The sequence below is a fragment of the Escherichia sp. WS2035 genome (genome assembly GCF_046487065.1).
In the GTDB taxonomy this organism is placed as follows: domain Bacteria; phylum Pseudomonadota; class Gammaproteobacteria; order Enterobacterales; family Enterobacteriaceae; genus Escherichia; species Escherichia coli.
The window spans coordinates 115,343-230,685 of record NZ_JBJQKD010000006.1; the positions used below are offsets into that span (position 1 = coordinate 115,343).

At 48.5% G+C, this 115,343-nt stretch carries 104 protein-coding genes and 9 pseudogenes (2 of these 113 running past the window's edge); 41 read left to right on the forward strand and 72 right to left on the reverse strand.

What is annotated here, in order from left to right; translation table 11 throughout:
* From mdtO to alsR, 10 genes are all read right to left on the reverse strand, one after another.
* Positions 1–898: the 5' portion of a multidrug efflux transporter permease subunit MdtO gene (gene mdtO, locus ACJHX4_RS12175; protein ID WP_001275227.1), read on the reverse strand. Its footprint begins 1,154 nt before the window's first position; 898 of the gene's 2,052 nt are visible here — the first part of the coding sequence; its start codon is at positions 896–898; its stop codon lies off the left edge, out of view.
* Entirely contained in the window at positions 898–1,929 is a 1,032-nt protein-coding gene (gene mdtN / locus ACJHX4_RS12180; protein WP_000446347.1) for a multidrug efflux transporter periplasmic adaptor subunit MdtN, read from the reverse strand. Before mdtN ends, mdtO begins: the two co-directional genes overlap by 1 nt.
* A gap of 18 nt (positions 1,930–1,947) precedes the next feature.
* The gene (locus tag ACJHX4_RS12185) at positions 1,948–2,223 is read right to left on the reverse strand and encodes a YtcA family lipoprotein (RefSeq protein ID WP_001296652.1); all 276 of its coding nucleotides are present in this window, start codon (positions 2,221–2,223) and stop codon (positions 1,948–1,950) included.
* Positions 2,224–2,431: 208 nt separating this feature from the next.
* Positions 2,432–4,417: an alkyl sulfatase YjcS gene (gene yjcS / locus ACJHX4_RS12190; protein ID WP_001296653.1), complete on the reverse strand. Its 1,986-nt coding sequence runs from the start codon at positions 4,415–4,417 to the stop codon at positions 2,432–2,434.
* Between the two features lie 272 nt (positions 4,418–4,689).
* Complete coding sequence (gene alsK, locus ACJHX4_RS12195; RefSeq protein ID WP_001171678.1) at positions 4,690–5,619, reverse strand: allose kinase; 930 nt, start codon at positions 5,617–5,619, stop codon at positions 4,690–4,692.
* Positions 5,603–6,298 (reverse strand): D-allulose-6-phosphate 3-epimerase, encoded by a 696-nt coding sequence (alsE, locus tag ACJHX4_RS12200; protein WP_001296654.1) that lies wholly within the window; start codon positions 6,296–6,298, stop codon positions 5,603–5,605. The genes alsK and alsE overlap by 17 nt, the downstream gene beginning before the upstream one ends.
* 10 nt (positions 6,299–6,308) lie before the next feature.
* A complete protein-coding gene (gene alsC, locus ACJHX4_RS12205; RefSeq protein WP_000507111.1) occupies positions 6,309–7,289 on the reverse strand; it encodes a D-allose ABC transporter permease in 981 nt (326 codons plus the stop codon).
* Positions 7,268–8,800, reverse strand: coding sequence for a D-allose ABC transporter ATP-binding protein AlsA (alsA, locus tag ACJHX4_RS12210; protein WP_000235245.1), 1,533 nt, complete (start codon positions 8,798–8,800; stop codon positions 7,268–7,270). Before alsA ends, alsC begins: the two co-directional genes overlap by 22 nt.
* Positions 8,801–8,927: 127 nt before the next feature.
* Positions 8,928–9,863, reverse strand: coding sequence for a D-allose transporter substrate-binding protein (alsB, locus tag ACJHX4_RS12215; RefSeq protein ID WP_001523708.1), 936 nt, complete (start codon positions 9,861–9,863; stop codon positions 8,928–8,930).
* 58 nt (positions 9,864–9,921) lie between these two features.
* Positions 9,922–10,812 (reverse strand): D-allose utilization transcriptional regulator AlsR, encoded by an 891-nt coding sequence (gene alsR / locus ACJHX4_RS12220; RefSeq protein WP_000083216.1) that lies wholly within the window; start codon positions 10,810–10,812, stop codon positions 9,922–9,924.
* A 358-nt stretch (positions 10,813–11,170) separates the two neighbouring features.
* Between alsR and rpiB the strand changes: the two genes are divergently transcribed.
* Both rpiB and yjdP read left to right on the forward strand, forming a co-directional pair.
* On the forward strand, positions 11,171–11,620 hold the full coding sequence (rpiB, locus tag ACJHX4_RS12225) for a bifunctional allose-6-phosphate isomerase/ribose-5-phosphate isomerase RpiB (protein WP_000716792.1): 450 nt from the start codon (positions 11,171–11,173) through the stop codon (positions 11,618–11,620).
* 68 nt (positions 11,621–11,688) lie between these two features.
* Positions 11,689–12,036: a DDRRRQL repeat protein YjdP gene (yjdP, locus tag ACJHX4_RS12230; RefSeq protein ID WP_021538322.1), complete on the forward strand. Its 348-nt coding sequence runs from the start codon at positions 11,689–11,691 to the stop codon at positions 12,034–12,036.
* Between the two features lie 27 nt (positions 12,037–12,063).
* Here yjdP and phnP read toward each other — a convergent pair whose 3' ends face one another.
* The 16 genes from phnP to ACJHX4_RS12310 all read right to left on the reverse strand — a co-directional run bounded on the left by phnP (position 12,064) and on the right by ACJHX4_RS12310 (position 23,947).
* Positions 12,064–12,822, reverse strand: coding sequence for a phosphonate metabolism protein PhnP (gene phnP, locus ACJHX4_RS12235; protein WP_000052746.1), 759 nt, complete (start codon positions 12,820–12,822; stop codon positions 12,064–12,066).
* Between the two features lies 1 nt (position 12,823).
* Positions 12,824–13,258, reverse strand: coding sequence for an aminoalkylphosphonate N-acetyltransferase (gene phnO / locus ACJHX4_RS12240; protein WP_001110490.1), 435 nt, complete (start codon positions 13,256–13,258; stop codon positions 12,824–12,826).
* Positions 13,245–13,802 carry a ribose 1,5-bisphosphokinase gene (gene phnN, locus ACJHX4_RS12245; protein WP_000147011.1) on the reverse strand — a complete coding sequence of 186 codons (558 nt, stop codon included), beginning with the start codon at positions 13,800–13,802 and terminating at the stop codon, positions 13,245–13,247. Before phnN ends, phnO begins: the two co-directional genes overlap by 14 nt.
* Positions 13,802–14,938: an alpha-D-ribose 1-methylphosphonate 5-triphosphate diphosphatase gene (gene phnM, locus ACJHX4_RS12250; protein WP_000586269.1), complete on the reverse strand. Its 1,137-nt coding sequence runs from the start codon at positions 14,936–14,938 to the stop codon at positions 13,802–13,804. The genes phnN and phnM overlap by 1 nt, the downstream gene beginning before the upstream one ends.
* Complete coding sequence (gene phnL / locus ACJHX4_RS12255; protein WP_000611411.1) at positions 14,935–15,615, reverse strand: phosphonate C-P lyase system protein PhnL; 681 nt, start codon at positions 15,613–15,615, stop codon at positions 14,935–14,937. Before phnL ends, phnM begins: the two co-directional genes overlap by 4 nt.
* A 110-nt stretch (positions 15,616–15,725) precedes the next feature.
* A complete protein-coding gene (phnK, locus tag ACJHX4_RS12260) occupies positions 15,726–16,484 on the reverse strand; it encodes a phosphonate C-P lyase system protein PhnK (protein WP_001075531.1) in 759 nt (252 codons plus the stop codon).
* Positions 16,481–17,326: an alpha-D-ribose 1-methylphosphonate 5-phosphate C-P-lyase PhnJ gene (gene phnJ / locus ACJHX4_RS12265; RefSeq protein ID WP_000002299.1), complete on the reverse strand. Its 846-nt coding sequence runs from the start codon at positions 17,324–17,326 to the stop codon at positions 16,481–16,483. Before phnJ ends, phnK begins: the two co-directional genes overlap by 4 nt.
* Entirely contained in the window at positions 17,319–18,383 is a 1,065-nt protein-coding gene (gene phnI, locus ACJHX4_RS12270) for an alpha-D-ribose 1-methylphosphonate 5-triphosphate synthase subunit PhnI (protein ID WP_001296656.1), read from the reverse strand. Before phnI ends, phnJ begins: the two co-directional genes overlap by 8 nt.
* Positions 18,383–18,967: a phosphonate C-P lyase system protein PhnH gene (gene phnH / locus ACJHX4_RS12275; protein ID WP_000171599.1), complete on the reverse strand. Its 585-nt coding sequence runs from the start codon at positions 18,965–18,967 to the stop codon at positions 18,383–18,385. The genes phnI and phnH overlap by 1 nt, the downstream gene beginning before the upstream one ends.
* Complete coding sequence (phnG, locus tag ACJHX4_RS12280) at positions 18,964–19,416, reverse strand: phosphonate C-P lyase system protein PhnG (RefSeq protein ID WP_000542778.1); 453 nt, start codon at positions 19,414–19,416, stop codon at positions 18,964–18,966. Before phnG ends, phnH begins: the two co-directional genes overlap by 4 nt.
* Positions 19,417–20,142: a phosphonate metabolism transcriptional regulator PhnF gene (gene phnF / locus ACJHX4_RS12285; RefSeq protein ID WP_001296657.1), complete on the reverse strand. Its 726-nt coding sequence runs from the start codon at positions 20,140–20,142 to the stop codon at positions 19,417–19,419.
* Positions 20,143–20,162: 20 nt separating this feature from the next.
* Positions 20,163–20,942, reverse strand: coding sequence for a phosphonate ABC transporter, permease protein PhnE (phnE, locus tag ACJHX4_RS12290; RefSeq protein ID WP_001296658.1), 780 nt, complete (start codon positions 20,940–20,942; stop codon positions 20,163–20,165).
* Positions 20,943–21,046: 104 nt separating this feature from the next.
* Positions 21,047–22,063, reverse strand: coding sequence for a phosphonate ABC transporter substrate-binding protein (phnD, locus tag ACJHX4_RS12295; RefSeq protein ID WP_000991976.1), 1,017 nt, complete (start codon positions 22,061–22,063; stop codon positions 21,047–21,049).
* A 24-nt stretch (positions 22,064–22,087) separates the two neighbouring features.
* Positions 22,088–22,876, reverse strand: coding sequence for a phosphonate ABC transporter ATP-binding protein (gene phnC / locus ACJHX4_RS12300; protein ID WP_001193415.1), 789 nt, complete (start codon positions 22,874–22,876; stop codon positions 22,088–22,090).
* A 132-nt stretch (positions 22,877–23,008) separates the two neighbouring features.
* Positions 23,009–23,452 carry a VOC family metalloprotein YjdN gene (gene yjdN, locus ACJHX4_RS12305; protein WP_001131346.1) on the reverse strand — a complete coding sequence of 148 codons (444 nt, stop codon included), beginning with the start codon at positions 23,450–23,452 and terminating at the stop codon, positions 23,009–23,011.
* Between the two features lie 159 nt (positions 23,453–23,611).
* Complete coding sequence (locus ACJHX4_RS12310) at positions 23,612–23,947, reverse strand: zinc ribbon domain-containing protein YjdM (RefSeq protein ID WP_001300891.1); 336 nt, start codon at positions 23,945–23,947, stop codon at positions 23,612–23,614.
* Positions 23,948–24,349: 402 nt separating this feature from the next.
* Between ACJHX4_RS12310 and crfC the strand changes: the two genes are divergently transcribed.
* The 4 genes from crfC to pmrR all read left to right on the forward strand — a co-directional run bounded on the left by crfC (position 24,350) and on the right by pmrR (position 29,420).
* Positions 24,350–26,578 carry a clamp-binding protein CrfC gene (gene crfC, locus ACJHX4_RS12315; RefSeq protein ID WP_000288541.1) on the forward strand — a complete coding sequence of 743 codons (2,229 nt, stop codon included), beginning with the start codon at positions 24,350–24,352 and terminating at the stop codon, positions 26,576–26,578.
* On the forward strand, positions 26,575–27,453 hold the full coding sequence (locus tag ACJHX4_RS12320) for a YjcZ-like family protein (protein WP_000169155.1): 879 nt from the start codon (positions 26,575–26,577) through the stop codon (positions 27,451–27,453). The genes crfC and ACJHX4_RS12320 overlap by 4 nt, the downstream gene beginning before the upstream one ends.
* Positions 27,454–27,716: 263 nt before the next feature.
* Positions 27,717–29,219 carry a glycine betaine/L-proline transporter ProP gene (proP, locus tag ACJHX4_RS12325; RefSeq protein ID WP_001296659.1) on the forward strand — a complete coding sequence of 501 codons (1,503 nt, stop codon included), beginning with the start codon at positions 27,717–27,719 and terminating at the stop codon, positions 29,217–29,219.
* 111 nt (positions 29,220–29,330) lie between these two features.
* Positions 29,331–29,420: an LpxT activity modulator PmrR gene (gene pmrR / locus ACJHX4_RS12330; RefSeq protein ID WP_000797657.1), complete on the forward strand. Its 90-nt coding sequence runs from the start codon at positions 29,331–29,333 to the stop codon at positions 29,418–29,420.
* Here pmrR and pmrB read toward each other — a convergent pair.
* From pmrB to melR, 7 genes are all read right to left on the reverse strand, one after another.
* Positions 29,396–30,496, reverse strand: coding sequence for a two-component system sensor histidine kinase PmrB (gene pmrB / locus ACJHX4_RS12335; protein WP_001052123.1), 1,101 nt, complete (start codon positions 30,494–30,496; stop codon positions 29,396–29,398). The genes pmrR and pmrB overlap by 25 nt on opposite strands.
* Positions 30,497–31,165: a two-component system response regulator BasR gene (basR, locus tag ACJHX4_RS12340; RefSeq protein WP_000697905.1), complete on the reverse strand. Its 669-nt coding sequence runs from the start codon at positions 31,163–31,165 to the stop codon at positions 30,497–30,499.
* Positions 31,162–32,805: a phosphoethanolamine transferase EptA gene (eptA, locus tag ACJHX4_RS12345; RefSeq protein WP_001296660.1), complete on the reverse strand. Its 1,644-nt coding sequence runs from the start codon at positions 32,803–32,805 to the stop codon at positions 31,162–31,164. The genes basR and eptA overlap by 4 nt, the downstream gene beginning before the upstream one ends.
* Before the next feature lie 103 nt (positions 32,806–32,908).
* The gene (adiC, locus tag ACJHX4_RS12350) at positions 32,909–34,246 is read right to left on the reverse strand and encodes an arginine/agmatine antiporter (protein WP_000093154.1); all 1,338 of its coding nucleotides are present in this window, start codon (positions 34,244–34,246) and stop codon (positions 32,909–32,911) included.
* Between the two features lie 136 nt (positions 34,247–34,382).
* Positions 34,383–35,144 (reverse strand): DNA-binding transcriptional activator AdiY, encoded by a 762-nt coding sequence (gene adiY / locus ACJHX4_RS12355; protein WP_001217059.1) that lies wholly within the window; start codon positions 35,142–35,144, stop codon positions 34,383–34,385.
* Positions 35,145–35,479: 335 nt separating this feature from the next.
* The gene (gene adiA / locus ACJHX4_RS12360; RefSeq protein WP_247773296.1) at positions 35,480–37,747 is read right to left on the reverse strand and encodes an arginine decarboxylase; all 2,268 of its coding nucleotides are present in this window, start codon (positions 37,745–37,747) and stop codon (positions 35,480–35,482) included.
* A gap of 198 nt (positions 37,748–37,945) precedes the next feature.
* Entirely contained in the window at positions 37,946–38,878 is a 933-nt protein-coding gene (gene melR / locus ACJHX4_RS12365; protein WP_256286339.1) for a transcriptional regulator MelR, read from the reverse strand.
* Between the two features lie 258 nt (positions 38,879–39,136).
* On the opposite strand from melR, the gene melA reads away from it, so the two are divergent.
* On the forward strand, positions 39,137–40,492 hold the full coding sequence (gene melA, locus ACJHX4_RS12370; RefSeq protein WP_000986617.1) for an alpha-galactosidase: 1,356 nt from the start codon (positions 39,137–39,139) through the stop codon (positions 40,490–40,492).
* Here the strand turns inward: melA and ACJHX4_RS12375 are convergent.
* The 5 genes from ACJHX4_RS12375 to ACJHX4_RS12395 all read right to left on the reverse strand — a co-directional run bounded on the left by ACJHX4_RS12375 (position 40,489) and on the right by ACJHX4_RS12395 (position 47,244).
* Positions 40,489–41,139: a DUF2238 domain-containing protein gene (locus ACJHX4_RS12375; RefSeq protein WP_000198736.1), complete on the reverse strand. Its 651-nt coding sequence runs from the start codon at positions 41,137–41,139 to the stop codon at positions 40,489–40,491. The genes melA and ACJHX4_RS12375 overlap by 4 nt on opposite strands.
* Before the next feature lie 122 nt (positions 41,140–41,261).
* Positions 41,262–42,908, reverse strand: a complete 1,647-nt coding sequence (fumB, locus tag ACJHX4_RS12380; protein ID WP_000066701.1) for a class I fumarate hydratase — start codon at positions 42,906–42,908, stop codon at positions 41,262–41,264.
* Positions 42,909–42,985: 77 nt separating this feature from the next.
* Positions 42,986–44,326, reverse strand: coding sequence for an anaerobic C4-dicarboxylate transporter DcuB (gene dcuB / locus ACJHX4_RS12385; RefSeq protein WP_000899522.1), 1,341 nt, complete (start codon positions 44,324–44,326; stop codon positions 42,986–42,988).
* A gap of 570 nt (positions 44,327–44,896) precedes the next feature.
* The gene (gene dcuR, locus ACJHX4_RS12390) at positions 44,897–45,616 is read right to left on the reverse strand and encodes a two-component system response regulator DcuR (RefSeq protein ID WP_000611288.1); all 720 of its coding nucleotides are present in this window, start codon (positions 45,614–45,616) and stop codon (positions 44,897–44,899) included.
* Positions 45,613–47,244 (reverse strand): sensor histidine kinase, encoded by a 1,632-nt coding sequence (locus tag ACJHX4_RS12395; RefSeq protein WP_001216462.1) that lies wholly within the window; start codon positions 47,242–47,244, stop codon positions 45,613–45,615. Before ACJHX4_RS12395 ends, dcuR begins: the two co-directional genes overlap by 4 nt.
* A gap of 180 nt (positions 47,245–47,424) precedes the next feature.
* On the opposite strand from ACJHX4_RS12395, the gene yjdI reads away from it, so the two are divergent.
* On the forward strand, positions 47,425–47,655 hold the full coding sequence (yjdI, locus tag ACJHX4_RS12400; protein WP_000371715.1) for a 4Fe-4S mono-cluster protein YjdI: 231 nt from the start codon (positions 47,425–47,427) through the stop codon (positions 47,653–47,655).
* 11 nt (positions 47,656–47,666) lie between these two features.
* Entirely contained in the window at positions 47,667–47,939 is a 273-nt protein-coding gene (locus ACJHX4_RS12405) for a GNAT family N-acetyltransferase (protein ID WP_000405645.1), read from the forward strand.
* 109 nt (positions 47,940–48,048) lie between these two features.
* Here the strand turns inward: ACJHX4_RS12405 and ACJHX4_RS12410 are convergent, their stop codons facing one another.
* The 3 genes from ACJHX4_RS12410 to ACJHX4_RS12420 all read right to left on the reverse strand — a co-directional run bounded on the left by ACJHX4_RS12410 (position 48,049) and on the right by ACJHX4_RS12420 (position 51,900).
* Entirely contained in the window at positions 48,049–50,586 is a 2,538-nt protein-coding gene (locus tag ACJHX4_RS12410; protein WP_001296664.1) for a fimbria/pilus outer membrane usher protein, read from the reverse strand.
* Between the two features lie 32 nt (positions 50,587–50,618).
* Positions 50,619–51,311 (reverse strand): molecular chaperone, encoded by a 693-nt coding sequence (locus ACJHX4_RS12415; protein WP_000760483.1) that lies wholly within the window; start codon positions 51,309–51,311, stop codon positions 50,619–50,621.
* Between the two features lie 64 nt (positions 51,312–51,375).
* Positions 51,376–51,900, reverse strand: coding sequence for a hypothetical protein (locus ACJHX4_RS12420; protein ID WP_000491818.1), 525 nt, complete (start codon positions 51,898–51,900; stop codon positions 51,376–51,378).
* 400 nt (positions 51,901–52,300) lie between these two features.
* Between ACJHX4_RS12420 and ACJHX4_RS12425 the strand changes: the two genes are divergently transcribed.
* From ACJHX4_RS12425 to ghoT, 7 genes and pseudogenes are all read left to right on the forward strand, one after another.
* Positions 52,301–56,113 carry a S6 family peptidase gene (locus ACJHX4_RS12425; RefSeq protein WP_000705882.1) on the forward strand — a complete coding sequence of 1,271 codons (3,813 nt, stop codon included), beginning with the start codon at positions 52,301–52,303 and terminating at the stop codon, positions 56,111–56,113.
* Positions 56,114–57,010: 897 nt separating this feature from the next.
* Positions 57,011–57,841 carry an AraC family transcriptional regulator gene (locus tag ACJHX4_RS12430; RefSeq protein WP_001088099.1) on the forward strand — a complete coding sequence of 277 codons (831 nt, stop codon included), beginning with the start codon at positions 57,011–57,013 and terminating at the stop codon, positions 57,839–57,841.
* 1,154 nt (positions 57,842–58,995) lie between these two features.
* The gene (locus ACJHX4_RS12435) at positions 58,996–62,925 is read left to right on the forward strand and encodes an autotransporter outer membrane beta-barrel domain-containing protein (RefSeq protein ID WP_410239913.1); all 3,930 of its coding nucleotides are present in this window, start codon (positions 58,996–58,998) and stop codon (positions 62,923–62,925) included.
* Between the two features lie 103 nt (positions 62,926–63,028).
* Positions 63,029–63,127: pseudogene (locus ACJHX4_RS12440) on the forward strand (hypothetical protein); the annotation flags it as partial.
* An 11-nt stretch (positions 63,128–63,138) separates the two neighbouring features.
* Positions 63,139–63,411 carry a GNAT family N-acetyltransferase gene (locus ACJHX4_RS12445; RefSeq protein WP_000405647.1) on the forward strand — a complete coding sequence of 91 codons (273 nt, stop codon included), beginning with the start codon at positions 63,139–63,141 and terminating at the stop codon, positions 63,409–63,411.
* A gap of 227 nt (positions 63,412–63,638) precedes the next feature.
* The gene (ghoS, locus tag ACJHX4_RS12450) at positions 63,639–63,935 is read left to right on the forward strand and encodes a type V toxin-antitoxin system endoribonuclease antitoxin GhoS (RefSeq protein ID WP_001312331.1); all 297 of its coding nucleotides are present in this window, start codon (positions 63,639–63,641) and stop codon (positions 63,933–63,935) included.
* A gap of 27 nt (positions 63,936–63,962) precedes the next feature.
* A complete protein-coding gene (gene ghoT, locus ACJHX4_RS12455; protein WP_001173343.1) occupies positions 63,963–64,136 on the forward strand; it encodes a type V toxin-antitoxin system toxin GhoT in 174 nt (57 codons plus the stop codon).
* Positions 64,137–64,254: 118 nt separating this feature from the next.
* On the opposite strand, the gene lysS is transcribed toward ghoT, so the two are convergent.
* The 19 genes and pseudogenes from lysS to ACJHX4_RS12550 all read right to left on the reverse strand — a co-directional run bounded on the left by lysS (position 64,255) and on the right by ACJHX4_RS12550 (position 81,706).
* Positions 64,255–65,772, reverse strand: a complete 1,518-nt coding sequence (gene lysS / locus ACJHX4_RS12460; protein ID WP_000003806.1) for a lysine--tRNA ligase — start codon at positions 65,770–65,772, stop codon at positions 64,255–64,257.
* A 236-nt stretch (positions 65,773–66,008) separates the two neighbouring features.
* Positions 66,009–67,466, reverse strand: a complete 1,458-nt coding sequence (gene dtpC, locus ACJHX4_RS12465; RefSeq protein ID WP_000856826.1) for a dipeptide/tripeptide permease DtpC — start codon at positions 67,464–67,466, stop codon at positions 66,009–66,011.
* A gap of 58 nt (positions 67,467–67,524) precedes the next feature.
* Entirely contained in the window at positions 67,525–69,672 is a 2,148-nt protein-coding gene (cadA, locus tag ACJHX4_RS12470; RefSeq protein ID WP_001296667.1) for a lysine decarboxylase CadA, read from the reverse strand.
* A 79-nt stretch (positions 69,673–69,751) separates the two neighbouring features.
* Positions 69,752–71,086 (reverse strand): cadaverine/lysine antiporter, encoded by a 1,335-nt coding sequence (gene cadB / locus ACJHX4_RS12475; protein ID WP_000092909.1) that lies wholly within the window; start codon positions 71,084–71,086, stop codon positions 69,752–69,754.
* A gap of 365 nt (positions 71,087–71,451) precedes the next feature.
* Positions 71,452–72,990 (reverse strand): lysine decarboxylation/transport transcriptional activator CadC, encoded by a 1,539-nt coding sequence (gene cadC, locus ACJHX4_RS12480; protein ID WP_001187191.1) that lies wholly within the window; start codon positions 72,988–72,990, stop codon positions 71,452–71,454.
* Positions 72,991–73,249: 259 nt separating this feature from the next.
* A pseudogene (locus ACJHX4_RS12485) lies at positions 73,250–73,409 on the reverse strand (integrase); the annotation flags it as partial.
* Between the two features lie 330 nt (positions 73,410–73,739).
* On the reverse strand, positions 73,740–74,582 hold the full coding sequence (locus ACJHX4_RS12490) for a DUF4942 domain-containing protein (RefSeq protein WP_001519083.1): 843 nt from the start codon (positions 74,580–74,582) through the stop codon (positions 73,740–73,742).
* Positions 74,583–74,666: 84 nt separating this feature from the next.
* A complete protein-coding gene (locus ACJHX4_RS12495; protein WP_000445282.1) occupies positions 74,667–74,864 on the reverse strand; it encodes a DUF957 domain-containing protein in 198 nt (65 codons plus the stop codon).
* Positions 74,865–74,883: 19 nt separating this feature from the next.
* Entirely contained in the window at positions 74,884–75,375 is a 492-nt protein-coding gene (locus ACJHX4_RS12500; protein WP_001555675.1) for a DUF5983 family protein, read from the reverse strand.
* Positions 75,372–75,746: a TA system toxin CbtA family protein gene (locus tag ACJHX4_RS12505; protein WP_001555674.1), complete on the reverse strand. Its 375-nt coding sequence runs from the start codon at positions 75,744–75,746 to the stop codon at positions 75,372–75,374. Before ACJHX4_RS12505 ends, ACJHX4_RS12500 begins: the two co-directional genes overlap by 4 nt.
* An 89-nt stretch (positions 75,747–75,835) precedes the next feature.
* Positions 75,836–76,204 carry a type IV toxin-antitoxin system YeeU family antitoxin gene (locus ACJHX4_RS12510; RefSeq protein WP_001327592.1) on the reverse strand — a complete coding sequence of 123 codons (369 nt, stop codon included), beginning with the start codon at positions 76,202–76,204 and terminating at the stop codon, positions 75,836–75,838.
* 162 nt (positions 76,205–76,366) lie between these two features.
* Positions 76,367–76,588, reverse strand: coding sequence for a DUF987 domain-containing protein (locus ACJHX4_RS12515; protein WP_000692323.1), 222 nt, complete (start codon positions 76,586–76,588; stop codon positions 76,367–76,369).
* Positions 76,589–76,656: 68 nt separating this feature from the next.
* Complete coding sequence (locus ACJHX4_RS12520; RefSeq protein WP_001186727.1) at positions 76,657–77,133, reverse strand: RadC family protein; 477 nt, start codon at positions 77,131–77,133, stop codon at positions 76,657–76,659.
* 15 nt (positions 77,134–77,148) lie between these two features.
* On the reverse strand, positions 77,149–77,628 hold the full coding sequence (locus ACJHX4_RS12525) for an antirestriction protein (RefSeq protein ID WP_000706981.1): 480 nt from the start codon (positions 77,626–77,628) through the stop codon (positions 77,149–77,151).
* 338 nt (positions 77,629–77,966) lie between these two features.
* On the reverse strand, positions 77,967–78,785 hold the full coding sequence (locus ACJHX4_RS12530; protein WP_001555673.1) for a DUF932 domain-containing protein: 819 nt from the start codon (positions 78,783–78,785) through the stop codon (positions 77,967–77,969).
* Positions 78,786–78,874: 89 nt separating this feature from the next.
* Positions 78,875–79,108: a DUF905 family protein gene (locus ACJHX4_RS12535; protein WP_001278282.1), complete on the reverse strand. Its 234-nt coding sequence runs from the start codon at positions 79,106–79,108 to the stop codon at positions 78,875–78,877.
* A 5-nt stretch (positions 79,109–79,113) separates the two neighbouring features.
* Positions 79,114–79,791 carry a hypothetical protein gene (locus tag ACJHX4_RS12540; RefSeq protein ID WP_001519094.1) on the reverse strand — a complete coding sequence of 226 codons (678 nt, stop codon included), beginning with the start codon at positions 79,789–79,791 and terminating at the stop codon, positions 79,114–79,116.
* Between the two features lie 147 nt (positions 79,792–79,938).
* Complete coding sequence (locus ACJHX4_RS12545; protein ID WP_001555671.1) at positions 79,939–80,619, reverse strand: helix-turn-helix transcriptional regulator; 681 nt, start codon at positions 80,617–80,619, stop codon at positions 79,939–79,941.
* 202 nt (positions 80,620–80,821) lie between these two features.
* Positions 80,822–81,706, reverse strand: a complete 885-nt coding sequence (locus tag ACJHX4_RS12550; protein WP_000010377.1) for a GTPase family protein — start codon at positions 81,704–81,706, stop codon at positions 80,822–80,824.
* Positions 81,707–81,806: 100 nt separating this feature from the next.
* Between ACJHX4_RS12550 and ACJHX4_RS12555 the strand changes: the two genes are divergently transcribed.
* The 10 genes from ACJHX4_RS12555 to ACJHX4_RS12600 all read left to right on the forward strand — a co-directional run bounded on the left by ACJHX4_RS12555 (position 81,807) and on the right by ACJHX4_RS12600 (position 92,203).
* Positions 81,807–83,030, forward strand: a complete 1,224-nt coding sequence (locus ACJHX4_RS12555; RefSeq protein WP_001107221.1) for a hypothetical protein — start codon at positions 81,807–81,809, stop codon at positions 83,028–83,030.
* 1,493 nt (positions 83,031–84,523) lie between these two features.
* On the forward strand, positions 84,524–85,255 hold the full coding sequence (locus ACJHX4_RS12560) for an inovirus Gp2 family protein (protein ID WP_001075455.1): 732 nt from the start codon (positions 84,524–84,526) through the stop codon (positions 85,253–85,255).
* A 585-nt stretch (positions 85,256–85,840) separates the two neighbouring features.
* Positions 85,841–86,368: a hypothetical protein gene (locus tag ACJHX4_RS12565; RefSeq protein WP_000188768.1), complete on the forward strand. Its 528-nt coding sequence runs from the start codon at positions 85,841–85,843 to the stop codon at positions 86,366–86,368.
* Positions 86,362–87,357 carry a hypothetical protein gene (locus ACJHX4_RS12570; protein ID WP_224922733.1) on the forward strand — a complete coding sequence of 332 codons (996 nt, stop codon included), beginning with the start codon at positions 86,362–86,364 and terminating at the stop codon, positions 87,355–87,357. The genes ACJHX4_RS12565 and ACJHX4_RS12570 overlap by 7 nt, the downstream gene beginning before the upstream one ends.
* A 510-nt stretch (positions 87,358–87,867) precedes the next feature.
* Complete coding sequence (locus ACJHX4_RS12575) at positions 87,868–88,692, forward strand: hypothetical protein (RefSeq protein WP_001082111.1); 825 nt, start codon at positions 87,868–87,870, stop codon at positions 88,690–88,692.
* Positions 88,693–89,718: 1,026 nt separating this feature from the next.
* The gene (locus ACJHX4_RS12580; protein ID WP_001126815.1) at positions 89,719–90,285 is read left to right on the forward strand and encodes an inovirus-type Gp2 protein; all 567 of its coding nucleotides are present in this window, start codon (positions 89,719–89,721) and stop codon (positions 90,283–90,285) included.
* A gap of 246 nt (positions 90,286–90,531) precedes the next feature.
* Complete coding sequence (locus ACJHX4_RS12585) at positions 90,532–91,107, forward strand: hypothetical protein (RefSeq protein WP_001555669.1); 576 nt, start codon at positions 90,532–90,534, stop codon at positions 91,105–91,107.
* A gap of 68 nt (positions 91,108–91,175) precedes the next feature.
* Positions 91,176–91,412: a helix-turn-helix transcriptional regulator gene (locus tag ACJHX4_RS12590; protein ID WP_000958149.1), complete on the forward strand. Its 237-nt coding sequence runs from the start codon at positions 91,176–91,178 to the stop codon at positions 91,410–91,412.
* Positions 91,409–91,567, forward strand: coding sequence for a hypothetical protein (locus ACJHX4_RS12595; protein ID WP_000831910.1), 159 nt, complete (start codon positions 91,409–91,411; stop codon positions 91,565–91,567). The genes ACJHX4_RS12590 and ACJHX4_RS12595 overlap by 4 nt, the downstream gene beginning before the upstream one ends.
* Positions 91,568–91,654: 87 nt before the next feature.
* Positions 91,655–92,203, forward strand: coding sequence for a hypothetical protein (locus ACJHX4_RS12600; protein WP_001167422.1), 549 nt, complete (start codon positions 91,655–91,657; stop codon positions 92,201–92,203).
* A gap of 18 nt (positions 92,204–92,221) precedes the next feature.
* On the opposite strand, the pseudogene ACJHX4_RS12605 reads toward ACJHX4_RS12600, so the two are convergent.
* Positions 92,222–92,736, reverse strand: a pseudogene (locus ACJHX4_RS12605) (ProQ/FINO family protein).
* Positions 92,737–92,871: 135 nt separating this feature from the next.
* On the opposite strand from ACJHX4_RS12605, the gene ACJHX4_RS12610 reads away from it, so the two are divergent.
* Positions 92,872–93,045, forward strand: a complete 174-nt coding sequence (locus tag ACJHX4_RS12610; protein ID WP_153274857.1) for a hypothetical protein — start codon at positions 92,872–92,874, stop codon at positions 93,043–93,045.
* A 413-nt stretch (positions 93,046–93,458) separates the two neighbouring features.
* The gene (locus ACJHX4_RS12615) at positions 93,459–93,893 is read left to right on the forward strand and encodes an H-NS family nucleoid-associated regulatory protein (RefSeq protein WP_000038249.1); all 435 of its coding nucleotides are present in this window, start codon (positions 93,459–93,461) and stop codon (positions 93,891–93,893) included.
* 416 nt (positions 93,894–94,309) lie between these two features.
* On the opposite strand, the gene ACJHX4_RS12620 is transcribed toward ACJHX4_RS12615, so the two are convergent.
* The 3 genes and pseudogenes from ACJHX4_RS12620 to ACJHX4_RS12630 all read right to left on the reverse strand — a co-directional run bounded on the left by ACJHX4_RS12620 (position 94,310) and on the right by ACJHX4_RS12630 (position 97,553).
* The gene (locus ACJHX4_RS12620; RefSeq protein WP_000517641.1) at positions 94,310–94,879 is read right to left on the reverse strand and encodes a hypothetical protein; all 570 of its coding nucleotides are present in this window, start codon (positions 94,877–94,879) and stop codon (positions 94,310–94,312) included.
* A gap of 100 nt (positions 94,880–94,979) precedes the next feature.
* Entirely contained in the window at positions 94,980–96,212 is a 1,233-nt protein-coding gene (locus ACJHX4_RS12625; RefSeq protein ID WP_000271620.1) for a deoxyguanosinetriphosphate triphosphohydrolase family protein, read from the reverse strand.
* Between the two features lie 150 nt (positions 96,213–96,362).
* Positions 96,363–97,553 (reverse strand): annotated as a pseudogene (locus ACJHX4_RS12630) (IS3 family transposase).
* Positions 97,554–97,590: 37 nt separating this feature from the next.
* Here ACJHX4_RS12630 and ACJHX4_RS12635 point away from each other — a divergent pair.
* Positions 97,591–97,662: pseudogene (locus tag ACJHX4_RS12635) on the forward strand (hypothetical protein); the annotation flags it as partial.
* A 10-nt stretch (positions 97,663–97,672) separates the two neighbouring features.
* On the opposite strand, the pseudogene ACJHX4_RS12640 reads toward ACJHX4_RS12635, so the two are convergent.
* A pseudogene (locus ACJHX4_RS12640) lies at positions 97,673–98,388 on the reverse strand (IS1-like element IS1F family transposase).
* A gap of 86 nt (positions 98,389–98,474) precedes the next feature.
* Positions 98,475–98,543 (reverse strand): protein YkiE, encoded by a 69-nt coding sequence (gene ykiE, locus ACJHX4_RS12645; protein WP_211180522.1) that lies wholly within the window; start codon positions 98,541–98,543, stop codon positions 98,475–98,477.
* Between the two features lie 136 nt (positions 98,544–98,679).
* On the opposite strand from ykiE, the gene fecI reads away from it, so the two are divergent.
* The 7 genes from fecI (at position 98,680) to fecE (ending at position 106,225) form a co-directional block, all read left to right on the forward strand.
* Entirely contained in the window at positions 98,680–99,201 is a 522-nt protein-coding gene (gene fecI / locus ACJHX4_RS12650; RefSeq protein ID WP_001283626.1) for an RNA polymerase sigma factor FecI, read from the forward strand.
* Positions 99,198–100,151: a ferric citrate uptake sigma factor regulator FecR gene (gene fecR, locus ACJHX4_RS12655; RefSeq protein WP_001068910.1), complete on the forward strand. Its 954-nt coding sequence runs from the start codon at positions 99,198–99,200 to the stop codon at positions 100,149–100,151. Before fecI ends, fecR begins: the two co-directional genes overlap by 4 nt.
* 86 nt (positions 100,152–100,237) lie before the next feature.
* The gene (fecA, locus tag ACJHX4_RS12660; protein ID WP_000188255.1) at positions 100,238–102,562 is read left to right on the forward strand and encodes a TonB-dependent Fe(3+) dicitrate receptor FecA; all 2,325 of its coding nucleotides are present in this window, start codon (positions 100,238–100,240) and stop codon (positions 102,560–102,562) included.
* A 44-nt stretch (positions 102,563–102,606) separates the two neighbouring features.
* A complete protein-coding gene (gene fecB, locus ACJHX4_RS12665; protein ID WP_000879160.1) occupies positions 102,607–103,509 on the forward strand; it encodes a Fe(3+) dicitrate ABC transporter substrate-binding protein FecB in 903 nt (300 codons plus the stop codon).
* A complete protein-coding gene (gene fecC, locus ACJHX4_RS12670) occupies positions 103,506–104,504 on the forward strand; it encodes an iron-dicitrate ABC transporter permease FecC (RefSeq protein WP_000125182.1) in 999 nt (332 codons plus the stop codon). The genes fecB and fecC overlap by 4 nt, the downstream gene beginning before the upstream one ends.
* The gene (fecD, locus tag ACJHX4_RS12675; protein WP_000684856.1) at positions 104,501–105,457 is read left to right on the forward strand and encodes a Fe(3+) dicitrate ABC transporter permease subunit FecD; all 957 of its coding nucleotides are present in this window, start codon (positions 104,501–104,503) and stop codon (positions 105,455–105,457) included. Before fecC ends, fecD begins: the two co-directional genes overlap by 4 nt.
* On the forward strand, positions 105,458–106,225 hold the full coding sequence (fecE, locus tag ACJHX4_RS12680) for a Fe(3+) dicitrate ABC transporter ATP-binding protein FecE (protein ID WP_000175158.1): 768 nt from the start codon (positions 105,458–105,460) through the stop codon (positions 106,223–106,225).
* Between the two features lie 556 nt (positions 106,226–106,781).
* Here the strand turns inward: fecE and ACJHX4_RS12685 are convergent.
* The 4 genes and pseudogenes from ACJHX4_RS12685 to ACJHX4_RS12700 all read right to left on the reverse strand — a co-directional run.
* Positions 106,782–107,039, reverse strand: coding sequence for a hypothetical protein (locus ACJHX4_RS12685; protein ID WP_000177057.1), 258 nt, complete (start codon positions 107,037–107,039; stop codon positions 106,782–106,784).
* An 82-nt stretch (positions 107,040–107,121) separates the two neighbouring features.
* Positions 107,122–107,430, reverse strand: a pseudogene (locus ACJHX4_RS12690) (integrase core domain-containing protein); the annotation flags it as partial.
* A gap of 16 nt (positions 107,431–107,446) precedes the next feature.
* Positions 107,447–108,523: an IS110-like element ISEc21 family transposase gene (locus tag ACJHX4_RS12695; protein ID WP_000907654.1), complete on the reverse strand. Its 1,077-nt coding sequence runs from the start codon at positions 108,521–108,523 to the stop codon at positions 107,447–107,449.
* A 272-nt stretch (positions 108,524–108,795) separates the two neighbouring features.
* Positions 108,796–109,083, reverse strand: a pseudogene (locus ACJHX4_RS12700) (DDE-type integrase/transposase/recombinase); the annotation flags it as partial.
* On the opposite strand from ACJHX4_RS12700, the pseudogene ACJHX4_RS12705 reads away from it, so the two are divergent.
* Positions 109,072–109,849, forward strand: a pseudogene (locus tag ACJHX4_RS12705) (IS3 family transposase); the annotation flags it as partial. The pseudogenes ACJHX4_RS12700 and ACJHX4_RS12705 sit on opposite strands and share 12 nt — an antisense overlap.
* A 78-nt stretch (positions 109,850–109,927) precedes the next feature.
* Here ACJHX4_RS12705 and ACJHX4_RS12710 read toward each other — a convergent pair.
* Positions 109,928–111,400, reverse strand: coding sequence for a sensor histidine kinase (locus ACJHX4_RS12710; RefSeq protein WP_000995841.1), 1,473 nt, complete (start codon positions 111,398–111,400; stop codon positions 109,928–109,930).
* Entirely contained in the window at positions 111,401–112,120 is a 720-nt protein-coding gene (locus ACJHX4_RS12715) for a response regulator transcription factor (protein WP_001066997.1), read from the reverse strand.
* 140 nt (positions 112,121–112,260) lie between these two features.
* On the opposite strand from ACJHX4_RS12715, the gene ACJHX4_RS12720 reads away from it, so the two are divergent.
* The 4 genes from ACJHX4_RS12720 to hlyC form a co-directional block, all read left to right on the forward strand.
* Positions 112,261–112,860: a cytochrome b/b6 domain-containing protein gene (locus ACJHX4_RS12720; protein ID WP_001182766.1), complete on the forward strand. Its 600-nt coding sequence runs from the start codon at positions 112,261–112,263 to the stop codon at positions 112,858–112,860.
* Positions 112,860–113,630, forward strand: coding sequence for a molybdopterin-dependent oxidoreductase (locus ACJHX4_RS12725; RefSeq protein WP_000730195.1), 771 nt, complete (start codon positions 112,860–112,862; stop codon positions 113,628–113,630). The genes ACJHX4_RS12720 and ACJHX4_RS12725 overlap by 1 nt, the downstream gene beginning before the upstream one ends.
* Before the next feature lie 27 nt (positions 113,631–113,657).
* Positions 113,658–113,900 carry a hypothetical protein gene (locus ACJHX4_RS12730; RefSeq protein WP_000789515.1) on the forward strand — a complete coding sequence of 81 codons (243 nt, stop codon included), beginning with the start codon at positions 113,658–113,660 and terminating at the stop codon, positions 113,898–113,900.
* Positions 113,901–115,083: 1,183 nt separating this feature from the next.
* A protein-coding gene (gene hlyC, locus ACJHX4_RS12735; RefSeq protein ID WP_001519143.1) for an alpha-hemolysin-activating lysine-acyltransferase HlyC crosses the window boundary here: on the forward strand, positions 115,084–115,343 show its 5' portion. Its footprint extends 253 nt past the window's final position; 260 of the gene's 513 nt are visible here — the first part of the coding sequence; its start codon is at positions 115,084–115,086; its stop codon lies beyond the right edge, outside the window.

The window sequence follows — 115,343 nt, forward strand, 5'->3', positions numbered from 1 at the left end:
TGATCCGCCAGTCGCTTTGCCAGCACTGACCTTCGGCAATGGCATGCTGCAGTTTGTTGATTTCTGAGGCTAATTTTTGTCGGAATTCAATAATTGCCTGAGAATCAGCAAAAGAGGTGGGATCGTAGCGATTCAGCGTCGAGTAAATGTAGGTTACCGTTGCCACGCAGCTTTGCCACCATGCGCTCTGAGTTCGCCAGTTGGCATCGTCCGCGAGGCAAAAGACATTGAGTTTTTGCAGCGCCAGCGCCTCTCTTTCAATCCGCGTTTCGGGTAGCGGTGCGAGGCTGTCCGTCAGGTGGCTAATGGCATCATCAAGCCGATCATTAAGCGCCTGATGCATCTGCGTGATAGCGCGGCTGGGAAACCACAGCACGCCGATTAACGTCATCAATAACGTCGGGTAGAGGCCGACAACGATACACCACAGGGTTAAGCGCACGACCACTTCCGGATAGTCGAGCATGGCGGGGAAGGTTTGCCCGTAAATAGCGACAATGGCGACGGCGAAAAAGACCAGCCCCAGCCGATGGGTGCGCATCAAAAACATGCAGCCCATCAGGATCGGCCCGGCGATGATCAATCGGATCAACGGTTCGCCGTATGACCATTTGTAGATCAAAAACAGGCTGCCGATCTCCAGCACCGTGGCAACCACAAACAAGATCGCCACAAATTTGGTGTAAAACGCGTTCGACTGAATACCGTAAAACAGCACTGCCAGCGATAACGCCACAAAAGGGATCTCAAAAGTCATCGAGATCAGAATCACCAGTAGGCAGCCTACCCAGAGTTGCACGGTCTGCGGCACACGACCTGGCCGCCGCTCGCTTAACTCTTCATGAAAGAACGCCAGCAGCCTGACCACCGGTAATGGCAGGGAGTTGAGCGCGCTCATTATTGCGGCTCAAGATTAGCGACTGCCGAAGCGCCGATGCGGAACATTTCCGGGTCAGGTTTATCAACCATGATTTTGACCGGAAAACGCTGGGCAACGCGGACCCAGTTAATAGAACGCGACACTTTCGGCAGGCCGCCCAGCACCAGGCCGCCGTCATCCGGTAGCACGCCGTAGCCAATCGAATCCACTTTACCCTCGAAGGTTTTGCCGCTGTCGCTCATCAGGCGAATCGTTGCGGGTGTACCTGAGCGAATATTTTTCAGATCAGTTTCGCGGAAATTGGCGATCACGTACCAGTGACGAGTGTCGATTAGGGTGAAAATAGGGCGCATGGCAGAAGCAAATTGCCCGACGGAGGTTTTGAGGGAAATGACCCGGCCATCAAACGGCGCGCGAACGGTCGCCATTTCCAGATGCAGTTTGGTCAGGGCAATATCCGCTTCGACCGCCGCACGTTGGGCGACCAGCGCATCGACGCCGCTGACGGCACTGGCGGCTGACTGCGCCTGCAACAATACGGCATTAAGGTCCGCTTCTGCCGCACGCTGGGCGGTTCTTGCACGGTCAACCTCTTCCGCAGAAACAAAACCTTCTCGCAGTAGCGGTTCGGTACGGCGTAACGTATCGCTGGCTTGTTTCGCGGCGGCACGGGCTTTTTCTACCGTGGCATTAACCGAGTCGGCACCAAACTGTTGCGCGTCAACGCTACGCTGGGTGAGCATAATTTGCTTATCCAGCGCCGCGAGGGAGGCTTCAGCTTTCGCCAGATTGGCTTCGTACGGGCGCGGGTCAATGCGGAACAGCAAATCGCCCTGTTTCACCGCCTGGTTGTCGCTGACCGCCAGTTCTACAATGCGACCGCTGACTTCCGGCACCACATCAATGGTATCTGCTGACGCGTAAGCGTCATTAGTTGATGGCGCACTGTCTACGCGCCAGATAACGAAAACAAGGGCAACCAGCGCCAACGCAACCACTAACAGAGCAGGGAATTTACTGCGAGGAGCTTTTTTCGGCGTACTTTCCATGAGCGCGTCTCAAATTGATTAGAAAAATGCCAGCCAGAACAGCATGGCGTAGAGAGCAAAAAGGGCGGTATAAATAATTCCGACAAATGCCAGATTGATATTTGTCCGCTGAATAATTCGCCTCGTGATGAGCGTCAAAATAAGGCTGGCAATGGCGCAGAAAAACCAGCCGGGATAATAAGCGCCGATCACCGGGATTGCCGGAGATAATGAGCATCCCGAAACCATGAAGACGGGAATTATCCAGGCTATTTTTTTGAGTTGCATCGCTATGCGAGAGAGAACTGTTGGCATATTAAATACATCCTGTCTGCTGCGAACAATATCTGTAGTGAATATCAATATCCATTGAAGGCGTCAGTATGGCTATTTTCTCGATGAATAAAAATAGCTTTATTCAGCCACCGCATTCATAACTTATATATATTATGTATTAATTTTCTGTATATATTTTTAATATAAATACTTTCGGGAGCGTTTACGCCCCCAAAAGCGAGTGATATTAATTTGGGGTTACGATATTCACCCACAAATCGAAATTATCCAGACAGGCGATAATTTCTTCCAGTTTCGCACCATTGCCAATAATTTTGGCTTTCTTCGCTTTCACCAGATCAGCCATTTTTGCCTGTCCGGTCAGCACGGCGTGCAGATCTTCACGGCTGATGTAGAAAGAGGCGTCAGCTTGCGGTTGCAGTGTTTTACGGTAGTTAAGCACGCTATCGTTCAGCGTCAGGTTGAGGTTATCGCCGTTGTTCATATTGAAGTTCAGGCTGATATTTTTACCCGCGGCTTTCGCGCTATCGAGGCGAACGGACATAAAGTCGAACAGCATTTCGACCGACATCCCACGAATGGTGTCCGGGGAACCGGTGGTGCCGTGGCTGAACTTATGCACCCCTTCGCGCAGCTCTTTCGCGCCGGTCAGGTAGAAACCGCGCCATGTGGCGGACTCGGCCTGATAGCCCAGCTGTTCAAAGTTATTCGCTTGCAGATTCTTCGCGACCTGGTCACCCGGGTTGGCGGCAATCACCTGTTTCAGCAGTTCTGCCGACCAGCGATAATCACCTTGCTTGTTCGCTTCTTGCGCCAGGTTGATGACGCGGGCAGAACCGCCCAGCGCCTGCACGTAACGTTTACCCATCTCCACCTGACCATACGGATGCAGGTTAGCCGGGTTACCGTCGTAATAGCCAAGATAGAAGTTATATACCGCGCGGGCGTTGTGGCTGACAGAACCGTAATAGCCGCGGCTGGCCCAGTTATTGGCAAGCGCAGGCGGCAGCTTAATCATGTCGCCGATTTCATTCATGGTGTAGCCCTGGTTCGCCAGGTGCAGGGTCTGGTCGTGAATGTACTTGATAGTATCGCGATATTTACCAATATAATCATTGATATGCTTATTGCCCCAGACCGGCCAGGTGTGCGGCATAAACAGTACTTCCGCGTCGTTACCCCACATATCCAATGTTTCGTTCAGATACTCGGTCCACTTGCTGGTGTCGCGGGTTTTCGCGCCGCGCAGGGTGTAGAAGTTGTGCAGGGTATGCGTGGCATTCTCGGCGGTACACAGGGCTTTCAGGGCCGGAATATAGAAGTGCATTTCCGCTGGCGCTTCGCTACCTGGGGTCATCAGGAAGTCAAACTCCAGGCCGTCGATAATCATCTTCTCGCCAGTTCTGACGATAGTTTTAGTCGGTGCAATAATGCTCGGGTCGCCCGTTGCCAGCGTCACGCCGAGGCCGTTGCCCACGTTGCCTTGCGCGTTGTGCGGCAGTAACAGACCGTAAGAGTAGAGCGCACGGCGGCTCATGATGTTACCCGCCAGCACGTTTTCGCTGATGGCTTCGTCCATAAAGCCAGCTGGAGCAATCACCTGAACTTTGCCGGATTTAACATCGGCTTCAGAGATAATACCTTTCACGCCGCCGTAGTGGTCGGCGTGGCTGTGAGTGTAGATAACGGCAACAATCGGTTTTTGCGGACGATGCTGGAAGTAAAGGTCAAGTGCGGCTTTTGCGGCAGGTGGCGTCACCAGTGGGTCAATAACAATAATGCCTTTCTCGCCCTCAACGAACGTAATGTTAGAGATATCCTGGCCGCGCACCTGATACATTTTATCGGTGACTTTGAACAGGCCTGAAATGCCGTTGATCTGCGACTGACGCCACAGGCTGGGGTTTACGGTTTCCGGCGCAGCGGCATTAATATCAAATTTGTAATCATTCGCGCGGTAGTAAATTTTACCGTTCGCATCACGCAGAATACCTTCATCCAGCAGCGGAGCGATAAATCCACGCTGAGCATCGTCAAAATCCTGGCGATCGCTAAACGGTAATGATTTGGCGTAATTCTGATTAACCTGTTGGGTATATTGAGTGGCGGCTTTCGCCTCATCTGTTGCGTAAGCGGTATTTATCATCATGCCGCTGGCGGCAGTGAACGCAATAACAATCCTGCTCAAACGGAATAACCGAGAGTTATTCATATAAATCTCCATTTATCATTTATGTCGTAAATATGTAATCCATGCAAAATACGTCATTTAAAGCTGGCGTTATCATAATTGGGAATTTGCGACTTTAATAAGTGGAAGTGTGAGCGGAACGAGCCATTTTATTAGGCATTTGTGCTGAAGAGGGAAAATTACAGTAGAACTATCATTGCTGGGAATAATATGGGCTGTTTTATGTAATTATTATATATATTGTACCTGTCGTTGGCACAGCGGGACATTGCGCTACTGTGCCAACGCTTTACTCATGGGACTTTAGCACAGGACTGTGGCAAAAAACGTTGATGCGCCAATATTGCTGCACCCTGAGCGCCATTAAAGTCAGAAGATGAGGCGGCAATAAAGCGCACGACCTGATACGGCAGTGGACGGCGCAGGTACTTTTGGGTCATGGCAATGAGAGTCTCGCGTGGGAAGGCGGGCATATCCATCACGCCACCGCCCAGAATCACCGCATCGGGATCGAACAGATTAATGCTGGTGGCAATGGCTCGTGCCGCGTTTTCAAGCAGACTCTGGACGAAAGGGGCGTTTTCCGCATGGACGAAAAGATCGCTCAATGGGTAATTTCGGGGCTGTTGTTCGTACCAGCGTCTTAGCGCCATTCCAGAGCAATTGGTTTCCAGGCACCCAGAATTGCCACACGCGCAGTGTTGGGTCATATCTCCCAGGGGGATATGGCCCAGTTCGCCTGCCACACCGTGTGCACCCGTCCACGGCGCACCGTTCATCCACACTGCGAACCCCATCCCCGTACCGAGATAGGCCGCCAGAACCAGTTGTTGCGTAAGGCGGTTTTCTACTACGTCCCAGGAAAGTTGCAGGTTAACGTCGCGGGAAAACTCAACCGGACAATTCAGCGTATTTTCGAGCTTATCGGCGAGATCATATAAATCTGCCGCTGTTAACGGCAGGTTAGGCGTAGAAATAATGGTGCGTTTATCTTTACTGACCAGCGCCGGAAATCCCATCACCAGACCATGACAGCGAGCGTTAAAGCGCCTGAGTTGCTCGTCAATCATTTCGCCGATACCCGACACCAGGTCGGGAGCAATAACTTCTGCGGTCCGCTTTTTTTCGCAGTGTAGCGTTTCACCTTCTGCTGTCCGCAGACAAAAGCGGATATGCGTTGCCCCCATATCCACGCCCGCTACGACGTTATGCTGTTTTTGCATGAGGCTGTACCTCGCTTTTTGCAGCCAGAATCTGCGCGGTCATAATTCTCCATGCTTCGTCGATATTTTCCGCATGATTAAACAGGCCGGAAGTGCCGACGATAAAGACATCCGCCCCTGCCGCCATTAGTTTTTCGTAAGTTGCCTGGTTGCAGGAACCGTCCACCTCAATTTCGTACTCCAGATCTTTTCGTTCACGCCATGCCTTCAGTTCGGCAACTTTATCCAGCATTTCAGGAATGAAGGGTTGTCCGGCAAAACCGGGATCGACAGTCATGACCGTAATTTTATCAGCCTTATGGATATAGTATTTCATGGCCTCAACCGGCGTTTCCGGATTAAGAATCAGCCCCACTTTCATGCCATGACGGCGGATTTCATCAATCAGGCGGAATGCCTGACCGTTGATAGTTTCCGGATGCAAAGTGATGAAATCAGCTCCCGCACGTGCCAGTTGAGCAATGTAATCCTGCGGACGCGTTACCATCAGATGGCAGTCGAGCGGTTTACTCGCCAGTTTTTTTACCTGGCTTACGAAGAACGGTGAGAGCGTCAGATTCGGCACAAAGTGGCCGTCCATGATATCGATGTGAAAGTAATCGGCATGGCTGTCGATAAATTCGATCTGTTCTTTAAATTTCAGCAGATCCATACACATTAACGAGGGGGAGATTTTCATGTTCAATTCCTTACTTACTGATAAGACGGTCAAGGGCGACAGCCGCGATAATTAATCCGCCCATCACCACCAGTTGGTAATAGGTTTGTACCTGCAAAATATTCAGACCGTTGTTGATGGTGCCGATGATCAACCCGCCAATCACCACAGAGAAAATGCGCCCCTTGCCGCCGAAGAAACTGGTGCCGCCAATGATGGCGCTGGCAATGGCATAGGTTTCAAAACCCATACCGGCAAGCGGTTCTGCGGCACCGAGTCGTGCAGTTGAGACGACGCCTGCCAGACCTGCACAAACACCGGAGATGATAAACACCACCAGGATGTGGAATTTCACGTCAATCCCGGAATAGAACGCCGAGTTTTTGTTGCCGCCCAGTGCGTAGATGTTGCGCCCGAGCCGCATACGCGTTGTCAGAAACCAAAGGATGAGCGCGACAATTAGCGAGAAGATAACGGGGACAGGTATCCCAATTACGCTGGCGGCAAAGAAGTTCACGAAGTCAAATGAGAAGCCGTATACCGAGTTGGCATCGGAGATCACCAGCGTGATCCCACGGAAAATAGCGTTGGTGCCAAGGGTGATAATGAACGGGTGTAGTCCCGTCCAGTTGACCAGGCAGCCGTTGATCGCCCCCAGTGCGCCGCCAACCAGTACACCGCCAATTAGCGCCGCGAGAAACGGATCAATACCTGCCAACATCAGTTTAGCGGTCACCATACCGGAAAGCGCCAGAATCGCGCCAACCGAAAGGTCGATACCGGCGACCAGGATAGCGAAGAATTCCCCCATGCCGATCAGTACCGTCACGGAGCTTTGCACAAAAATCTGGGTAATATTATTGGTGGTCAGAAAATATTCTGACGACAGCGAACCAAAAATGGCGACGATGATCGCCAGGATAAAAAAAGTACCGTATTTATCCCAGAACAGCGCAAAGTTGAACGGTTTCTTCTCGCTCGCTTCGCTTTTTACTCTTGTGGTAAAGCCCATGCCATAATCTCCTCTTCGCTCATGTCATCGCGATTCGTCAGGATTTGCGTCAGTCGTCCTTCGCAGAACACGGCGATGCGGTCGCAGACGGTGATAATTTCAGGTAGTTCAGATGACACCATCAGGATGACTTTTCCGTCGTCCGCCAGTTGGCGCATCACTTTGTAAATTTCGGCTTTCGCGCCAACGTCGATGCCACGGGTAGGTTCATCGAAAATGATCACTTCCGGGCGACAGCACAGCCATTTGGAGATCAGGACTTTCTGCTGGTTACCGCCGGAGAGTTCAGTGATGTTCTGGTTTACCGAATGACATTTCAGCGCCAGCAGTTCGCGTTGATTTTCAGCGGTACGTTGCTCGTCAACTTCATGAAACAACCCCATCGCGCCTTTATAGCCGCCGTCTTTCAGACTGCGGCTGATAGCCATGTTCTGAGCGATAGAAAAGTTGGGGAAAAAGCCGTTATCCCGGCGGCTTTCAGTGATGTAAGCCATCCCTTTTTTCACGGCATCCAGGGGAGAACGTGGAGAGATATCTTTGCCATTAAGACGGATTTCTCCGCCAGCGCGTTTATCAACGCCAAACAGGCAGTTCATCAGTTCAGTACGTCCGGAACCGACCAGTCCGGCAAAGCCTAATATTTCTCCCCGGCAGACGCTAAATGAGATATCCCGGACCTTTTTTCTGTCACGGCTGGTGACGTTGCGCACCTCAAAAACCGTATCGTGCGCAAGGTTGCTGACATTCTCCTTCATCGCGTTAAAACGGTTTTGCAGTTCGCGGCCTACCATCAGACGGACGATATCGTCATTTGACACATCGCTCACCATGCCGCTGCAAACGCTGCTGCCGTCTTTCATCACCGTATAGCGGTCGCAAATACGGCGAATTTCCGCCAATTTATGCGAGATATAGACGATAGCCGTACCCTCCTTACGCAACTGATTCATGATCAGAAACAGATAGTCCACCTCTTTATTGGTGAGTGAGGAGGTGGGTTCATCCATGATGATGACTTTGGCGTCGAGCATCAGCGTTTTGGCAATTTCCAGCATCTGCTTGTGGCTGATAGATAAGTTCGCCACTTTCTCATCTAAATCAACTTTCAAGCCCACGCGTAATAACATCATTGCGGCGCGGACACGCATTTCTCGCCAGTCGATAATATTGACACCGCAGATTTTTTTCGTCAGATGACGACCAATATATAAATTTTCCAGTACGGTTAATTCATCAATAACGCTGAGTTCCTGATAAATAATCCCGATACCGAGTTGTGCCGCTAATTTATGATCCAGTTTGTTATAGTTAATGTTATTAATGGTAATGGTGCCTTTGGTTGGCTCATGTATTCCGGATAACACTTTCATTAGCGTGGATTTACCCGCGCCATTTTCTCCTAGTAATGCATGTATTTCACCAGGATAAACCGTTAAATTAACCGACTTTAATGCGTGAACCGGACCAAAGGACTTGCCGATCCCCGCCATCGATATATATGGCGTGGCCATAAATAACCTCTCTGCACGAAATATCGTATTATTGCCTGATGGGCTACACTTATCAGGTCTACGTTCAGGTTATTTTGTTGGCCGGATAAGACACTTCATTAGCATCACTATCCGGCATCATTTAGTTTTATTGAGTGACCAGGATTGAATCGACCAGTTTAAATTCCGGTGCTTTATCCAGCGGGATAACCTTGCCGGATTTTTCAGCGTCAACCATCAGCTTTAGACCCGTAGCGCCGATATCCGCCGGGTTCTGGGCAACCGTCGCGGTCATTTGTCCGGCTTCCACCATTTTGCGGGCTTCCGGAATGCCATCTGTACCGACGACCAGCACTTTTCCCGTTTTTCCGGCGTTTGCGACAGCCTGAGCAACACCCATTGCCATCGTGTCATTCGCGCAATAGATCGCTTTAATATTCGGATTACGTTGCAACACGTTAGTGGCGACATCCAGTGCTTTAATGCGGTCCCAGTCGGCAGGCTGGCTGGCGACAAGCTTGATCTGGCTTGCTTTTTTGAAGGTTTCGGTGGCACCATTACGACGCGCTTCACCGGAGGCGTTACCGGCTTTACCTTCAATAATTGCAACTTCACCCCCTTCGGCACCCAGCTTGTCAATAATGAATGACGCGCCTTTCGCCCCGACGGCAACGTTATCGGTGGTGACAAAACCTTCCACATTACCGCCTGCTTTTTTCAGATTATCCATGTCGATTTTTTCATCGAGATTGACCAGATAAATGCCTTTTTTCCATGCGCGGGCGACAGGCATGACCAGGTTCACTGAGGATAATGGTGCGAAGGCGATACCTTTGTAATTTTTATTACTGAGATCTTCAAATAACTGCAATTGAGATTGAAAATCGCCTTCTGAAGGAGAGGCAAAAATATCAACGCTGACGCCCAGCGTTTTTGCTTCATCTTCAATGCCTTTTTTCATATCTACCCAAAATGGGTTGGAGAGTGTTTTCAATACGACGGCATATTCGGCGGCAGCAAAAGCGCTGGTTGACAACATTAAGCCCACGAGTGTGCCGCTGAAATATTTCAGATATTTATTCATAATCATGTTCTCACGGTAAGGGGATAGGTAACTCCGCGATGGCGGAATTACCTTTTTCTTATTTCAGCGCGCCTGGTGAGAAGAAATCAACAATTGCGCCGGTTTTTTGCATATTAATATTAGCTTGTTCAATGTTGAGCTGGGCGACAGAGACAAAAAACGCGTCCAGCAAAGTTAGTTGTAATATTCTTGCCGAGGCATTACGACCTAATAACGGTGTTTCCGGGGCCGGTGAGCAAATAATATAATCGGCCAGCTTCGCTATCGGTGAATGGTAGCTATGCGTTATACAAATAATCTTTGCCCCGTTCTTTTTTGCCAGTTCTACAGCTGCTTTTACATCACTGGTTCGCCCGGAATGGGTCACCACCAGCACCACATCTCCTTCCTGTAACAACGAAGCAGACATCATCATGATGTGAGCGTCCGGATAGGCCTGGCAGCGTACGCCAATGCGTAAAAACTTGTGCTGTACATCAGCACAGATTGCATTTGATCCTCCGGCACCGTACAAATCCCGCTGTCTGGCCTGATAGAAAAAGCGGGCGGCACGGTGGATCTCATCAACGTTGACGATCGACTGACCTTCCATAATGGTGCGTAAAGTGATGTTAAATACCTTATTCACCACATCCTGCGGCGCTTCATCAAAAGCCAACTCGGACGGCAATACTTGTTCTGACTGAGAAAAATAATCTTCCAGCGCACTGCGTAAGTTACGAAAGCCGCTAAACCCCAGCAGCTTTGATACCTTAACGATCATCGCTTCAGATACCGCCAGAGCTTCTGCGACATCTTTAATTGCGGGTGCACAACTCAGGTTACCGGGTTTGAGTAACCACTCCACGATGCGGCTTTCGTTTTCTGTCATTCCTTCCTGCTTCATTCGCAGGTAAGGCGCTAACCCGATACCGTTCGGAAGCGCTGAATCAAACTCTGACTGGCTCATCACGTTCTCTTGTCCTTGAATTGAAGACGCCACTATATCACCACAGCAAGAACAGAAAAGATGCTGGCAACTTCACAAAAAAATAAAATTTATAAAGTTTGTTTTATTGTGAATAATGGAGAGTGGCTTAAAATTTTATTTCATTTAATCACTTTAAAAACATGATGTTATTTGTTTTTCTGGTTTATTAGATGATAGATGTTGCCGGATAGTGAGTGTCTTTAACGCTATTGCGCTGCCAGATGTAACTCTGTAAAACAGATCGGGAAGGCTGATTTCATCGATTTTGGGTGTTTTTAATTCATTTAAATCACAAATGTTTTTTTATTGTGAAGTTTTGCGCGAGCGGGGAAGATGAATGAAAAAGATTGCATTTGGCTGTGATCATGTCGGTTTCATTTTAAAACATGAAATAGTGGCACATTTAGTTGAGCGTGGCGTTGAAGTGATTGATAAAGGAACCTGGTCGTCAGAGCGTACTGATTATCCGCATTACGCCAGTCAAGTCGCACTGGCCGTTGCTGGCGGAGAGGCTGATGGCGGGATTTTGATTTGTGGCACTGGCGTCGGTATTTCGATAGCGGCGAACAAGTTTGCCGGAATTCGCGCGGTCGTTTGTAGCGAACCTTATTCCGCGCAACTTTCGCGGCAGCATAACGACACCAACGTGCTGGCTTTTGGTTCACGAGTAGTTGGCCTCGAACTGGCAAAAATGATTGTCGATGCGTGGCTGGGCGCACAGTACGAAGGCGGTCGTCATCAACAACGCGTGGAGGCGATTACGGCAATAGAGCAGCGGAGAAATTGAGATTCATCCACTACTTGCATGGATGAGTAATGACTAATGTGGATAGAGTTTCTTTTTGAGGTTGGCTAATGAAACGCTTTCCGCTATTTCTTTTATTCACCCTGTTCACGCTGTTCACGCTGTTCACGCTGTTCACCGTTCCGGCCCAGGCCGATATTATCGATGACACCATTGGCAATATTCAGCAGGCGATTAACGACGCTTATAACCCTGACCGTGGGCGAGACTATGAAGATTCGCGCGACGACGGCTGGCAGCGTGAAGTGAGCGACGATCGGCGCAGACAATATGATGACCGCCGCCGCCAGTTTGAAGATCGCCGCAGGCAGCTGGACGAACGCCAGCGCCAGCTTGATCAGGAGCGTCAGCAACTGGAAGATGAAGAGCGGAGAATGGAAGATGAGTATGGGCGTTGAGGTAGGGGCCGGCGCGGGTATTTTCCCTCACTCCACCTCAATCTCCATCCCATCAAACCCCGCCTCAAACCCCGACGGCAGTGCATTTTCCATCAGCCACGCATCAAACTGGTGGCTGATATGGGTCAGAATCACCCGTGGCGAGCGGATAACCTGATTCAGCGCAAGCACGGTATTTAAATCACAGTGATTACGCGGTGCATCCTCGCGCGGCGGGTGGCTGCAATCAATCACCATTACCTGCGGCTGATTATTGCGTAAAAATTTCAGCGTTTTTTCCGGCAGGCCTGCGGTGTCAGATAGCCACGCCACCCGGCTGTGCGCCGTTTCCAGTAAATAGCCGAAAGTGAGTTTCGAATGGTTAAGCGGCAGCGGCGTGACCTGCAACCCCTGCAAATCAAACACCACAAACGGCTCCACCGTGTGGCTGAAATCAAGCAGGCCCGGATGTTTAAACAGATCGTCGCAGCCCTGCTCATCCGGTGGACCGTAGACCGGGATTGTGTCGCCCACGCCCCAGCGCAGCGGAAACAGCCCCTGCACGTGATCCATATGGTAGTGCGTCAGCAAAAACTGCTGGAACGATCCGGGCGACCAGCGATCGGCGAGATCGTGCAGCCCGGCGTCGATCAGGGTGATCGCGTCGTTAAACTTCACGACGCCGCTGCATGGCTGGCGGCGATACTGCGGTGAGCGCCGCGCTCTGGCGCAGGCCGCGCACTCACAGCCCCATGCGGGAACGCCCTGTGCGCCGCCAGTGCCGGTGAGCGTGAGGATCAGGCTCATGTTACAGCGCTTTGGTGAAGCGGAAATGGCTCTGCTCGTAGCCTTCGCGCAGATAGAAACGGTGCGCGTCGTGGCGCTTCACGTTGGTCGAAAGCTCGGTCATTTCGGCCCCGGCCTGGCGGGCTTCTTCTTCTGCCCACGCCAGCAACTTGCTACCGACGTTCAGGCCGCGCGCCTGCGGCATCACCACCAACTCCTGAATTTCGCCGATCCAGTTGACATGATGCAGATGAAACTGCAAATGCAGGCCGATCATGCCGACAACTTCGCCATCCAGCAGCGCCAGATGGTAGCGCATGTTCGGATCGCGCAGATTGGCGTTAAACCCCACGCGAAACGCGTGGTGGTCAAACTCCGCCTGTTTTAGCTCACAAATCAGCGCGTAAACTGCGTCGGTGTCGTACTGCGTAGCCGGGCGAAGCTCACAAGCAGGCATGGTGTTTCTCCTTCTGATGAATCAGCGTCAGCAGCTTGTCGACCGACTGGCGCAGGCTGCCGTCATTATTGAGCGTAAGACAATCCTGAGGAGTATAGCGGGCGGCGCGCGCCAGCCGGGCGTTAATTTCACTGGCGTTTTCGCGGCCACGGTTTTCCAGGCGCTGGCGCAGGATCTCCGGCGAAACCTGTAAACAGATGGGCAGCAGTGCCGATTGATAACGTGCCCGCGCCTGCGGCAGGTGGGCGCGTGAGCCGTTAACCACGACGTCGAATCCGGCGTGCAGCCAGAGGTCGATCTCAATGCCGACACCGTAATACAAACCATTAGCATGCCAGCTCAAGGCCAACAGATTTTGCCCCGCGCGGGTAAAAAACTCCCGCTCGCTTAAGGCGATATGATTTTCACTTCCGGCGCTGGCATCACGCGTGATGTAGCGATGCGCTACCAGTAGCTGGGTTTGTTCCCGCTGGCGGAGTTCCGCCAGCAGGCTGTCTTTCCCGGAGCCGGACGGACCCATTAACCAAATCAGTTTTCCCGTCATCAGAACACCCTTTTACCCTGACGCCAGACGTGGTCAATATGAATGTGATTGCCCTTGCGATGCGCCAGCACCAGGTCGGCGCGTTTGCCCTCGCCAATCACCCCGCGATCCTGGAGATTCAGTGCCTGGGCCGGGTTTTTGGTCACCAGCCTCACCGCCTGCGGTAGCGTAAAGCGGTTGCTCTGGTCATCGGCCACGCGAAACGCCGCATCCAGCAGGCTGGCGGGGTAGTAGTCGGAAGAGAGGATATCCAGCAGGCCAAGCTGCGCCAGTTCACTGGCCGCCACGTTGCCGGAGTGCGAACCGCCGCGCACGATATTCGGCGCGCCCATCAGTACGTTCATGCCGTGCTTGCGCGAGGCTTCTGCCGCTTCGAATGTGGTAGGAAATTCGGCGATCACGCTGCCAAGCTGATGGGATTGGGCTACGTGGGCGTGCGTGGCGTCATCGTGGCTGGCGAGCGCAATGTGTCGCGCGCGGCACATTGCGGCGATGGATTCGCGATTCGGCTGTGACCAGCGTGCGGCGAGCGCCAGTTGCTCCTCTTCGTACTGTTGCATCTGCGCATCGGTGAGCGAGTATTTGCCCTGATAATATTCACGATATTTTTCGCGGTTGGCGAACTGGCGCTGGCCCGGTGAGTGATCCATCAGCGACACCAGCGTCACGGGTTCTCGCTCGACCAGTTTTTCAAACAGCGGCAGCGTGGTGTGATGCGGCAGTTCGCAGCGTAGGTGCAGACGGTGCTCGGCACGGTTGACGCCGCGTTTCTGCGTCTCTTCGATGGCGTTGATCATCTTCTCCAGATTCTCCAGCCGATCGCCGCCGTCGCGTACATCACCAATCGCCACGGCGTCCAGCACGGTGGTGATGCCGCTCGCCACCATCAGCGCGTCGTGGCTGCTCATCGCCGAGTGGGCAGGCCAGTCAACTTTCGGGCGCGGGGTGAAGAATTTATCCAGATTATCGGTATGCAGCTCAATCAGCCCCGGTAGCAGCCAGCCGCCTTCGCCGTCCATTGCTTCTGACAGGTGACTCTGGCTTTCGGCAAAGGCGCGGATTTTGCCGTCCTGCATCTCCAGAGAACCGTGTACCACCTCGTTTTCCAGCACCAGTTTGACGTTATTGATAATCATGAAGAGACTCCCATTGGGTGCAGGCGGTCGGCGACTTGCTCGCGTACGGTTTCGTCATGGAAGATACCGACGATGGCCGCGCCGCGGGCTTTGGCTTCGCGGATCAGTTCCACTACGGCGGCGCTGTTTTTAGCGTCCAGCGAGGCGGTAGGTTCGTCGAGCAGCAGAATGGGGTAGTCGACGATAAAGCCACGGGCGATGTTGACACGCTGCTGTTCGCCACCGGAGAAGGTCGATGGCGCAAGGTGCCACAGGCGTTCAGGCACGTTCAGGCGGGTGAGGAGACGCGCGGCTTTAGCGGCGCAGGCTTCACGCGGTACGCCGGTATCGAGCAGCGGCTGCATCACCACTTCCAGTGCCGAAATACGTGGGATGACGCGCAGAAACTGGCTTACCCAGCCGACAGTGGTTTTGCGGATCTCCACCACTTTGCGCGCTGGCGCGGTGACCAGGTCGACCCATTCATCACCGTGTTTGATCTGGATTTGCCCTTCGTCGGGTAGATAGTTGGCATACAGCGAGCGTAGCAGAGTTGATTTTCCACTGCCGGAATGGCCGTGGAGTACCACGCATTCGCCGGCGTTGACGGTGAGTGAGGCGCCTTGTAATACAGGCAGGCGCACGCCGTTTTGCTGGTGCAGGATGAAGGTTTTACTGACGTTTTGTACGTTAATCATTTTTCGCCTCGTGGTTCGGGTGTCGGATGCGACGCTGATGCGTCTTATCCGACCTACGGGGAGCGCATTTGTAGGCCGGATAAGGCGTTTACGCCGCATCCGGCACCAGCTCAATTCTGCAAAACCGATGACACCAGCAACTGGGTATACGGATGGTGCGGGTCGTCGAGCACGCGGTCGGTTAACCCACTCTCCACCACTTTCCCTTGCTTCATTACCAGCAAACGGTCCGCCAGCAGACGGGCGACGCCTAAATCGTGGGTGACAATCACTACCGCCAGGTTAAGCTCCATCACCAGACCGCGGAGCAGGTCCAGCAGGCGCGCCTGTACCGACACATCCAGCCCGCCAGTGGGTTCATCCATAAACACCAGCTTCGGATGCGTCACCAGGTTGCGGGCAATCTGCAAACGTTGCTGCATGCCGCCGGAAAAGGTGGTCGGCAGGTCGTCGATCCGGTTGGCGGGAATCTCCACCTCTTCCAGCCATTTCTGCGCGGTGGCGCGAATATCGCCGTAATGACGCGCTCCGGTTGCCATCAACCGTTCGCCGATATTGCCGCCTGCCGACACCTGGCGGCGCAGGCCGTCAAGCGGATGCTGATGCACCACACCCCATTCGGTGCGCAGCAGGCGACGGCGGTCGGCCTCGCTCATCGCGTACAGCGAACGGTTCTCGTAGCGAATTTCCCCTTGCTGTGGTGTCAGGCGGGCGGAAATTGATTTCAGTAGCGTGGTCTTCCCGGAACCGGACTCCCCAACAATGCCCAGAACTTCTCCCGGCCATAAATCAAAAGAGACATCGCTGAAGCCTTTGCCCGGGGCATAAAGGTGGGTCAGGTTATTGACCGAAAGTAACGGTTGATTCATTGGCTTTTGGCCTCGCTCTGTTGGCGGCAATAATCGGTATCGGAGCAGACAAACATGCGGTTTCCGGCGTCATCCAGCACCACTTCATCAAGATAGCTGTGGGTCGATCCGCAGATGGCGCATGGTTCATCCCACTGCTGGACGGTGAACGGATGATCATCGAAATCGAGGCTTTCCACGCGGGTAAACGGTGGCACGGCATAGATGCGCTTCTCGCGCCCCGCGCCAAACAGTTGCAGGGCGGGCATCATGTCCATTTTCGGGTTATCGAATTTCGGGATCGGCGACGGGTCCATCACGTAGCGCCCGTTCACCTTCACCGGATAGGCGTAGGTGGTGGCGATATGACCGAAGCGGGCGATATCTTCATACAGCTTCACCTGCATCACGCCGTACTCCTCCAGCGCGTGCATGGTGCGCGTTTCCGTCTCACGCGGCTCAATAAAGCGCAGCGGTTCGGGGATCGGCACCTGGAAGATAACTATCTGATCTTCGGTCAGCGGCGTTTCGGGTATGCGGTGACGCGTCTGGATAAGTGTCGCATCGTCCGTGCGCTCGGTGGTGTTCACCCCGGTCACGCGCTTAAAGAAGTTACGAATCGACACGGCGTTGGTGGTGTCGTCTGCGCCCTGGTCAATCACCTTCAACACGTCGCTTTCGCCAATCACGCTGGCGGTGAGCTGAATGCCGCCGGTTCCCCAGCCGTAGGGCATCGGCATCTCGCGTCCGCCAAACGGCACCTGATAACCGGGGATTGCCACCGCTTTTAAGATAGCGCGGCGGATCATGCGTTTGGTCTGCTCGTCGAGGTAAGCAAAGTTGTAGCCGCTCAGATTAGCCATGGTTCTGCTCCTGTTGCAGACGTTTGAGTAGCTCCAGTTCGGCCTGGAAATCGACGTAGTGCGGGAGTTTGAGATGCGAAACAAAGCCTGCGGCTTCGACGTTGTCGGCATGGGCCAGCACGAACTCTTCATCCTGTGCCGGACCTGTTGCGTGCTCGCCGTATTCCGGTGCCTGCAACGCACGGTCAACCAGCGCCATCGCCATTGCTTTGCGCTCGCTCATGCCGAACACCAGCCCATAGCCGCGTGTAAAATGCGGTGGTTCATCCGGCGGGTCGATAAAACCGTTGACCATTTCACACTCGGTCATCAACAATTCGCCGACGTTCACCGCAAATCCCAGCTCTTCCGGCACAATAAATATATCGATATAGCCACTGCGAATTTCGCCTGCGAACGGGTGATTGCGCCCGTAACCGCGTTGGGTGGAGTAGGCCAGCGCCAACAAATAGCCTTCGTCACCGCGCATTAATTGTTGTAGACGGGAAGAACGCGAACAGGGATAAACCGGCGGCGTGCGGGTGATGTCGTCCGGTTGTGCGCCGCTATCTTCTTCAAACTTCGCCAGCCCCTGACGCGCCAGCAGGCTGAAGACGTGTGGCGACGGTTGCTGTTCGCTGTCAGCGGTGGTCAGCGTTGGCGTTTCGCCGTTTGCCAGCAGGGTGAAATCGAGCAGGCGATGGGTGTAGTCGTAGGTGGGGCCAAGCAGTTGGCCGCCGGGAATGTCTTTATAAATTGCTGAAATACGCCGTTCGAGACGCATCCCGGTGGTGTCGAGCGGCTCACTGACCGCCAGCTTCGCCAGCGTGGTGCGGTAGGCGCGCAACAGAAAAATCGCTTCGACGTTATCGCCGCTGGCCTGTTTCAGCGCCAGCGCGGCCAGCTCGCGGTCGGCAATACCGCCTTCGGTCATCACGCGATCTACCGCGAGGTTAAGCTGCTGTTCAATCTGGGCGACGCTCAGTTCAGGCAAATCAGTATCGCCCCGGCGTCGGCTCTCTTGCAGGGCGTGGGCGGCGTCGATCGCCTTTTCGCCCCCTTTCACGGCAACGTACATCAGCACACCTCCACATGAGTGGTTCGCGGAATAGCCAGCAGGCGCTCGCCGCAGGTCAGGATCAGGTCGATGCCGAGCGGGAACGGGTGCGGGCGCTCGGTAAGTTCATGAAGAATGCACTTTGGCAGTTGCGGGGCGATCATCCGTTCTTCGGCAATACCTGCGCCGGTGAGGCGCAACATACGCCCGCCGCTCAGGCTGGTGACCTGTAAAATCAGCGTTGCGCCCGCTTCTGGTGCAACGGCAGTGCCGGTGGAAAGGGCGTTGAGCTGCTCGCTGGAGATCGCCTCATCTGTTACCGCGAAGGTCGCCTGTTCCGGCTGATTAACCAGCGACGCGTTGGTATGAAAACGCAGGCTCTGATTGACGATATCGTTGCTCAATGGCGCGGCAAGCCACACCGGCGTGTCGTTATCGGCCAGCGTCAGCAGCACGCTGGTGGTGGCGATATTCAGCGGCTGCCAGCCGCGCTTGAGCTGATGCAGGGCGACAATCACGCCCGGCTCGCTCATGGCCTTTAACAGGCGACGAAAACTGTGCTGGGCATCCTGCACGGGAAGCATAAAAGCGGTTTCCAGGGTCATGCGTTGTCTCCGCGAACCATCGTAAAGAAGTCGACCCGGCTGGCGTTCACTTCGGCCTGGCGCGCGGCAATGCGTGCCATACGGTCAGCGTCCAGCGGGGCGATAAGGGTTTCTGATAAGTTTTGAAAGTGGCGGTTTTGCTGCATCAGCGCATCAATCAGCGCACAACGTTCGGCGTGCTGTTTGTCGCGCCCCAGCACCCAGCTATAGCCGAGCGTGCCGTCAGTCAGACGCACGGCGGCGCGGGTGAGCGTGGCGTCGCCAGCAAAAAAGCGTTCGCCGGTGCCGCCCATTCGCGCCTGAATCTGCACCAGGCCAGTTTCAGCGGCGCGGATCACCTCATAATCGGCGTTGATGTTCAGCGCGTTCAGGCGGGCTGCCAGTTCAGCCGGTTGGCTGTGCGCCAGCACGGACATCCAGTGCTGGCGGGTCGCGGTATCTGCGTGCATTCAGTGCTCCATAGTGAATTCAATCATGTCGGCGCGCGTCAGGCTGACGGAGTACTCCGCCGGGCTGCTTTCACCGTCACGGTGGTTAAGGGTGCGCACGCACAGCAGCGGCGACAGATTCGGGATTTCAAGACGCTGGCACTCTTTGGCCTGGGCGCGACGGGCGCTGATCCGCGTCTGACTGCGTCGTAGCGTAATCCCCGTTTGCTCGCGCAGAAAATCGTGCAGCGAACCGCTGTCGAAACGTTGCAGCGTCGGCCAGAGGGTGAGGTCCGCAAAGTAGTGGTCGATTAAACAGAGCGCGACGCCGTTGACCCGACGCAGGGTGCGCAGGTGGATGACGTTCTCCCCCTCGGTTATCCCCAGCGCGTCAGCGACGTGACCGGAGGCGGGGCGCAGCACCGATAGCAATTTTTCGCTGGTGGGATGGCTGCCCTGGTCCAGCAGGTTCTGGCTAAAACGCGCCTGGGCGTTGAGCGGGTAATCGAACGGGCGCATCAGCACCAGTACGCCGACGCCCTGACGGCGCTGTACCCAGCCTTTTTCCACCAGTTGGTCGATGGCGCGGCGCAGGGTGTGGCGGTTCACCTCAAAGCGCGCCGCCAGTTGCTGCTCGGCGGGAAGATAGTCGCCGCAGCGGTAGTGTTGACGAAGCTCCTGCTCAAGTTTTGCGGCTATCTCCTGATAGCGTGTTGGGTAGCTGGTCGGATGTGTAGACAAGTGCATAGATATCAATGCCTCGCTTATCAGATAAAGTGCTTACGCAACCGTTGAGAGAGGAAATCCAGCAGGCTGACCGTGACGATGATGAGCACCATCAGGGCGCAGGTTTGCTGGAACTGGAAACCGCGAATCGCTTCCCACAGCGTGACGCCGATCCCGCCCGCGCCAACCATACCGACGACGGTCGCCGAGCGGACGTTGGATTCGAAGCGATAGAGAGAGTAGGAAATCAGCAGCGGCATGACCTGCGGTAGTACGCCGTAAAGGATCTCTTCCAGCTTGTTGGCACCGGTGGCGCGAATGCCCTCCACCGGGCCGGGTTCGATCGCTTCCACCGCTTCGGAAAGCAGCTTGGAGAGCACGCCGGTGGTGTGGATAAACAGCGCCAGCACGCCAGCGAACGGGCCGAGGCCGACGGCGACCACGAACAGCATGGCGAAGACCATTTCGTTAATGGCGCGGCAGGCGTCCATCAGGCGGCGTACAGGTTGGTAGACCCACCACGGTACCAGGTTTTCAGCGCTCATCAGGCCGAAGGGGATGGAGAGAACCACCGCCAGCGCGGTGCCCCAGACGGCGATTTGCAGCGTGACGGCCATTTCGGTGAGGTAATCCTGCCACTGGCTGAAATCGGGCGGGAAGAAGTCGGCGGCGAACGTCGCCATGTTGCCGCCATCTTTAATCAGCGTAAGCGGGGCCATTTCCGCGCCCTGCCACGAGACGACCAGCACGGCGATAACAACGGCCCAGCTCAGAAGCGAGAACCAGCTGCGCTTGGGTGGGGCGATGGTGATGGTTTGCATGTTTGGCTCCGGTCTGTAGGCCGGATAAGGTGCTTGCACCGCATCCGGCATCAACGTCTGCACATTGTCGGATGCGACGCCGGGCGTCTTATCCGACCTACGATTTACTGCACCGCTTTACTCACCGAACTCATTGCGCTTAACGCGTTGTTCAGGCGGTCCAAATCATCCAGTTGCGCCTGAATGGCGGTGGTTTTTGCCAGCTTGTCCTGTTCGTTCAGCCCTTTGTTGTCCTTCACGCTTTGCATCTCTTTAAACAGTGCGAGCTGGCGAATCGGCACCAGTTGCAAGTCGCTGGAGGCGCGGAACGGCGCCCAGCCCAGGCGCTCCAGCACCGCTTTCTCTTCCGGCGTTTTGCCGTAATTCATAAAGAAGTCGTAGATCTTGTCTTTAGTGGTTTCGGAAAGATTTTTGCGCCAGACGATCGGATCGCCAGGGATCAGCGGTGATTTCCAGATCACCTTCAGTTCTTTCAGCTTCTCCGGCGCGGAGGTTTTCAGCTTGTCGAGGTTTTCGGTGTTGTTGGTGGCGACATCCACTTGCTTGTTAGCGACGGCGAGGGCGTTGGTTTCATGCCCGGCGTTGACGGTGCGCTTAAAGTCGCTGGCGGAGATATTGTTTTTAGCGAAGACGTAGTAACCGGGGACGAGGAAGCCGGAGGTAGAGTTAGGATCGCCATTGCCGAAGGTGAGATCTTTCCGCTTCGCCAGCAGATCGTTCAGGTTGTTGATCGGGCTATCTTTGTTGACGATCAACACGCTCCAGTAACCCGGCGATCCATCCGCCGCGACCGTCTGGGCGAAGACCTGACCGTTGGCGCGATCCACCGCTTCCATCGCCGACAGGTTGCCGTACCAGGCGATATCCACTTTATTGAAGCGCATCCCCTGGATAATGCCCGCGTAGTCCGGGGCAAAGAAGGCGTTGACCTTTACGCCCAGCTTCTTCTCCATATCCTGTAAGAACGGCGTCCATTGCGGTTTCAGGTTTTGCTGTGATTCCGTTGAAATAATGCCGAAATTCAGCGCCTTTTCCTGCTCTTCGGCGTATGCCGGATTTAACAGGGTGCTGAGGCTGAACATGCTGGTGAAGGCCAGCGAGGCAATTATCTTAGCGTTCATTCGTTTTCCTCAATGATGGGGATGTCAGGCAGCTTTCGCGTTCTCTTCGACGCGGTTAATGCTGCGGTAGAGATGGTCAAAACGTTCGTTATCAAACTGTTGGCTGCAGCCGTCGTAGAAGACGTGCCCCTGGCGCAGGGCGACGATGCGTTCGCAGTAGCGCAGGGCGTAATCCACCTGATGCAGCGTGACGACCACGGTAATGCCGTCGTTCTGGTTGATGTCGCGCAGGGTGTCCATCACGATGCGTGCCGATTCCGGGTCCAGCGAGGCGATGGGTTCGTCAGCGAGAATGACCTTCGCCTGCTGCATCAGCGCGCGGGCAATCGCCACACGCTGTTGCTGGCCGCCGGAGAGTGTGGAAACGCGTTGATGGGCAAAGTGCACCATGCCAACGCGGGTCAGCGCCTGTAACGCGCGCTGTTTCTGCTCGCGGGTGAAGTAGCTAAAACAGGTTCGCCAGAATGGCGTGCTGCCGAGCGCGCCAATCAGCACGTTCTCCAGTACGCTCAGGCGATTCACCAGGTTGAATTGTTGAAAGATGTAGCCGGTGTTGGCGCGGCTTTTGCGGATATCGCGGGCCAGGCGGCCTTCGCGCTGGACTGTGCGGCCCAGCAGCTCGATATGGCTACCGACAGATTTATCGCCGGTAATCAAACCGCTTAAGTGACGTAAAAGGGTGGATTTTCCGGAACCCGACGGCCCAAGCAGAGCCACCATTTCACCATGATGAATGTTCAGATCAACCGCGTGCAGCGCCTGATGCTGATTGAAGGTTTTGGCGAGCTTCTCGACACGGATAATCGTTTGCATGATGCAGCCTCCCTAAAAAAGTGGCTCCATCGTGGCGGATTATTGTGACGATTTGGTTAATTAAAAGTGACTAACAGATGAAGAGTTAACGGGAATTCGATGACAGTGCGGGAGGGCGGGCCTCCCGGCGGGTTATTGCGTTGGCTGTTGTTTGATGACATTAATCATCCACGGTACGCCAAATTTATCGGTGACTTTGCCAAAGCCATGCGCCCAGAACGTTTCCTGCCAGGCCATTTCGATTTTTCCGTTGGCGGCAAGGTTATCAAACCAGCGTTTTCCTTCTTCCACCTGTTGAGAATCGAGCACCAGCGTAAAGCCGGAGTAGCTGGCTTTTCCTGACGGTATAGCATCGCTCATCATGATGTCGCTTCCTGCAATGCGCACATTGGCGTGGGCGATGGCGGTATCGGGAAATTGCATTCCGGAAGGGCAGTTCTCGGCGCTGTCCTGCGTTGATTTTGGCATTTCGCCGAAGCTGATTTTATAGAGCAGTTCCGCGCCCAACGTACGTTGATAATAGGCAATCGCGTCGGAACAGTTACCGGCAAAAGAGAGGTAGGGACTTAACGGCATGATGGTGACCTCAGTTAAGAGAAGCCAGTTAAGTGTAGTTCGAAATTTATACAGATGAGAGGGAAGCCTGATAAGACGCGGTCAGCGTCGCATCAGGCAGTCGCCACCGTTGCCGGATGCGGCGCGAGCGCCTTATCCGGCCTACCGATCACAATACAATCAGTTCTTTTTCACAAACTCAGACTTCAGTTTCATCGGACCAAAACCGTCGATTTTGCAATCGATGTTATGGTCGCCTTCAACCAGGCGGATGTTTTTTACTTTGGTGCCAATTTTCAGCATCGAAGAGCTACCTTTCACTTTCAGATCTTTAATGATGGTAACGCTGTCGCCGTCAGCCAGCAGATTGCCGTTAGCATCTTTAACGATCAGCTCGTCGCTTTCCTGTGCAGGTTCTGCGTCGTTCCATTCGTAGGCACATTCCGGGCAGATGTACATGCCGTTATCTTCGTAGGTGTATTCGGAGTTGCATTTTGGGCAGTGTGGTAATGACATGTGGATTTCCTCAAAAGTCAGCAGGGCAAAAGCGCCAAAAAACGGCAGATTGCCGAAAAAGGCCGCAATTATACACAAAATCCCTGAGTTTGTCGGGGGTACTGCTGATTTTAGATGACGATCGTTTTCATTTGAAAGGAAACGCAAAAAGAAAATAATCTTTTTGCCTCCATTTATTATTTAAGATAAGGTTAATGCTCTACTCGTTCTTTTTTTAATTCACATGATGTTTTTATCTTTCTGACGTTTTAAACGTATTGGGAGATGTTATTTATTCTAATAAAAAAACAACACGCTAAATATAAAATTATTTCCTGCAGTAATTATAAAAGCCGAAAACAGAACTCAAAAACAATCTGGCTAAATAAAAGTAATAAAATTTGCTTTAAGGAAGAATATTCTATGTACACACAGACCCTGTATGAGTTAAGTCAGGAGGCTGAACGCCTGTTACAGCTTTCCCGACAACAGTTGCAGTTACTGGAAAAAATACCTCTCTCTGTACCCGGAGACGATGCGCCACAACTGGCTTTACCCTGGAGTCAGCCTAATATCGCCGAACGTCACGCGATGCTGAATAATGAGTTGCGTAAAATTTCCCGGCTGGAAATGGTGCTGGCGATTGTCGGTACCATGAAAGCAGGGAAATCAACCACCATTAATGCCATTGTTGGTACGGAGGTTCTGCCTAATCGCAATCGCCCAATGACTGCGCTGCCAACGCTTATTCGCCATACGCCCGGGCAAAAAGAACCGGTACTGCATTTTTCACATGTCGCGCCAATCGACCATTTAATTCAACAATTACAACAGCGCCTGCGTGATTGCGATATTAAGCATCTGACCGATGTGCTGGAAATAGATAAAGATATGCGTGCGCTTATGCAGCGGATCGAAAATGGCATCGCTTTCGAAAAATATTATCTGGGTGCTCAACCTATTTTTCATTGTCTGAAAAGTTTGAATGATTTGGTGCGACTGGCGAAGGCGCTGGACGTCGATTTTCCTTTTTCTGCTTACGCCGCCATTGAGCATATTCCCGTGATTGAAGTGGAGTTTGTCCATCTGGCGGGGCTGGAGAGTTATCCCGGTCAGTTGACGTTACTGGATACCCCCGGGCCAAATGAAGCCGGGCAACCGCATCTGCAAAAAATGCTTAACCAGCAGCTGGCACGCGCCTCGGCGGTACTGGCGGTGCTGGATTATACGCAACTGAAATCGATCTCCGATGAAGAGGTCCGTGAGGCAATTTTGGCGGTGGGGCAATCGGTGCCGTTGTATGTGCTGGTCAATAAGTTCGATCAACAGGATCGTAACAGTGACGACGCCGACCAGGTGCGGGCACTGATTTCCGGAACGCTGATGAAAGGCTGTATTACGCCACAGCAGATATTTCCGGTGTCGTCGATGTGGGGCTACCTGGCGAATCGGGCGCGCCATGAGTTAGCCAACAACGGTAAGTTACCCGCGCCAGAGCAACAACGCTGGGTGGAAGATTTTGCCCATGCCGCGCTCGGCAGGCGCTGGCGTCATGCCGATCTGGCGGACCTCGAACATATTCGCCATGCTGCCGATCAGTTGTGGGAAGATTCGCTGTTCGCCCAGCCAATTCAGGCGTTGCTTCATGCCGCTTACGCTAACGCCTCGTTGTATGCTCTGCGATCTGCCGCGCATAAACTGTTGAATTACGCGCAGCAGGCGCGGGAATACCTGGATTTTCGTGCGCACGGGTTAAACGTCGCTTGTGAACAATTGCGGCAAAATATCCATCAGGTCGAAGAAAGTTTGCAGCTATTGCAACTCAATCAGGCGCAGGTGAGCGGCGAGATTAAACATGAAATCGAGTTGGCCCTGACCTCCGCCAACCACTTTCTGCGTCAACAGCAAGATGCGGTGAATGCGCAGTTAGCCGCGTTGTTTCAGGATAATTCGGAGTCGTTAAGTGAGATGCGTACCCGCTGTGAGACACTGTTACAGACGGCGCAGAACACCATCAGTCGCGACTTTACGCTGCGCTTTGCCGAGCTTGAGTCCACCCTTTGCCGGGTGTTAACCGATGTTATTCGCCCCATTGAGCAACAAGTCAAAATGGAATTGAGTGAGTCTGGGTTTCGTCCTGGGTTTCATTTTCCTGTTTTTCACGGCGTAGTTCCCCACTTCAACACCCGCCAGCTGTTCAGTGAAGTCATTTCGCGCCAGGAAGCAACGGACGAGCAGAGCACGCGTTTAGGCGTTGTGCGTGAGATTTTTTCGCGCTGGTTGAATCAGCCCGACTGGGGACGGGGAAATGAGAAATTCCCGACAGAGACGGTTGATTACAGTGTGTTGCAACGAGCATTAAGCGCAGAAGTCGATCTTTATTGCCAACAAATGGCTAAAGTTATGGCAGAGCAGGTCGATGAATCTGTTACGGCAGGCATGAATACTTTTTTCGCTGAGTTCGCTTCATGTTTGACGGAATTACAGACGCGTTTACGCGAAAGTATGGCTCTGCGTCAACAAAATGAATCGGTGGTCAGGCTGATGCAACAGCAATTGCAGCAGACTGTGATGACTCACGGCTGGATTTACACCGACGCTCAGCTGTTACGCGATGATATTCAAACACTTTTCACGGCAGAACGATATTGACCAAGACGTTACTGGACGGCCCCGGTCGCGTGCTGGAGTCGGTTCATCCGCGCTTTTTAGTGGATCTGGCGCAGGGCGATGATGCCCGCCTTCCACAAGCCCATCAGCAGCAGTTTCGTGAACGACTGATGCAGGAACTTCTTGCGCGCGTGCAGCTTCAGACATGGACGAACGGCGGCATGTTAAATGCGCCGCTTAGCCTGCGTCTGACATTGGTGGAAAAACTGGCGTCGATGCTGGATCCCGGTCATCTGGCGCTGACGCAGATCGCGCAGCATCTGGCGCTGCTGCAAAAAATGGATCACCGCCAGCACTCTGCTTTCCCGGAGCTCCCCCAGCAAATTGTCGCCTTGTATGAGTGGTTTTCAGCCCGTTGTCGCTGGAAGGAAAAGGCGTTAACGCAACGAGGCCTATTGGTGCAGGCGGGTGAACAGAGCGAGCAAATTTTTACCCGCTGGCGTGCTGGGGCGTATAACGCCTGGTCGTTGCCTGGGCGCTGTTTTATCGTTCTCGAAGAGTTGCGCTGGGGTGCATTTGGCGATGCCTGCCGTCTGGGAAGCCCGCAAGCGGTGGCGTTGTTGCTAGGTGATTTGCGCGTGAAAGCGACACAACATTTGGCAGAGAGTATCAATGCGGCCCCGACCACGCGTCACTATTACCATCAGTGGTTTGCCTCTTCGACCGTTTCGACGGGCGGGGATCATGCTGATTTTTTAAGTTGGCTGGGAAAGTGGTCTACGGCAGATAAACAACCCGTTTGCTGGTCAGTGACCCAACGCTGGCGAACTGTCGCACTGGGGATGCCACGACTCTGTTCAGCGCAGCGTCTGGCGGGGGCAATGGTCGAGGAAATCTTCTCTGTAAATTTGGTGTAAATAATCAGTTACACCAATGAGTCCTAAACGAAATGCATGTGTGAAGTTGATCACAAATTTAAACACTGGTAGGGTAAAAAGGTCATTAACTGCCCAATTCAGGCGTCAACTGGTTTGATTGTACATTCCTTAACCGGAGGGTGTAAGCAAACCCGCTACGCTTGTTACAGAGATTGCATCCTGCAATTCCCGCTCCCCTTTTGCGGCCGTCGCGCTGATTTTTCTGGCGTTTGCGGAAATGGGCCAACTCTGCGAGGAAAGCTATGCTGAAAAGGAAAAAAGTAAAACCGATTACCCTTCGTGATGTCACCATTATTGATGATGGTAAACTGCGTAAAGCCATTACCGCAGCATCACTGGGTAATGCAATGGAATGGTTCGATTTTGGTGTTTATGGTTTTGTTGCTTACGCATTAGGTAAAGTTTTTTTCCCGGGGGCTGACCCCAGCGTGCAGATGGTTGCTGCACTCGCCACTTTCTCCGTTCCCTTTCTGATTCGACCGCTTGGCGGGCTCTTCTTTGGTATGTTGGGCGATAAATATGGTCGCCAGAAGATCCTCGCTATCACTATTGTGATTATGTCGATCAGTACGTTCTGTATTGGCTTAATACCGTCCTACGACACGATTGGTATTTGGGCACCGATTCTGCTGTTGATCTGTAAGATGGCACAAGGTTTCTCGGTCGGCGGTGAATATACCGGGGCGTCAATATTTGTTGCGGAATACTCCCCTGACCGTAAACGTGGCTTTATGGGCAGCTGGCTGGACTTTGGTTCTATTGCCGGGTTTGTGCTGGGAGCTGGCGTAGTGGTGTTAATTTCGACCATTGTCGGCGAAGAGAACTTCCTCGATTGGGGCTGGCGTATTCCGTTCTTTATCGCTCTGCCGTTAGGGATTATCGGGCTTTACCTGCGCCATGCGCTGGAAGAGACTCCGGCGTTCCAGCAGCATGTCGATAAACTGGAACAGGGCGACCGCGAAGGTTTGCAGGATGGCCCGAAAGTCTCGTTTAAAGAGATTGCCACCAAACACTGGCGCAGCCTGTTGACATGTATTGGTCTGGTAATTGCCACCAACGTGACTTACTACATGTTGCTGACCTATATGCCGAGTTATTTGTCGCATAACCTGCATTACTCCGAAGACCACGGGGTGCTGATTATTATCGCCATTATGATCGGTATGCTGTTTGTCCAGCCGGTGATGGGCTTGCTGAGTGACCGTTTTGGCCGTCGTCCGTTTGTGCTACTTGGTAGTGTTGCACTGTTTGTGTTGGCGATCCCGGCGTTTATTCTGATTAACAGTAACGTCATCGGCCTGATTTTTGCCGGGTTACTGATGCTGGCGGTGATCCTTAACTGCTTTACGGGCGTTATGGCTTCTACCTTGCCAGCGATGTTCCCGACGCATATCCGATACAGCGCGCTGGCGGCGGCATTTAATATTTCGGTGCTGGTTGCCGGTCTGACGCCAACACTGGCGGCCTGGCTGGTCGAAAGCTCGCAGAATCTGATGATGCCTGCCTATTACCTGATGGTAGTGGCGGTGGTTGGTTTAATCACCGGCGTAACCATGAAAGAGACGGCAAATCGTCCGTTGAAAGGTGCGACACCGGCGGCGTCAGATATACAGGAAGCGAAGGAAATTCTCGTCGAGCATTACGATAATATCGAGCAGAAAATCGATGATATTGACCACGAGATTGCCGATTTGCAGGCGAAACGTACCCGCCTGGTGCAGCAACATCCGCGAATTGATGAATAAGCTGAAACGGATGGCCTGATGTGATGCTGTCTTATCAGGTCAATTGAACTCTTAAGGTTCACTTAATCTCTGACGCGCATACTCTCCTCCAGGTTAACGGAGGAGAGTGCAATGAAAAACCGTGTTTATGAAAGTTTAACTACCGTGTTCAGCGTGCTGGTGGTCAGCAGCTTTCTTTATATCTGGTTTGCCACGTACTGATCTTTTTTCAGCCGTATCCAGGCCCGCGTGCCGGAAGTCTCTTGTCGGTTTTGCAGGAAAAACTGCCCGTGATGCAACTGTGTAATGCGGCTGACAATACTTAACCCCAGACCAATTCCGCCATAACGGCTGTCCATTCGTACAAATGCTTTACTCAACTCCCCGCATTTACTCTCATCAATACCCGGTCCTTCATCTTCAACGGCCATGACCGCTCCGCCATCTTCTTGCAGCTTAATCATAATGTTGCTGCCTTGCGGGCTATAACGATGGGCGTTTTCTACCAGGTTTCGCAATAACATCCGCAGCAGGGTTGCATCACCCTGAACGGTGATGTCGGCGGCGCTCTCTGGCAATAGCAGGGTTTGCTGGCGCTGGTCGAGCATGGTACTGAGTTCGTCATACGAGGGGAGAATGACATCTTCCAGCAGTTTTACATGTTGATAATTACCGGAAGAAAATGACTGTCCGGCACGCGCCAGTTGCAGCAACTGGGAGACGCTCTCCATCATCTGATCAAGTCGTGCCACTAACGGTGCTACATCAATGTGATGCGTTTTCGCCAGCAGTTCCAGATGCAAACGCACCCCCGCCAGTGGCGTTCGCAGTTCGTGCGCGACGTCAGCGGTAAACAACCTTTCATTATCGAGCGTGCTGGTCAGGCGACTGACCAGATCGTTTAACGCCGAAACCACCGCATCGATTTCGAGGGTGGCGCTATGAATGGCAATGGGCGTTAAGTTGTCGGCGGTGCGCGCTTCCAGCTCTTTTTGCAGCTCCGCCAGCGGTCGGGTGATGCGGCGTACCGCCTGATAGCAGATAAATAGCGTCAGGCTAACCATAAAGACGCCGGGGACAATCAGGCTGGCGACCGCCTCGCGGATCTCACGCATGATGTGGCGATCGTTGTTGCGATTGTCGCGTAGCGCCTGCTCAAACAGCTGAATCTGCTCGGTACTTTCATGCCATAGCCAGAAGACGCTGATCAGCTCAAACACCAACAAAATGGCCCCGATGGTCAATATCAGCCGTTGGCGCAGCGATATTGGTCGGCGCAGAAAACGCATCAGATTCAATTAGTTTTCCTCATTTGCGACCAGCATATAGCCAAATCCGCGCACGGTGCGGATACGGGCTTTGCCCACTTTGTCGCGCAGGTTATGGATATGCACTTCCAGGGTGTTGGTCGAGGGCTCGTTGTCCCAGTTGTAGATATCGTTGTAGAGAATTTCCCGATGCACCGGGCTGCCTGCTTTAAGCATCAGGCGCGACAGCAGAGCATATTCTTTGGGCGTCAGAATCAACTCTTCACCGCCCATCCAGACCTGACGGCGACCCATATTCAGCGTCAGGTTGCCAACAATCAGCTCACTTTCGCCCTGATTATTATGGCGTCGTAGCAGGGCGCGGATACGGGCGTGCAACTCTTCCAGCGCAAAAGGCTTCACCAGATAATCGTCGGCCCCGACATCCAGCCCGGCGATTTTGTCGGTAAGGGTATCGCGGGCGGTGAGAATTAACACCGGCAGAGTGTATTTTTTCTGCCGGATACGGGCAAGAAAATGCAGCCCATCTTCATCGGGTAAGCCTAAATCCAGTACCACCAGGCTGTAATGACCGGCTTCAAGGCTTTGTTCCGCCATCCGCGCGGTGCTCACGCCATCGCACGCGTAGCCTTCGGTTTGCGCCGCCAGAATCAATCCCTGCAATAACAGCGTATCGTCTTCAACAATCAGAATTTTCATTCACTCACTCTCCTGCAAGTTTGCAGAATATCATCCGCAGCCTGGTAATACTTCGTCTCAACGCCAGTCAGGCCCAATAAGGTTGAGAATAAATTGTCTTGTGAATAGTGTTGCGTTTGCGCCTGTTTTTGCAGGCAGTTCTGGTCAACCTGATACCGTTTTTGATAATCCTCCGATAGCCACAGCAGCATCGGCACCTGTTTTTGGCTATCCGGGGCGATGGCATAAGGCAGACCGTGCAGATAGATGCCATTTTCACCTAACGATTCACCGTGGTCAGAAAGATAAACCAGGCTGGTGGTAAATTTATCCTGATGTTCTTTCAGCAGATTAATCGCTTTATCAACAATATAGTCGACGTAAACCAGCGTGTTGTCGTAAGTGTTCACCAGTTGCTCTTGGGTACAGGTCTGGATCTCGTTAGTGTCGCAGGTTGGGGTAAATTTCCTGAACTGCGGCGGATAGCGGTTGTAATAGGTCGGGCCGTGGCTGCCGATGGTGTGTAAGACAATCACGCCATCACCCTGCAGGTTATTGATGTAATCTTCCAGCCCGTGGAACAGCACTTCATCATAGCATTCGCCGTTGATGCACTGACCAGGCAGGTTCAGCGCGGTGACGTTCTGGTGAGGTACGCGATCGCAAACGCCTTTACAGCCGCCATCGTTGTCATTCCACAGCACGTTGATGCCCGCTCGCTGAATGATATCCAGCACGCCTTCCTGGTGCTGTGCCAGCTCTTCTTTGTAGTGCTCACGCGGCATATCCGAGAACATGCATGGTACTGAAACTGCCGTTGCCGTGCCGCAAGAGGCGGTATTAGGGAAATAGACCACGTTATCTTTTGCCAGACGAGGATTGGTTTCGCGTGGATAACCATTCAGCGAGAAATTCTCTGCGCGCGACGTTTCTCCGACGATCAAAATGGTCAGGTTTTTACGTTTCCCATTTTGCATTAATGGGTTGCGGTGAGCATCTTCACCAATGCGTATCAGTGGCAGGTTGGCTGACCGCTGGTGAGAGTACCACGACCAGCTAGCAACAATGCTGTTGGACGGGCTTAAGGATTTCACCAGTTCTTTGTTGTTGCGAAACAGCGAGGCATAGTCTTTGTAGAACAGTGCGGCAACCAGCAGAATCAGCAGTACAGAAATCAGGATGTTGGCCCCGCGGAAAAGAACGCTGCGCAGGCGTGAGGTGGTGGGTTTGATTTTGATCCAGCAGGCAATAATCGCGGCTAATACGCCACTTAACCCCAGCGTTAATAACATTCGTGGCGTCATCAGGGCATAACTTTCCGCCGGCGTAGTATCAATGATATTGGTGATCATTGAACGGTCGATGACGATGCCATAGGTCATGATGAAATATTGCGCAGCCGCACCGACCAGAATAAACAGGCAGGCGAGTGGACGATTAAGCCATAAGAAAGAGCCTAGTGTCAGGACAATATTAATCACGCTGAATGCGACGACCGGCATCGACAAGAAAACCAGCACGTTATGCAGTGAATCCAGCGGTAACACCTGTAGCACCTGTTTAAAAAAGGCGATATTCAGGCAGACTGAGATATAAAAAGTAGCAAGTAATAACCAGGAGAATAAATTCAAAGAGGGTCTTTTTAGTAGGCGCTTCAACATCACGGTGTTTCCATCGAACAAAGTGCGCATATGCTCGCAAAGCAAAATTAAGCCAACCTTAAGTTCTTAAGGTTGGCTTTTATGTTTGCTGGATTAAGGGGAATTAATCTTTGCTTATTGGTGCATCTAAGGGATACGGGTTTTTATGCAGCCGGTTGTAATTCAGCGCATACATGGCGGTGATTACCATCAGAGTGACAAATGACCACATAACCTCTTTCGCGCCGGACCCTACTACGGCCCAGATGCAGTAGAGGAAGGCAATGGTAGTAACTGCCAGGTATGCCGGGCGCGCTTTACCAAAGTGACCGTGGCCGAGCAGCAGTAACGCCGCACAGGTGTAAAGATATGGCACCAGTGTAAAGATGACCGACACGGAAGAAACCAGACCGAATTCTTTGGTCGCGTTTGGCGAAATGCTACTGAGCTGGAAGATGGTCATCAAAATACCGACGATAATCAGCCCCGCCACTGGCGTGCCCGCTTTATTTACACGGGCAAAAATCGGTGGGAACAGTCCGTCATCGGCAGCGGCTTTCGCCGTTTGACCTGCCAGCAACGTCCAGCCGCCCAGTGAACCTAAGCAACCCGCAGCTGCGCAGAAGGAAACAATGGCCCCGGCGGTGTCACCCAACGCCATCCGTGCGGCATCACCGAATGGCGAAGCAGAAACGCGCAGTGCGGCATTAGGGATCATCCCCATAATCGCGGTGGTAGAAAGTACATAGCAAACGGCAGCAATCAATACCCCGCCAATGGTGGCGATAGGGACGTTGCGTTTCGGGTTTTTCACCACACCTGCGGCAACGGAGGCACTTTCCACACCGATGAACGACCACAGCGTAACGTTAAGGGTACTTTGAATCGCACCGAAGGTGCCCAGGCCGCTGACGTTCCATGCCGCCATATAGGTTTCACCACGGAACCAGAACCAGCCAAATACGGCAATCCCGACGATGGGGATCAGCGCCAGCACGGTAGCAACGGCCTGTACGCGGGTGATCATTTTCGGACCGACAATGTTCAGCAGGACGAAGATCCACAGCACCACGACGCAGGTGATGGTTAATACCAATGGATCTTTCAGAATCGGGAAGAAGTAACTTAAATATCCTACGCCAATGACCACCATGGCGATATTGCCGATCCAGCAGGCCAGCCAGTAGAGGACGTTGGTTTGATAACCGAGAAACGGCCCAAAGCAGCGGCGGGCGTAAGCGTAAGAACCACCAGGACTTGGGTCGAGGAACGACATTTTGGCGTATACCATCGAGAGCCCCAGCGCACCGATAATCGTCACCAACCATCCATAAATGGCAATCCCGCCAGTGGAGGCCAGGTTTGCAGGTAACAGAAAAACACCTGACCCCATAATATTCCCCGACACCATCAGGGTGACGGGGATTAAGCCCACTTTGTGAGCATCAGCATCCGAAGACATAATTAAACTCCTGCGAAGGCGAGCTTCGTGACAATAAATTACGTCATATCATACGCCTGCATTCGATAGTTGAATTATTATCGACCGGGTTATCGCTGATGCCGTTATTAATATAGCTCTTCGTTAAGGTTAAAAATCAGGCGACAGTGCGTTCTCTGTGCTGACTAACATAATGCAGAGGCGTCATACCGTAGAAGTCTTTAAAGACAGAAATAAAGTACGACGTACTGTTGTAGCCGCAGGACTGTGATACCTGAGAGATATTTTTACCGTCCATCATTAATTCATTTACGGCATAGCGCATGCGGCAGGTGGTGATTATTTGGCTATAACTGGTGTTTTCGCTTTTCAGCTTTTTCTTTAACAGACTTGGGCTAAGACATAAACAACTGGCTACCATACTAAGATTCCAGTCTTTGTGGATATCGCTTTCAATAATTTGATAAACGCTGTCACTTACACAATTACGTAACATATACATCATTAGTGAAAGGAATTTTTTACTGTCGAGAAAACGGGATAGCACAGTGAATAATAATGCACGTGTTCGTTCCTTTTCTGACTCAGTTTCAGCGGGCATCATGCTATGTTGCGCGGCAACGCGAAAGACGTCTGGCGTCAGGCATGGAAGGGTGAGGATGGGCGTAGCGCTACGTTGCCATACTGGTATTTGCGAGAGATCTTTATTCAGAAACCGGAGGTAATCTTTGATGATGTCGTGACTAATATGAGCAACCAAAGTGTTATTAAGAGAGGAGACGTCGATAATATTATTTTCACAATTTAATAACGCCATATGGTTAGCTTTAAGGCTAATAGGTTCTTTCCCATTCACCCTTATCCAGACATCTTTTTCAGTCAATAAAACAATACAAGGTTGGTCGCTGCAAATCCTCATACATGTACTCCTGAGTGCGAATAAAAGACCAGTTCTCGCTAAAGCGAAGCGATACCGGGAAATGGTTATATAATTGTATGATGAATATAAACATGCATAAAAATAACGAGTTTTACTAATATTACAAATTTTTATAGTAATTTCTCATGTACATATTTTTTTACAGGCTAAGAAAAGGATAAATAACAGGCAAAAAAAAGCGCGGGGTGGGACCGCGCAAAAAGCATGACATTTTTTGTTTGCAGCAATTTTTATGAAAACGTTGCCATACTTAAAAGGCCTCAAGCCAGGCGGCGTAATGTTATTTAACAATTACGCCTTCAGCGGAATAGTGGTTACGCTTTCACACACATAACGTGGTAAATACCGTCAATAATTTCTGTCCCTTCTGTTTCGTGTTCAAATCCAGGGAAATGATGATCCCAGGATTGCAGCGAGCGTAAATAACTTACTTGCGGACTGTTTTTATCGCCGAAGTTTTCACCAGACAGCAGCATCGGGATTCCTGGCGGATACGGGATAACTGAGTTTGCCGCGATACGTCCTGGCAGATTTTCAATGGATACCAGTTCGACATTGTTGTCGACAATCGCGTTGTACGCTTCACGCGGGGTGATTTCCGCCACCGGTAGGCCGGAATAGGCTTCATTCAACCGTGCGCCAGGGTTGTTTTCTTTCAGCCAGGCAAACATGGTGTCACCCAGATCGTGAATCCCCATGTTCGCGTAAGTGTCAGGATATTGTTCAACAAGTTCCGGCATCACCTGCGCCAGCGGTGTGTTGGCGTCATAGTGGCGTTTGAAGGAGCAAAGGGTGTTAACCAGAGTTCCCCATTTCCCACGGGTCACGCCCATAGAGAACAGGAACATAATCTGGAAGTCAGTGGTACGGGTAGGCACAATGCCGTGGCGACCAAGCCAGGCTGTGACCAGCGCCGCCGGAACACCGGTTTCTTCCAGTTCACCATCTTCACCCATTCCCGGAGCAAGGATGCTGACTTTAATCGGGTCGAGCATACTCCAGTTATCCGGAATATCTTTGAAGCCGTGCCAGCTTTCGCCCGGATGCATGACCCAGCAGTCCTGAACGGTGGTCAGCAGTTTGGTTGGTGCGTCAGCAAAGTCATAGGTTTTGCCGGTTTGTGGGTCGGTGACGACTTCTTTGTTCCACGGTTTGAAGAACCAGCTACCGTCAGCGGTGAACTCTTTATATAGCCGCGCCATCGCCTGACGGAAATCAACCGCTTCGTCGATCACTTCCTGGGTCAGTGACAGGCCGCTGTTGCCGTCCATCATCGACACCGCCACGTCGTTGGATGCGCAGATGGCATACAGCGGGGAGGTGGTGGCATGCATCATGTAGGCCTGGTTGAAGCGGGAGAAGTTAATCGCCCCACGACCTTCACGTACATGAATATAAGAGGCCTGTGACAGCGCATTCAGCAGTTTGTGGGTGGAGTGGGTGGCGAAAACGGTAGGACCGTTGTGATCGCCAGGTTCGCCGCGCATGGCATAGTGATCGGCATAGATCGGGTTGAAACGTGTATAGCCGTACCAGGCTTCGTCAAAGTGCAGACGATCGGAGGTTTTTTCCAGCAGATCCTGCGCTTCTTTAGCGTTATAACACACGCCGTCATAGGTACAGTTGGTCACCACGCAGTAAGACGGTTTTTGCCCGGCTTTGTCTTTAGTCAGCGGGCTTTCATTGATTTTCTTCTGCAAGGTTTCAGGTTGCATTTCCTGCGGATAGATTGGCCCGATAATGCCGTAGCGGTTGCGGCTTGGCACCATGTAGACCGGTTTCGCACCTGTCAGCATCAAGCCTTGTTCGATGGATTTATGGCAGTTACGGTCAACGACCACGACATCGTTATCGGTCATGCAAGCCTGCATGATGGTGCGGTTAGAGCCGGAAGTACCGACGACTACCGACCAGGAGCGATCGGCACCAAATACGCGTGCGGCATATTTTTCGCTTTCGCCAAATGCGCCAGTATGGTCAAGCAAAGAACCGAGGGAAGTGCGTTCGATGCCCATGTCGGTGCGGAACAGATTTTCACCATAGTAGTCATGGTAGAAACGTCCGGCGGGTGTTTTGGTAAAACCAACGCCGCCCTGGTGGCCTGGCGCTGCCCAGGAATATTCATGGATGTCGCTATATTTCATCAGCGCGCTGAACAGTGGCGGCAATAGCTGCTGGCGGTAGCGGGTCATCGCGGCAACGGCGCGTCCGGCGATAAAGTCGGCGGTATCTTCCAGAATCCAGGCGAATTCATCGACAAGCTCCAGCAGGTCGCGATCCATTGCGGCGAGGGCTTTTTCCCGATCGCCCAACAGGAAGACCGGCACGTTTTGTTGGCGCTCATGAAGCTTACCGATCAATTGTCTGACGTTTTGATGTTCGTCCGGATGTTCCATTTGATAGCTGAACATCAGGCAGTCAATGGCTTCGTTTGAAGAGAGAATGGCAAAACCATCATCAAAGGAGGTGGATTTAATCACGGTAACATTTTGCTGGCTTAAAGCATCTGCCAGACGCTCAACGGCGTTACCGACCCAGGTGTCTTGATGGAGAAACTCGCTTTCAACAATTAATACTTTCATCATTGCTTACCCGGTTATGAAGGAATCTTCGTTGCGGGCAAGTATCTTCCGGCCTTTTCGGGCTGTAAAGCGCGTGAAAAACAAACATTTTTGAAATATTTATTTTTATAAACAATATGTTATGTGATTATTTTAAATTATTTTCACTGCTTATTATCGACGGCTAAACTATTTTTTTGGCTGATACTGATATCGTCTTTAGCCGGGAAACGTCTGGCGGCGCTGTTGGCTAAGTTTGCGGTATTGTTGCGGCGACATGCCGACATATTTGCCGAACGTGCTGTAAAAACGGCTACTCGAACGAAAGCCTGCCGTCAGGGCAATATCGAGAATACTTTTATCGGTATCGCTCAGTAATGCGCGAACGTGGTTGATGCGCATCGCGGTTATGTACTGTTTCATCGTCAATTGCATGACCCGCTGGAATATCCCCATTGCATAGTTGGCGTTAAGTTTGACGTGCTCAGCCACATCGTTGATGGTCAGCGCCTGATCATAGTTTTCGGCAATAAAGCCCAGCATCTGGCTGACATAAAATTGCGCATGGCGCGAGACACTGTTTTTGTGTGTGCGCGAGGTTTTATTGACCAGAATCGGTTCCCAGCCAGAGAGGCTAAATCGCTTGAGCATCAGGCCAATTTCATCAATGGCGAGCTGGCGAATTTGCTCGTTCGGACTGTTTAATTCCTGCTGCCAGCGGCGCACTTCAAACGGGCTAAGTTGCTGTGTCGCCAGTGATTTGATCACCATGCCGTGAGTAACGTGGTTAATCAGGTCTTTATCCAGCGGCCAGGAGAGAAACAGATGCATCGGCAGATTAAGAATCGCCATGCTCTGACAGGTTCCGGTATCTGTTAGTTGGTGCGGTGTACAGGCCCAGAACAGCGTGATATGACCCTGATTGATATTCACTTTTTCATTGTTGATCAGGTATTCCACATCGCCATCGAAAGGCACATTCACTTCGACCTGACCATGCCAGTGGCTGGTGGGCATGATATGCGGTGCGCGAAACTCAATTTCCATCCGCTGGTATTCTGAATACAGCGACAGTGGGCTACGGGTCTGCTTTTCGTCGCTGCTGCACATAAACGTATCTGTATTCATGGATGACTCTCTTTCCTGGAATATCAGAATTATGGCAGGAGTGAGGGAGGATGACTGCGAATAGGCGCACGGTTTTATTCCTCTCCCTGGAGGTGCGAGGAGAGCGGATGAGAAGATTGGGGTCGATTATTCAGCTTTTCAGGTAATTTATTCCCATAAACTCAGATCTATTGATGTGCCACTTAGGATATGAGTTTATGGGAATGCTCAACCTGGAAGCCGGAGGTTTTCTGCAGATTCGCCTGCCATGATGAAGTCATTCAAGCAAGCCAGGAGATCTGCATGATGTCTGCACCTAAAATTACATTTATCGGCGCTGGTTCGACGATTTTCGTTAAAAATATTCTTGGTGATGTGTTCCATCGTGAGGCGCTGAAAACGGCGCATATTGCCCTGATGGATATCGATCCCACCCGCCTGGAAGAGTCACACATTGTGGTGCGCAAGTTGATGGATTCAGCAGGGGCCAGCGGCAAAATCACCTGCCACACCCAACAGAAAGAAGCCTTACAGGATGCTGATTTTGTGGTGGTGGCATTTCAGATTGGCGGTTATGAACCTTGCACGGTGACTGATTTCGAGGTCTGTAAGCGGCATGGTCTGGAACAAACCATTGCCGATACGCTGGGGCCGGGCGGCATTATGCGTGCGCTACGTACCATTCCGCACCTGTGGCAGATTTGCGAGGACATGACGGAAGTCTGCCCCGATGCCACCATGCTCAACTACGTTAACCCAATGGCGATGAATACCTGGGCGATGTATGCACGCTATCCGCATATCAAGCAGGTAGGGCTGTGCCATTCGGTGCAGGGAACGGCGGAAGAGCTGGCGCGTGACCTCAATATCGATCCGGCTACGCTGCGTTACCGTTGCGCAGGTATCAACCATATGGCGTTTTACCTGGAACTGGAGCGTAAAACCGCAGACGGTAGCTACGTGAATCTCTATCCTGAATTGCTGGCGGCTTATGAAGCAGGGCAGGCACCGAAGCCAAATATTCATGGTAATACTCGCTGCCAGAATATTGTGCGTTACGAAATGTTCAAAAAGCTGGGCTACTTCGTCACAGAATCGTCAGAACATTTTGCTGAGTACACACCGTGGTTTATTAAGCCAGGTCGTGAGGATTTGATTGAGCGTTATAAAGTACCGCTGGATGAGTACCCGAAACGCTGCGTCGAGCAGCTGGCGAACTGGCATAAAGAGCTGGAGGATTATAAAAACGCCTCCCGGATTGATATTAAACCGTCACGGGAATATGCCAGCACAATCATGAACGCTATCTGGACTGGCGAGCCGAGTGTGATTTATGGCAATGTCCGTAACGATGGTTTGATTGATAACCTGCCACAAGGATGTTGCGTGGAAGTGGCCTGTCTGGTTGATGCTAATGGCATTCAGCCGACCAAAGCCGGTACGCTACCTTCGCATCTGGCCGCCCTGATGCAAACCAACATCAACGTACAGACGCTGCTGACAGAAGCTATTCTTACGGAAAATCGCGACCGTGTTTACCACGCCGCGATGATGGACCCGCATACTGCCGCCGTGCTGGGCATTGACGAAATATATGCTCTTGTTGACGACCTGATTGCCGCCCACGGCGACTGGCTGCCAGGCTGGTTGCACCGTTAAGGGGTAATCGCTTCCGGCGCTCTGGTGATTAAGCCAAAGCGCCGTAGCTGGCGGCAATGAAAGCGAGCGAGGAATATCACCGTCGTTAATGCGCCAAGCAGCGCGCAGAACATATCGGATTGCGTGTCCCACTGGTCGCCCTGGGTGCCGAGAAAATCATCAGCTCCCTGGCCCATTGCCAGCGCTGCCAACCACTCGATTAATTCATACATCGCGCTTATCGCCAGCGCCACGCAGCAGACCAGAAACGCCACCATCTTACGTCCGCGAACGTACATCCCGCGTACAAGGATCTCTCGTGCCACCAGTGCAGGCACCAGCCCCTGGAAAAAATGTCCCAGTTTGTCATACGGATTACGGCTCAACCCCAGCCATTCCTGCACCTCAAAACCAACGGGGACTTTCGCGTAGGTGTATTGCCCGCCGACCATCAGGATGATGGCGTGAAAGAAAATGAGCGTATAAAGCAGCGGCGTTAACGGATAACGTTTAGCGGTGGCAAGCAGTAGCGGCACGACAATAATCACCGGTGTCACTTCCATCAGCCAGGTGAGTTTGTCATGGGCCGAAATGCCGGTATAAATCAGGATTAACGTTAGCGCCAGTGCGCCAGTGTTAAGAATTAACGGCTTGAGTGTGCGGGTCATGGTGAGTTCGCAAGTCAGGGAAAATACTGACTATTCACCAGCAAGCGTGAAATTACAATCGCAAAAGAGGTGGCCCAGGGGGATCACCTGGCAGCATGCTGCCAGGCGCTGGGCCGAAGAGGTTACTTAGTGCAGTTCGCGCACTGTTTGTTGACGATCTGCTGGAAGAAGTCGTTACCTTTGTCATCGACCAGGATAAACGCCGGGAAATCTTCTACTTCGATTTTCCAGATAGCTTCCATACCCAGCTCCGGATAAGCGACGCATTCCAGATGCTTGATGCTCTGCTGCGCCAGTACTGCCGCCGGACCGCCGATACTACCGAGGTAGAAGCCGCCGTGTTTATGGCACGCGTCGGTAACCTGCTGACTGCGGTTACCTTTCGCCAGCATGATCATGCTGCCGCCGTGGGATTGCAGCAGATCCACGTAGGAGTCCATACGACCTGCGGTGGTTGGGCCAAGTGAACCTGATGGATAACCGGCAGGCGTTTTCGCCGGACCCGCGTAGTAGATCGGGTGATCTTTGATGTACTGCGGCAGTTCTTTACCGGCGTCAATCAGCTCTTTCAGCTTGGCGTGTGCAATATCGCGACCCACGATAATGGTGCCGGTGAGCGACAAGCGGGTGGATACCGGGTATTGCGAAAGCTGGGCAAGGATCTCTTTCATCGGGCGGTTAAGGTCGACTTTCACTGCTTCGCCTTCACCTGCCTGACGCAGTTCTTGTGGAATGTACTGGCCTGGGTTGTGTTCCAGTTTTTCGATCCAGATACCTTCGCGGTTGATTTTCGCTTTAATGTTACGGTCAGCGGAGCAGGAGACTCCCATGCCTACCGGGCAGGATGCGCCGTGACGTGGCAGACGGATAACGCGGATGTCGTGCGCGAAGTATTTACCGCCAAACTGCGCGCCAAGACCGAGTTTCTGTGCCTCTTCCAGCAGTTCCTGTTCCAGCTGGATATCGCGGAACGCCTGACCATGTTCGTTCCCTTCCGTCGGCAGTTCATCGTAATAGTGAGCGCTTGCTAACTTGACGGTTTTCAGGTTGGTTTCCGCAGACGTACCGCCAATCACAAACGCGATATGGTACGGCGGGCAGGCTGCAGTACCGAGGGTACGCATTTTCTCGACGAGGAAGTTTTTCAGTTTGCCGGGCGTCAGCAGGGCTTTGGTTTCCTGGTAGAGATACGTTTTGTTGGCAGAGCCGCCGCCTTTAGCGACACAGAGGAATTTGTACTCATCGCCATCTACCGCGTACAGGTCGATTTGCGCAGGCAGGTTCGTGCCGGTGTTGACCTCTTTATACATGTCCAGCGGCGCGTTCTGTGAATAGCGCAGGTTATCTTCGATATAGGTGTTATAGACGCCTTTCGACAGTGCTTCTTCATCACCGCCACCGGTCCACACGCGCTGACCTTTTTTACCGACGATGATCGCGGTGCCGGTATCCTGGCAGGTCGGCAGCACGCCTTTGGCGGCGATTTCGGAGTTTCTTAAGAATTGCAGCGCCACGTACTTGTCGTTTTCGCTGGCTTCTGGATCGTGAAGAATAGCCGCAACCTGTTTCTGGTGTGCCGGGCGGAGCATGAAAGAAGCATCGTGAAAGGCTTGCTGCGCCAGCAGGGTCAGGGCTTCTGGTTCCACTTTCAGGATGGTTTCGCCGTCGAAGTCGGCAACGCTAACGTAATCGGAAGTGAGTAGATAATATTCGGTATTGTCTTTCCCCATCGGGAAAGGTGCCTGGTAGATAAAGGGTTTGTTTGACATAGCTTCCAGCCTGTAACTCTGTATTTGTTATTCGAAAATGGCGTGCCGCGTAGTTACGGGCGGCACGCAAAGTGCATTTATAAGAACCCGTACATCGCGGCGAAGATCCAGCCGAAGACGCACGATACGCTCACACCAATCAACCCCGGCAGAATAAAGCTGTGGTTGATGACGAAGCGACCGATGTGGGTGGTGCCGGAACGGTCAAACTGAATCGCTGCCAGATCGCTCGGATAAGTCGGCAGGATGTAATAACCGTAGCAAGCCGGTGCTGAAGCCACGATGTATGCCGGATCAACGCCGATCGCCAGCGCGACCGGAACAATCGCCGCCAGCGCCGCAGCCTGAGAGTTTACAAACTTGGAAACCAGCAGCAGAACAATGGCATAGGCCCACGGATACTCTTTCACCATTTCACCCAGTACGCCCTGAATTTCAGACATATGCGCACCGAACATGGTTTCAGCCATCCATGCGATACCGTACACCGCCACGATGGCGATCATACCGGAACGGAAGACTTCGTTTTTTGAGATAGACGCGGGATTGGTTTTGGTCAGGATAATAATCAGCGCCCCGGTCAGCAGCATAAACATCTGAATAACCAGTACCATCGACAGCGGTTTGCCGCCGAAGGATGGACGCAGGTCCGAATCAGCACCAAGAAGGGCGACTACAGCGATTGCCCCGAGGAAGATCCACATTGCCAGCCAGTTGCTTTTCGGCAGTTTTTTATCCAGCAGCGTCGCGGTATCACCGTAAACATACTCACGGTTTTCCGGTACGGAGATGAATTTCTGGAACTCTTCGTCTTTATCCAGATCTTTACCGCGGAACCAGCTGAAGATACCGATCGCCAGGATACCGATTAACGTCGATGGAATGGTGATTGCCAGCAGGTCGAGGAACTCAAGATGGCGACCATCAAAGGTGACATTACCCAGCATCGCAACCAGAGATACGACCGCAACCGACACCGGACTGGCGATAATCCCCATCTGTGCACCGATAGAACTTGCCGCCATCGGACGTTCCGGACGGATGTTGTTCTTAATAGCAACGTCGTAGATGATCGGCAGAATGGTGTAAACCACATGACCCGTACCGCAAAGAATGGTCAGCGTACAGGTCACAAACGGCGCGACAATTGAGACATATTTCGGGTTGCGACGCAGCAGCTTCTCGGCAATTTGCAGCATGACATCAAGACCGCCCGAAGCTTGCAAGGTCGCCGATGCCGCCACCACCGCAATGATAACCAGCATGACATCAACCGGTGGTTTACCTGGCTGAAGGTGGAAGACGAAGACCAGAATGACCAGACCGATACCGCCTAATAAACCCAGCGCGATACCACCCTTTCTGGCACCATAAAACAGACATATCAGTATTATGATAAGTTGGATAGTAAATAACATGTGTGAACCCTCGCGATAATCCTATTTAAATTTTTGCTGAATAGATCACAGTCACGTTCTGTTTTGTATGAACTGTTTTCAGAGCCTGACTAAATATCCGTTTGGTCGTTACCGGCTTGAGCAAATACCTCACAGTGAATATTGGCTGATTAAAGCAGCGGCAAATTTATGCACTGTGATAAGCGGCTTTTTCAGAGAGAAAGACTCTCTGGCGATGGGTTTATAGTTTGTACAGCGCAGATGTTAATGTTTTGTTTGCTGTTATCTTATTGATATTTATCGGTCTGTTTTTTGTTCTCAGGGCAGGTATTATTAGGTTTATAGATTAATCTGATCTACCCATTTGTGGGTAAAAATACACATAATGTGGGTGACATAATAGTTAATTAACTTTTGTTAGCGTTTTGAAATTAAAAACACCGTTCATCTGAAGAGATATTAATTTTTAGCGATGATGGAGGGATAATTATATTTGATCTGGCACAAGTTTTACTGATGAACGATGTAACTTGTGCCAGGGGTATTTTGCATTACGGTAATAATTATTACTTACAGATAACCAGCGATCCGTTATTGGCAATATTGTTTCAGTAGTGAGTAGTGTTCTGCCTGAATACGGTAACGGTAAACCGGACGCCCCGTGACGCCATAATGGATACTGGTGAACAAGATGTGGCAGTTGACCAGCCAGATAAGGTATTTACGGCAGGAAACACGCGAGATGTTAACCTCGTTAGCCAGCTCGTCGGTTGAAAACTCATAGTCCTGATGCGCGTCAATCCACTGGCACAGCGTGCGTAACGTCTGCGGCGTTAAGCCTTTTGGCAAGCGACGAGGATCCTGCTCGTTGGAGCTGCTGCCGTGGATTAGCTGATCAAGCTCGGCCTGGTCATAATACTGATGTTTTTCCAGCGCCATTTTCTTTTGCCGCCAGCCGGTGAGCGCCTCTTCAAAGCGGGAAGCCTGGAAGGGTTTGATCAGGTAATCCACAACACCGTAATGCAGCGAATCTTTGATGGTTGCTGCATCGGCAGCGGAGGAGATGACAATCACATCACTTTTGCAACGCGCGTTATGCAGGACAGGCAGTAAATCGAGCCCGTTCTCTTTTTGCATATAGATATCTAGCAATATCAGGTCGATAGGCGTATCGCTATTGAAGATAATCTCTTTGGCTTTCTCCAGCGTCGAAGCCGTTCCACAGCATTGAAAGCCCGGGATTTGTGCCACGTATCGGCGATTCAGCTCCGCGACCATTGCGTCGTCATCGATAATTAATACATTGATCATCTGTTCGACCTCTCCCCGTCCCAGGGTATCTGGACAAAAAATTGTGTGAAAATCCCGGGTTCCGATTCCACGGCGATGCTGCCGCCGAGATTTTCTACCTGTTGTTTGACAAGTGCTAAACCGACGCCTCGCTCGCTTCCTTTTGTCGAGACACCTTTGTCAAAAATGTGATCGATTTTGTCGGGTGCGATCCCCGGTCCATCATCGTTAACTTCGCAGTGCAGCCAGCCGTGACGGTAGTGCAATGTTACGCTAATTTCGCCACCGGGTTCCGGTCCTAATGCCTCCAGCGCGTTTTCTATCAGATTTCCCAACGTGGTAATCAGCGTCGCGACCTGATCCTCACTACCGCTGTCTGGCAGCTGGCTTTCACTGTTTAAAATCAGCGTATGGCCTAAATCGGTCGCGCGGTTAATCTTGCTGATTAAAAAACCAGCGATAACCGGAGATTTGATCTTACCCAGCAGAGAGCCAATCTCTTCCTGATAGTTATTGGCTGTTTTGAGAATGTAATCTTCCAACTGCTTATAACTCTTCAGATGCAATAATCCGAGAATCACATGCAATTTATTCATAAATTCGTGGGATCGTTCACGAAGTGCGTCAGCATAGTTGACCAGACCGTCGAGTCGCTGCATCAGTTTACGTACTTCAGTTTTGTCCCTGAAGGTTGAAATGGCACCGATGATAACGCCATTACTGCGCACCGGAACGGTGTTGATCAGTAATAGTCGGTCTTTAATCGTAATCTCTTCGTCGCGGCGTGGGGTTCCGTCGCGTAACACTTCCGAGACATCTACCACTTGTGACCACGAGTGGCTTAGCGTCGACAGTTTCTCATCGTCCTGCGACTTACGGTAATTCAGCAATTCTTGTGCGGCATCGTTGATCAGGGTGACCTCGCCGCGATCGTCCACGGCAACGACGCCTTCTTTGATGGACTGCAACATGGCCTGGCGTTGCTCAAACAGTGTGGAGATTTCGTAGGGTTCCAGGCCGAAAAGGATTTTTTTCAGTACTTTAACCAGAATGCATGTGCCGATCAGTCCGACCAGCATGCCAAATAGTACCGACCAGATAATGCTCCAGCGACTGTCATTGATCTGTTGGGTCACGCGGCTTAACTCAAGGCCGATCGCCACTACGCCAATTTGTTTATGATTTTCATCGTAGATGGGGGTAAATACGCGTAAAGCCTGCGCCAGAAAACCGCGATTGATAGCGACATTTTCTTCGCCATTCAGCGCTTTAAGGATGTCATCACCTTTAAATGGCTGACCAATACGCTGGGCTTCAGGATGCGAGTAGCGAAGACTTTGCATATCGGTAACGACAATAAACAGCAGATCGTTGCGTTTGCGCACGGCTTCCGCGATGGCCTGGATTCCACTCTCCTGCGCTTTTTTCTGCAAGCCCTGACGGATTTCCGGCGAGTCGGCGAGGGTACGCGCTACTGCCAGTGCCTTGTTAGCTAGCCCGTCTCGCGTCATATCACTGATTTGCGAGAAGTAAATCAGATGCACCACCAATAGCACCGAGAACAGTACCGCGCTGACCATTAAGATCACTGTGGTACTCAATTTCATCGGACGTTTGCGTAACATACGGTAGGGCAATGAATGTCTCATCAGCTTCCTTGTGTGACAAATTTCTTAAGCATTATCTCTGATGAGGCGGGTAATTCAAAGGGAGTAAGAATGATTGGCTATATAGGGGAAGAGACTCTGGCAACGGAAACTGCCAGTGCTGTATGAAGATTCCGGGGCTATGCTTATAGTGAAAACCATACTGATGAGAGAGGGAAGGTCATGGATCAGGCGCTACTGGACGGGGGTTATCGCTGTTATACCGGCGAAAATATCGATGTCTATTTTAACACTGCGATATGTCAGCATTCTGGCAATTGCGTACGTGGCAACGGCAAGTTATTTAATCTCAAACGAAAGCCGTGGATCATGCCGGATGAAGTCGACGTCACCACTGTGGTGAAAGTGATTGATACGTGCCCAAGCGGCGCGCTGAAATACCGTCATAAATAAGCGAGGGTAAAATGGAAATACGCGAAGGCCACAATAAATTTTACATTAATGACGAACAGGGCAAGCAAATCGCTGAAATTGTCTTTGTGCCGACCGGAGAGAATTTAGCGATTATCGAACATACCGATGTCGATGAAAGCCTGAAAGGACAAGGGATCGGTAAACAGCTGGTTGCGAAAGTCGTGGAAAAAATGCGTCGGGAAAAACGAAAAATTATCCCACTATGCCCATTTGCGAAACACGAATTTGATAAAATACGGGAGTATGATGATATTCGCAGTTGAAAAGATGATTTGTGTCCGCCGGAAGTAATACAAATCTGGAATGATGTTGTTAATATGTTAGATGAAAATAACCCCGCATATGCAGGGTTATTAATCTAAGAACTACCGACTATTGGCATTGTAAAGTTAATTCACTGAATTTCGCTTTTTTATTTTGCAATTTGTAATTTGTTTTACACTTTTGAGAAGCCTCCTCACCCCATTGTGCAATAAGTGTATCCTCTTCAGGTAACCCTGACATATACACCTGTCCTTGATCAGCAACAATACTGCTGTTAATGCTATTTTCAGAATCTAATGTCACCACACTACCAAACGGTACGGGCTCACCATTCTTCTGTATCAAGGTAATTATTGCCTTATTACCGACATTGACTTTAAATGGAGCGGAAACTAAAGCTCCTCGAGAAGGGATGACAGTAACATCTGTATTTAGCAGCTCAACATTATCCTTAACACTATTAACATCAAGTGAAATTTGATTTCGGTTATAGGGATTCAAATATGGGACCACGGCATATCCACGCCAGTCCGTATAAATACCTGACCCGTTCAATACTTTTACGCTGGCGGCATCACGAGCCTGAACCAGAGCACTGGCACTGTCCAGACTTAATGGCTGGGATAAGGTTAATCCATGTGGATGCAACGTAATACCACCGCTAATTCCGTATGTCCATTGACTGGATTCTTTTTGCCAGGCATAGCCGCCGTTCATTTGTGCATAAGGTCCACGATAGTTAAGGTTAATGTTACCTGACTCTCCTCTGTTTTGATTCTGCCAGCCTTGCGCCACGGCATAGTTAAACTCACCATCCTGTGAGGAGCCGTTTAATCCAACCTGCTGTTGCACCTGACCATTATTCGTAATGGTATTCGTGGTTAAGAACAGGTTATTTCCATTCAGCAATGAGTTGAGCGGTACAGACACAGATAAAAACAGCGATTTATCAGCCTCGTGGTAATACGGGCTTTTATTATACCCGAGCGATAGCATTGCCGAGATATAGCGGAATGGCAGCGAGTAACTCGCAGATAAGTTATATCCATCAGCGGTATCCCAGTACTGATCTTTACTTGCTGAGAGGTAGAGTTGTCCCCAATCCTGAAGATCTTGACTTATCGTTGTTGATATACGCGAACGTTGATGATAACTGTTTATATTTTTCTCATCAACGAATCCACTCTGAATTTGTTGTAACTCATCAAAATCGTAGTAACCGCGTGTGGCATAACGATAGCCGGTAATATTCAATGTCGTATTCGTCTCACCAAAACCACGCGAATACATAAAGCGGTAAGACTGTCCTTGCTGTTTTCCGAAAGACTTATAATTCTGCGAAAATTGTGAGCGAGCATGAGTGACATCCAGGGAGAACGCTCCAAAAAAATCTGAGTATTTACCCAGGCCAAGCAGAACTGCTGCATAGTTGTCTGCTTTGATACCACCACCATAAAATGTATATTCATAAGGTAATCCGATTGCTGCTGAAGACTGAACAAACTGAGGCTCAGACACACTATTATTCAAAGTAGAACTTGAGCGATATTTCCCGAATGCCAGGTTATAGCGTAAGCGCCCCTGACGTTGCAGAATCGGTAAAACGGCCGTCGCCTGAGTAAAATGGCGAATAGTGCCATCTGCCTCACGGATTTCCACCTCCAGGTCACCGGTGAATATTTGGTTAAAATCGCGTAATTCAAACGGTCCAGGTGGGACGTTCTTTTGATAAATGACAACTCCGTTTTGCTTGACGGATACCTGTGCTTGAGAATAAGCAATGCCACGGACAACAGGACTATATTGGCTGAGTTCTGGGGCAATCATGCCATCATCAGATGAAAACTGTGCTCCTTCAAAAGGAAAACTGTCAAATATCGCACCATCCGTTGAGGTTTGCCCTACAGTAAATTGCCCTCCCTGCAGGAAAGAATAATCATGCTGTAGATAAACACTAACGGGTTGCCAGTGGCTCTCTTTATTATATGAGTTTGTTGACCAGTTACCGTTATGGCGAAGGCGCCATCCACCAAGGTTCAGAGAACTGTCCAGAGATAAAAACTGACTACGGCTACCGTAGCCATTATTATTTTGCTTAATTCCGTTAAATAGATAGTTAACCATTAGCGCTGGCATACCTTCATCCCAGAGATGGGGCGGAGTACTTAACCAATCCTGAGGTTTGAGGTAGCTTTGTGGTATATTCAATATTAGCTTTTGGTTGTTCGCATCGAATTTCTCTGTTGCGCCCTGAATAATATATGCAATATTTTGCTGGTAAGCCGATGGGGAAGATACGGAGAGCTTATTTGTATCAATTCCCCAACGTTCCAACTGTTGAGGCGTCAGTCTGGCGTTCAGCTTGTTGTCCTGCGCGAAAAAATCTATCTTAATCTGACGGTCAACTAATTCCCCATTCATAACTACATCAACAGTATATTCCCCTGGAGCTGCACCGCTTGCGTTTGCAAAATAATTGAGATCGATATTTTTGGCATTATCACCATCAGATAATTGCAAAAAATCGGGGTTAAATGAGAACCTATGACTATTGTCAGGTGAGGGAGATACGGCAGCGCAACTGAATACCGGACATATGATGGTGATCCTTAACAATAATAAGGATTTTTTTAATGAACCTTTCAAATTGTCCCCCGATAAAGATGATTAAATAAATGTTAAAGTTTAATGTTTTGAATCGGCGTTTCTCCGCCGTAATCATTTATCGTAGAATAACTAATTGTTTTAGCATTTTTTTCCGGGATGATTAATGTTGAAAATGGTGAAACCATAAAATCCTTTATAGATGTAATATTTTTCCCATTAATCTTTACATCGTTCATGGTAATATAGTATGGGCTAGGGTTTGAGACAGTTAATGTTTCTTTTGAAGATGTTATTTTTAAGTTTTTATAAGCATCAGAAACTTGGTTTTTGTTGTTTATCTTATGTGGGCGATATATTAATTTTATCCTTGTGTTGATGGCAAATTGAACAGCATTGTTACTATCCTTTTCGTCATTTGTGATTGGAGGAATAGCCATAACATTGATATGGAATATGCTCTCCCTGTCGTTAGGAAAATTTTCTTTTAATTTGTCAATCTTAAATTGAAAGCTTTCATTTGCTGAAATTTTATATAACGGCGGCGTTATTATGAAATTATCATTTTTATTTTTAGAATTATAATCAGACACCCATGCTCGCAATAGCCAGTTTTTATCTGTGTTATTATTGAACTTTACTTTAGTACTTAAGTCATTACTATCAAATATAACTCTGGTAGTATCAAGATAAATACCACCAGTCTCAGCTAGCGAAATATGAGAAAAAAATATGAAAGATAATATTGTAATATTGTATTTTTTCATTTTATATTGTCACATTAAAGAATGCTGAATATACAGGCATGAGTAATCATGCCTGTTAAATATATTAGTTATAAGTTGCAGTCAAAGTGTATTGCGCACTCCATGCACCAGTATGATTTTTATTGTAGTTATTTGATATTTTAATCATTTGCAACTCGATTGGATATGTACCATTAGCAAGTTCGATTGGTGCATTATAAGAAGATACACCTTTATCACCGACTTTCATCCAAAGCGCAAAATCCTTTTGTTGATTACCGGTAGCCTCGTTTAGAGCAGGATAAACATAGCCATTAGACTGGAAATTAGTAGTTGCTACCGTTAGTGATGCAGGAGTGGTACAATCGGTAACACTAATCCCCTGATCTGCGGTTACACTTTTTATTTTCTGGTACGCTTTTGCAGCATTTACCTCTTGATTCGTTACTGTGCCAAAAGATGCTGTTGCATTAGGCAGGGTAACACTGCAAGTCGCGGCATTAAAAGAACCAGTAGCGGAGACAGAACCACTGCTTGTCTGGGCCATTGCGGTACCAGAAATAAGCAGAGCCGAAATAGCTGCGATGGTGATTTTATTCTTAGAAAACATTTTCAACCTCAATCTTGATTTTCTTAAATTTTTCCTATGTGTATAGTGATGGGCAAAGAGATGTGAGAATAAAACTTTCAAAAATTAGCAACACATCCCAATGCCTCTTTTCTATTCTTCAAAAAAAAAAGATTAATTCAAGTCATAAAAATACAACCATTTGATACTTATTTGTACATGACGGGATTTTTGCTGAATTGTCATTCCTTAAGTACAAAATAGCAATTCTAAAAAATAGAATATTTTGATAATAAACAATAAAATATATGCGTGAGGGTTGACTCTGAGCAATGCTTGGATTTATTAGTTTTAAGATCTTTCGAGTCAGAAGATATATGAATAGATAGAATAGAAATTCAATTGTCGGAATGAAATGTGTTCAAAAAGAAATATAGGTGATATGAAAATTACAGTCCTTAATCAGCGATATAAAAAACATTTTGGTTATCCTCATATTCTGATGGGTGATGTAAAAGTAACTGTTTCAGCAATGATTGCTTGCGCTGTTTTATTGCACCCAAATAAATTGTTTGCCTCCGTCGCTGGAACCTCACTTCCCTATCAAACGTATCGTGATTTTGCTGAGAATAAGGGAGAGTTCCGTCCTGGCGCAGAAAATGTTCCTCTATATGATAAAAATGGCAATCCCGTCACGACGCTGAATAAGGCACCCATGATTGACTTCAGCTCTAATGACTCGACTGGGGTTGCAACACTGGTTTCGCCACAGTATGTCGTCAGCGTTAAACACAATGTTGGTTATCAATATGTGAAATTTGGCTATGCAGATGATTCATCCTATGCCCTTGTTGACAGAAATAACCACTGGAGAGATTTCCACACTCCCCGTCTCAACAAAATTGTCACCGAGGTTACACCTCTGGATATAACCAATGCGGGTACAGCTAAGGGAACCTATCAAAATGCTGACCGTTTCCCTGTGTTCTATCGAGTAGGTACGGGAACTCAATATGTAAAAGATACTAACGGAAAAATCACCTATTTAATGGGAGCCTACTCGTATAAAACAGGTGGAATAGTAAATACGCCGGCTATATCTGACTGGAGTTTTGTCACGAATACCACTAATACTCCACTCTCAACCTACGGCACTCCCGGTGACAGTGGCTCTCCTCTTTTTGCCTGGGATGCAGACCAAAATAAATGGGTTTTGTTAGCCGTTCTCAATTCATATGCAGGGGTCAATGGCAATACTAACTGGTACACAATAATTCCTGCTGGTGATGTAAAAAATACGATGAAACAAGATGCCGATGCACCAGTAAATACAAAACAAGGTGAAGGGGATATTCATTGGTCATATGACGAAAAAACGGGACTTGGTTCATTAACCCAGGGAAGCACATCATGGGAAATGCATGGAAATTTGGGGGCAACATGGCCTGCTTCGCTTAATAGTGGTAAAGATCTAACTTTTCAGGGCGGCGGTACTGTAGTGTTAGAAAATACCGTTAATCAGGGGGCTGGCACACTTACTTTTGATGATGATTATATTGTCAAGCCCGTTGATACTCAGACATGGAAAGGCGGCGGAATTATTGTTAATGGTGAACATCTTGTTGACTGGCAGATTAATGGGGTTACTGGTGATAGTTTGCATAAACTGGGTACGGGTACGTTAAAAATTAACGGTACCGGTGTAAACCCAGGAAGCTTAAGTGTGGGAGACGGAACCGTTATATTGGCACAGCGTGCTGATGATAACGGACTGAGCCAGGCGTTCAGTTCTGTCAGTATTGTAAGTGGGCGTCCTACTCTGGTGCTAAACGACGACAAACAAATTAATCCGGATAATATCAAATGGGGCTATCATGGCGGCAAGCTCGACATTAATGGAAACAGTTTGACTTTTCATAAACTTAACGGGGCTGATGATGGAGCTATACTGACTAACAGTGGCTCCATGGCTAATGTTAATCTGGATTTCAACAGCCCAGATACAACAGCCACGATTGCTAATATCTGGCACGGCCATTTCACCGGTAATCTAAATATCAATAATGAGGTTACCGCAGGAACACAGAATGATTTCGCTATTGATGGTGGAGTGAATGCTCAGGGGAGTATAACCCAGCAAAATGGTCGGCTATTTATGCAAGGACATCCGGTTGTTCACGCCGTCAGCAGTCAGGACGTAGCAAATAAGCTAAAGGCGCTGGGTGACAATTCAGTACTGACCCAACCAGTGTCATTTACTCAGAACGATTGGGAAAATCGACAGTTCAGTATGGCGGAGCTTAACTTACAAAATGCTGAATTTAACCTTGCAAGAAACGCCAGCCTTAATACCAGAATTAATGCCGAGCATTCTACCGTGACGTTAGGTAGTGAGGATCTTTACATTGATCTCAATGACGGGAATGGCGTGGCAACCAAACCAACATTGGGTAAGTCAAAGGCAACCGCTGAAGATGATCAGAGTCGTTTCAATGGACATGTACAGTTGCAACAAGGATCGGCACTAACTATTAATGAACATTTTGCCGGCGGTATTGATAGTGCAGATAGTGCGACGACGATAACCTCTACAGATACCACGCTTAATCAGCTCAGCCGTTTCACCCAATCTTCTTTGTCATTAGGTGAAGGGGCAAAATTGACCGCTACAGCCGGATTACTTTCTGACGGGACGGTAAGCAGTAATGCCGGGGCGAGCCTTTCCTTGCTATCAGACCAGCCTGGAACGATGTATTCCGCCCAAAGCTGGGAGCTTAGCGGGCAAGACACGAGCTTAAATGTTGGCGCGGGTGGGATCATCACTGGAGATATCAATGCCAATGATGCGGCCAGCATTAGCTTTGGCACGACTGATATTAACCAATCCACAAATTACTATGGAAATATCAACGCGCCGTTGGCAAGTGTAACAATGAAGGACACTGCCTGGCAGGTAAACAAGCAGTCGGTGGCTAAGTCGCTCACTTTGAATGGTTCAACACTGAGCTTTAATCGTTTCGGGCAAGGGGGACTGACGTCAGATACGCTGGAGGCCACTAACAGTTCGTTCATTATCAATGCCGATGGTAAAGCAGCAGATACGGTGACGGTAAACCAGGCATTGACAGGGGGGAATAACACACTGGTTGTTATTCCTACGACAAATTCAGTAAAACAGGGCGGTGACCCTGTGTCATTGGTTACTGCCCCGAAAAATACACAAAGCAATATATTTACACTTAACCCGGTTTCAATAAATGCAGGGTTCCATAGTTTTACACCGCAACTTGATGTGTTGGAGACCGACGTTAATAAGCAATGGCGTCTGGAGGGATTTTACATACAGCCTGATAAAGCCGCTTTGCGGACAGGCAAGAGTTTTATGGATCTCGGTTATAAAAACTTTATTACAGAAATTAATAATCTGAATGATCGTATGGGGGACTTACGCCATACCCATGGTGAAACTGGGGCATGGGCTAGACTTAACAGTGGTTCGGGCTCAGCTACTGATGGATTTACCGGAAGTTATACGCACTTGCAAATTGGGGCAGACAGGAAACATATAATTGAAGGCGGAGAGTTATTTACTGGAGTAACGGCGACATTTACAAGCAGTAATAACCGGGGAACTGGTTGGTCGGGAAGAACCAAATCAACGGGTATTGGTGTGTACGCTTCAGCTATGTTTGACTCTGGACTCTATGTAGATACTATCGGGAAATATGTGCGTCATGACAATCATTACTCATCAAGTGCGTTAGGAATGCCAGAACAAGATTATGGCTCGCACTCCTGGTATTTGGGCGCTGAGGCCGGTTGGCGTTTTTCCTTACCTGACGAAACATATATACAGCCGCAAACAGAGTTGATCTACGGTACTGTATCTGAGAATCAGTTTGCCTGGCAATTCAATGGGGGTGAGATCTATATGCAACGTAAGCAGATGCAACCATTGATTGGTCGCACAGGAATTGAATTTGGCAAAACATTCCGCGGCAAAGACTGGGAAATGACAGCGCTGACTGGGATTAATTATCAGTACGATTTATTTAAGCCTACTGTGACAGCGTTCAAGGATCTGGCAGGTGATACATATATTAATAATGGTAAAGATAGCAGAGTGGTATTCAATGTCGGGGTAAATACTAAAATTAAAGAAAACACTAGGATAAGTCTGAATGTGGAGCGTTCTGAGTTCGGTTCATACAATATTGATAAGTTAATAAATGCTAATATTCGTTATACATTCTGAGCAGGAGAGTAGATAAAAAAGAAAACCTGAACATATTGTTCAGGTTTTCTTATTGATTTATTGTTATAGCTAGTCAAATATGCTTATCTATTGGATATTCTGGAGTGTAAAATTTTATCTTATGCTGCTATTTTTTAGAGTGGCTTTATTCTTTACTTTAGATTATAGTTGGATTCAGTTCAGGTTTCTAATATTTTATATGTGCTATGACCGTTGCGCTAATAATGGTTACAAAAGATTTTTATTTAAAAAATGGTCTCTTATATTTTTCAAGTCAGGATGAAGAGTATAAATGTTTTGAGTTCAGTGGCCGTGCCTCTGTATATGAGGCCGTTCAGCAATATAATCATGTTTATATGATTTGCGATAATAGTAATTATTTTTTATACAGTCTTCTTTTTTCAGGGGGGCCTGTTAAATGCATATGTGCTGATAATATAAGTATCCACTATGGAAATCGGTTATCAATTGATTATACGTATCCACCAGAACAAATTCTTCGATCTCTTAATAATACCGAACGAGAGATTCTTTACCTCTATTTCATTAAGCGGAGAAAAATAAAAGAAATTTCAAAGATTACATGTTTAAGTGTAAGTAAAATTTATTATAGAATAAGAATGATAAAAATTAAATTTGGTGCTGAAACGACACGGAAGCTTCCAATTCTTTTTAGGTGTTATCTGTAACATCAACTGATTTTATTTTCATGACGTAACTATTATCAGAGTCAATTAATTTTATCATCATAGTGACTAATTATTTATAGTCTATGAAATTAGTTGATATGTCGATGCGAAACTTTTTACCGGGAAGTATTCATCTTTGCGTTATTTCCGAGTTTACAGAGTGGATATCCCATGAAATTATGTTGTTACAAAGCATGGGGGTGACTGTATGAATAGTCAAAATGCTTTAAGTAATATGAGGCTTGCTGTGAGAGGGGATATATCCGGTAACTCTACATTGGTTCTTAAAAAGATTAGATTCTACAATTGTGCCATTATTTATCTTCGCAATGCCCAATTACTTGTTAAAACGATAGATGGGGGGGTTATTAATATCCCACCTGAATCAATATGTTATATTGAGAAAAATACAGTCATTGATGTAACACTTAACGTGTTAGGTAAAGGCATGCCTTATGATATTTTTCATATAGATAATAATATATTAAGCTGTATCTGCAAAGTCATGGAACCATTGTTACTGAATCCCCATAAAATTGGCCCTATGCGAAGTAGAATTTTTAATTGCATGGCGGATAAGACAGATACAGAAATATTTAAAATGATAACAGAGGCAAATGTCCCAAATCATAGACTAATTTATAACATTACTTATTTGTTATCTAAAGTTGACGATATTGAATCTTTGGTTTGCTCATTATCTGTTTCAACAGACTCTACTTTCACAGAAAAATTAAAGTTAATAATAGAATCTGATCTGTCAAAATCATGGCGATTAGTTGATCTGGCAAATGTTTTACATATGTCTGAAGTCTCAATTCGGAAAAAACTTGAAAAAGAAAATAATAATTTTAACAATTTGATTTTGGATATTAGAATGCAACATGCAGCAAGATTGATAACTACCACTGAAAAACATATTAATAGTATATCTGATGAGGTTGGGTATGTTAGTACATCATATTTTATCCGTAATTTTAAAAGTTATTTTGGTATAACACCAAAACAGTTTTCATTGAAAGTGAAAAGGAAATCATAATATATATTGCATATATAATATAGGCAGAAGCAATTCTTACTGATTTTTAATCGTTTTCCGGTGAGGTGAAAATGATATGCATTTTTAATAAGTTGTACCCGTCCAGGACGAGTTCCTTTTCTATATATTAAGAATAATGTTATTTTTTTTACCAAAAATGATGCTGTTGTGCAGGGAATAGTCAGGGGATATTCCATAGAACTGAACGTTCATCCCCCAGAATGAGAAGTTGAACATGCCTCCATAGCGAATAGTGTTCCGGACTCGAATCGTTGAACGATATCCTGCAATTTGGAGCATGAGGTGTTTCTATCCTATGCAACAGAATCATCATTAATCCAGATATAGGCCTGAAAAACAGGCCTGGCAATATCGATACCAACAATCCTGATCGTGTTCATGGGATGTTACTCTCGGATTAATGCAGTCAGTAAAAGTATGGCACTGACTGCATTAAGAAGGGACGTCCATCATATCGTGACACAAACGCTCCCACCGACATCGCCATTGAGTCCTGCACCGTATCGGTGAACTTGTAACTATCCCGTATAATCATTCTATACACATTTATTGGCTTGATGAGTCAAATACTTCTTAATTTCGGAGAGAAGTGTGTCAGGTGATACGTTAACTCGCCATTATCTACATATTTAGAGAATTACTCAAATAATAACGAATTATTTACCCATGTGCTCAATTAATCTTCGAATATAAAAACATCCACATGTTAAAAACATTATTGTTTTCCAAAAAAAAATAAAAAATACGATACAATAATGTTAACGCGCGGAATAAATGAAGAATTCCGCCGCATAATGATATAAAATAAAAAACAATAAATATAAAAACACTTAAACGTCATATGCTTTTGTTTATTTCATGATTTTATTTTTGTAGCTTTACCCTTCATTATGCAATGTGGGTATGGAGTCGTTATTATATTCTAAATAACCTTTGGCGGCGCAATGCAATTTAATTAATGCAATGTAAATATGCTAAACACACTGCTATAAAATCTATATTGTAGATGTATTTTTTACAGACGTGGGGGGGGGGTTAAACTGCAATTAATAAAGGTAATTGGAAGCTTTTTATTAATAAAAACATAGTTCTATTGGTTTGTATTATGTTATAAACGTTATGGAGTCTTACCCGTGAACAGAATATATTCACTTAAGTATTGTCACCTTACTCAAGGGCTTATAGCTGTATCAGAATTAGCATCCCGAGTATCCTCTAAAACCGGTCGAAAACTTCTCGCTATATTTATAGTTTCTGCCTTGTCTTATGGTGCGGCTGAATATGCCTGTGCAGCACAGATGGACACCCGAAATTTCTGGATCCGTGATTATCTTGATCTGGCACAGAATAAAGGTGCATTTCAGCCCGGAGCATACGGGGTAAAAACGCCATTAAAAAATGGGGGAGAATTCAGTTTTCCTGAAGTAACAATCCCTGATTTTTCTCCTGTATCCGCTAAAGGTGCAACAACTGCTATTGGTAATGCCTACAGTGTTACAGCAAGTCATAATGGCACTATTCACCATGCCATTAAAACTCAGACATGGGGACAGTCAGATTATCATTATGTTGATCGTGTGACCAAAGGTGACTTTGCGGTCCAGCGTCTGGATAAGTTTGTTGTTGAAACAGCGGGTGCAACAGAGCATGCTGATTTCAACTTATCAGCAGCAGAAGCACTAGAGCGTTATGGTATTGAATTCAATGGAAAGAAACAAATAATCGGTTTCCGCGTTGGAGCTGGTGCAACCGGTGTTACATCTTATGGGGTGGGACAGACATACAATCCATTATTACGTAGTGCCTCCATGTTTCAGTTAAACTGGAACAATATGTATGCAAGTAATAATACCGGTGGGTTTTATAATGAAGTGACAGGAGGTGACAGCGGTTCCGGATTTTACTTGTATGATAATCAGAAAAAAAAATGGGTCATTTTGGGAACACTGACAGGTAAAGTATTCTCCAGTAAGGATACCTGGGCCTTTTTTGCTCGATATGATCAGAACACTGTCGATATCCTGAAAAATACTTTTACCCAAGAGGTGAACCTCAATGGTCAGAAAATGACAGTTAATAATAAAAATATTGCCATTAACGATAAAATAACTGCTATTGAACTGACCAAGAGTAATAAAAATAAAGATTTGAAATTCCATGGTGGCGGGAGCATTGAGCTCACCGATAACCTGAACTCAGGAACCGGAGGATTGATTTTTGATGAGGGACAACATTATTCGGTTATTGGGAAAGATAAAGCCTATAAAGGGGCGGGTGTTGAGATCGGAAAAGATACGGTTGTCGACTGGTCGGTAAAAGGGGAGGCAAACGATAACCTGCACAAAACAGGGGCCGGGACACTGAATGTCAATGTGGCCCAGGGGAATAACCTGAAAACAGGTGACGGTACCGTTTTTCTTAATGCAGAAAAGGCTTTCAATGCTATCTATGTTGCCAGTGGCCGTGGAACGGTCAAACTGGGGCAGGCCGATGCGCTGGATAAAAATAGTGATTACAGAGGTATTTATTTTACTAGTCGTGGGGGGACTCTGGATTTAAACGGGTTCAGCCAGTCGTTCAAGAAGATCGCGGCAACTGATGTTGGTACCATTATCACCAATACTTCTGATAAAACAGCGACCCTTTCCCTACAAAACCCCTCCCGCTATGTCTATCACGGTAGTATCACGGGAAATACGAATATCGAACACACTGGGACACAGAAAAGTGCTGACAGCAGTCTGATTATTGATGGAAACATTAATACACGCAATGACATTACTGTGCGGAATTCCCAGCTCAGACTTCAGGGGCATGCCACATCACATGCAATATTCCGCGAGGGGCCTCGGCACTGCTATGTCCCCGGAGTTCTTTGTGACAAAGATTATGTTACTGATTTTGCCAGACTGGAAAGTGAGGCAAATAAGAAAAATAACAGTGCCTATAAAACAAATAATCAGGTGGCTTCTTTTGACCAACCTGACTGGGAAACCCGGCATTTCCGATTTAAGACTCTGAATCTGGAAAACTCAGAATTCACAACTGCACGTAACTCAGTTGTTGAGGGTGATATTGTCGCATCGAATTCAACGCTGAAACTGGGGGGCGACGTTCCGGTGTTCATTGATATGTATGATGGCATCAATATCACCGGTAATGGTTTTGGCTTCCGCCAGGACGTTCGTGAAGGACGCTCAGCAGATGATGGCAGTAGCAGCTATACAGGCAAAATTACACTGCAAAAAGGCTCCACGCTGGACATCAACAACCGGTTCATTGGCGGTATTGAAGCCCATGACAGTAAGGTAAACGTCACCTCACCGGATGCCCTGCTGCAGAACAGTGGTGTTTTCGTGAATTCCACCCTTTCTGTCCGTGACGGCGGTCATCTGACGGCACAAAAAGGGCTCTACAGTAACGGCCGGGTTCAGATTGGAAAGAAAGGTACGCTTTCCCTGAGCGGCACGCCGGAAAATGGCGCTGATAATACCTGGATGCCCGTACTGACATACATGACAGAAGGCTATGATTTAACCGGTGATAACGCTACGCTGAACATCAGCCAGCAGGCGCATGTTTCCGGGGATGTTCATGCAACCAGTTCATCCAGCATTCGTATTGGCTCCGAAAACCCTGGCTCAGTTTCCTCTTCTGTCTCCCCTGTTCTGGCTGCCGGGTTGTTCAGCGGATATAACGCGGCGTACTACGGTGCCATCACCGGCGGTAAGGGGAACGTCAGTATGAATAATGGCCTGTGGCTGCTGACCGGAGATTCCGACATCAACAGTCTGACGACCCGTAACAGCCGGGTACAGTCTGAAGAAAACGGTGCCTTCCGTACCCTGACGGTTAAGACACTTGATGCCACGGGCAGTGATTTTGTCCTGCGCACTGATCTGAAGGACGCTGATAAAATCAGTATTACGGAGAAAGCCAGCGGTTCAGACAACACCCTGAATGTCAGCTTTATGAAGAACCCGTCTCCGGGACAGTCCCTGAATATCCCGCTGGTCAGTGCACCGGCCGGAACATCAGGGGATATCTTTAAGGCCGGCACCCGGGTGACAGGCTTCAGTCGTGTGACGCCGACGCTGCGTGTTGACACCACTGGCGGCAGTACGAAGTGGATTCTGGATGGTTTCAGGACGGAAGCTGATAAAGCGGCTGCAGCGAAGGCGAACAGTTTCATGAATGCCGGCTACAAAAGCTTTATGACGGAAGTAAACAATCTGAACAAACGTATGGGGGAGCTGCGTGACACGAACGGTGATGCCGGTGCCTGGGCCCGTATTATGAACGGCGCCGGTTCAGCCGATGGCGGATACAGTGATAACTACACCCACGTTCAGGTCGGTTTTGACAAAAAACATGCGCTGGACGGTGTTGACCTGTTCACCGGTGTCACGATGACCTATACCGACAGCAGTGCAGACAGTGATGCGTTCAGCGGGAAGACAAAATCCGTGGGGGGAGGTCTGTATGCTTCAGCACTGTTTAACTCCGGTGCCTACATTGATTTGATTGGTAAATATATTCACCATGACAATGACTACACAGGTAACTTTGCCGGTCTGGGGACGAAGCACTACGGAACCCACTCCTGGTATGCCGGAGCGGAAACGGGTTACCGTTATCACCTGACGGAAGACACATTTATTGAGCCTCAGGCCGAACTGGTTTACGGCGCAGTGTCCGGGAAAACATTCCGCTGGAAAGACGGTGAGATGGACCTGAGTATGAAGAACAAGGATTTCAGCCCGTTGATTGGCAGAACAGGGATTGAGCTGGGCAAAACCTTCAGGGGTAAGGACTGGAGTGTGACAGCCCGTGCCGGAACCAGCTGGCAGTTTGACCTGCTGAATAATGGCGAGACAGTTCTTCGTGATGCATCCGGAGAGAAACGGATCAAAGGGGAGAAAGACAGCAGGATGTTGTTCAATGTTGGCATGAACGCACAGATAAAGGACAACATGCGCTTTGGTCTGGAGTTTGAGAAATCCGCCTTTGGTAAATACAACGTGGATAACGCAATAAACGCGAATTTCCGGTATATGTTCTGACAAGGAGAGGCCCCTGAAGAGGGGCCTGTAGTGATGTTACTCCCGGGTTAATGCAGCTAGTAAAGGTATGGCTCTGACTACCCTGGAAAGTGGTGCCCATCGCATCACTACAAATTCTGGCAATTGCGTACGTGGTAACGGCAAGTTATTTAACCTCAAACGTACGTGCCCGAGCGGTGCGCTGAAATACCGTCATAAATAAGCGAGGGTAAAATGGAAATACGCGAAGGCCACAATAAATTTTACATTAATGACGAACAGGGCAAGCAAATCGCTGAAATTGTCTTTGTGCCGACCGGAGAGAATTTAGCGATTATCGAACATACCGATGTCGATGAAAGCCTGAAAGGACAAGGGATTGGTAAACAGCTGGTTGCGAAAGTCGTGGAAAAAATGCGTCGGGAAAAACGAAAAATTATCCCACTATGCCCATTTGCGAAACACGAATTTGATAAAACACGGGAGTATGATGATATTCGCAGTTGATGGGAGAGTACAGAGTCACGATATTTTTCATGCTCTCCGCGGTGTGATGCAGGAGAGCATCTGAAGGGTAGGAGATGCACAAAGAATGGTCAGAGAGAGCGTTTTTTTGTCCCAAGTCATCCCCTTTACTGAGCAAAAAAAAAAGAATATCTCCTATATGAGAATCATCATTCGGGGTTAATAAGTTTTGCGTCCCCAGAGCGTTCAATATTGATAGGAGTCATATTATGGAAGGTAAAAACAAGTTCAATACTTATGTTGTTTCTTTTGATTATCCATCATCTTATTCCTCAGTGTTCTTAAGGTTAAGATCATTGATGTATGATATGAATTTCTCCTCTATCGTGGCTGATGAATATGGGATACCACGACAATTGAATGAAAACTCCTTCGCAATAACGACATCGTTAGCCGCAAGTGAAATCGAAGATTTAATCAGGCTCAAATGCTTAGACTTACCGGATATTGATTTTGACCTCAGCATTATGACAGTTGATGACTATTTCCGTCAGTTTTACAAGTAGCCAGGAAGGATAAGAAGAACATAAAAAATGGCACTATTCTCTAAAATATTAATTTTTTATGTGATTGGTGTGAACATATCCTTTGTCATTATCTGGTTTATCTCACATGAGAAAACACATATTCGTTTACTTAGTGCATTTCTGGTCGGAATAACCTGGCCAATGAGTTTGCCTGTGGCATTACTTTTTTCTCTCTTTTAGGAGCTGTAGTTGAGTGGACCCGCTGGTTATCTTGAAACGAAGCGTCTCTCCTCAAAACTGGATTTGCGGAATGACGAACGAAGCAGTCGCCTGACTGCTTCGTTCATTAAAGTGAAATTTATTTCTGTGGGCGCATCGCCGGGAAGAGAATAACGTCGCGAATAGTATGACTGTTTGTAAACAGCATAATCATTCGGTCGATACCAATACCCAGACCAGCGGTTGGCGGCAGACCATATTCCAGCGCAGTCACGTAATCTTCGTCATAGAACATGGCTTCGTCGTCACCTGCAGCTTTAGCGTTAACCTGTTCCTGGAAACGTTCAGCCTGATCTTCTGCGTCGTTTAATTCGCTAAAACCATTACCAATTTCACGACCACCGATGAAGAATTCAAAACGGTCGGTGATTTCCGGGTTAACATCATTACGGCGCGCCAGCGGGGACACTTCTGCCGGATATTCCGTAATAAAGGTTGGCTGAATCAGATGTGCTTCTGCCACTTCATCAAAGATCTCCGTAACAATACGCCCCAGTCCCCAGCTTTTCTCTACCGTAATACCGATAGATTCAGCTAATGCTTTAGCAGCATCAAAATTATCCAGATCCGCCATATCGGTTTCTGGACGATATTTTTTGATTGCTTCGCGCATGGTGAGTTTTTCAAACGGTTTGCCGAAATCAAACACATGCTCGCCATAAGTGACTTTAGTGGTACCCAGTACCTCTTGTGCCAGGGTGCGGAACAGTGACTCCGTCAGTTCAATCAAATCATGGTAATCCGCATATGCCATGTAGAGTTCCATCATTGTGAACTCAGGATTATGGCGAACAGAAATACCTTCATTACGGAAGTTACGGTTGATTTCGAATACCCGTTCAAAACCGCCTACAACCAGACGTTTCAGATACAGCTCCGGCGCGATACGCAGGTACATATCTAAATCCAGAGCGTTATGATGGGTAATAAACGGGCGAGCAGATGCCCCACCTGGAATTACCTGCATCATCGGGGTTTCTACTTCCATAAAGCCGCGCGCGACCATGAACTGACGGATAGCGGCCAGAATTTTTGAACGGACAACAAACGTTTGACGGGATTTATCGTTAGCGATGAGGTCCAGATAACGTTGACGATAACGGACTTCCTGATCCTGCAGACCATGGAATTTATCTGGTAAAGGACGTAGTGCTTTAGTCAGCAGGCGCAGCTCAGTACAGTGAATGGAAAGCTCACCCGTTTGCGTCTTAAACAGCGTACCGCGGGCACCGATAATGTCACCCAGATCCCATTTTTTAAACTGATCGTTATAAACACCTTCTGGCAGGCTATCTCTTGCAACGTACAGTTGAATACGGCCACCGACATCCTGCAACGTTACAAAGGAGGCTTTCCCCATAATACGACGGGTCATCATTCGGCCAGCAACCGAGACTTCAATGTTTAAGGATTCCAGTTCCTGGTTATCCTTCGCATCAAACTCTTCGTGCAACTGGTCAGAGGTATGGTCGCGGCGAAAATCATTGGGAAACGCCACACCTTGCTGACGTAGTGCCGCCAGTTTTTCGCGGCGATTTCTCAGTTCATCGTTAAAATCAATAGCCTCATTGGCTCCCCGTGTTTCTCGTTCAGACATTTTGGTTCCTCTAAATCCAGCTTTCAATTTAGCGTAGATAAAGAGACAGATCGGTACACTGTATTATCTGCCTCGACTATTAATAACTCAGTTTATCTTATCGAAACTAACGCTTACCTCAAGTTGATATCACTAATAAATAACCATCAAAATGGTTTAAATGACTTATTAATCTCGATTTACTAGTGTGATAAACTGAAAGTTAATTTATTCATAACCAATTGTTTTTACGACAGTTAATCGTTGCTCTCCTGTATCATATTCGTCGGCGTGCTAAACAGAAAACGGGTAGCAAAGGCCAATACCACGATGATCGCGACACAAGCCAACGTCCACTCTCCCATCTGAGAAAAGAATCGCTGGTAAGCGGCAATTGCCATACCGCTAATTTGCGACTCTGTCGTCTGCTGTGCCACGACGCCTGCCAGCCAGTTGGCGACCGCGCCTGTTGCCAGCATATAAATACCGGTTAATACGCCAGACATTTTCAGACGCGTGATTTGCGCAATCGCCACCGGGTCAATAAAGAGTTCAGCAAAGCCCATTAGCGCCAGCCCGGATATCATCACGCCCATTGACGCTTGACCGCCAGCCGCTGCATGTCGGGCATCAAATGCCAGCAACATAAAGCCACAAGCCATCAGCAGTAAGCCAAAGGCAAACTTCAGCCAGACGCGCAATGCTGAATTGCCGCGGCTTTCTGGCGACGCCAGCCAGGCCAGAACAACCCCAGCGAGCATCACCGCAATAGCATTCACCGACTGGAATAGTGCTGTAGGTACTTCAATATTGAATGCCTGACGATTCACAAAGCGATCGATAAACAAGCTGATGGTACTGCCGCCCTGTTGTGCCAGTACCCAGAACAACGTCCCGACAAACATCAACAATACAATTTGCCAAAGAGCACGGCGGTGTTCGGGGAATTTGATCATCATGCGGGCAATGATTTGTGCTGCAATGAGGCAAACGATCGCCAGCAAATATCCGGACCAGTCGTTCTCCAGCAGCAGGGTAAAAAATACTGGGGCTAAACAGAGCATCACCACTAACCAGCTCCATACTGGTAAGGCAAATTTGACGCTAGTGAGCGCTTTTTTATCCATACTACGCGTGGACTGGAAATGACGATGACCACTTAAGAAAATCAACAAACCGATAAACATGCCGCCTCCCGCAAGGGCAAAGCCAACATGCCATCCATACCACTGAGCAGCCAGGCCGCAGGCGATGGGCGCGGCGATAGAACCGATATTGCCCGCAGCATACAGCAGCGAAAAACCGCCATCACGTCGATGATCGTTCTCGTCGTAGAGCTCGCCAAGCAAACAGCTGATGTTTGATTTGAATAAACCGTAGCCACAAATAATGATTGCCAGCGCCAGATACAGGCTAAAGGTTGAATTTGTATCAATGCCCAGCACCACATGGCCAAGGGTCATTAACAGCGCGCCGGCAATCACTGCAGTGCGGTTGCCGAGCAGGCGGTCGGCAAGCCAGCCGCCGAGAATAGGGGTAACGTAAACCAGAGAAGCATATGCGCTGAACAGGCTGATGGCATGGTTATCATCAAAACCAAGCTGATGGGTGAGATAGAGAATGAGTAAGGCACGCATGCCGTAAAAACTGAAGTACTCCCAGATTTGGATCGCCACGATATAGTATATCGCGCGCGGCTGTGAGGGTGTTTTCATGTGTTCTCCTTATGAGCAAAAAAGGGAAGTGGCAAGCCACTTCCCTTGTACGAGCTAATTATTTTTTGCTTTCTTCTTTCAATACCTTAACGGTATAGCGGCCATCAGCCTGACGGTATGCACCGTGAATATCGGTTTCAAAGCCCGGATAGTGAGCGCCGATTTCACACAGCATCTGCAGGAACTCCAGAACCGGACGGCTTTCTTCGGTGATCATTTCACCCGGCATTACCAGAGGAACTCCCGGCGGATACGGAAGGATCATATTGGCGTTAATACGACCTACCATTTCGTCGAGGTAAACTTCTTCGGTCATACCGTGCAGCTCTTTCTGGAACGCAGCATACGGAGTCATTACCATAGTCGGCAGAACTTCAAATGCGCGATACATCAGATCCGGCAGATTGTGGTGAACAATCAGTTTGTGGATATTCTGAGCCAGTTCCTGAATACGCATGTTTTCATAGAATTCAGGATCTTCACGATACAGAGACGGCAGCATGTTTTTCACACGCAGGTTCAGATCGAACGCACGTTTGAAGTCAGTCAGAGCACGCAGCAGGCTCAGTGCTTTGGTCTTATCGATACCGATGCTGAACAGGAACAGCAGGTTATACGGACCGGTTTTCTCAACAACGATGCCATGTTCGTCGAGGTATTTCGCCACGATGCTGGCCGGAATACCAAAGTCGCTCATGGTGCCGTCTTTTTCCATCCCCGGAGTCAGCAGGGTGACTTTGATCGGGTCAAGATACATGTGCTCGTTATCGATGTTTTTGAAGCCGTGCCAGGTGCTGTCAGAACGCAGCGGCCAGCATTCAGTCGTATCGATATGATCCGGCTGCCATACATCAAAGAACCAGCCATCAGATTCCGTTCTCAGACGTTTGATCTCTTTACGGAATTTGATCGCACGTTCAATGGAACCATTGATCAGACGTTTACCTGCATTGCCTTTCATCATCGCTGCAGCGGTTTCAGTGGACGCCACGATACCGTAGTGCGGAGAGGTGGTGGTGTGCATCATGTAGGCTTCGTTAAAGGTTTCTTCGTTTACGTCACCTTTAACGTGGATCATGGAAGCCTGAGAGAACGCCGCCAGCAGTTTGTGAGTAGACTGGGTTTCGTAAATCACTTTCCCTTCTACACGGCCACCGCTCATACCGCATTTACCTTCGTAAATCGGTGAGAAGTTGGTGTAAGGCACCCACGCGGAGTCAAAGTGGATGGATTTCACATCCAGTGTTTTCTTGATGAAGTCGGTGTTGTACAGCAGACCATCATAGGTAGAGTTGGTAATTACAGCATGTACCGGCCAGGTTGCGTTTGGTGTTTCTTTCACGCGCTTAGCAATGGTAGCGTGCTGGAATTCACTCTGTGGGATACCACCAAGAATACCGTAAGCGTTACGGGTCGGGCGGAAATAGATTGGCGTAACATCGCTCATCATCATCAGGTGGGTCAGCGATTTGTGGCAGTTACGGTCAATCAGAATGGTGCTGCCTGCCGGAGCAGAGTACATACCAACAATTTTGTTCGCAGTGGAAGTACCGTTGGTCACCATGTAGCTGCGGTCTGCGTTAAAGACGCGAGCGATATACTGTTCTGCTTCTTTGTGTGGACCACTGTGATCCAGCAGAGAACCCAGTTCAGATACTGAAATGGAAATATCAGATTTCATGGTGTTCGGACCAAAGAAATCATAGAACAGGCTACCTACCGGGCTTTTCTGGAATGCAGTACCGCCCATGTGACCAGGAGTACAGAAAGTATATTTACCTTCACGAACATATTTAAACAGTGCTTTGGTCAGCGGAGGCAGAATAGTGTTGATATATTCGTCAGTGGTCTGCTTGATCTTGTTAGCAATATCATCAGCAGCACCCAGCGCATATTCAAAGAAGCTAATCTGTAAACGCAGGTCATTCAGGCTTACATCGAGAGTGGAATACGTATTAGCGAACGCGTACAACGGCAGGTTCTCGTTCATTTTGCTAATTTCTTCGCACAGCTCGAGATTATATTTATCCCAGTCAAAAATAACACCGCACAGACGCGCATTGTTTTCGATCAGTTTTAATAAGTCGTCACGGTCGTTCGGGTAAACAATCTGGAAGTTCAGACGTTCAAGCGCGCGATGAAGTTCACGGATGGGTTCTTCTTTAAAATAAACCCCCATGTGATTCAATATTGCAATAACGTTCATAGTCATATCTCCAGGTAAAAAAGGCCCCTCCCAACACATGGGACAAAATGAAAGGAGGAGCCTCGGAAAATACTTTTAATTAATGTGCGTTAGACGCTGTGTGGTTATCCATTGAGTGGCTCTGGCGCTCGTGCATTTTGCGAGCGTAGAACATCAGGATAATCAGGCTGACGATGAAGGTACCTGCCAGCTCGAAGGAGCTTGCGCCCATCAGCGCGATGAAGCAGAACACGCAACCCAGTACAGAGCAGATCAGGCTGACAAAGTTGCGGATGTTAACGCCTTCAAAACGAATCAGGTCAACGCAAGAGTAGAAGTACGGCAGCATAGTCAGCAGTACTGCGATACCGGTCAGTTCACCGAACAGGTCAGAGGCTTTACCACCGGCAGAGTTCATCAGAGTGATGAGGATCATCAGGGCAGTCATTTTCACTGCAGCCAGCAGCAGACCTTTTTTCGGAATACCGTTGCTGTCGACTTCACCATAAACTTTCGGGAAGTTACCGTCGTTAGCGGCACGTACACCTGCCTGGCCTACCAACATCATCCAGGAGCCCAGAGAAGTCAGACACGCAAAGGCGGTGAATGCAGAAACCAGTGGCGCAGCCCAGTTACCGAGGATAGTTGAAGCACTGATTGCAAACGGAGCACCGGAAGCCGCCATTACAGAAGACGGATACATACCGGAAAGCACCTGAGTCGCAGCGATGTAAACAATACCTGCTAAACCAGTACCCAGCATGGTTGCCAGCGGAACGGTACGTTTCGGGTTTTTAACCATACCAGTACTTACTGCTGCGGATTCAACACCCACGAAGGCCCACAGGCAGAGCAGAATACTTTTAATGATCGCATGACCATCAGTGGTATCCGCAGTATTCCAGTTAGCTGCATAAGTTGCTGCATCAAACCAATGCCAGCCAACAATAGCAGTCATCACCACAGGAATAAGAACCAGCACCAGACCAATAGTGGTTAAACGGCTTACCCAGGTACCGCCGAGCATATTTACAAAGGTAAATACCCAGACGATAGCAATACAGGCGATACCCGCCGGAACAGGATCATTTAATACTGGGAAGAAGGTGGAAAGATAAGATACAGCGGTAATACCAATTGCCAGGTTACCAATCCAGTTAGCATGGTAATAAAGAACACCTGTCTGAAAACCAAATGCAGGGGAAATTTCTCCGGCATACGCAATTGGGCCACCTTGTTGCGGGTTTTTTGTTGCCAGTCGGGCATATACATATGCCAGCGACATTGCACCAATAATAGAGATAATCCAACCCCAGATAGCAATACCACCGATACTTGCTAGGTTCGCAGGTAATAATGCAATACCGCTCCCCATCATATTACCGGCAACAACACCGGTACAGGCAAATAGCCCGATCTTCTTGGCAGAACTCATGCTCTTCTCCTAATTTCATTTTTGAATTTGGAGTCCGGGTCATGATGTATAACTATTTCCTGACCAGACCAAACTGGCGCTAAGATTACTCACGAAAAAAGGATTAATCCTAAAGATTAGGTGAAATAACACAAAAGTTTCTGTAAGTGAGAACTTGAGGTTTTTTATTAACACATCAGGATCGCAAGTTGATATCATGAAAAGATAAACATTCAATGTTTACAATGCATTGCGTGACATTCTCTGGTTAAATTTATGTAATAAAAATTATGCGGCAAATAAATTGCCGCAACATATTATACCAACGGGAACATACAAAAACTCAACAACAAATATTCCCGAGCATGAATCAACCCGGGAGTTACTTATTCTGAAGCGAGAAATTTGTCGAGATAAGGTACAACATAAGGAACAGAAGTCTGGAATATACCATTTTCAATCCAGTAAAGGGTGTTTGCCCCTGGGCGTAAATTAAAGGCGGTGAGATATGCATCAGCTGCTTCCCGGTTCATCCCCTTCATTTCATAAACCTTGCCAAGCAACACATAATTTAGCCAGGACATTTCAAGATCAATGCCGGTATTTATCGCCTGATAAGACTCATCTGTTTTACCTTTTACCAGGGCACTGACCGCTTTTATTTGATATATAATGGACAGGTTGTTCAATTCCGGCAGTGTAACAATGTTATCTATTTCTGTGTTCAGTGCTGCTAATTGTTTTTCGTCTAAAGGATGTTGAGAATGGCGCACGATATCAACTAATGCTTTTTCTGCTCTCGCGTAGGTAAATTCTGGGGATGATTGAACAATCTCACCTAATAATTCACTGGCACGATCCAATGATTTATCATCACCATGCAGTAAATAATCATGTGCCTGATAAAAATTAGTTAATAACGCACCACGATGCGGCAAAATTTGCTGGAGCATCTCCTGCATTCGTTGTGGCCACGGTTGGTTTAACGCTTTTGATAAACTCTGGAGCAAATCATTTTGAATCGCCAGCTGATTACCGTTAGTGATGACATAACGTTTATCCAGCATGGTTGAACCATCTGCATTGTCTACCAATTTTACCGACATAAAGCATTGTTGAGCACGGTATTGGCGCTGATTAACAAACGCAATAGATAATGTTTTACCGGAACTGCTCGGTTCATCAATGTTGTAGTTGATTTTGTCATGCACCATAAAGGTGGAGAAGGTGTTAAGTGATGTCGCCACCAAATCACCCACGCCTATCGCGTAAGAGAGCTGATACGGAGAACTCCAGCTGTTACAACTCTTATTAACCATATTAATGTCAATATCGCGTGGATTGAGCAAAATGCGCGATTTACTCATAGGAAGACGTGTTTCAAGACTTGAAAACGCTACCAGTGCGACACAGATACCTAACGACAACAGGAAAAAAAACCATACCCAAAAGGTAGTGAATCGTTTGCTTTTAACTGGGGATTGTTCAGGTGGCGTTGTGGTGTTTTGAATGTTAAGACTGTGGGAGGGAGAATCTGTGGCAGGAACCGCCTCTGGTATAGGGGGAGGCGAAGATAGCATTATTTCCTCTCCCTCTTCTTCGCTGTACCAGATAACCGGCACCATTAATTTATAGCCGCGCTTTGGTACAGTAGCGATATAGACAGGACTATCTTCATCATTATCTTTTAATGACTTACGTAGTTCTGAGATACTCTGCGTCACAACGTGATTGGTGACAATACTTCTCTTCCAGACATTATCGATAAGTTCATCTCTGCTAAGTACTTCGCCACTGTGTTGAGCAAAGAAAACCAGAAGATCGATTAATCTCGGCTCAAGGGTAAGTTGACGCCCATTGCGGCTAATTTGGTTTATGGACGGAGTAACAAGCCATTCGCCAACGCGAACTACAGGTTGTTGCATAATAGAAACTCATTCGAAAAGGGAATGATGCAATGATAATTGCCATAACCTATTTTTTCCATCTATAGATGGGTTTATTTACATATTATTGGTGAATGCAAGACGTTATTTTTACTCGCCATAAACTTCTTGATTACATAGTATTACGAAAGGATTTTACTGAGAACCAGAAGTAATTTTCCTTACCATCAAAATTCATCATCTTTGCCAAAGAAAAATGTTCAGAAAATAATCCATGAAAAATTGTCCGGAGCGCTTACTATTTTAATGGATTGTTAGTCTTTGCATGAGCAAACGGACTGATACATTTCTCTTTGTTCTCATTCAGAAAATCTCATCAGTTGGCGTTCTGCCCGATGTTGTGCTTTATGGATGCATTACGCTCCTGATGACGTCATTTGACGTTCAACAGCATCACGGGGCCGCACGACATTTCACGTCAGTCAGCGCTATAGCTCAGAAACAAATTTTCCCGAATTGGGATATGCCCGCAAATTGCTGGTGATGTGGGGAGAATCTGGTTGAGTTCGGTAGAATTGATTTGGCGGCAGGACGCTTAAATCGTGGCGTCCTGAAACGAAAAATGGACCTCCGTGGAGGTCCGTTTATATGAATTTGGTGCCCGGACTCGGAATCGAAGATTGCTTCTATCATGTTGATATTAGTTTATTTTGTTTGGTTTGGTGAAAGATGTACCCTCTTTTGTACCCGCAGTCCCTTTTGATATCGAAAGGGAATCAAACTCGGGGTCAGGCTGAGAGCACAGAAGGAAAGTGCCTGGCTATTATATCGTTAATTCTGTCAATCAGCTCCAGCCTTTTGAAAGTGATGTGTGCAGATCCCTTCTTAAAGTATTTAATGATGAACATCTCATCTTCATAGCGTTCTTTACCCTGAACGGACCGTATGTGGTCATCCAGATTAATGGTGATATTCCCCCGGTTGTCGGGGATCGGTTTACCGCTGAGCAGATGCAACATTCTTTCCAGGTCAGCCAGGCGATCTGCCTGCATTCCACTGATAAGATGAAATCCCCATCTGTCCCATCTCACCAGGTTGTTGACGATAATTTTACTGCCAAATTTACAGGGGGAATTGGTTTTGTAATTCCAGTTCAGCCCTCTGAAGACGTTGATCACCCCGCGCTCAAACACCTCATCCTTACTCCGGTGCAGTTGTTCGAATGTACTCAGGATATTCGCCTTGCTGATTTCCGGAAAGTTATCGTATTCCAGTGACCGGTACCATGTGTCCCGGGCATGCGCATCCATCAGACTCAGCATCCCGGAACGTTGCATCAGGTCACGCCAGATTTCGCGATCGAGATTGCGTGTGATGGCTTTCATTGCCGTTTCAGGTTTTTCCATGAGCCAGCAGCCACAGCGAAAATCCTGTTTCATCGCCCAGTCCAGTGCGGTTTTACCGCCAATACTTTCTGTCATTGCTGAGATTTCAGCCAGTTGCCGGATAAGTGTGTCGATTTGCAGCAGTGTACTCTTTCGTACAGCCAGAATGTGGCGGATACTGGTTGAGCAAATAACGTCCGTATGCCCGGTGACCACTTCCGGACGGGAGGCTGTGATATCTGACATCATCGTTTTTCCTTTTGGTTTATAAACGAAAACGCCAGCCGTATTCAGGCTGGCGTCAGTGGAATGAAGTCTGGTGAGTAAGACTCACCGGTTCTGTTGCAGAAACTGCAGTTGGCGCAGTGTACGGATATCTTCCCTGGCCTGTTCAATGCAGGGCAGCAGTGCTGCCGAATCCGTTTTATCCTCATCGTTGTCGAAGATAATTCCGGATTCGCAGTCGATATTGTTCTGTAGCCACGCAATCAGAATATCCAGCGCCGTTTCTGTGGTTAATGATTCCATACTGTGTCTTTTGTCCCGGTTACCAGTTGAAGGTGGGTAAACCCGGCAGACATTCAGCGCTGGCATCCAGATGAATGAGACTGACGCCATAACGGCGGATGAGCGTTACGACCAGACGACGAAACGTTTTTGACAGGCCCAGGCGTTTAAGTCGCAGAACCGGGTACGACCACGCATCAGTACGTAACAGATAACCGGACCCGGTAAAATGAATCCATTCTGATTCGCCGAAGTCATTCGTCTGATGTGACAGCGAGTACAGCCAGGCGTTGTCCTTTTCCGTGATATGTGCGGTACTGCAGCGTATGCCGGCAAGGGCCGTAAACGGTGGTGGTGTGCAGGTTGACTGTTGGTCGAATTCCTCCACCACGCGGAGTGAATAACCGTTTTCAGCGACATTGTTAATCAGTTCAGCGAGATTAACACCATCAATGTCAACGACAATGCGCCCCATGTTCAGCGCCCGCACGTTAACGCTGTCAGCTTCCAGCGTCAGGGCCAGTTTCATCATTTCGCCTCCGGATGCTTACCCCGGGTAATGTTATTTACCGTTCTGTAATTGTCGCGGGTCATCAGGCCGGTCGCCCGGCGAGCCCGGAGGATATCAATACTGTTTATTAACTGAGAGCGGGGACAAGTGCTGAACCGGGGCTGGTCGGTACGCACCAGCGCGTATTTTTCAACGAGAAAGTTCACCGCGTCACACAGTGAAATGCCTGCCTCAATATGCTGCTCAATCACACGTTCATCGGAGAACGGTGTGTCATTTAGCGTGAGGCCGTAGTGCTGGTCCAGCAGTCGGGTGAGCAGTGTCTGCCAGATGGTTACGGGAGATGGGCAGCGCGATGCCTCCCGTACGTGTGTGTCGGGTAATGTGTTCATACTGAAGATTTTCCTGATATGCAGAGATGAAAAATGGGAAAGTGGCGTGGTGAAAACACCAGGCCGGAGCAGAAGGTTATTCTGATGATTTACTTTTTCGTTTCGGGCGTCGGATAAACAGCCATATAAACGTAACCACAGGAGCCGAGGGTGTCGGCTTCGCAGGTCAGTCCTCTGGCATACAGCGTGACGGTATGCTGATGGCGGGGATTCAGTTCACCGCTGGTGAGCATGAGTTCCAGTTGTTTCATCAGCAGCGGAAAGGCCTGGTCCAGATGGTACGCATCCGCGTCGCTGAACCGGCCTCTGATACCGGCGCGGTCGGCAAGGTAATACAACCGGTTACCCTCCTGCACCAGACGGGCGCCAAAACAGGGTGTTATGGTGCAGGGCAGCCCCCACCAGGGGCGGTTGTTATAGTCGTCGGGATAATTTGTCTCATGGTGCGTGTCTGACACGATAAAGTCCTCACAGAAAATCGGTTAAGAAGGGGTTAACGATGACAGGTCAGCCGGTGTGGAGACCGGCTTCGGTGAAGATGTATTCATTGATGAGAAGGGCCTCATCCACAGCGGCGTCTGAGGTCATCTGGTCGTACTCGTTTTCCGGGTGACGGAACATTAGTTCAGAGTGACGCTCATCAGCCGGACATACGGGCCAAAACTGTCCTTACGGCGTTCAGCAAACACGGCCAGCACACCGGGAATATCCTGCACTTCACGACCGGTATACGCTTCAGCACTGCCGTGCCAGCGGTATTTACCGGTACAGAACGGAAAAAGACGGGATGTCGGATGTTGTTGGTGAATACGCATGGCTTCACCACGGGTGATAATTTTCATAATAGGATACCTCTGAAGACGGAAGATAAAAGTGAAAACAGGTGTGATGTGATTGTGGCGGTGACGGGTTAAAGCAGACCGTGTTCCGCAAAGGAGAAAACCTGGCTGCCACCGACTATCAGATGGTCCGGCACCCGGATATCCACCAGGCCCAGTGCCTGTACCAGGCGTTCCGTGATAAGGCGGTCTGCCTTACTGGGAGTGACTTCACCGGACGGGTGATTGTGTGCCAGCACCACGGCTGCGGCATTGTGATACAGGGCGCGTTTAATCACTTCCCGGGGATGGACTTCTGTGCGGTTGATGGTGCCGGTGAAGAGGGTTTCACCGGCAATCAGCTGATTCTGGTTATTCAGATACAGCACCCGGAATTCTTCACGCTCCAGTCCCGCCATGTTCAGAATCAGCCATTCCCGTGCCGCACGGGTGGAGGTGAAGGCCACGCCGGGTTCATGAAGATGGCGGTCCAGGGTTTTCAGGGCCCGCAGAATGAGACTGCGCTCGCCGGGCGTCATCTCTCCGGGCAGAAAGGAAAGCTGCTGCATTGTCCCTGCCTCCATTCAGTCAATGATGCGCATAATGGCGTTGCATTCCGGATGTTGCAGGGCGTAATCCCGCAGCCGGTAATAGTGGACCGTCATGGCATAACACTCCGTACGACAGGCGTGATGACTGTACGTCATCAGACAGGCCGCAATGCCGGCGGCTTCCGGACTCATTTCAGCGCGGTTACCGTTCATGGCATTGAACAGTACCCAGGTTTTTCCATCATCTTCATCCGGTTCGGGTGCCATAAATGCGCCACCGTTGTTCAGGGTGTACAGATTCCAGATACCACCGCAGTAGTCTTCGCACAGACGGTCCATCCAGCCGAAGACACGGGGCTCCAGGGTCACCCACTGTGGAATGAGGCCAAAATGCTGCGGCCAGAAGCTGATACGTTGTTCATCAGGGACGGGAGTAGCAACCAGTTGGGGCTGGTTATTCCCTGGTGCTGTGGCTGAAGAAAGAGTAGTTGTGTTCTGAGAAACGATTTTCATGAGTGAAATCCTTACAATGTGTATAAATGAGAGGAAATAAAGGCCGGGGGCTGGCAACATCACGTTCATCACTGACCGTGAGACCCGGTAATATCAGGGATGAATGATATTCGGCTGAAATTCCGGACAGCCGTACGCGTAACCGTTCCGGTCACAGACGGATGGCCAGATGCCATTGCCTGTACTCAGTCTGCACAGACTGAGTTCTCCGGGACGGTAAAGCAGACGGGTACACCAAGTGCACAGGTCATCATCAGAAATGGAACGACACCCCGGCAGCGCCTCCGGGGCGTCGGGTGATTCTGGTACCTGAATCACGCCTTCAGGAATATGTTTTATCAGCGCATGCTCTCCAGCAGCGTTTCTGCCATTACCCACAATGCGCGGTTGAGCTTAATATCGGTGTCGATGCTGTGAATGGCACGGGTGTGGATACGTTTTCCTTTTGCACTGCGGCCGGAAATCCTGCCTTTCAGCATATTCTCCTGTATGGTCTGATAAGCACTCCACAGGTCCTTACCGTAATCCTCCCGGCGTCGCGGTGTCAGAATATCAGCGGTGGTGACGGGCTGATGCTCATTACCATAACGGTAAGTCAGTGCCGCCTGTGCCAGCGCCTGGCGTGCCGGTGGCGGCAGAATCAGCGACTGCATGGCATCACGCTTCTCCTCTATCCGGTCAAAAACGCCCACCACCTCGTAAGCCCCTTCAATAACTTTCTCCACTACGTCTCCCCGGTGTGGAACACGCACTTCCCCCAGAGACTGACCACAGACGCAGCCGTTCTGGCAGATGAACCTGAAGTAACCCGGCAGCATCTGGTAGCTGGAGGTACCGTCATGGGAGTTGAGCAGAATAATTTCAGGGACATGTTGTCCGTTTATCTCTCCGGCCCGCCGCAGACGCAACATGTGTTTGGTGTATTCCCGGCGGCCCGGGTCACGTACGCGGGTCTGACAGGCGAAGAATGGCTGGAAGCCTTCCCGCTGCAGACTTTCCAGCACGGTGATGGTGGGGATATACGTATAGCGTTCACTGCGGGAGGTATGCCGGTCTTCCCCAAAAATACCGGGTACATAATGCATCAGCTCTTCATGTGTCAGCGGACGGTCACGGCGTATCTGGTTCGCATAACCAAAACGACTTGCTAATCGCATGATCTGCTCCTTATGAATGATTAAGCGGTATAAACGAAAAAGCCGCATCTCCCGGAGAAGACGCGGCCTGATGGATGAAATGAAGACGTTTATTGCCTGAGAATTCCCTCACTGGCGAGATATGGATTTAGCTGTTTTCCGGCATCAGGTTCAAAATTCCAGCACCGCCAGCGTAGCTGCCCTTCAGCATTGCGAATAACCAACCGGAAATGCGTTCCCTGGTCATCTTCAATAAGCACATTGCGGTAAGCTGTTGTGACAGCCATCGCCTGTTCGCGTGAGAAAGGGCCTTCGGGCAATAAAACAGGGTGACAGTCCGACATACCGGCTACTTTCCGATAAATTCAACGCTGGCGCCGGTGGCATTACCGTCAGCACCAACCGTGACGGTCACTTTGTCGTACGCACGGTCTTCAGGATTGAACACTTCAAACTCAACCTTATTGCCTTTTACTTCGTAAGAGCCAAAATCAGCGGTTTCTGTTGTTTCCTCGTCATATTCCCGGGCGTATGCCTGCCGGGCAGCCTGCAGGACGGAGTCTTTATTAATAGTGGTCGTCTGTTTCGGGGAAAAACCGGCAAGTGATGTGACAAATTTCGGACAGACCTTCAGCATATCACCGCGGGTGAATTCCATTCGTACACCAAATGCCTGTAAAACGGACACATCACGCTCTGCTATGGAGTGAACGGCTTTTTTGACCATTTCCGGCGCCTGTCCGACTTCCACCTCAACAGCCCTGAATCCCGTCTGCTGATTACACATTTGTGATGTGGGGATCAGGTTACCGTTAATACTGATACGGCTGCCCAGGAGCGTCTGTACGCCATTCGGGCATCCCTGCATCAGGCCGGTAATACCAATCGTGCCATTTTTCAGCATTACCAGCGCCTGACCATCTTCCGTCATGGTCTGACACCAGCCGTTTTTGACAGCCCAGTTGCCGGCGGAGGCGGAGAATGATGCCACAGTGAACAGCAGGGGAAAAAGAGCTCTGGTATTCATGACTGACCTCTGAAATGAACGTACGGTGTTATTGATAATGATGGAAGGTATGCAGTGACTGTTCAGGGAATGACATAGCCGTATATTTAGTTTTCTGTTCAACATATTGTCTCCATACCTGTCGGGACGGCTTTGGCAGGCCGGCGATCACAGGTTAAAGGTGTTGATAAGTTTATGGATGAAAGAGAAATGTGGCAGGGCGGAGATAAAACGCTCTTCAGCGACCAGACTGTGGATGTGGCCTCTCCGTTCAAACCGTTCTGATGTCAGGCTGACTGATTTGATATCTGCCAGAGGAAAGACCTGCAGTTTTCCCTTCTGTAACGCGATCAGATACCAGCTACCGCTGTAATAAATGAGCCGGCAGGGCTCCAGTGACGGATACCATCGCTCAGTCATCAGAGAGATGTGGTTACACTGTCTTATTGCCAGGATGAGTTGCGAGAAATACTCGGGGAACGTTGCAGTGATATCCGGCGCCGGTAGCCAGATAAGGCAGGGAGAGGGCTCCTGGTTGTCGGTAAGACAGGTTATCAGTCGTCCGTTCCGGAGCGGAAGTATCCGTGCGATACCGGTATTCTGTATAAAAGAAAGCATTTCAGGGATCGCACCCGGGCTGCTCTGTCGTCTGAGGCTGTACCTGCCATTTCTGTACTCTAAATCCAGGTGAACCAGACGCTGATGAAAATCGCGCTGTAAAGTACGTTCTGTAACGCCAAATTCATCTGACAGTGTTTTTAGTGACAGAGATTCTCCGGCCATCAGTCGGCTGATAATGAGTGATAAGCGAACCGCCAGGCGATCATGCCGGGAACGATTATCAGACATAGATGTGCACTCCGTAAGAAAACATCTTTTATTTCATGATGTTATTATGCATCATGATGTTGAAAGGATGTGTCGCATCCGGATAATCAGGAATAAAATGCAGCAGAAAAAATATTCTTTTAATTATCTGATTTTTAAGCAGGATTTCATAAAAAGAAGAATGCTCGTTAATCCAGCGACACATCCTGTCGGCGTGAGTGTGTCAGAACAGACGCTCCCACAGTGTGATCAGCAGGTGGATAATGCGGTCCCGGGCTTTACGCAGAAGCTGTAACATCCAGGCCGGAAAACTGAACCGGGCAACGGCGTCGTCAAAACTTTTCCCGATGGCATCACCAAAAGTCTGTTGTGCGTGTTTCCGGGCCTGTTCAGAGCGGTTTTCCCCCCGGATATGTGAATAAACTGCGCTGGTTGCCTGTGGTGGCAGCGCGTGGATCATCAGTGACACCAGCGCTGGAAGGTTCCAGCCTGCAGGCGCGGCTACAGGGAGTACCGGAAATGATGAAGGGAACAGGGTGGCCACCCGGGCTGTTACTGTCGCCAGTGAGAGTTCCTGGTGACGGGACGGGCATTTTTCTGTGGCATTCCATTCTTCAGCAGGAAACATGCGATCGGCATGGCTGAGAACAAACAAAAAGCGCGAGGGATCTGCGCCCTCATTCAGTAAAAACTGATGCATGGCAATATCGGCAGCATACGCACGTTCATCACTCCGCAGGATCCAGATAATCAGATCCAGTTCCGGCAGTAACTGACGATAAAGCGCCTGGTATTCCTGATCATGCTGCGGTGTTTCACCAATGCCGGGCAGATCGACCAGCGTCATTCTGCGTTCACCGAGCTGCAGGGTAAGACGATGAGCCTGGCGGGTGCAGCCGTTCAGGGGATGCGTGGCGCAGATACGGGACTGAAAAATGGCATTACACAGGCTGCTTTTGCCGGTGCCGGATTTACCCATAATGCCAATCACGGGCTCGTAATGAATAACACCGTGGAGATGTTCAAGGATTTTCTGGCGAATTTCTTCAGGAAGAAACGTCAGATATGATTTCACTTGTGCGGAGAGGGAAAAATGGCTGAATGACATACCGTTATCCTGTTGATTTCGCTGAACCGGATCACACTAATCCGGTTTATCATTCAGGTAATATGGGTGTGAAAAATTTTCCATTGACGGGAAGAAGAGTATGGCTAAAAACAAAGGTATCTGTCGGAATAAAAAATGCAGTAATCCTGTTTCAGAATTTGATGAGGCAAATGCCTTAAGGTTATGCGATGATCATTATAAGCTATGGAAGCGAAATAAAGAGAATCGTCGGGTCAGGAATATTTGTCGTATAATTAGTAGATATGACAAAAGTCTGGACTGGGAGATATTTTATAGAGTAAGAGATGCTGCAAAAAATAAAACGGGAAAGAGAATTATTGAGGACACAAAAATATTACATCAATGGCGTGCTTCAAAGCAAGTAAGAAAAAGTTCTCACAAGGGTGTGCTTCGGTCACGGGAATGGCTTAATACACAGGAGTTACTGAGCAGAAAACATATATCTGTTACAGGTGAACTATTTAAATTTTACATAAAAGATATTATCAGATTATATTGCTATAAGTTTCTCTACAGCAGAGAATATCTTAATGAAAACGCATACAAAAAACGATATCAGAGAGATATTCACCCCAGAAAAGTTAATGTTCCGATACTGCAACTTGAAGTTGCATGGATAAATAATAATTGCCGCTCAAGTGATTCAAGCACTGATATTATTATCCTTCCGAGGATGATAAGAAGAATGGTTGTATTTAATTATACGAAGATAAATAAACAATTAGAGAAAGTGTTGGGGGGGATAGCACGAAAACAAACCTCAGAAAGGAATAAAGGCGGTCTCTATACCAGAATAAAAAAAGAAAGTGACTTTCTTTCTATGGATAGATTTATGGTGGAAATAGAAAATATCATAAGACCTGAAAGGTTTCCGACATCAATTTATCCAGTCTTTTCACATTCATTTATTGAACGAGAGCTTCCGCTACTGAATCTTGCCCGATCACAGTATAGAAGAGCAATAAGTAAAAGAGTGGCGAATTCAATTTTTTATACTTTGCAAAAAACTAACGTGGCATTATGGCTATATCTTGAAATGTTTGCTCTGGTGGCATTCATTAAACTGTATACAGGAAAAGGTTTTGAATTCATAAAGAACATGTGTGTATTTATCGATTATGAGAAAGGGATAATAAAATCCACACATGAAGAACTGCTGGGTGAAATTAAGCGTAACATTCAAGTGAATTTGAAGGTGAATCCTGATAATTTTCCAGAGTTAATAGACATATACAATTCATGCTTTAGTGAAAATATATTGTCATATGATATTCAGGATGGTGATTTTAAATGGCGCTCATGATGTAAAAATATTAATTTCACATTACATATTAATTATCCACAAAAAACATATAATTAATTTCAATGATTTACATGTAAAAAATGCTGATGATTAGCCAGCTTAGTATGGTTATGCAATGTGATGCTTAACGCTTACAGATAATAACATATTCATATGGGTTATATATCATAATATTCAATAATCATGATATGCTAATCTGATTATGGATAAAAATTACTGAATGACGTCATATTATGATTGGCAGTGTTTCCTGTATACGATGACTTATCTCTCCCGCATCATATGGGGGCACGTTTCTTAGGAAAAGTGACGGGGTTACAGAAGCCAATTACGATAGTTTGTTGTAGAGTTATCACGAGTTTTTGTTGTTCTGAAGACGGAATCAGAAAAATAATTCCAGAGTAAACATGTCTGTTTTTTGACCAGTAAAGATCCATGCTGGCCGTGAAAAACTGAAATCAACACTCAGTCTGCATGGATGTCTGAAGATGTTGAGAATGTCGGGAATGGTACTATATACGTATTTTACTAAGTGTTTTACTAAACATACACGTATTTTCATAAACACTTCTAAAAGTGTTTTCATTAAACATTACAATACACATTGCTTTGTCTGATACACATCCAGTTTGGTAAAATTGTTACTCCTGTGTTTACGAAAATTAAAATCAGTTTAATGCTGCCACAAAACAATCTTTCCTGTTTAAGCAATCAAGATGGCATTCTATTTTGCTGAAGTTACGTTTAACCTTTTCTGAGTTTTCGTGTTTTAGATCGTTAATCTGAAACAAGTGTCTTTATGTAAAAACGCAAATCCGATTGAGGTGGCCTGGCGTGATTTACTGTGTGCTTACGACGATTTGGTTAAATGGTTTTATGGATGTTTTTGTAACGATGAGATTGATGAGATGATTAACTGGCCCTGGTGTTTTTTATCAGCGCAAGGTAATTCTCTTCATCATGAGACTCTTTTCAGAAAAAACGTGATGATTGGTTCTGGTGTTTTGATTCAGATGAGGTTTACGTTATCGATGGTTAATCGTTTTTATGGCGCGGAGTGAAACGTAACGTTTTCAGGATAAGAACATCGATTCTGATATTGGTGGTTTTTGTTCTTGTGGCGGGATATCTGTAACCAGGTTTTAAGCGTGCCATTTCGCATTTGTGATTGAGTTATATGGTTAAGCTGTAGGTTTTGGTGTTGTTGTTGATTTACAGCGCCAGAAAGCGTTCTGATTGCGTTTTTGGTGTTTTGTTTGAATGTCCTGTGGATTTGTTTCCCTTCAGGTTTTTCTCTTTAACCGTATTGTTTTTAAATTCGTTCATGTTGTTGCGTGTTTTCCCTCTGCGTGCAGGCTCTTCTTTTCGTTCCGGGATGGTTTATTTCGCTGCAGTCAGGAGCAGGTTATGTTGCTAAATAGCGGGATGCGGTAAAGTTTTACCGCGGTGATGAATGATGTGAAGTCAATCCAAATCAACGGAGTTCTCTCATCATGAACCAACCAATACACAATGCTTACTGGTTATCCCGTTTTGACAGCCTTCTCGACAGTGCCCTGGCGCAGCACCGTGCCGTCTCGTTAATCCGGGTGGATTTACGGTTTCCTGAGTATATGCCTGCCACCATCATGGATACCGATTTAGATTCAGCGGTGATTTCTCGTTTTTTCGAATCCCTGAAAGCCAAAATCCAGGCTTACCAGCGGAAAAAAAGATGTGCCAATCAGCGTGTGCATGCAACCAGCCTGCGTTATTTCTGGTGTCGGGAGTTCGGCAAGGAAAAAGGCAGGAAACATTATCACGTGATATTACTGCTCAACAAAGATACCTGGTGCTCGATCGGGGATTTCAGCGAATCGTCTTCGCTGGCGACGATGATCCAGGAGGCATGGTGCAGCGCCCTGCATCTTGAGCCCTGGCAAGGCGATGGCCTGGTCCATTTTTCCAGGTGGACGCCTTCCCGTAAACCAGCATCGTCTGATGCTCGCCCTTCTTCCGATGACACGCCTTTGTCGGGTGGATGTCCTGATACCTGGAAGGCTTCAGACAAAAAGCCGGGTGAAGCCGCTGTTCTCTGGATCAAGCGTGGTGATGTGGAAGCGATGCAGAAAGCCCTGGAGAGAGCCCGTTATCTCGTGAAAAATGAAACGAAGCTGCATGACGGTTCAGGTCAACGTAATTATGGTTGCAGTCGTTGGTCGGGACATCTTCTGGATGGCAGGTGAAGCCTGTAAAACGGCATCCGGTGCCTGAGCTTATGCTACAGGGCATTGGTTGACGCCCTTAGCTCGTTTCCTGAAAAAGTTTTTCTGAAGTAATGCAATGAATTGCCATCTACTTCCGTTCGCACGCTTGCTTTTCACACCCCACTCTTTGCAACATCGAGTATAAGTCGAAAAACGTTTGGTTGTTCTGGTTATTTGCATTTACTGCCATTCATAGAAATGAACAGATCGATTGGTAGGACTCAAATGTTATAGCATCTCTCTTCTCATAGTCTGCTTTGTGCCAAGAGCGGACCTTAGGCTTCAGTAATTTGGTTAGCACAACCCCTTTGATAAACATACAGCTACAGTATTGCTTTTATAAGGAGCGTAGTTTCAATAGGACACCCCAAACGTTAGTCGGGAAAAGCCGACTGAAAAAAAACTTGTGTGGACAAGTAGTGTCCATTTAATGCCATTTTTAGATTAAAATGTGCCATTTTGAGGGTATTCTTAAACGTGCATAACGTTCTGATTTATCATACACAGAGCCTTATCATTTGAAACCATTCCGATGTACATCAAACAATGATTACAAGAGAAATTATGACACCGCCAACCAAAATTGATACATCAAGTCTACTTACCATATTGGGCGTTATTGCTGCTGTATGGGCCCTTATTACGCCAAACGCTCGACTACGTTTAAGGTTCTGCCTAGCGTGGTGGGATTGGGTAATTGTTGGGTTTGCATTCTTACTAAGCAATTATTTGGTGTTTGCACCGGCTTTAAAATCACTAGACTTATATTTTAGCTTTGGCCCCTGGAAATGGGGATTAGATAGTTCAAGTGCCGTATACCTGATATCACTCGCAGTTGCTATTTACATTTTATTTCGCTTAAAAAACCCTAAACTCTCAATTGGAAGAACAGGGATATTTCTAGAGTTAGTGGAAAATTTGCACCTTACTAAACGATACGACGATCTGGCACAATTGTTGGCACCTCAACTAGAAAAATTAATATCAATAATTGATAGACCTGTGAAGAATCGACTTTGTGATAAGATAGCTAACAATCTCCGCTCTCTAATCGCGAGACAGCTGCTGAACATGCACATGAAGCATTGTTAAATATTGTCTCATCACCTGAACTTACCAATCGCTTTGCACTCGCGCACCCATCCCTCTGCCTTGAGTTAATCAAGATCGAGCCAATAGTTCGTTCTGACTTTACTTCTAATTTTATCAGTGCATTACTTGGTTCACCTAACAGTCGTCTATATGTTGAGCTTAAAAATAATCTTAACGTTAGTCGAGGACATCGTTTATTGATTCCAAAAAACAACCGTATATTACATTTTTTCTTTTCCAATGCTAAGTTTGCAGCTGATTTAGCAATATACCGTGATATCGGTGACTATCTCTACTGGAGGTTAGATGAAGATGAAAAAATTATTGCTGCACTTAATAAGTCTTTAGGTTCCTATTACGATGCTTCAAAATATAAATGTCCTATTTACTCAGGTGTCACGCTGTTTGAAATTATGGTTCATGAAGGTATTCACCAGGGTCTGGTGTATCATTTATGGTTGCATTACTATTCATATTTTGCAAGGAAAATTATAAAGAATATGAATAGGCAATCGGATGAATATAGTGGTGAATGGGAAACACCTTTTCACTTCCTTCTCTGTCATTTATTTAGCGTCGCTACAGATTGGGCAGAACAATGCGAATGGATAGATGAAAAGGAGATTCCTCAAGAAAATAAAGAAATAGATAATTTCGATCTTCATTATATTTCAAAAGAGGCTACCAAATTACTTGGTGCTATGCTGCAGTTGGTTATGCCTAATAAAAAACTCACCTTGAAATCTAGAAAACATATTCTTGATATAGTTGTATCTTGTTATATTAGATTGAAAAGGAATAAAAAATTAAAAGACGTCGCTGACTCATTATTAATTTTCACCACTAGAGGCGAAGGTAATTCAGCACCGCCGCATTATCGTAGAGAACTTCTAGAAATATTCAATACCCTTGATGATTATCGATTAAGAACTGATGCCCCGGAATTCCGAGCAGCTATAGAGTCTGCTATTCAAGCAAGGCCGAATTAGGTAAATCAACCACCTGCATAGCGGGTGGTTTAGACATAGACCTCTAAGTATGCCTGAAAGCAGAGGTACCTCTAAGTTTCGATGTCTAGGTGTTGATCGGCTGTAATCTGGTAACCAGGTCAAGCTTAAAATTTTCTCAACATAAACAAGTAGTATTTCAAATATTGAACCATACTGACTCCCCCACTTTTTATAAGATTATGGAAATTTTTTGTACCAGTAAGTTCGAAAATTAGTGTTGTTCTTATCAGTCGTTATGAAAAATTTTGAACTTCCGCTCCTCGCTCATATCGGACCTGAGGACACGCCGGTTGGTCCCCTCTATACCAAAAATAGATGTCATTACAGCGGTTAGTTCCAGGTGGTCAAACATCCATTTGAATAGCATTATTGCGCGTTAATCAACGGACAACAGTTCACTGTCATCAGGTAATGTGGAGTTAATGATTTTCATGTGGTAAAGGTATCTTCATTACAACCATCCATTATTCTGTCCTAGAAGATAAAGCTATGAATAGATCAAACGAAGAAGATATTGAAAAAGCCAAATCGCTGATTTCGATAGGTGCAGAGATAGCTGGCGCTGCAGTTGGCGGTGCAATTGGCTTTTTTGCAACTGGCCCTGTGGGGGCTGCCGGGGCTGGTTCGTTAGGGGTGATTGTCGCGAAAGCTGGTGCAAAACTTCTCGGTGATGTGGCTGATCGTACGATGTCTGCACGCGAAAAAGTCCGCGTTGGTGCTGCTGCTGCAGTTGCATTCAATAAAATTGAAAAGGTCGCTCTGTCAGGTAATGAACCCAGAAAAGATGATTTCTTTAACTCTGAAGAAGGAAAACGCAGTGATGCAGAAGAAATTCTGGAGGGGACGTTAAGAAGGGCGCGTGAAGAGTATGAGGAAAAGAAGATTCTTCTTCTAGGGAATTTTTATGCAAATATGGTCTACTCTCCGGGAGTGAGTACAGAAGAAGCGAATTACTATCTCCGGTTGTTCGATTCACTGACGTATCGGCAGCTCTGTGTTATGAGTTTGATCATGATGAAACCACAATATTCTGACTTTCAAAATCTGAGAAGCCATGACTATCGAACCCAAAATGCCAATATGCAAGCAAGTACTGTAGCACTCCTCCAAGAAATTTATGCTCTGTATAATTTGGGATTAGTCTGCGTTAGGAGTGCTGGCGGAAATGGTTATGTATCTTTGCTGGCATGGCATGATATCATCCCTTTAGGATTAGAATTTACAGGGTTAGGTGAAAGGTTTTACAAACTTTTTATGGGGGGAGGAAGCTTTTCACTTCCCGATATTACTACTATCGCAGAAGCTTTGCGTTAAGAATGAACATTTTGATTCAAAGTTTCCAGCCCCTGCTTATTAACACAGGAGATTGTTAGACACGGGGCCTCGTTGATAACAATCATAAACATCCGCTCCTCGCTCATAGCAAACTTTTGCATAGATTCTCTTCCTAAAATAGCGCGACATCTGTTTCAAAATTAGCTTGTAAGTAAAGCGAATACCTTGAGGACAATAATCCAAGCATTGGCAGCAACGATAAATGTTTACATAACCGGTAACTGTCAGATCAGGTCTGAGTTAATACACTAGACTCAGCCAATTTATTGAGTTCGTTGAGCATCTGAACGGTTAATCTATGATAACGAGTTTTTAAACAGGTTCATTTCCTAACATTATTTTTACTCATCAAACATGGATAATTTTAATTTAGGTTTATTACTATAATTATATTTACTCTTTATATGCTCTTTGCTCACTCCCTTTTTATATGATCTCTATTGTTATTTACTTCCTGTCTTCACTCACTCTCAATCTTTGCATATTCCATTACTATTACTCTTGTTATCGTATTCACTCCATCCTTCAATCATAATTACTGTAACTCATATGATATTCAGATAAGTTATTCTCTACTACGTTATTGCTGATATCTATCTGTTTTCATCTTTAGTGAAACAGCAATTGATTTTAATTTATCCATCATGAACTGTATTGGATTAACAATGATTGTTTATCTGAAGTGTTTTAACCATTCTGGTGAGCCTCAATTCTTCAGTCGTCACTGATTAACTGAATGTTTACTCTTTGATAAGGTATCCATGATTCCGTCATGTTTAACAGCGCAGGATAAACAATGAAATTGACAGGAGAGATTCCTGATTATGTTTGTTCGTTTCTGATTATCTTGTATGTTAAACAAAATGAAAATTATCCATCCATTCTGCTACAGCATGCCTGATAAATACCGTCTGTAAGTTATTACCGTTTTAGATCTGATTATGAGCGAAAGCATTAATTCGCTCACAGAGCTTAAAACATCATTAACTTTCAGGAGTCATCAACATGCCTAAATCTTACACACCAAACTGGTTTTTTACCGCTTTACTTGACAATCACATCAATCAAATGATGGCACGCTATTCCTGCCTGCGGGCCTTACGCATGGATTTCTTCTACAGGAAAGATACGCCTGATTTCTTACAACCTGATCATCGCTGGCTTGAATTGCAGTTGCGTATGCTGCTGGAGCAGGTGGAACAATTTGAAAATATCGTTGGTTTCTTCTGGGTGATTGAATGGACGGCTGATCATGGTTTTCATGCGCATGTCGTTTTCTGGATCGATCGTCAGAGGGTTAAAAAAATATATCCCTTTGCGGAGCGGATTACGGAATGCTGGCGGTCTATTACACATAACAGCGGTTCGGCACACCGCTGTACATATCAGCCGCATTATACATACAACATCAACATTCCTGTGCGCCACAACGATCCTGAAAGCATCGATAATATTCGCGGTGCCCTGCATTATCTGGCGAAAGAAGAGCAAAAAGACGGGCTGTGTGCCTACGGCTGCAATGAAGTTCCTGAACGTCCTGCTGCAGGGCGTCCTCGTAAGCCTCACTTCTGAAGCTTAAGGCCTGAGCCTCCGCTCCTGGAAACACTCCGTCGGTAAAAACTTACCGCCTTGATTAATGATGTGAACCGAAGTCAACGGAGATCATTCCCCCTGAACCTGCATCCAGTGTTCTTTCCCTTATCTTCCCGTTCTGCTTCAGTTCTTCACTTATTCCATCAATCTCATCCGCAAGCCATAACACGTCAGCTCATTCACGGGCAGGACGCATTGTGGGCTGCGCATAACGGAACATATCTTATGAATGCTATTCCTTATTTCGACTATAGCATGGCACCCTTCTGGCCGTCTTATCAGAACAAAATCGTCGGTGTCCTTGAGCGTGCGCTGCGTGAGCAGTCCGGCTCCCGGGTACGGCGGATCCTGCTTCGTCTGCCGTGGGAACATGACAACACCTTTAGTTGCAGCAGAACCTGGTTAGGGATGGACTTTATTGAAACGGTCAGCGCGCTGATGAATGCAACACCCGGGCGTGACCTCTGCTGGCTCCTGACCCGCCATCCGGAAAAGCCGGAATATCATGTGGTGCTGTGCGTCAGACAGGAGTATTTCGACGGCCCCGAACTGGACCGGCTGATTCTGGATGCCTGGAGCAACGTACTGGGCTTCGCGTCACCGGGGGAAGCGGCACCGTACCAGAAACAGATAACCCGGGATGTGGTGCTGGACAGTCGTTCACCGGACTGCGAAGACATCCTCAAAGATTTGATCTGGGCGTTCAGTGATTTCGCCCGCGATCGTCGTGGTGTGTGCGATCCGGAAGCCCGTTGCCTCGCCGGTAATCCCGGCTATCCCGGATCTGCAGGACCGTTCTGAGAATACGGCTCAGCACCTTTCCCCGCATTCGCACAACCTTCATAAATCTCACAGAGGATATTCTGACCATGTTGACCTCAATGACAGGCCACGACTGCGTGTTGCTGCGTGCCGACGATCCCCTGATCGACATGAACTACATCACCAGTTTCACCGGTATGACAGATAAATGGTTTTACAAGCTGATCAGTGAAGGCCATTTCCCGAAACCCATCAAGCTGGGCCGCAGCAGCCGCTGGTACAAAAGTGAAGTGGAGCAGTGGATGCAGCAGCGAATTGAGGAATCACGAGGAGCAGCAGCATGAAACGTGTTGCAATGCCAGCGCTGGTATTGCGGAAATCAGCCCTGTCCCTGGTGCTGGCGACATTACCGTTCATCTTCCTGCTGACCCTCTCCGGTCAGCCAGCAGATTGTAGCTCTTTCCTGACTGATTCATCATTCCATTCACATTGTTTATAACTGGCATTACACCGGTGTTGATGCGCACCTTCCCGTGTGTCTGCACCGGCTGAACAAAATTCAACAGGGTTTGAAAAGGAACATTTCGTGCAAATAACCGAAGCATTAATTTCAGAGCCGGGAGACATCCGGCGTTTTATTCAGCAGGCGGTGGACCACTGGCCGCATTTGCTGGCATTTTACTTCACACTCCATTCGGCAGAAGGAAATATCAACGGGCAACAGATTCATGCATTCTGTACTTCCTTTTACCGACAGGTGCACGAACGTATTACTGAGCGTAATCACACGGCCAGTCCATCCTCGCCGGTGGTATTACGCTGGTTGCGGGAACAACATGGAGGAGCAACAATACGATGCCTGTTGCTGTTCAGCCAGGAGCTTTTCTGCCATCCGCGAGCCAGTGTGACAGTTGATGAAGAATGTTCGCAAGTGGTGGATTTACTGCAACAGAGCTGGCAGGTGATAAGTGCTGGCGGACAATGCCGGGTGGAAAAGCGTTTTCAGGTCGCCCGGGGTGATACATCTGGCCAGTATGTTGCGTTAAAAACAGTCGCATTGTCTCTGGGGTTACCGGTTGTGACCGCCATTATCTATCGTCCGGTACAGCGCTGTACATTGATTACAGCTCAGTGAATCAGCGCAGTTGTGTAGTCAACGAGGTTTTCTGGCTTTTTGTCGGTCATTCAGCACCATTAGCCGGGCCTCTGCCTCTTTCTGTTCCTGTAGTGTCACTTCCCCGCACGGCAGCCCCTTCAGATCGTAACGGGCGCCATCTGCCATTAACGCACATTAATAGTGCGGAGACTGCACATAAGACGCCACTGCCGCGTGTAATGTACCAGCGCCAAACGCCAGTTCTCTGATGGCGATATCCTGTATCAGGTCGTCAGGTATCTCAACTTTAAGCGGTTGGGGTTTTTCCCGGTTGAATAACTCAGGCCAGAGTTCCACAAGACGATTAATACGCTTACGGTTTTTACGCTGGCGTTTTGTCATATGCCGCCACGGTGTTTTTTCAGCAGAGCAGGGCTCTGTTTATCGTTCAACTGTGGTATCCGTTCCCTGGCCTTCACGTTGTGTGCAGTGTTCGTTTTATCCTGCAGCGGCGTTGCCGGTGATTTACTGAAAATGCCCTGTGGTTTACGGTTAATGGTCAGCGTTACCATCAGTATTGTTACCTCATGCTGTCAATGGAAGTAGTACTCCATCCAGAGCCTTGGCGACCCCGGGGCTGAAAACGAAACAATAACCCGCGCGCAGTGCGAGGAGCCCGGGTGTGAAGCAATCAGCAGGTAATATTAATGACAAGACCAGCAGGTTCTTTAGACAAACGAACAATATCAGCAAATACGACAGTTCCAGGAGAGGTAAAAAGTTTTTTACTTGCACAATTCTTAAAAAAATGGAGACGAACAAAAATGGGGCGACATACCTGGAAAGTATCGCTACCAGATGATGCTAAAAAGCAGAAATAGTGTTCCAGGCCTGAAAGGGATGAGAATCAGTATCTGTGTGTATTTATAACATCTTCTTGAAGAGGCTGGAGATTGTTAGTCCATTAGTATAATCGATATTCGTTTTCCTGCGAATATGCAGGCTACACCAGATATATGATTGCTACCGAATTTCATCAGTTTGATGAAATTACGCATCATACTGCGGGTTTTCTCATTAACATTAACGAAAGTGAATGGACTCAGACAAGTAGTGACCGGCGCAATTTCGCTAAGTATCAAATACAAAGAACGTTCTCTTACTTTCTGCGATGGCCTTTCCTTCGGAAAGGAAGTGACGATTAAGTGTCGAAAAATGTGATACATATATTATTTTTATGGCAAATCACCTGATAGGATTTGCCATAAATGAATGAAAAGCTGAGTGTTAATAAATGAGTAAGAAGAAAATTTCTGTTGAAAATGAAGAGTTCATTACTTACCGGGCATTACTTCTGAGTATTGACTTTGTTAAAAAACTGGTCACAGAAATGTCTGATGAAGATTTAAATAAGGTTAAGGAAAACTTTGACATAGCTATTCAGCAACGTGATGAGCGAAAGGAAAATATGAAAGCTATCAAATCACTCATGGATGAACATGGTATATCTCTGGAAGATTTTTATCGTGAATTTGGCAAAAAATCACAGGCAGGCAGAAAAAGTGTGTCAGGAGGGCATAAATACGAGTATGACGATAACGGTAAAAGAATGTACTGGAATGGGCAAGGACGTCGGCCTAAGGCCATAGCAGAGGCTATAAAAGCCGGAGGTTCTCTTGATGATTTTCTTATATCTCAGGAAGTATCATCTGGTCCTGATTATGAATAACAGCAATATATATTTTGATCTGTATTAATATCAAGGAATATATAGTAAACACTTCTCCGGAGTTGATATATTATCGGCAGGGAATGAAAATGCCTGACTTCATGCTAATATATGGCAATAAAGATAAATGAGTTATACTGTAGAGTTATGAAATAACGATAGTGATAAGAGCCAGTCAGCGAGACTGATTGTTTTATCTGTACTGGCAGCAGGCAGTTTACCATGGCTTACTGCTTCAGCTTCTGAATCTGTGTTGATGATATTTATCTGTTTATAAGGCAAGGCTTGTCTCTGTGAGTTGGTAATCTTTATCCCGGGATAGCTTTTCTCTGTATTTTTAGTATAGCCAGTAATCGATTACTCCTGTATGCGCAAAAATATAGCAACTCATCCATGGTAAACATGTCAGCTTTTACCTACATATAGATAAATTCATATTTCACGATATACGACCCAATTTTATTAACACGAGCTGTTACCCATACACCTGCCATCCCCTGTTTATGGTGACTGCGCAGGAACTCTTTATTTGTACAAAGTTGTATCCATCTGGAAGTGTTTTGAACTTTCAACCAGAGTCCCGCTTCACAATGTCCATACTTTCCTCTTGATGGTCCCGGAAAAACAACATCATATTCAGATTCATAGCTAATAACCTTATCCGGAAAAAGATAAACACAGACATCGTAACAGTTCAGACTCAGTATAAATCCAAGACAAAATCCCCCCGTGAATGCATTTAATAAATACTTTAATGTTCTGTTAAAGGTGCGGATATAAAATGCATAAATAAAAGAAAGAGAACCGGTGGTTATACCGGTGCAAAAATATGTTGTCCATTCAGGTACCGTATTTTGTAAAACAGTATAATGAGATATGGCGGATGCCCACAACATATACCAGCACAAACCACCTGCAATAAGATATGTTATTGCTGTGGAAAACCATTTCCTGTATTTATTTTCAGGGTGATTGTTCTTGCCCATCAACGCATTTCCAGAATATTTAAAAATAACCTGTCACCGAAACAGAATAAAGGCGCAATAACCATAACGGGAAAATATGCGCCTCTGGTAATCGACAGTGTTACTTCAGACAGTGAGTTTCCCATTCCTTGACTGCAAATGTATCCATCATACCTGAAATATAGTCAACCACTGCTCGTTTTTTGCTGATTTTAAATATACAGGAATCTGGTTGGGGTAAGGTGAATTTAAGTTCAGGAGGCAGAAATTTATAATTCTCTCCTTCATTGTAAAAGTCATATAAATCCCTGATTATTTTATTTCCCCTGAACTCATAGGTGAGGATATTACGTTTTCGCATGATGACTTTAAAGAGAAGTTTTTTGAGCCCTTCGGATAACGCATTCAGTTTCCCGAATCCCAGTTCCTGAAAACCATTCAGGTTCGTTACTACAGAAATATCTGCAACGAGGCGATTGACAATATTTGAAGTTAACTCCTTGCGGAATATGATGGCAAATTCTTCTGAGGTTTTCAGTAAGTTAGCCTGAAAAGCGGTGTTTCTCGACTGAGTAACGATTTCCCTGAACTGTTCCCTCGCTCCCCGGAATTCGTCAGAAATCTGAAACTCATATTCAATATCTTCAATCGTGACCATGTTCCTGCTAAGGGCATCTTCCAGGTCATGCGCGGCATAGGCAATCTCATCCGCGAGATCCATTATCTGCGCATCAATCGTTTTCTCTCCGGGATTCAGATCGAGCTGATTTTCAGCAAGCAGGTTAATGTAAAAATAGTAATCATCATCATAAATGAACTTGCCGGCAGTAGCTGCAGCGCGGGGGATGGGATACTTAACAACCGAAAGTAAACTACGGTGAGTCAGATTTAATCCGTTGCAGTATGAAAATTTCTTCTCCAGTTTTCTCAGGATACGTAGCGCCTGTGCATTACCTTCATAGCCGCCGATTTCTTCAGACAGTTCATTAAGCAGTTTTTCACCGGAATGACCGAAAGGAGGATTTCCGATGTCATGCGCCAGCGCTGCCAGTTCAACCACCACCGGGTTAATCAGTTTGAGGTCTGACGCGATACTTCGGGCGATCTGAGCAACCTCAAGACTGTGCGTTAATCTGTTTCTGTTGAATTTTTCAGGATCAATTTCAAAAAGTTGCATCTTTCCCTGCAGCCTGCGAAATGATGATGAATACAGAATACGCGCGTAATCCCGTTGATAATTATCCCGGCTTCTTGTTTCACCATCGGGGGACGGGTGCTCTCTGGTATCAGCAAGCGCACTGATAAGTTTTTGTTCCTGCTCTTGCGCAAATTCTTTTAATTCATTGCAGTACATATTTCTTCCTTTCTGGAGCATGTTACCAAATCAGAATACCGGATGAACAAAACTGGTGGCTACATCCTGTAGGGATTATGTATTAGTAAGCTCTGGCCATTAGTGCCATTTCAGGTTATGTGATCCTACCCACGTAATATGGACACAGGCCTAAGCGAGGTTCTGGTTTTCAAATTGTTCCGGACTGAGGCCGCCACACCAACTGTGCCGCCGCCACCGATTGTAATCACATTCGATATAATTAAACACCGTTGCCCGCATTATTTCCCGGCTGATAAAGTGTTCTCCATGGATACATTCCACTTTCAGCGAATGAAAGAAGCTTTCCACGCAGGCATTATCGTAGCAGCAACCTTTTGCGCTCATACTTCCACGCAGATTATGCCGCTTCAGTTGCGCCTGATAATCTGCTGAACAGTACTGGCCTCCACGGTCCGTGTGAACGATAACGTTCCGGGGCCTCTTACGCCGCCACAGCGCCATCTGCAGGGCATCGCAGGCCAGTTGCGCCGTCATGCGTGGCGACATTGACCAGCCAATAACGGCACGTGACCACAGGTCAATGACCACTGCCAGATACAGCCAGCCTTCATCTGTACGTAAGTACGTGATGTCTCCTGCCCACTTCTGGTTCGGGCCACTGGCGTAAAAATCCTGCTCCAACAGATTTTCTGACACAGGCAGGCCGTGTGCGCGGTAGCTGACCGGGCTGAACTTCCGGGAGGCCTTTGCCCTCAGTCCCTGACGGCGCAGGCTTGCCGCCACGGTTTTTACGTTAAAGGGGTAACCCTGAGCACGCAGTTCATCCGTCAGGCGTGGGGCACCGTAACGCTGTTTTGACCGGGTAAAAGCCGCGAGGACAACGCTGTCGCAGTGTTGGCGGAACTGCTGACGCGTGCTTATCCTTGTCCGCCGCTGACACCACGTATACCAGCCGCTGCGGGCCACCCGGAGCACGCGGCACATTGCTTTGATGCTGAACTCAGCCTGATGTTTTTCAATAAAGACATACTTCATTTCAGACGATTCGCAAAGTATGTCGCGGCCTTTTGGAGGATAGCCAGTTCCTCTGCCTGCTCCGCCAGTTGCCGCTTCAGGCGGGCATTTTCAGCGGCCAGTTCACTTTCACGCTCTGACGAACTCATTTGTTGCTGCAGTTTGCTGCGCCACGCATAGAGCTGTGATTCATACAGGCTGAGTTCACGGGCTGCGGCAGCAACACCGATGCGTTCAGCAAGTTTCAGGGCTTCACTGAGAAATTCAGGCGAATGCTGTTTACGTTTTTTTACTGGTTGAAACTGTTTTGTCTTGTGAGTCACCTCTGACTGAGAGTTTACTCACTTAGCCGCGTGTCCACTATTGCTGGGTAAGATCACAACACTTTAAAATGCCCTATATAGGGTTAACCAGTAATTATCTGTATGATAGCTTTGAGTTCGGGAGGAGGTAATGACTCCAACTTACTGATAGTGTTTTATGTACTGATAGTGTTTTATGTTCAGATAATGCCCGATGACCTTGTCATGCAACTCCACCGATTTTGAGAACGACAGTAACTTCCGTCCCAGCCTTGCCAGATGTTGTCTCAGATTCAGATTATGTCGCTCAATGCGCTGAGTGTAACGCTTGCTGATAACGTGCAGCTTTCCCTTCAGGCGTGATTCATACAGCGGCCAGCCATCCGTCATCTATACCACGACCTCAAAGGCCGACAGCAGGCTCAGAAGACGCTCCAGTGTGGCCAGAGTGCGTTCACCGAAGACGTGCGCCACAACCGTCCTCCGTATCCTGTCATACGCGTAAAACAGCCAGCGCTGACGTGATTTAGCACCGACGTAGCCCCACTGTTCGTCCATTTCAGCGCAGACAATCACATCACTGCCCGGTTGTATGCGCGAGGTTACCGACTGCGGCCTGAGTTTTTTAAGTGACGTAAAACCGTGTTGAGGCCAACGCCCATAATGCGTGCACTGGCGCGACATCCGACGCCATTCATGGCCATATCAATGATTTTCTGGTGCGTACCGGGCTGAGAGGCGGTGTAAGTGAACTGTAGTTGCCATGTTTTACGGCAATGAGAGCAGAGATAGCGCTGATGTCCGGCAGTGCTTTTGCCGTTACGCACCACGCCTTCAGTAGCGGAGCAGGAAGGACATCTGATGGAAATGGAAGCCACGCAAGCACCTTAAAATCACCATCATACACTAAATCAGTAAGTTGGCAGCATTACCGAAATCCCCATCCTTTAGGGCAGTGAGGATGTCAATAATAGCAGACCACATCATGAGTCATTCTGACCGACACATGCCAGAAGCAGAGGCTCCATCCCATTTTATACCTACCTTATAACACTTAGAAAAACAACATGTTAAAAATGTCTATTGGAAACAATTTTATTTCCAATTGTAATGATAACCATTCTCATATTAATATGACTACGTGATAATTAACTTTTGATGCACTCCGCATGTCTGACCGCGCCACTACCACAGCTTCCTTAACGTTCGAGTCGCTTTATGGCACACATCACGGCTGGTTGAAAAGCTGGCTGACGCGCAAACTCCAGTCTGCTTTTGATGCAGATGACATTGCCCAGGACACTTTTTTGCGGGTAATGGTCAGCGAAACGCTCTCGACGATCCGCGATCCTCGCTCCTTCCTCTGCACTATCGCCAAACGCGTGATGGTGGACCTGTTTCGCCGAAACGCGCTGGAAAAAGCGTATCTGGAGATGCTGGCGCTTATGCCGGAGGGGGGAGCGCCTTCACCTGAGGAACGCGAAAGCCAACTCGAGACCCTACAACTCCTCGACAGCATGCTGGACGGGCTAAACGGCAAAACACGTGAAGCGTTTCTGCTTTCGCAACTGGATGGTCTGACATACAGCGAGATTGCGCACAAACTCGGTGTTTCCATCAGCTCCGTGAAAAAATACGTGGCGAAAGCCGTCGAGCACTGCCTGCTGTTCCGTCTGGAGTATGGGTTATGAATCCTTTGTTAACCGATTCCCGCCGTCAGGCGCTGCGTTCAGCTTCCCACTGGTATGCCGTGCTAAGCGGCGAGCGCGTCAGCCCACAACAGGAAGCGCGCTGGCAACAGTGGTATGAACAGGATCAGGATAACCAGTGGGCCTGGCAGCAGGTTGAAAACCTGCGCAACCAGCTTGGCGGTGTGCCTGGCGACGTTGCCAGCCGGGCGTTGCACGATACCCGCCTCACCCGCCGTCACGTGATGAAAGGATTACTGCTGTTGCTCGGCGCAGGCGGAGGCTGGCAGCTCTGGCAGTCGGAAACCGGCGAAGGCCTGCGGGCAGATTACCGCACCGCCAAAGGCACAGTCAGCCGTCAGCAACTGGAAGATGGCTCCCTGCTCACGCTGAATACCCAAAGCGCGGCGGATGTGCGTTTTGATGCGCATCAGCGCACCGTCCGGCTCTGGTACGGTGAAATCGCCATTACTACCGCGAAAGATGCCCTGCAACGCCCCTTCCGTGTCCTGACCCGTCAGGGCCAGCTCACTGCTTTAGGGACAGAATTTACCGTCCGCCAGCAGGATAATTTCACGCAGCTTGACGTTCAGCAGCACGCTGTGGAAGTGCTTCTCGCCAGTGCCCCCGCGCAAAAACGCATCGTGAACGCTGGTGAAAGCCTGCAGTTCAGCGCCTCTGAGTTTGGCGCAGTGAAACCGCTGGATGACGAGAGTACAAGCTGGACGAAGGACATCCTGAGCTTCAGCGATAAACCGCTGGGTGAGGTGATAGCCACGCTAACCCGTTACCGCAACGGCGTGCTGCGCTGCGATCCCGCCGTTGCCGGGCTGCGCCTGAGCGGGACGTTCCCGCTGAAAAATACCGATGCGATCCTGAACGTTATCGCGCAAACGCTTCCCGTTAAAATTCAGTCTATTACGCGGTACTGGATAAACATTTCACCACTGTAAGGAAAATAATTCTTATTTCGATTGTCCTTTTTACCCTTCTCGTTCGACTCATAGCTGAACACAACAAAAATGATGATGGGGAAGGTATGACGCCGTTACGCGTTTTTCGTAAAACAACACCTTTGGTTAACGCCATTCGCCTGAGCCTGCTGCCGCTGGCCGGTCTCTCGTTTTCCGCTTTTGCTGCACAGGTTAATATCGCACCGGGATCGCTCGATAAAGCGCTCAATCAGTATGCCGCACACAGCGGATTTACCCTCTCGGTTGACGCCAGCCTGACGCGCGGCAAGCAGAGCAACGGCCTGCACGGCGATTACGACGTCGAGAGCGGCCTGCAACAACTGCTGGACGGCAGCGGACTGCAGGTAAAACCGCTGGGAAATAACAGCTGGACGCTGGAGCCCGCGCCCGCACCAAAAGAAGATGCCCTGACCGTGGTCGGCGACTGGCTGGGTGATGCGCGTGAAAACGACGTATTTGAACATGCTGGCGCGCGTGACGTGATCCGCCGTGAGGATTTCGCCAAAACCGGCGCAACCACCATGCGTGAGGTACTTAACCGCATCCCTGGCGTCAGCGCGCCGGAAAACAACGGCACCGGCAGCCACGACCTGGCGATGAACTTTGGCATCCGGGGCCTGAACCCGCGCCTCGCCAGCCGCTCGACCGTCCTGATGGACGGCATCCCCGTCCCCTTCGCCCCTTACGGTCAGCCGCAGCTTTCACTGGCTCCCGTTTCGCTCGGCAACATGGATGCCATTGACGTGGTACGCGGTGGTGGTGCGGTGCGTTACGGACCGCAGAGCGTGGGCGGCGTGGTGAACTTTGTTACCCGTGCCATTCCGCAGGACTTTGGTATCGAGGCGGGCGTGGAAGGTCAGCTCAGCCCAACCTCTTCACAAAACAACCCGAAAGAGACGCACAACCTGATGGTGGGCGGCACAGCGGACAACGGTTTTGGCACCGCGCTGCTCTACTCCGGCACGCGCGGCAGTGACTGGCGCGAGCACAGCGCCACCCGCATCGACGACCTGATGCTGAAAAGCAAATATGCGCCGGATGAGGTGCACACCTTCAACAGCCTGCTGCAATATTACGACGGTGAAGCCGACATGCCCGGTGGCCTGTCTCGCGCGGATTACGACGCCGATCGCTGGCAATCCACCCGCCCGTATGACCGCTTCTGGGGTCGTCGCAAGCTGGCGAGCCTGGGCTACCAGTTCCAGCCAGACAGCCAGCATAAATTCAACATTCAGGGGTTCTACACCCAAACCCTGCGCAGCGGCTACCTGGAGCAAGGCAAACGCATCACCCTCTCGCCGCGTAACTACTGGGTGCGCGGTATTGAGCCACGCTACAGCCAGATCTTTATGATCGGCCCTTCCGCGCACGAAGTGGGCGTGGGCTATCGCTATTTGAATGAATCAACGCATGAAATGCGTTACTACACCGCCACCAGCAGCGGGCAGTTGCCGTCCGGCTCAAGCCCTTACGACCGCGATACGCGTTCCGGCACCGAGGCGCACGCCTGGTATCTGGATGACAAAATCGACATCGGCAACTGGACCATCACGCCGGGTATGCGTTTCGAACATATCGAGTCATACCAGAACAACGCCATCACAGGCACGCACGAAGAAGTGAGCTATAACGCACCGCTTCCGGCGTTGAACGTGCTCTATCACCTGACTGACAGCTGGAATCTTTATGCAAACACTGAAGGCTCGTTCGGCACCGTACAGTACAGCCAGATTGGCAAGGCTGTGCAAAGCGGCAATGTGGAACCGGAAAAAGCGCGAACCTGGGAACTCGGTACCCGCTACGACGACGGCGCGCTGACGGCGGAAATGGGGCTGTTCCTGATTAACTTTAACAATCAGTACGACTCCAACCAGACCAACGACACCGTCACTGCACGTGGCAAAACGCGCCATACCGGGCTGGAAACGCAGGCACGTTACGATCTGGGTACGCTAACGCCAACGCTTGATAACGTTTCCATCTACGCCAGCTATGCGTATGTGAACGCGGAAATCCGCGAGAAAGGCGACACCTACGGCAATCTGGTACCATTCTCCCCGAAACATAAAGGCACGCTGGGCGTGGACTACAAGCCAGGAAACTGGACGTTCAATCTGAACAGCGATTTCCAGTCCAGCCAGTTTGCGGATAACGCCAATACGGTGAAAGAGAGCGCCGACGGCAGTACCGGCCGCATTCCCGGCTTCATGCTCTGGGGCGCACGCGTGGCGTATGACTTTGGCCCGCAGATGGCAGATCTGAACCTGGCATTCGGTGTGAAAAACATCTTCGACCAGGACTACTTCATCCGCTCTTATAACGACAACAACAAAGGCATCTATGCAGGCCAGCCGCGCACGCTGTATATGCAGGGGTCGTTGAAGTTCTGATGTGTTAACGCCCGGCTTGCCGGGCTTTTAGCTGGAATGTGATTATGTTGGCATTTATCCGTTTTCTTTTTGCAGGCCTGCTGCTGGTGATCAGCCACGCCTTTGCCGCCACGGTTCAGGACGAACACGGCACGTTTACACTCGAAAAAACGCCACAACGGATTGTGGTGCTGGAACTCTCGTTCGCCGATGCGCTGGCCGCCGTGGACGTCAGCCCGATCGGTATTGCCGACGATAACGATGCAAAACGCATCCTGCCCGAAGTGCGTGCGCACCTGAAACCGTGGCAGTCCGTCGGAACGCGCGCGCAGCCGAGCCTGGAAGCCATTGCCGCTCTGAAACCAGACCTGATCATTGCCGACAGCAGTCGCCATGCGGGGGTTTACATCGCCTTGCAGCAAATCGCGCCGGTACTGCTGCTTAAGTCCCGCAACGAAACCTACGCTGAAAATTTGCAATCTGCGGCTATCATCGGCGAAATGGTGGGTAAAAAGCGAGAGATGCAGGCACGTCTGGAACAACATAAAGAGAGGATGGCGCAGTGGGCCAGCCAGCTTCCCAAAGGGACACGCGTGGCCTTTGGCACATCACGCGAACAGCAATTCAACCTGCATACTCAGGAGACCTGGACCGGCAGCGTGCTGGCCTCTCTGGGGCTGAACGTTCCCGCTGCGATGGCGGGTGCGTCCATGCCGTCCATCGGCCTGGAGCAACTGCTGGCGGTCAATCCTGCCTGGCTGCTGGTTGCCCACTATCGCGAAGAGAGCATTGTTAAACGCTGGCAACAAGATCCGCTCTGGCAGATGTTAACCGCCGCGCAGAAGCAGCAGGTTGCTTCGGTCGACAGTAACACCTGGGCGCGGATGCGCGGTATTTTTGCTGCAGAGCGTATTGCCGCTGACACGGTAAAAATCTTCCACCATCAGCCGCTTACCGTTGTGAAATGACCGCGATAAAACACCCGGTGCTGCTGTGGGGGCTTCCCGTTGCAGCACTTATTATTATTTTCTGGCTGAGTCTGTTTTGCTACTCGGCCATTCCTGTTTCCGGAGCAGATGCAACCCGCGCCCTGCTGCCTGGACACACGCCAACGCTACCAGAAGCGCTGGTGCAAAACCTTCGTTTGCCACGAAGCCTGGTCGCCGTTCTGATCGGCGCAAGCCTGGCGCTCGCGGGCACGCTGCTGCAAACCCTGACCCACAACCCAATGGCCTCTCCTTCACTGCTCGGCATTAACAGCGGCGCGGCGCTGGCTATGGCGCTTACCAGCGCGCTGAGTCCGACGCCGATTGCAGGCTATTCTCTGTCGTTCATCGCGGCATGCGGGGGCGGCGTGGGCTGGCTGCTGGTCATGACCGCAGGAGGCGGATTTCGTCATACCCATGACAGAAACAAACTGATCCTCGCGGGTATCGCGCTGTCGGCCTTTTGTATGGGCCTTACCCGCATCACCCTGCTGCTGGCCGAAGATCATGCTTACGGCATCTTTTACTGGCTGGCAGGCGGAGTGTCCCACGCCCGCTGGCAGGATGTCTGGCAGCTCTTGCCGGTGGTGGTCACTGCAGTCCCTGTCGTATTGCTGCTGGCGAATCAACTGAACCTGCTCAACCTCAGCGACAGCACCGCCCATACGCTGGGAGTGAACCTGACGAGGCTACGTTTGGTCATCAATATGTTAGTGCTGCTTCTGGTTGGTGCGTGCGTCAGCGTGGCAGGTCCGGTGGCGTTTATCGGTCTGCTGGTGCCACATCTGGCGCGCTTCTGGGCAGGCTTCGATCAGCGCAACGTACTGCCAGTGAGCATGCTGCTGGGGGCCACGCTGATGCTGCTGGCAGATGTACTCGCACGCGCGCTGGCCTTCCCCGGAGATCTGCCCGCAGGCGCAGTGCTGGCGCTGATTGGCAGCCCTTGCTTTGTCTGGCTTGTGAGGAGGCGAGGATGAAAATTGCGCTGGTTATTTTCATCACCCTTGCCCTGGCGGGCTGTGCGCTGTTATCACTCCATATGGGAGTGATCCCCGTGCCGTGGCGCGCGCTGCTGACCGACTGGCAGGCCGGACGCGAGCATTATTATGTATTGATGGAGTACCGACTGCCGCGCTTGCTGCTGGCACTGTTTGTCGGTGCAGCCCTCGCCGTAGCGGGCGTGCTGATACAGGGGATTGTGCGCAACCCTCTGGCATCACCGGATATTCTCGGCGTTAACCATGCCGCCAGCCTGGCCTCTGTGGGGGCTCTACTTCTTATGCCGTCACTGCCCGTGATGGTGCTGCCGCTGCTGGCCTTTGCGGGCGGCATGGCGGGGTTGATATTGCTGAAGATGCTGGCAAAGACCCACCAGCCGATGAAGCTGGCGCTCACCGGCGTGGCGCTTTCTGCATGCTGGGCCAGCCTGACGGATTATCTGATGCTCTCGCGCCCGCAGGATGTGAACAACGCCCTGCTGTGGCTGACCGGCAGCTTATGGGGCCGTGACTGGAGCTTTGTGAAGATTGCCATCCCGCTGATGATTTTATTTCTGCCGCTGAGCCTGAGTTTTTGCCGCGATCTCGACCTCCTTGCACTCGGCGATGCGCGCGCCACCACGCTCGGTGTGTCGGTGCCCCATACCCGATTCTGGGCTTTGTTACTAGCTGTCGCCATGACATCTACCGGCGTGGCCGCCTGCGGCCCGATTAGCTTTATTGGTCTCGTGGTGCCGCATATGATGCGTAGCATCACCGGTGGACGTCACCGCAGACTGCTGCCTGTTTCGGCCCTGACAGGTGCGTTGCTGTTGGTGGTTGCCGATCTGCTGGCGAGAATTATTCATCCCCCACTGGAGCTCCCGGTTGGCGTGCTGACCGCCATTATCGGTGCGCCGTGGTTTGTCTGGTTGCTTGTGAGAATGCGATAAATGACTTTACGAGCTGAAAATCTGACGGTCAGTTACGGGACAGACAAGGTACTTAACGACGTTTCACTCTCACTGCCAACGGGGAAGATCACCGCCCTGATCGGTCCTAACGGTTGCGGGAAATCGACGCTGTTAAACTGTTTTTCGCGGCTTTTAATGCCGCAGTCTGGCACCGTATTTCTCGGCGATAATCCCATAAATATGCTCTCATCGCGCCAGTTGGCCCGCAGGCTTTCGCTGCTGCCTCAGCACCATTTAACGCCAGAGGGGATCACAGTCCAGGAGCTGGTTTCGTATGGTCGTAATCCCTGGCTGTCACTCTGGGGGCGTCTCTCCGCTGAAGACAATGCACGAGTTAATGTCGCCATGAACCAGACCCGGATCAATCATCTTGCCGTTCGTCGGTTAACCGAGCTTTCCGGCGGTCAGCGCCAGCGCGCATTTCTGGCGATGGTCCTGGCCCAGAATACGCCCGTTGTATTACTTGATGAGCCAACCACCTATCTTGATATCAATCACCAGGTGGACCTGATGCGGTTGATGGGCGAACTCCGGACTCAGGGGAAAACGGTGGTCGCTGTGCTGCACGACCTTAATCAGGCTAGCCGGTACTGCGATCAACTGGTGGTAATGGCAAACGGACATGTTATGGCGCAAGGCACACCAGAAGAGGTGATGACCCCAGGATTGCTGAGAACAGTATTCAGCGTGGAAGCGGAAATACACCCCGAGCCGGTATCTGGCAGGCCGATGTGCCTAATGAGGTAGATTGCACAGGCCGTAAGAACCAAACCACGACTGAATGAAACTGGACTGGCGCCAGCAAGCCTGTTCAGACTGGGGCTGAACTTTTCCGGACTCTGAAAGATTACCAATACTCATCGTCCATCCGCTTGCTTTAGGCTGACAGGTTCATAATCAACGCAAACCAGAGCTGTACAGGCTTGGGCGCGGCTTTCAAACCAGTCGTGATCACGGCAATCAATTTTGAACTCTGCTTAACGGACATTTCTGTATAACCCTTACGGCAACGAAAAACGCGAAGTTAAAATTTTAGAAACCCAAAACGTGACATGACTAAGTTTAGATTTCAGGGGGGGAGATCAAAAAATTTCGCTCTGTGCCAGAGCGGACATTCACGGAGCTGGTTCATTACCAATGAGGTTGGGCTTTTGAGGATAAATCAATGATCAGACGCCAACGTAAATCAAAAGCAACCCTGGAACGGAATTGCTAATCCAGTTTCTGACCATCGATTTTTCTAAAAAGTGTGCGTTTGCTACTACTTAGGTAGGTGCAGCTTTCTTAATCACCGGCAGCCACGTTATACAGGCCAGTTGATGGATCGATTGTTATCAATGATATCTTCATGAGTCGGTGTCTCACCCAGCTTACCGAAGCTGGCATAAAGTGAAGGCAGACGGGCCCGTCCTTCTCCCTTTTTCGCCAGAGGGAAAGCGCGAAGCATGGTGGCAGCCTCCCAGTCACAACAATAGGATGGTGTGCACGGCTGCTGACGCCATGATTCAGCGATAGAGCCGGAAAATACGGGGTCAAAGCCGGTATCATTAACCAGAGTCATCGTGACCTGTACTGCGGCTGGATGATCTCCTGCTACTGCAACTGCTAGGCGACCGCGGCTCCCTTCAGGTAGTCTGTTGTGGTCAACTAAAACTGGCCTCCGCGTTAGAGTTTTTCCAGTATCGGTTTTCTGATTCGTTTGGTGGTAACCCACCATTATATTCGTGCGGTCTTAGTGCGCTGTAATATCCAACGATATAGTCCGTTATTGCGTGAGCTGCATCGCTGAAGCTTACATAGCCCGTCGCTGGCACCCATTCGTTCTTCAGACTTCTGAAGAAGCGTTCCATTGGGCTGTTATCCCAGCAATTTCCGCGCCGGCTCATACTCTGCCTGATCTGGTATCGCCACAATAACTGCCGGAACTGCCTGCTCGTATAATGACTGCCCTGGACGCCCTTCTAAGAGTCAAGCCGTTATCGGGATGCTGTTGATCTGCCTGTTTTGATTACGCAGTAATGTATAAACTTCGCGTGAGATATAGCGCTTCAGGCAGCGTATTGCTTCCATTTTTGTATGCCCTTCCGCTACTCGTCTGGCGACATATTCCTTCGTTTTATCGTCAGTTCGCAAACGTCCGATGGCAATGATGTGAAGTGCACTATTTGCAGCACGATCTCCACCCCGGTTAAGTCGATAACGATTCGTTTTTCCTGAAGATACGGGAACAGGGCTGACACCACACAGTGCCGCAAAACCTGATTCTGATCTTAATCGTTGGGGATTGTCTCCTGCCGTGATCAGCAACTGCGAAGCGCTTTCGTATCCAATAGCATTACGTTTAATCAGTTCAGGCGCCAGCTCATCGACAATTGCCGCAATCATGACATCCAAATCAGCGATTTCGTCATGTAACTCGAGATAGCGTCGGGCAAGGGACTTTAATGAAATACGATAAACGTTGGTAACATTGCGGTATTCACTGGCATCAGGCCGCCAGGATCCCAGAGTCCTGATGAGCTGCATGCGCGTCATATTTCTGAGCTGTTCACGTAATTCATCCGGGGCAGAGATAATATTGGAATGGATAATCTGGAGAGCGACTCTGCGGGCTGATATTGCTGTTTTTCGGCAAGTTTTTAATACCCGCAGAGACTCAATCATGCCATTGCGCGTTTTGGGTGTGACGGTTCTTATTCCGGAGAATGCGGCGTGAGCGGCACATTCAGCATCAATCGTGTCACTTTTACCCCGTTTGCGTCGCTCCATCCGATCTGGCGCAGTCACCTCAAGAACGTCTAACCCGGCATTCTGTAAATAGCGAAGCAGACCTGATCCATAGGTGCCAGTACACTCAACACCAATTCGCTTTAATGCCCCAAACGAAGTCATCCATGCCAGCATCTGCCGGTAACCTTGCCGTGTTGTGGAGAAAAACTGGGTCCCCAGAACTTTATTGTTCTGATCTACGACAGCGGCAACGTGCAGATCTTTATGTGTATCCACGCCACCCACAACAGCGGTTTCCGTAACTTTACCTGCCATAACAGAGCTCCTGTGAGGAAACAGAGTTGAATCTCCAGACAGATAACTCGGACAGGACAGTAACGAGACAAACCGTCAGGCCCTTCTTGAGTCACGCGCATCGGTGAGGAGACGCCTCGCATGAAGGCGCTTCCGGCAACCGACAGGTCCAGGGCAGGACACAAAGGGTCGATCGCTGTGTGAGTCAGGATGCGGGAAGGTCTTCACTGCATCAGTAATCACACCAGTCTGGTTAAACAGCAAACAGAGTGATGATAAAAACTGATACCGGCATTATTACTATCGCAGTGGAACATCACCCCGCCGGGCTTACCACGGGTTTCCCATGCCATTTCCAGCGCTTTCATGGTGAGCCTGCTGTCCGGCGAGAACGACATGGCCCAGCCCACTGGTTTTCTTGCGAACAGGTCGAGAACAACGGCGAGGTACGCCCAGCGCTTACCCGTCCAGATATAGGTCACATCACCGCACCACACCTGATTTGGCTCGGTCACGGCGAACTGCCGTTCAAGGTAGTTAGGGATAGCAACATGTTCATGACCACCACGTTTATACCGGTGAAGCGTCCTGTTAATGTGCAAAGAATTGAATTACGAAGCCGGGTGAGGGCTTTCCATGCTCTCAGTCGTGGCGCAGCCGGGTAGCCGGGCAATCAGTCAGATGTTGCGCCAGAGTGGCGTTGATGCAGGCCGGTGGCTGGCATGACGACTGATGCGGGAATGAGGGCTGACAAGTCGACAGCTGGTTAAACATCACAACCGGGTAAACGAAGACAAAAGTCCGCCATTGCCAAATTTACTGAACCGGCAATTTAACCCCGCCGCACCAGATCGCGTCTGGTGCGGCGACATCAGTTTTATTCGCCTGCAGGACAAATGGTGTTAGCTCGCGCTCGTTGTTGATTTATATTCACGGCGGATTATCGGTTCAGCCCTCTCATTAACCGCTGATGCTGAGTTGGTGTGTAGGGCTTTGCGTAATGCACTGGAAACACGACCGCGTGATGGCCGCCTGCTGTTTCATTCAGATCAAGGTGTTCAGTATAAAAGCAATAAATACAGAAAGTTACTCTGGCGTTATGGGGTAATGCAAAGTATGAGTCGCAGAGGGAATTGCCTGGATAATTCGCCGATAGAAAGAGTCTCTCGCAGCCTTAAAAATGAATGGCTTCCGAAAGGTGGTTATGGTGATTTTAGCCATGCGGTACGCGATATAAACCAGTGGATTAATGGTTATTACAACGTTTATCGACCTCACACGAACAACGATGGTTTACCGCCTTGCTTACATGAAGAAAAGTGGAAACAGGTTATTCCGGTGTCCTGATTTTGTGCTCCACTACAGAACTTGTATCCCTTTACAAAGGCAGATACACATAACCACCCCAAAATATGCCGCCTGATGTTATAATGGAAGAAAAAAACGAAAGCAGGCTCCAGTCGTTGAATCAGTCAACCTGATATCACCACCGTGTAGTACCAGCATCCTGCGTACAATCAGCAATCCCAGTCCTCCCCGGGGCTCTTCTGACGGTTCATGACATAACACTGATGCCCGCCGGAAAAGATGAGTTCGCATATCTTCAGTTAGTCCGGGGCCGCTGTCAGCCACTTCGACGTGCAACCGATTATCTTCCTGCCAGACTTTCAGCCTAATCGAGCCTTCCGGAGGTGTGTGGCGTACAGCATTATCCAGTAAATTTGTTATCACACGCTCTATCATTGAAATATCTGCCCTGATAAGAGGCAGGGAATGTGACATCATAATTCTTAGTTGCAATCGACGGGTTTCTATGCTGAGCTCAAATTTTTGAGCTACATCCTGAATAAGTTCACAGACAGAAAATTGCTCCAGTTGAGGTTTTATAGCACCATGCTCAAGACGTGCCAGCTCAAAAAGCTGACAGGACAGATGCCTCACCTTGTGTCCCTGCCGGAGAGCTGTTGTCAGATATTTATGACAGTCCTCTGATGATAGCGAATCCGACTTCATTGACAGGGTTTCCAGATATCCCAGAAGTGATGTTAATGGCGTCCGTAAATCATGGGAGATATTGGCAATAAATTCACGGCGCTGTTGATCACTTTCTGAAAGTTGATCCCACTGACAGGATATTTTACGGGCCAGTTCAATGAAGGCATTGTGTAATATCTCGACCTCGTTGCTAGGGGGGGTGGCAGGGCGCTGAATTGCCAGTTGTTTAATGGCACTAATACTGTCCTGCTCTATCCCGCTGACATTTTCAGTTAGTTGCTGTATGGGACGGGTTACCCAGTACCAGACCAGCATACCCGACAGCAGACCACATATCACTACCAGAAACAGCGACCAGTACAGTGCATTCCATAGTGCCTTTGTCCAGGCTGCATCAGTAAGAGCATTAAGTTCCTCTCCCTGTAAAATAATATACAGATATCCTTTCAGATCATCCCTCAGGTAAAGCGGTGCGGTACTGAAAACTTTTTTCTTATTTACACTTCGGGGATCATCACCATATACGGGCCAGACAGCACCGGAGAGAAATTTTTTCAAGGGCGCTATATTGATATACCGACGTTTGATATGACCTGGAGGGGCGGCCTCCACAAGCAGCCGACCTTCCGGCGAGACAATATACAGCTCCACACTGGGATTAAGCGTCATCAGACGCTCAAACAGACTCTTTAATGTCCGGTGATTCACCTGCCCACGATTATCCAGCAGAGGCTCCGTGATGACAATCTGTTGCGCCAGCCCTGCAGATAAACGCTGTACCATTGCATTGCCATACAGATTACTGCTGTAAATATGAACGCCACATGTCACTGCTGCGCAAAACAGCAAAACGACTGTAAATACTAGGCTTAACCTCTGGCTTAATGTCAGGCTACAATTCATTTATCGCATTCCTGCATTGTCAACTGAAAACCTATACCCTTTTCCCCAGACGGTCTGGATCATCTTTGGCTCTGCTGCATCCTGTTCAATTTTGGCACGAAGACGGTTGATATGCGTGTTGACTGTATGCTCATATCCTTCATGCTGATACCCCCAGACATTATCCAGCAGTGAAAGACGGGAAAAAACTTCGCCAGGATGACGTGCAAACCAGAGCAGCAGATCAAACTCGCGTGGGGTAAGATCAACCTGTTTATTATGCAAATGAACTTCACGTGAAAATGGATTGATGCACAGACCGTGACAGCAAATCAGTCCACCTGCCAGGAGAATATTTTGCCCCATGGCTTCCTGACGACGAAACAACGCTTTGATGCGGGCAATCAGCTCCGGAATGGAAAAGGGTTTCGGTAGATAGTCATCAGCCCCCATTTCCAGTCCCAGGACGCGGTGGGTTTCGCTGGTACGGGCACTGATGATAATCACAGGCAGATAACGGGTCATCTGACGGATATAACGGCAAATCTCCAGCCCATTAACATTAGGCAGCATAAGATCAAGTATTACGGCATCCCAGGTCTGCTTGTCTAGTAATAAACGAGCTCTGGCGCCATCCGCTTCATGAACTATCTGATACCCTTCATCCTGCAGATTAAGCCGCAACAGAGCTGCAATATCATAATCATCTTCCATCAGCAGTATTTTTTTTACGTTATTCATCAAAAGTTATCCACATATTCTTTATCTGAATTTTACCCCAGCATTTGACGATGAATTATCACATTTTTTTTAAACTCTTGTGAGGATGTGATGAACATTCCTTTCCATAATATACTTAGTTTACAGACAGAGATCACATAATGCAGCCATTACCGTTAAAACAAATACATCCTCTGTGGTTACGCTGTTGCCACTGGATTAATGCTGTTACTGTCGCAGGCATGATATGTAGTGGATGGCGCATTTATAATGCTTCTCCTTTGTTTTCTTTTAACTATCCGGCAGCATTAACTCTCGGTGGCTGGCTTGGCGGTGCGTTACTGTGGCACTTCGCCCTGATGTGGATTCTGCTGATTAATGCCACGATCTATCTTACTCTGGGAATTTGTAGCGGACGTTTCCGGAGCAAGTTTTTCCCGCTGTCATGGACCTCACTGAAAAAATCCCTTACGCAGGCATTGTATGGAAAGCTGCATCATACGAATATGCAGGAATACAATATGGTGCAAAAAGTCGCCTATATTCTGATTATTTTAGATGGCGCTGCTCTGCTATTGTCTGGTCTGGTTTTATGGAAACCCGTTCAGTTTTCCCTTCTGACTATACTATTCGGTGGTTATGATACAGCGCGTTATATCCACTTTCTGTGCATGAACATTATGGTACTGTTTATTATTATTCACCTGGTTATGGTGTTATTGGTTCCGCGTGCATTGTTATCTATGATACGGGGTCACTAATGAAGAAAAAACGTTTTTTGTCTGACAGTGATGCCCATTACGTGGTGAAAGATGCAGAAAAAATCCTTGCGCCGGACAGACGTCGTTTACTCCAACAGGGGCTGACGCTTGGGGGAATTATGATGCTGACTGGCTGTGATATAAGCAATAATGATGATATTGAAAAAGCATTGTTCCGTATATCCAGATTTAATGACCGGATTCAAAGTTTTCTGTTCAGCAAAAACAGTGTGGCACCAGAATATCTTCCAGAGGACATTACCACTCCATTCCCTTTTAATGCCTTCTATGGAGAAGAAGAGATCCCAGTAATTGATGGCCAGGATTATAAATTGGAAATACGGGGGCTGGTACGTGATAACCGTAACTGGTTTTTGTCTGAATTGTATAACATGCAGCATGTGAGTCAGATAACCCGTCATATCTGTGTTGAAGGATGGAGTGCAATAGGAAAATGGGGAGGGATACCATTCCGGCATTTCCTGACGCTGATTGGTGCCGATATGCGGGCAAAATACGTCAGTTTTCGTTGCGTCGATGGTTACTACACCAGTATTGATATGGCGACAGCACTACATTCACAAACATTGCTGACATTGACATGGAATAACAGGGTATTGCCAAAAGAATATGGCTATCCCATAAAGATACGTATCCCTACTAAGCTGGGATATAAAAACCCCAAGCATGTTCAGGTTATAGAGGTCACTAATCATTTTCCGGGGGGGTACTGGGAAGACCAGGGTTATAACTGGTTTGGTGGTTGTTGATACAATTGTTAAAAATGAGGAAGAACCATGAAAAATATTATTTCTGCAACTGTACTATCCGCGCTGTTCATGTTCAATGCTCAGGCAGCAGACACAATGGATAAAACACATGAAGTAAAAGGCAGCATGTCCAGCGCGCATGATAAAATGTGCAAGGATGGTATGTGCAAAAATGCAATGGATAAAGAGAAAATGGAGAAAGAACACATGAGCAAAACGGATGGGATGAAAAATGACCACATGGGTAAAAAAGACAATATGTCTCAATAAGTTGAGAACTTAAAATTACGTTACGATAAAACATCATATTCTGTCGTTTTTCAGATAAATAGCTCATTATGGCAATGTCAGGCTCTGTATCGGAAATGACATTGCCTTTACTGTGTATTCGTAAGCATCATTTCTGCGCAGTCTGGCAGATCCTGAAATCCTTATGAAACAAAGTATAGTGAGTGAAATCATAAAACCGACTGACTGGTTAACTGGTCTGATTTGTTTCAGTCAGTTTTCGTTAAAATTCTCCATGTTATAAATTTAATAACCTGAAAATTATTACCGCGCTAATTAACTGTATTTCTTTTTGTTATTTTTTTTCTGGAGTTTTATACTGATTTAAGTAATATATTTCAAATAAACTCGTTTTTACTATGCCTTATGGTGTAATGTGCTAACCTGTTTCGCTACGGTAATAGATATACCCACCATATTGAACATTTGTAGATCATTATTCTATAGTGCTCAGAGTTAAAATCGTCTCTGGTTGAATTGATTTGTTACACAGGATTCTGGTCCCGGTTGATACGGGTAATTTCCGGAAGGGCGGTAGCATGCTTATTCAAAATACAATATGAGACACGGTCGAAGTCGGATGGAATTAAATCATGGCTACAGCATTTTTGTGTGTATGATATAATTTTGCCTCATATTTTAGAGTATACTTGCGCAACCGCCAATAGAGTCGCCTTCTTTTGCGTGCTGGGATCGTACTGTATGAGATAAACACTTTGAATCATTATCCGAAGTCAGAAGAAGTGCATTGACTGGTATGACCTGATTAATTCAACCCCTTATCTGACAGGGGTAGAAAAAGAAGAGAGGTTCACATGACAACTCACAGGTCATTATTCGGCAGCTGATTGGTACTGGGTAAGGAAGTTATATATATGAGCAACTATACATCTTAGTTGCATGATAAAGAAAAAGATAACAGTTCTTTAGAATATGCATATTGAAGAGAATGCAATAGCATGGTTTATATAAATTACGCATAAAAATAAGCATATGTAAGTATTTTGGTTTGCTTTTTTTAACCTGCCACCGCAATGAATGCTTTTTTATGTTGATGTGCGTTATGAAACTAAATGCAAGAAACATATTTAAAGGCTTAATATCGTTCTCTCACAGACTCCGTTTACTTATTCAAGAATATAATTTAATTTATAGTGAGCTTATTATGAATATGAACAATCCATTAGAGGTTCTTGGGCATGTATCTTGGCTCTGGGCCAGTTCCCCATTACACAGAAACTGGCCAGTCTCTTTGTTTGCAATAAATGTATTACCTGCAATACGGGCTAACCAATATGCTTTATTAACCCGGGATAATTACCCTGTTGCATATTGTAGTTGGGCTAATTTAAGTTTAGAAAATGAAATTAAATATCTTAATGATGTTACCTCATTAGTCGCAGAAGACTGGACTTCAGGTGATCG

Bases quoted from the DNA above. Each gene is read 5' to 3' on its own strand.
- rpiB (WP_000716792.1), top strand. From the start codon at position 11,171: ATGAAAAAGATTGCATTTGGCTGTGATCATGTCGGTTTCATTTTAAAA.
- ACJHX4_RS12550 (WP_000010377.1), bottom strand. From the start codon at position 81,706: ATGTCATTCAGCCATTTTTCCCTCTCCGCACAAGTGAAATCATATCTG.
- ACJHX4_RS12540 (WP_001519094.1), bottom strand. From the start codon at position 79,791: ATGAATACCAGAGCTCTTTTTCCCCTGCTGTTCACTGTGGCATCATTC.
- crfC (WP_000288541.1), top strand. From the start codon at position 24,350: ATGTACACACAGACCCTGTATGAGTTAAGTCAGGAGGCTGAACGCCTG.
- ACJHX4_RS12545 (WP_001555671.1), bottom strand. From the start codon at position 80,619: ATGTCTGATAATCGTTCCCGGCATGATCGCCTGGCGGTTCGCTTATCA.
- ACJHX4_RS12625 (WP_000271620.1), bottom strand. From the start codon at position 96,212: ATGTACTGCAATGAATTAAAAGAATTTGCGCAAGAGCAGGAACAAAAA.
- ACJHX4_RS12595 (WP_000831910.1), top strand. From the start codon at position 91,409: ATGAAACGTGTTGCAATGCCAGCGCTGGTATTGCGGAAATCAGCCCTG.
- ACJHX4_RS12575 (WP_001082111.1), top strand. From the start codon at position 87,868: ATGAATAGATCAAACGAAGAAGATATTGAAAAAGCCAAATCGCTGATT.
- ACJHX4_RS12535 (WP_001278282.1), bottom strand. From the start codon at position 79,108: ATGTCGGACTGTCACCCTGTTTTATTGCCCGAAGGCCCTTTCTCACGC.
- ACJHX4_RS12710 (WP_000995841.1), bottom strand. From the start codon at position 111,400: ATGAATTGTAGCCTGACATTAAGCCAGAGGTTAAGCCTAGTATTTACA.
- fecE (WP_000175158.1), top strand. From the start codon at position 105,458: ATGACTTTACGAGCTGAAAATCTGACGGTCAGTTACGGGACAGACAAG.
- fecC (WP_000125182.1), top strand. From the start codon at position 103,506: ATGACCGCGATAAAACACCCGGTGCTGCTGTGGGGGCTTCCCGTTGCA.
- ACJHX4_RS12395 (WP_001216462.1), bottom strand. From the start codon at position 47,244: ATGAGACATTCATTGCCCTACCGTATGTTACGCAAACGTCCGATGAAA.
- ACJHX4_RS12730 (WP_000789515.1), top strand. From the start codon at position 113,658: ATGAAAAATATTATTTCTGCAACTGTACTATCCGCGCTGTTCATGTTC.
- basR (WP_000697905.1), bottom strand. From the start codon at position 31,165: ATGAAAATTCTGATTGTTGAAGACGATACGCTGTTATTGCAGGGATTG.
- ACJHX4_RS12515 (WP_000692323.1), bottom strand. From the start codon at position 76,588: ATGAAAATTATCACCCGTGGTGAAGCCATGCGTATTCACCAACAACAT.
- dcuR (WP_000611288.1), bottom strand. From the start codon at position 45,616: ATGATCAATGTATTAATTATCGATGACGACGCAATGGTCGCGGAGCTG.
- ACJHX4_RS12725 (WP_000730195.1), top strand. From the start codon at position 112,860: ATGAAGAAAAAACGTTTTTTGTCTGACAGTGATGCCCATTACGTGGTG.
- adiA (WP_247773296.1), bottom strand. From the start codon at position 37,747: ATGAAAGTATTAATTGTTGAAAGCGAGTTTCTCCATCAAGACACCTGG.
- fecB (WP_000879160.1), top strand. From the start codon at position 102,607: ATGTTGGCATTTATCCGTTTTCTTTTTGCAGGCCTGCTGCTGGTGATC.
- alsB (WP_001523708.1), bottom strand. From the start codon at position 9,863: ATGAATAAATATCTGAAATATTTCAGCGGCACACTCGTGGGCTTAATG.
- phnE (WP_001296658.1), bottom strand. From the start codon at position 20,942: ATGCAAACCATCACCATCGCCCCACCCAAGCGCAGCTGGTTCTCGCTT.
- ACJHX4_RS12580 (WP_001126815.1), top strand. From the start codon at position 89,719: ATGCCTAAATCTTACACACCAAACTGGTTTTTTACCGCTTTACTTGAC.
- ACJHX4_RS12555 (WP_001107221.1), top strand. From the start codon at position 81,807: ATGGCTAAAAACAAAGGTATCTGTCGGAATAAAAAATGCAGTAATCCT.
- ACJHX4_RS12520 (WP_001186727.1), bottom strand. From the start codon at position 77,133: ATGCAGCAGCTTTCCTTTCTGCCCGGAGAGATGACGCCCGGCGAGCGC.
- adiY (WP_001217059.1), bottom strand. From the start codon at position 35,144: ATGAGGATTTGCAGCGACCAACCTTGTATTGTTTTATTGACTGAAAAA.
- phnK (WP_001075531.1), bottom strand. From the start codon at position 16,484: ATGAATCAACCGTTACTTTCGGTCAATAACCTGACCCACCTTTATGCC.
- eptA (WP_001296660.1), bottom strand. From the start codon at position 32,805: ATGTTGAAGCGCCTACTAAAAAGACCCTCTTTGAATTTATTCTCCTGG.
- pmrR (WP_000797657.1), top strand. From the start codon at position 29,331: ATGAAAAACCGTGTTTATGAAAGTTTAACTACCGTGTTCAGCGTGCTG.
- ACJHX4_RS12495 (WP_000445282.1), bottom strand. From the start codon at position 74,864: ATGGAATCATTAACCACAGAAACGGCGCTGGATATTCTGATTGCGTGG.
- fecA (WP_000188255.1), top strand. From the start codon at position 100,238: ATGACGCCGTTACGCGTTTTTCGTAAAACAACACCTTTGGTTAACGCC.
- phnP (WP_000052746.1), bottom strand. From the start codon at position 12,822: ATGAGCCTGATCCTCACGCTCACCGGCACTGGCGGCGCACAGGGCGTT.
- alsC (WP_000507111.1), bottom strand. From the start codon at position 7,289: ATGGGCTTTACCACAAGAGTAAAAAGCGAAGCGAGCGAGAAGAAACCG.
- ACJHX4_RS12310 (WP_001300891.1), bottom strand. From the start codon at position 23,947: ATGTCATTACCACACTGCCCAAAATGCAACTCCGAATACACCTACGAA.
- ACJHX4_RS12445 (WP_000405647.1), top strand. From the start codon at position 63,139: ATGGAAATACGCGAAGGCCACAATAAATTTTACATTAATGACGAACAG.
- lysS (WP_000003806.1), bottom strand. From the start codon at position 65,772: ATGTCTGAACGAGAAACACGGGGAGCCAATGAGGCTATTGATTTTAAC.
- phnJ (WP_000002299.1), bottom strand. From the start codon at position 17,326: ATGGCTAATCTGAGCGGCTACAACTTTGCTTACCTCGACGAGCAGACC.
- ACJHX4_RS12585 (WP_001555669.1), top strand. From the start codon at position 90,532: ATGAATGCTATTCCTTATTTCGACTATAGCATGGCACCCTTCTGGCCG.
- ACJHX4_RS12490 (WP_001519083.1), bottom strand. From the start codon at position 74,582: ATGTCAGATATCACAGCCTCCCGTCCGGAAGTGGTCACCGGGCATACG.
- ACJHX4_RS12185 (WP_001296652.1), bottom strand. From the start codon at position 2,223: ATGCCAACAGTTCTCTCTCGCATAGCGATGCAACTCAAAAAAATAGCC.
- ACJHX4_RS12525 (WP_000706981.1), bottom strand. From the start codon at position 77,628: ATGAAAATCGTTTCTCAGAACACAACTACTCTTTCTTCAGCCACAGCA.
- ACJHX4_RS12590 (WP_000958149.1), top strand. From the start codon at position 91,176: ATGTTGACCTCAATGACAGGCCACGACTGCGTGTTGCTGCGTGCCGAC.
- ACJHX4_RS12720 (WP_001182766.1), top strand. From the start codon at position 112,261: ATGCAGCCATTACCGTTAAAACAAATACATCCTCTGTGGTTACGCTGT.
- alsA (WP_000235245.1), bottom strand. From the start codon at position 8,800: ATGGCCACGCCATATATATCGATGGCGGGGATCGGCAAGTCCTTTGGT.
- phnG (WP_000542778.1), bottom strand. From the start codon at position 19,416: ATGCACGCAGATACCGCGACCCGCCAGCACTGGATGTCCGTGCTGGCG.
- mdtN (WP_000446347.1), bottom strand. From the start codon at position 1,929: ATGGAAAGTACGCCGAAAAAAGCTCCTCGCAGTAAATTCCCTGCTCTG.
- phnL (WP_000611411.1), bottom strand. From the start codon at position 15,615: ATGATTAACGTACAAAACGTCAGTAAAACCTTCATCCTGCACCAGCAA.
- yjdN (WP_001131346.1), bottom strand. From the start codon at position 23,452: ATGCCGTTAAGTCCCTACCTCTCTTTTGCCGGTAACTGTTCCGACGCG.
- alsE (WP_001296654.1), bottom strand. From the start codon at position 6,298: ATGAAAATCTCCCCCTCGTTAATGTGTATGGATCTGCTGAAATTTAAA.
- cadB (WP_000092909.1), bottom strand. From the start codon at position 71,086: ATGAGTTCTGCCAAGAAGATCGGGCTATTTGCCTGTACCGGTGTTGTT.
- ACJHX4_RS12560 (WP_001075455.1), top strand. From the start codon at position 84,524: ATGAACCAACCAATACACAATGCTTACTGGTTATCCCGTTTTGACAGC.
- dcuB (WP_000899522.1), bottom strand. From the start codon at position 44,326: ATGTTATTTACTATCCAACTTATCATAATACTGATATGTCTGTTTTAT.
- fecD (WP_000684856.1), top strand. From the start codon at position 104,501: ATGAAAATTGCGCTGGTTATTTTCATCACCCTTGCCCTGGCGGGCTGT.
- yjcS (WP_001296653.1), bottom strand. From the start codon at position 4,417: ATGAATAACTCTCGGTTATTCCGTTTGAGCAGGATTGTTATTGCGTTC.
- ACJHX4_RS12695 (WP_000907654.1), bottom strand. From the start codon at position 108,523: ATGGCAGGTAAAGTTACGGAAACCGCTGTTGTGGGTGGCGTGGATACA.
- proP (WP_001296659.1), top strand. From the start codon at position 27,717: ATGCTGAAAAGGAAAAAAGTAAAACCGATTACCCTTCGTGATGTCACC.
- ACJHX4_RS12375 (WP_000198736.1), bottom strand. From the start codon at position 41,139: ATGACCCGCACACTCAAGCCGTTAATTCTTAACACTGGCGCACTGGCG.
- phnH (WP_000171599.1), bottom strand. From the start codon at position 18,967: ATGACCCTGGAAACCGCTTTTATGCTTCCCGTGCAGGATGCCCAGCAC.
- melA (WP_000986617.1), top strand. From the start codon at position 39,137: ATGATGTCTGCACCTAAAATTACATTTATCGGCGCTGGTTCGACGATT.
- phnC (WP_001193415.1), bottom strand. From the start codon at position 22,876: ATGCAAACGATTATCCGTGTCGAGAAGCTCGCCAAAACCTTCAATCAG.
- ACJHX4_RS12615 (WP_000038249.1), top strand. From the start codon at position 93,459: ATGAGTAAGAAGAAAATTTCTGTTGAAAATGAAGAGTTCATTACTTAC.
- phnI (WP_001296656.1), bottom strand. From the start codon at position 18,383: ATGTACGTTGCCGTGAAAGGGGGCGAAAAGGCGATCGACGCCGCCCAC.
- phnD (WP_000991976.1), bottom strand. From the start codon at position 22,063: ATGAACGCTAAGATAATTGCCTCGCTGGCCTTCACCAGCATGTTCAGC.
- ACJHX4_RS12500 (WP_001555675.1), bottom strand. From the start codon at position 75,375: ATGATGAAACTGGCCCTGACGCTGGAAGCTGACAGCGTTAACGTGCGG.
- ACJHX4_RS12405 (WP_000405645.1), top strand. From the start codon at position 47,667: ATGGAAATACGCGAAGGCCACAATAAATTTTACATTAATGACGAACAG.
- ACJHX4_RS12715 (WP_001066997.1), bottom strand. From the start codon at position 112,120: ATGAATAACGTAAAAAAAATACTGCTGATGGAAGATGATTATGATATT.
- ACJHX4_RS12685 (WP_000177057.1), bottom strand. From the start codon at position 107,039: ATGACTCTGGTTAATGATACCGGCTTTGACCCCGTATTTTCCGGCTCT.
- yjdP (WP_021538322.1), top strand. From the start codon at position 11,689: ATGAAACGCTTTCCGCTATTTCTTTTATTCACCCTGTTCACGCTGTTC.
- ACJHX4_RS12565 (WP_000188768.1), top strand. From the start codon at position 85,841: ATGACACCGCCAACCAAAATTGATACATCAAGTCTACTTACCATATTG.
- fumB (WP_000066701.1), bottom strand. From the start codon at position 42,908: ATGTCAAACAAACCCTTTATCTACCAGGCACCTTTCCCGATGGGGAAA.
- yjdI (WP_000371715.1), top strand. From the start codon at position 47,425: ATGGATCAGGCGCTACTGGACGGGGGTTATCGCTGTTATACCGGCGAA.
- alsK (WP_001171678.1), bottom strand. From the start codon at position 5,619: ATGCAAAAACAGCATAACGTCGTAGCGGGCGTGGATATGGGGGCAACG.
- ghoS (WP_001312331.1), top strand. From the start codon at position 63,639: ATGGAAGGTAAAAACAAGTTCAATACTTATGTTGTTTCTTTTGATTAT.
- ACJHX4_RS12620 (WP_000517641.1), bottom strand. From the start codon at position 94,879: ATGGGCAAGAACAATCACCCTGAAAATAAATACAGGAAATGGTTTTCC.
- dtpC (WP_000856826.1), bottom strand. From the start codon at position 67,466: ATGAAAACACCCTCACAGCCGCGCGCGATATACTATATCGTGGCGATC.
- phnM (WP_000586269.1), bottom strand. From the start codon at position 14,938: ATGATTATCAATAACGTCAAACTGGTGCTGGAAAACGAGGTGGTACAC.
- ACJHX4_RS12610 (WP_153274857.1), top strand. From the start codon at position 92,872: ATGACAAGACCAGCAGGTTCTTTAGACAAACGAACAATATCAGCAAAT.
- ghoT (WP_001173343.1), top strand. From the start codon at position 63,963: ATGGCACTATTCTCTAAAATATTAATTTTTTATGTGATTGGTGTGAAC.
- ACJHX4_RS12425 (WP_000705882.1), top strand. From the start codon at position 52,301: ATGAAAATTACAGTCCTTAATCAGCGATATAAAAAACATTTTGGTTAT.
- cadA (WP_001296667.1), bottom strand. From the start codon at position 69,672: ATGAACGTTATTGCAATATTGAATCACATGGGGGTTTATTTTAAAGAA.
- ACJHX4_RS12420 (WP_000491818.1), bottom strand. From the start codon at position 51,900: ATGTTTTCTAAGAATAAAATCACCATCGCAGCTATTTCGGCTCTGCTT.
- adiC (WP_000093154.1), bottom strand. From the start codon at position 34,246: ATGTCTTCGGATGCTGATGCTCACAAAGTGGGCTTAATCCCCGTCACC.
- ACJHX4_RS12415 (WP_000760483.1), bottom strand. From the start codon at position 51,311: ATGAAAAAATACAATATTACAATATTATCTTTCATATTTTTTTCTCAT.
- cadC (WP_001187191.1), bottom strand. From the start codon at position 72,990: ATGCAACAACCTGTAGTTCGCGTTGGCGAATGGCTTGTTACTCCGTCC.
- fecR (WP_001068910.1), top strand. From the start codon at position 99,198: ATGAATCCTTTGTTAACCGATTCCCGCCGTCAGGCGCTGCGTTCAGCT.
- phnF (WP_001296657.1), bottom strand. From the start codon at position 20,142: ATGCACTTGTCTACACATCCGACCAGCTACCCAACACGCTATCAGGAG.
- ACJHX4_RS12430 (WP_001088099.1), top strand. From the start codon at position 57,011: ATGAATAGTCAAAATGCTTTAAGTAATATGAGGCTTGCTGTGAGAGGG.
- ACJHX4_RS12530 (WP_001555673.1), bottom strand. From the start codon at position 78,785: ATGCGATTAGCAAGTCGTTTTGGTTATGCGAACCAGATACGCCGTGAC.
- alsR (WP_000083216.1), bottom strand. From the start codon at position 10,812: ATGAGCCAGTCAGAGTTTGATTCAGCGCTTCCGAACGGTATCGGGTTA.
- phnO (WP_001110490.1), bottom strand. From the start codon at position 13,258: ATGCCTGCTTGTGAGCTTCGCCCGGCTACGCAGTACGACACCGACGCA.
- fecI (WP_001283626.1), top strand. From the start codon at position 98,680: ATGTCTGACCGCGCCACTACCACAGCTTCCTTAACGTTCGAGTCGCTT.
- ACJHX4_RS12505 (WP_001555674.1), bottom strand. From the start codon at position 75,746: ATGAACACATTACCCGACACACACGTACGGGAGGCATCGCGCTGCCCA.
- phnN (WP_000147011.1), bottom strand. From the start codon at position 13,802: ATGACGGGAAAACTGATTTGGTTAATGGGTCCGTCCGGCTCCGGGAAA.